This window comes from Komagataeibacter xylinus NBRC 15237 (assembly GCF_001571345.1).
Taxonomy (GTDB): domain Bacteria; phylum Pseudomonadota; class Alphaproteobacteria; order Acetobacterales; family Acetobacteraceae; genus Komagataeibacter; species Komagataeibacter xylinus.
The window spans coordinates 1-115,343 of sequence record NZ_BCTP01000004.1 but is presented as its reverse complement, the minus strand read 5'-3'; the positions used below and the strand labels follow the sequence as shown (position 1 = coordinate 115,343).

General features: G+C 62.7%; 91 protein-coding genes and 3 pseudogenes (1 of these 94 running past the window's edge). 40 read left to right on the top strand and 54 right to left on the bottom strand.

Annotation, left to right across the window (positions count from 1 at the left end; translation table 11 throughout):
• Both GXY01S_RS02900 and GXY01S_RS02895 read right to left on the bottom strand, forming a co-directional pair.
• Positions 1 to 655: the 5' portion of an NUDIX hydrolase gene (locus tag GXY01S_RS02900; protein WP_061271927.1), read on the bottom strand. Its footprint begins 236 nt before the window's first position; 655 of the gene's 891 nt are visible here — the first part of the coding sequence; its start codon is at positions 653 to 655; its stop codon lies beyond the left edge, outside the window.
• A gap of 105 nt (positions 656 to 760) precedes the next feature.
• Positions 761 to 1,603 (bottom strand): annotated as a pseudogene (locus tag GXY01S_RS02895) (diacylglycerol/lipid kinase family protein); the annotation flags it as partial.
• Between the two features lie 344 nt (positions 1,604 to 1,947).
• Here GXY01S_RS02895 and GXY01S_RS02890 point away from each other — a divergent pair.
• Entirely contained in the window at positions 1,948 to 3,306 is a 1,359-nt protein-coding gene (locus GXY01S_RS02890) for an amino acid permease (protein WP_110570342.1), read from the top strand.
• A gap of 2 nt (positions 3,307 to 3,308) precedes the next feature.
• Here GXY01S_RS02890 and arsC read toward each other — a convergent pair whose 3' ends face one another.
• Together arsC and GXY01S_RS02880 are read right to left on the bottom strand one after the other, a co-directional pair.
• On the bottom strand, positions 3,309 to 3,680 hold the full coding sequence (gene arsC / locus GXY01S_RS02885; protein WP_082770698.1) for an arsenate reductase (glutaredoxin): 372 nt from the start codon (positions 3,678 to 3,680) through the stop codon (positions 3,309 to 3,311).
• A 96-nt stretch (positions 3,681 to 3,776) separates the two neighbouring features.
• The gene (locus GXY01S_RS02880; protein WP_061271869.1) at positions 3,777 to 4,454 is read right to left on the bottom strand and encodes a hypothetical protein; all 678 of its coding nucleotides are present in this window, start codon (positions 4,452 to 4,454) and stop codon (positions 3,777 to 3,779) included.
• Between the two features lie 149 nt (positions 4,455 to 4,603).
• Here GXY01S_RS02880 and trhO point away from each other — a divergent pair, with 149 nt between their 5' ends.
• The 3 genes from trhO to GXY01S_RS02865 all read left to right on the top strand — a co-directional run bounded on the left by trhO (position 4,604) and on the right by GXY01S_RS02865 (position 8,533).
• Positions 4,604 to 5,653, top strand: coding sequence for an oxygen-dependent tRNA uridine(34) hydroxylase TrhO (gene trhO, locus GXY01S_RS02875; protein ID WP_082770686.1), 1,050 nt, complete (start codon positions 4,604 to 4,606; stop codon positions 5,651 to 5,653).
• 227 nt (positions 5,654 to 5,880) lie between these two features.
• Complete coding sequence (locus GXY01S_RS02870) at positions 5,881 to 6,459, top strand: DUF1851 domain-containing protein (RefSeq protein WP_129551182.1); 579 nt, start codon at positions 5,881 to 5,883, stop codon at positions 6,457 to 6,459.
• A gap of 178 nt (positions 6,460 to 6,637) precedes the next feature.
• Complete coding sequence (locus GXY01S_RS02865; protein WP_061271867.1) at positions 6,638 to 8,533, top strand: ABC transporter ATP-binding protein; 1,896 nt, start codon at positions 6,638 to 6,640, stop codon at positions 8,531 to 8,533.
• A gap of 18 nt (positions 8,534 to 8,551) precedes the next feature.
• Here GXY01S_RS02865 and GXY01S_RS02860 read toward each other — a convergent pair whose 3' ends face one another.
• Positions 8,552 to 9,325 carry an SDR family oxidoreductase gene (locus tag GXY01S_RS02860; RefSeq protein ID WP_061271866.1) on the bottom strand — a complete coding sequence of 258 codons (774 nt, stop codon included), beginning with the start codon at positions 9,323 to 9,325 and terminating at the stop codon, positions 8,552 to 8,554.
• 145 nt (positions 9,326 to 9,470) lie between these two features.
• Here GXY01S_RS02860 and GXY01S_RS02855 point away from each other — a divergent pair, with 145 nt between their 5' ends.
• Entirely contained in the window at positions 9,471 to 10,394 is a 924-nt protein-coding gene (locus tag GXY01S_RS02855) for a LysR family transcriptional regulator (RefSeq protein WP_061271926.1), read from the top strand.
• An 81-nt stretch (positions 10,395 to 10,475) separates the two neighbouring features.
• Here GXY01S_RS02855 and nhaA read toward each other — a convergent pair whose 3' ends face one another.
• Complete coding sequence (gene nhaA / locus GXY01S_RS02850; RefSeq protein ID WP_061271865.1) at positions 10,476 to 11,624, bottom strand: Na+/H+ antiporter NhaA; 1,149 nt, start codon at positions 11,622 to 11,624, stop codon at positions 10,476 to 10,478.
• Positions 11,625 to 11,763: 139 nt separating this feature from the next.
• On the bottom strand, positions 11,764 to 13,353 hold the full coding sequence (locus GXY01S_RS02845; protein ID WP_061271925.1) for a cation:proton antiporter: 1,590 nt from the start codon (positions 13,351 to 13,353) through the stop codon (positions 11,764 to 11,766).
• 285 nt (positions 13,354 to 13,638) lie between these two features.
• Between GXY01S_RS02845 and GXY01S_RS17900 the strand changes: the two genes are divergently transcribed.
• The 10 genes and pseudogenes from GXY01S_RS17900 to GXY01S_RS02805 all read left to right on the top strand — a co-directional run bounded on the left by GXY01S_RS17900 (position 13,639) and on the right by GXY01S_RS02805 (position 27,607).
• On the top strand, positions 13,639 to 13,830 hold the full coding sequence (locus GXY01S_RS17900; protein WP_129551181.1) for a hypothetical protein: 192 nt from the start codon (positions 13,639 to 13,641) through the stop codon (positions 13,828 to 13,830).
• 53 nt (positions 13,831 to 13,883) lie between these two features.
• Positions 13,884 to 22,419: pseudogene (locus GXY01S_RS02840) on the top strand (GH36-type glycosyl hydrolase domain-containing protein).
• Positions 22,420 to 22,574: 155 nt separating this feature from the next.
• Positions 22,575 to 22,820 (top strand): hypothetical protein, encoded by a 246-nt coding sequence (locus GXY01S_RS16910; protein ID WP_082770685.1) that lies wholly within the window; start codon positions 22,575 to 22,577, stop codon positions 22,818 to 22,820.
• 147 nt (positions 22,821 to 22,967) lie between these two features.
• Positions 22,968 to 23,330, top strand: coding sequence for a hypothetical protein (locus GXY01S_RS02830; RefSeq protein WP_242501280.1), 363 nt, complete (start codon positions 22,968 to 22,970; stop codon positions 23,328 to 23,330).
• A 214-nt stretch (positions 23,331 to 23,544) separates the two neighbouring features.
• Entirely contained in the window at positions 23,545 to 23,709 is a 165-nt protein-coding gene (locus GXY01S_RS18470) for a hypothetical protein (RefSeq protein WP_165165570.1), read from the top strand.
• Positions 23,710 to 23,934: 225 nt separating this feature from the next.
• Positions 23,935 to 24,567 carry a type 1 glutamine amidotransferase domain-containing protein gene (locus tag GXY01S_RS02825; RefSeq protein ID WP_082770696.1) on the top strand — a complete coding sequence of 211 codons (633 nt, stop codon included), beginning with the start codon at positions 23,935 to 23,937 and terminating at the stop codon, positions 24,565 to 24,567.
• Positions 24,568 to 24,582: 15 nt separating this feature from the next.
• Complete coding sequence (locus GXY01S_RS02820; protein ID WP_061271862.1) at positions 24,583 to 25,353, top strand: hypothetical protein; 771 nt, start codon at positions 24,583 to 24,585, stop codon at positions 25,351 to 25,353.
• A 207-nt stretch (positions 25,354 to 25,560) separates the two neighbouring features.
• Positions 25,561 to 25,878 carry a hypothetical protein gene (locus tag GXY01S_RS18855; protein ID WP_242501279.1) on the top strand — a complete coding sequence of 106 codons (318 nt, stop codon included), beginning with the start codon at positions 25,561 to 25,563 and terminating at the stop codon, positions 25,876 to 25,878.
• Positions 25,878 to 27,335, top strand: a complete 1,458-nt coding sequence (locus GXY01S_RS02810; protein WP_061271861.1) for a PepSY-associated TM helix domain-containing protein — start codon at positions 25,878 to 25,880, stop codon at positions 27,333 to 27,335. The genes GXY01S_RS18855 and GXY01S_RS02810 overlap by 1 nt, the downstream gene beginning before the upstream one ends.
• Positions 27,332 to 27,607, top strand: coding sequence for a hypothetical protein (locus GXY01S_RS02805; RefSeq protein ID WP_061271860.1), 276 nt, complete (start codon positions 27,332 to 27,334; stop codon positions 27,605 to 27,607). The genes GXY01S_RS02810 and GXY01S_RS02805 overlap by 4 nt, the downstream gene beginning before the upstream one ends.
• 60 nt (positions 27,608 to 27,667) lie before the next feature.
• On the opposite strand, the gene GXY01S_RS02800 is transcribed toward GXY01S_RS02805, so the two are convergent.
• On the bottom strand, positions 27,668 to 28,060 hold the full coding sequence (locus tag GXY01S_RS02800; protein ID WP_174520897.1) for a hypothetical protein: 393 nt from the start codon (positions 28,058 to 28,060) through the stop codon (positions 27,668 to 27,670).
• 424 nt (positions 28,061 to 28,484) lie between these two features.
• Complete coding sequence (locus GXY01S_RS17895) at positions 28,485 to 28,706, bottom strand: hypothetical protein (RefSeq protein WP_129551180.1); 222 nt, start codon at positions 28,704 to 28,706, stop codon at positions 28,485 to 28,487.
• Positions 28,707 to 28,870: 164 nt separating this feature from the next.
• Between GXY01S_RS17895 and GXY01S_RS02795 the strand changes: the two genes are divergently transcribed.
• From GXY01S_RS02795 to GXY01S_RS02775, 5 genes are read left to right on the top strand one after another with little or no spacing between them, the layout of a single operon-like run.
• Entirely contained in the window at positions 28,871 to 31,210 is a 2,340-nt protein-coding gene (locus GXY01S_RS02795; RefSeq protein WP_255210349.1) for a TonB-dependent receptor plug domain-containing protein, read from the top strand.
• A gap of 14 nt (positions 31,211 to 31,224) precedes the next feature.
• Complete coding sequence (locus tag GXY01S_RS02790) at positions 31,225 to 32,874, top strand: TIGR04028 family ABC transporter substrate-binding protein (RefSeq protein ID WP_110570335.1); 1,650 nt, start codon at positions 31,225 to 31,227, stop codon at positions 32,872 to 32,874.
• A 15-nt stretch (positions 32,875 to 32,889) separates the two neighbouring features.
• Positions 32,890 to 33,837 (top strand): ABC transporter permease, encoded by a 948-nt coding sequence (locus GXY01S_RS02785; protein ID WP_061271858.1) that lies wholly within the window; start codon positions 32,890 to 32,892, stop codon positions 33,835 to 33,837.
• Positions 33,834 to 34,658: an ABC transporter permease gene (locus tag GXY01S_RS02780; RefSeq protein ID WP_082770683.1), complete on the top strand. Its 825-nt coding sequence runs from the start codon at positions 33,834 to 33,836 to the stop codon at positions 34,656 to 34,658. Before GXY01S_RS02785 ends, GXY01S_RS02780 begins: the two co-directional genes overlap by 4 nt.
• Entirely contained in the window at positions 34,655 to 36,283 is a 1,629-nt protein-coding gene (locus GXY01S_RS02775; RefSeq protein WP_061271857.1) for a dipeptide ABC transporter ATP-binding protein, read from the top strand. Before GXY01S_RS02780 ends, GXY01S_RS02775 begins: the two co-directional genes overlap by 4 nt.
• A gap of 132 nt (positions 36,284 to 36,415) precedes the next feature.
• Here the strand turns inward: GXY01S_RS02775 and GXY01S_RS02770 are convergent, their stop codons facing one another.
• From GXY01S_RS02770 to urtA, 8 genes are all read right to left on the bottom strand, one after another.
• Positions 36,416 to 37,399 (bottom strand): LysR family transcriptional regulator, encoded by a 984-nt coding sequence (locus GXY01S_RS02770; protein ID WP_165165602.1) that lies wholly within the window; start codon positions 37,397 to 37,399, stop codon positions 36,416 to 36,418.
• A 59-nt stretch (positions 37,400 to 37,458) separates the two neighbouring features.
• The gene (locus GXY01S_RS02765; RefSeq protein ID WP_061271855.1) at positions 37,459 to 38,934 is read right to left on the bottom strand and encodes an NAD(P)-binding domain-containing protein; all 1,476 of its coding nucleotides are present in this window, start codon (positions 38,932 to 38,934) and stop codon (positions 37,459 to 37,461) included.
• Between the two features lie 291 nt (positions 38,935 to 39,225).
• Positions 39,226 to 40,191, bottom strand: a complete 966-nt coding sequence (locus GXY01S_RS02760) for a HoxN/HupN/NixA family nickel/cobalt transporter (RefSeq protein WP_165165600.1) — start codon at positions 40,189 to 40,191, stop codon at positions 39,226 to 39,228.
• Between the two features lie 29 nt (positions 40,192 to 40,220).
• Positions 40,221 to 40,916: an urea ABC transporter ATP-binding subunit UrtE gene (urtE, locus tag GXY01S_RS02755; RefSeq protein WP_061271853.1), complete on the bottom strand. Its 696-nt coding sequence runs from the start codon at positions 40,914 to 40,916 to the stop codon at positions 40,221 to 40,223.
• Between the two features lie 35 nt (positions 40,917 to 40,951).
• Positions 40,952 to 41,692, bottom strand: a complete 741-nt coding sequence (gene urtD, locus GXY01S_RS02750; protein WP_061271852.1) for an urea ABC transporter ATP-binding protein UrtD — start codon at positions 41,690 to 41,692, stop codon at positions 40,952 to 40,954.
• On the bottom strand, positions 41,689 to 42,828 hold the full coding sequence (urtC, locus tag GXY01S_RS02745) for an urea ABC transporter permease subunit UrtC (protein WP_082770681.1): 1,140 nt from the start codon (positions 42,826 to 42,828) through the stop codon (positions 41,689 to 41,691). The genes urtD and urtC overlap by 4 nt, the downstream gene beginning before the upstream one ends.
• Complete coding sequence (gene urtB / locus GXY01S_RS02740; protein ID WP_061271851.1) at positions 42,825 to 44,429, bottom strand: urea ABC transporter permease subunit UrtB; 1,605 nt, start codon at positions 44,427 to 44,429, stop codon at positions 42,825 to 42,827. The genes urtC and urtB overlap by 4 nt, the downstream gene beginning before the upstream one ends.
• Complete coding sequence (gene urtA / locus GXY01S_RS02735; RefSeq protein WP_061271919.1) at positions 44,422 to 45,762, bottom strand: urea ABC transporter substrate-binding protein; 1,341 nt, start codon at positions 45,760 to 45,762, stop codon at positions 44,422 to 44,424. Before urtA ends, urtB begins: the two co-directional genes overlap by 8 nt.
• Positions 45,763 to 45,901: 139 nt before the next feature.
• Here urtA and GXY01S_RS02730 point away from each other — a divergent pair, with 139 nt between their 5' ends.
• Complete coding sequence (locus GXY01S_RS02730; RefSeq protein WP_061271918.1) at positions 45,902 to 49,213, top strand: hybrid sensor histidine kinase/response regulator; 3,312 nt, start codon at positions 45,902 to 45,904, stop codon at positions 49,211 to 49,213.
• Entirely contained in the window at positions 49,210 to 50,115 is a 906-nt protein-coding gene (locus GXY01S_RS02725) for a response regulator transcription factor (RefSeq protein ID WP_061271850.1), read from the top strand. Before GXY01S_RS02730 ends, GXY01S_RS02725 begins: the two co-directional genes overlap by 4 nt.
• Before the next feature lie 81 nt (positions 50,116 to 50,196).
• Here GXY01S_RS02725 and GXY01S_RS02720 read toward each other — a convergent pair whose 3' ends face one another.
• From GXY01S_RS02720 to pstC, 15 genes are all read right to left on the bottom strand, one after another.
• Positions 50,197 to 50,637, bottom strand: a complete 441-nt coding sequence (locus GXY01S_RS02720; RefSeq protein ID WP_061271849.1) for a hypothetical protein — start codon at positions 50,635 to 50,637, stop codon at positions 50,197 to 50,199.
• A 67-nt stretch (positions 50,638 to 50,704) separates the two neighbouring features.
• Complete coding sequence (locus GXY01S_RS02715) at positions 50,705 to 51,655, bottom strand: porin (protein WP_174520898.1); 951 nt, start codon at positions 51,653 to 51,655, stop codon at positions 50,705 to 50,707.
• A 483-nt stretch (positions 51,656 to 52,138) separates the two neighbouring features.
• On the bottom strand, positions 52,139 to 52,753 hold the full coding sequence (gene ureG / locus GXY01S_RS02710; RefSeq protein ID WP_061271848.1) for an urease accessory protein UreG: 615 nt from the start codon (positions 52,751 to 52,753) through the stop codon (positions 52,139 to 52,141).
• Positions 52,750 to 53,415: an urease accessory protein UreF gene (locus GXY01S_RS02705; protein WP_110570340.1), complete on the bottom strand. Its 666-nt coding sequence runs from the start codon at positions 53,413 to 53,415 to the stop codon at positions 52,750 to 52,752. The genes ureG and GXY01S_RS02705 overlap by 4 nt, the downstream gene beginning before the upstream one ends.
• A gap of 10 nt (positions 53,416 to 53,425) precedes the next feature.
• Positions 53,426 to 53,941, bottom strand: a complete 516-nt coding sequence (locus tag GXY01S_RS02700; protein WP_061271847.1) for an urease accessory protein UreE — start codon at positions 53,939 to 53,941, stop codon at positions 53,426 to 53,428.
• Entirely contained in the window at positions 53,941 to 55,647 is a 1,707-nt protein-coding gene (gene ureC, locus GXY01S_RS02695; RefSeq protein ID WP_061271846.1) for an urease subunit alpha, read from the bottom strand. Before ureC ends, GXY01S_RS02700 begins: the two co-directional genes overlap by 1 nt.
• Positions 55,644 to 55,988, bottom strand: a complete 345-nt coding sequence (locus GXY01S_RS02690) for an urease subunit beta (RefSeq protein WP_061271845.1) — start codon at positions 55,986 to 55,988, stop codon at positions 55,644 to 55,646. The genes ureC and GXY01S_RS02690 overlap by 4 nt, the downstream gene beginning before the upstream one ends.
• Positions 55,972 to 56,274, bottom strand: coding sequence for an urease subunit gamma (locus tag GXY01S_RS02685; protein ID WP_061271844.1), 303 nt, complete (start codon positions 56,272 to 56,274; stop codon positions 55,972 to 55,974). Before GXY01S_RS02685 ends, GXY01S_RS02690 begins: the two co-directional genes overlap by 17 nt.
• Before the next feature lie 34 nt (positions 56,275 to 56,308).
• Complete coding sequence (locus GXY01S_RS18850; protein WP_255210347.1) at positions 56,309 to 58,258, bottom strand: threo-3-hydroxy-L-aspartate ammonia-lyase; 1,950 nt, start codon at positions 58,256 to 58,258, stop codon at positions 56,309 to 56,311.
• A 118-nt stretch (positions 58,259 to 58,376) separates the two neighbouring features.
• On the bottom strand, positions 58,377 to 59,747 hold the full coding sequence (locus GXY01S_RS02675; RefSeq protein WP_061271843.1) for an NAD-dependent succinate-semialdehyde dehydrogenase: 1,371 nt from the start codon (positions 59,745 to 59,747) through the stop codon (positions 58,377 to 58,379).
• 851 nt (positions 59,748 to 60,598) lie between these two features.
• Positions 60,599 to 61,645: an aldo/keto reductase gene (locus GXY01S_RS02670; RefSeq protein WP_061271842.1), complete on the bottom strand. Its 1,047-nt coding sequence runs from the start codon at positions 61,643 to 61,645 to the stop codon at positions 60,599 to 60,601.
• Positions 61,646 to 61,757: 112 nt separating this feature from the next.
• Positions 61,758 to 62,453 (bottom strand): phosphate signaling complex protein PhoU, encoded by a 696-nt coding sequence (gene phoU, locus GXY01S_RS02665; protein WP_061271915.1) that lies wholly within the window; start codon positions 62,451 to 62,453, stop codon positions 61,758 to 61,760.
• Between the two features lie 17 nt (positions 62,454 to 62,470).
• Complete coding sequence (gene pstB / locus GXY01S_RS02660; RefSeq protein WP_061271841.1) at positions 62,471 to 63,268, bottom strand: phosphate ABC transporter ATP-binding protein PstB; 798 nt, start codon at positions 63,266 to 63,268, stop codon at positions 62,471 to 62,473.
• Positions 63,265 to 64,161: a phosphate ABC transporter permease PstA gene (gene pstA / locus GXY01S_RS02655; RefSeq protein ID WP_061271840.1), complete on the bottom strand. Its 897-nt coding sequence runs from the start codon at positions 64,159 to 64,161 to the stop codon at positions 63,265 to 63,267. Before pstA ends, pstB begins: the two co-directional genes overlap by 4 nt.
• A 14-nt stretch (positions 64,162 to 64,175) precedes the next feature.
• Positions 64,176 to 65,150: a phosphate ABC transporter permease subunit PstC gene (gene pstC / locus GXY01S_RS02650; protein WP_370664420.1), complete on the bottom strand. Its 975-nt coding sequence runs from the start codon at positions 65,148 to 65,150 to the stop codon at positions 64,176 to 64,178.
• 265 nt (positions 65,151 to 65,415) lie between these two features.
• Here pstC and GXY01S_RS02645 point away from each other — a divergent pair, with 265 nt between their 5' ends.
• The 3 genes from GXY01S_RS02645 to ppk2 all read left to right on the top strand — a co-directional run bounded on the left by GXY01S_RS02645 (position 65,416) and on the right by ppk2 (position 68,057).
• Positions 65,416 to 65,643, top strand: a complete 228-nt coding sequence (locus GXY01S_RS02645) for a hypothetical protein (RefSeq protein WP_061271838.1) — start codon at positions 65,416 to 65,418, stop codon at positions 65,641 to 65,643.
• 116 nt (positions 65,644 to 65,759) lie between these two features.
• A complete protein-coding gene (locus GXY01S_RS02640; RefSeq protein WP_061271837.1) occupies positions 65,760 to 67,115 on the top strand; it encodes an inorganic phosphate transporter in 1,356 nt (451 codons plus the stop codon).
• Positions 67,116 to 67,127: 12 nt separating this feature from the next.
• A complete protein-coding gene (ppk2, locus tag GXY01S_RS02635) occupies positions 67,128 to 68,057 on the top strand; it encodes a polyphosphate kinase 2 (RefSeq protein WP_082770680.1) in 930 nt (309 codons plus the stop codon).
• Between the two features lie 174 nt (positions 68,058 to 68,231).
• On the opposite strand, the gene GXY01S_RS02630 is transcribed toward ppk2, so the two are convergent.
• The 9 genes from GXY01S_RS02630 to GXY01S_RS02590 all read right to left on the bottom strand — a co-directional run bounded on the left by GXY01S_RS02630 (position 68,232) and on the right by GXY01S_RS02590 (position 80,222).
• A complete protein-coding gene (locus GXY01S_RS02630; protein WP_061271836.1) occupies positions 68,232 to 69,032 on the bottom strand; it encodes an SDR family NAD(P)-dependent oxidoreductase in 801 nt (266 codons plus the stop codon).
• A 168-nt stretch (positions 69,033 to 69,200) separates the two neighbouring features.
• Positions 69,201 to 71,474, bottom strand: a complete 2,274-nt coding sequence (locus tag GXY01S_RS02625) for a TonB-dependent receptor (RefSeq protein WP_061271913.1) — start codon at positions 71,472 to 71,474, stop codon at positions 69,201 to 69,203.
• A 128-nt stretch (positions 71,475 to 71,602) separates the two neighbouring features.
• On the bottom strand, positions 71,603 to 72,958 hold the full coding sequence (locus GXY01S_RS02620) for a sensor histidine kinase (protein WP_061271835.1): 1,356 nt from the start codon (positions 72,956 to 72,958) through the stop codon (positions 71,603 to 71,605).
• A complete protein-coding gene (locus GXY01S_RS02615; protein ID WP_061271834.1) occupies positions 72,955 to 73,626 on the bottom strand; it encodes a response regulator transcription factor in 672 nt (223 codons plus the stop codon). The genes GXY01S_RS02620 and GXY01S_RS02615 overlap by 4 nt, the downstream gene beginning before the upstream one ends.
• Entirely contained in the window at positions 73,626 to 76,697 is a 3,072-nt protein-coding gene (locus GXY01S_RS02610; RefSeq protein ID WP_061271833.1) for an efflux RND transporter permease subunit, read from the bottom strand. The genes GXY01S_RS02615 and GXY01S_RS02610 overlap by 1 nt, the downstream gene beginning before the upstream one ends.
• The gene (locus GXY01S_RS02605) at positions 76,697 to 77,845 is read right to left on the bottom strand and encodes an efflux RND transporter periplasmic adaptor subunit (RefSeq protein ID WP_061271832.1); all 1,149 of its coding nucleotides are present in this window, start codon (positions 77,843 to 77,845) and stop codon (positions 76,697 to 76,699) included. Before GXY01S_RS02605 ends, GXY01S_RS02610 begins: the two co-directional genes overlap by 1 nt.
• Positions 77,842 to 79,086 carry a TolC family protein gene (locus GXY01S_RS02600; protein WP_061271912.1) on the bottom strand — a complete coding sequence of 415 codons (1,245 nt, stop codon included), beginning with the start codon at positions 79,084 to 79,086 and terminating at the stop codon, positions 77,842 to 77,844. Before GXY01S_RS02600 ends, GXY01S_RS02605 begins: the two co-directional genes overlap by 4 nt.
• 13 nt (positions 79,087 to 79,099) lie before the next feature.
• Entirely contained in the window at positions 79,100 to 79,576 is a 477-nt protein-coding gene (locus GXY01S_RS02595) for a hypothetical protein (RefSeq protein WP_242501275.1), read from the bottom strand.
• Between the two features lie 181 nt (positions 79,577 to 79,757).
• Complete coding sequence (locus GXY01S_RS02590) at positions 79,758 to 80,222, bottom strand: nuclear transport factor 2 family protein (protein ID WP_061271831.1); 465 nt, start codon at positions 80,220 to 80,222, stop codon at positions 79,758 to 79,760.
• Between the two features lie 97 nt (positions 80,223 to 80,319).
• On the opposite strand from GXY01S_RS02590, the gene GXY01S_RS02585 reads away from it, so the two are divergent.
• The 4 genes from GXY01S_RS02585 to GXY01S_RS02570 all read left to right on the top strand — a co-directional run bounded on the left by GXY01S_RS02585 (position 80,320) and on the right by GXY01S_RS02570 (position 83,993).
• Positions 80,320 to 81,261 carry a GlxA family transcriptional regulator gene (locus tag GXY01S_RS02585; RefSeq protein ID WP_061271830.1) on the top strand — a complete coding sequence of 314 codons (942 nt, stop codon included), beginning with the start codon at positions 80,320 to 80,322 and terminating at the stop codon, positions 81,259 to 81,261.
• A gap of 124 nt (positions 81,262 to 81,385) precedes the next feature.
• Positions 81,386 to 82,219: an alpha/beta hydrolase gene (locus tag GXY01S_RS02580; protein ID WP_255210346.1), complete on the top strand. Its 834-nt coding sequence runs from the start codon at positions 81,386 to 81,388 to the stop codon at positions 82,217 to 82,219.
• 228 nt (positions 82,220 to 82,447) lie between these two features.
• Positions 82,448 to 83,347 carry a DMT family transporter gene (locus tag GXY01S_RS02575; protein WP_061271829.1) on the top strand — a complete coding sequence of 300 codons (900 nt, stop codon included), beginning with the start codon at positions 82,448 to 82,450 and terminating at the stop codon, positions 83,345 to 83,347.
• Between the two features lie 322 nt (positions 83,348 to 83,669).
• Complete coding sequence (locus GXY01S_RS02570) at positions 83,670 to 83,993, top strand: hypothetical protein (RefSeq protein WP_061271828.1); 324 nt, start codon at positions 83,670 to 83,672, stop codon at positions 83,991 to 83,993.
• 187 nt (positions 83,994 to 84,180) lie between these two features.
• Here the strand turns inward: GXY01S_RS02570 and GXY01S_RS02565 are convergent, their stop codons facing one another.
• Positions 84,181 to 86,649, bottom strand: coding sequence for a TonB-dependent receptor plug domain-containing protein (locus GXY01S_RS02565; protein WP_174520896.1), 2,469 nt, complete (start codon positions 86,647 to 86,649; stop codon positions 84,181 to 84,183).
• A 379-nt stretch (positions 86,650 to 87,028) separates the two neighbouring features.
• Between GXY01S_RS02565 and GXY01S_RS02560 the strand changes: the two genes are divergently transcribed.
• Positions 87,029 to 87,967 (top strand): LysR substrate-binding domain-containing protein, encoded by a 939-nt coding sequence (locus tag GXY01S_RS02560; protein ID WP_061271827.1) that lies wholly within the window; start codon positions 87,029 to 87,031, stop codon positions 87,965 to 87,967.
• A gap of 159 nt (positions 87,968 to 88,126) precedes the next feature.
• Here GXY01S_RS02560 and GXY01S_RS02555 read toward each other — a convergent pair whose 3' ends face one another.
• From GXY01S_RS02555 to GXY01S_RS02535, 5 genes are all read right to left on the bottom strand, one after another.
• Complete coding sequence (locus tag GXY01S_RS02555) at positions 88,127 to 89,560, bottom strand: aspartate ammonia-lyase (RefSeq protein ID WP_061271826.1); 1,434 nt, start codon at positions 89,558 to 89,560, stop codon at positions 88,127 to 88,129.
• A 215-nt stretch (positions 89,561 to 89,775) separates the two neighbouring features.
• Positions 89,776 to 90,237 carry an acetyl-CoA carboxylase biotin carboxyl carrier protein gene (locus GXY01S_RS02550; RefSeq protein WP_061271825.1) on the bottom strand — a complete coding sequence of 154 codons (462 nt, stop codon included), beginning with the start codon at positions 90,235 to 90,237 and terminating at the stop codon, positions 89,776 to 89,778.
• Positions 90,234 to 91,601: an acetyl-CoA carboxylase biotin carboxylase subunit gene (gene accC, locus GXY01S_RS02545; RefSeq protein WP_061271824.1), complete on the bottom strand. Its 1,368-nt coding sequence runs from the start codon at positions 91,599 to 91,601 to the stop codon at positions 90,234 to 90,236. Before accC ends, GXY01S_RS02550 begins: the two co-directional genes overlap by 4 nt.
• Positions 91,598 to 92,044 (bottom strand): acetyl-CoA carboxylase biotin carboxyl carrier protein, encoded by a 447-nt coding sequence (locus GXY01S_RS02540; RefSeq protein ID WP_061271823.1) that lies wholly within the window; start codon positions 92,042 to 92,044, stop codon positions 91,598 to 91,600. Before GXY01S_RS02540 ends, accC begins: the two co-directional genes overlap by 4 nt.
• Positions 92,045 to 92,049: 5 nt before the next feature.
• Entirely contained in the window at positions 92,050 to 92,805 is a 756-nt protein-coding gene (locus GXY01S_RS02535) for an SDR family oxidoreductase (protein ID WP_061271822.1), read from the bottom strand.
• Between the two features lie 378 nt (positions 92,806 to 93,183).
• Between GXY01S_RS02535 and pxpB the strand changes: the two genes are divergently transcribed.
• The 6 genes from pxpB (at position 93,184) to GXY01S_RS02505 (ending at position 99,344) form a co-directional block, all read left to right on the top strand.
• Entirely contained in the window at positions 93,184 to 93,816 is a 633-nt protein-coding gene (gene pxpB, locus GXY01S_RS02530; protein WP_082770692.1) for a 5-oxoprolinase subunit PxpB, read from the top strand.
• Positions 93,813 to 94,823, top strand: a complete 1,011-nt coding sequence (locus GXY01S_RS02525) for a 5-oxoprolinase subunit C family protein (RefSeq protein ID WP_061271821.1) — start codon at positions 93,813 to 93,815, stop codon at positions 94,821 to 94,823. The genes pxpB and GXY01S_RS02525 overlap by 4 nt, the downstream gene beginning before the upstream one ends.
• Positions 94,820 to 95,581, top strand: coding sequence for a LamB/YcsF family protein (locus GXY01S_RS02520; RefSeq protein WP_061271820.1), 762 nt, complete (start codon positions 94,820 to 94,822; stop codon positions 95,579 to 95,581). Before GXY01S_RS02525 ends, GXY01S_RS02520 begins: the two co-directional genes overlap by 4 nt.
• Positions 95,582 to 95,757: 176 nt before the next feature.
• Positions 95,758 to 96,690 (top strand): DMT family transporter, encoded by a 933-nt coding sequence (locus tag GXY01S_RS02515; protein WP_061271819.1) that lies wholly within the window; start codon positions 95,758 to 95,760, stop codon positions 96,688 to 96,690.
• 72 nt (positions 96,691 to 96,762) lie between these two features.
• The gene (locus GXY01S_RS02510; RefSeq protein WP_061271818.1) at positions 96,763 to 98,001 is read left to right on the top strand and encodes an MFS transporter; all 1,239 of its coding nucleotides are present in this window, start codon (positions 96,763 to 96,765) and stop codon (positions 97,999 to 98,001) included.
• Positions 98,002 to 98,141: 140 nt separating this feature from the next.
• Positions 98,142 to 99,344 (top strand): pyridoxal phosphate-dependent aminotransferase, encoded by a 1,203-nt coding sequence (locus GXY01S_RS02505; protein WP_061271817.1) that lies wholly within the window; start codon positions 98,142 to 98,144, stop codon positions 99,342 to 99,344.
• A gap of 296 nt (positions 99,345 to 99,640) precedes the next feature.
• Here GXY01S_RS02505 and GXY01S_RS02500 read toward each other — a convergent pair whose 3' ends face one another.
• The 6 genes from GXY01S_RS02500 to GXY01S_RS02470 all read right to left on the bottom strand — a co-directional run bounded on the left by GXY01S_RS02500 (position 99,641) and on the right by GXY01S_RS02470 (position 110,053).
• On the bottom strand, positions 99,641 to 101,890 hold the full coding sequence (locus GXY01S_RS02500) for an EAL domain-containing protein (RefSeq protein WP_061271816.1): 2,250 nt from the start codon (positions 101,888 to 101,890) through the stop codon (positions 99,641 to 99,643).
• 82 nt (positions 101,891 to 101,972) lie between these two features.
• Positions 101,973 to 103,946, bottom strand: coding sequence for a putative bifunctional diguanylate cyclase/phosphodiesterase (locus GXY01S_RS02495; RefSeq protein WP_242501273.1), 1,974 nt, complete (start codon positions 103,944 to 103,946; stop codon positions 101,973 to 101,975).
• Between the two features lie 785 nt (positions 103,947 to 104,731).
• On the bottom strand, positions 104,732 to 106,258 hold the full coding sequence (locus GXY01S_RS02485) for an MDR family MFS transporter (protein WP_061271814.1): 1,527 nt from the start codon (positions 106,256 to 106,258) through the stop codon (positions 104,732 to 104,734).
• A gap of 177 nt (positions 106,259 to 106,435) precedes the next feature.
• The gene (locus GXY01S_RS02480) at positions 106,436 to 107,179 is read right to left on the bottom strand and encodes a DUF72 domain-containing protein (protein WP_061271906.1); all 744 of its coding nucleotides are present in this window, start codon (positions 107,177 to 107,179) and stop codon (positions 106,436 to 106,438) included.
• Positions 107,180 to 107,375: 196 nt separating this feature from the next.
• The gene (locus tag GXY01S_RS02475; RefSeq protein ID WP_061271813.1) at positions 107,376 to 108,320 is read right to left on the bottom strand and encodes an alpha/beta hydrolase; all 945 of its coding nucleotides are present in this window, start codon (positions 108,318 to 108,320) and stop codon (positions 107,376 to 107,378) included.
• Between the two features lie 260 nt (positions 108,321 to 108,580).
• Positions 108,581 to 110,053 (bottom strand): sodium:solute symporter, encoded by a 1,473-nt coding sequence (locus tag GXY01S_RS02470; protein WP_061271812.1) that lies wholly within the window; start codon positions 110,051 to 110,053, stop codon positions 108,581 to 108,583.
• Between the two features lie 210 nt (positions 110,054 to 110,263).
• Here GXY01S_RS02470 and GXY01S_RS02465 point away from each other — a divergent pair, with 210 nt between their 5' ends.
• The 3 genes from GXY01S_RS02465 to GXY01S_RS02455 all read left to right on the top strand — a co-directional run bounded on the left by GXY01S_RS02465 (position 110,264) and on the right by GXY01S_RS02455 (position 113,741).
• Complete coding sequence (locus GXY01S_RS02465; RefSeq protein WP_061271811.1) at positions 110,264 to 111,448, top strand: serine hydrolase domain-containing protein; 1,185 nt, start codon at positions 110,264 to 110,266, stop codon at positions 111,446 to 111,448.
• Between the two features lie 32 nt (positions 111,449 to 111,480).
• Positions 111,481 to 112,410, top strand: coding sequence for an N-acetylmuramic acid 6-phosphate etherase (locus GXY01S_RS02460; protein ID WP_061271810.1), 930 nt, complete (start codon positions 111,481 to 111,483; stop codon positions 112,408 to 112,410).
• 197 nt (positions 112,411 to 112,607) lie between these two features.
• Entirely contained in the window at positions 112,608 to 113,741 is a 1,134-nt protein-coding gene (locus GXY01S_RS02455; RefSeq protein WP_061271809.1) for an anhydro-N-acetylmuramic acid kinase, read from the top strand.
• 12 nt (positions 113,742 to 113,753) lie between these two features.
• On the opposite strand, the pseudogene GXY01S_RS18720 reads toward GXY01S_RS02455, so the two are convergent.
• Positions 113,754 to 113,837: pseudogene (locus GXY01S_RS18720) on the bottom strand (ATP-binding protein); the annotation flags it as partial.
• A 337-nt stretch (positions 113,838 to 114,174) separates the two neighbouring features.
• On the opposite strand from GXY01S_RS18720, the gene GXY01S_RS02450 reads away from it, so the two are divergent.
• Positions 114,175 to 115,343 (top strand): TonB-dependent receptor plug domain-containing protein (locus GXY01S_RS02450; protein WP_156470284.1); only part of this gene is annotated, 1,169 nt, incomplete at its 3' end.

The following is a 115,343-nucleotide window of genomic DNA, read 5'->3' as shown; positions in this document are numbered from 1 at the left end:
GTTCAAACACAACCGGGCGATAACGTATTCTTGCACGCAACCGCGCCATGGCCGTTGCCAGAATGCGACGGTGGTCATGGTGCATGGACTGCCCCGGCACGGCGCGATCGGGCGGGCAGCCTGCCTCGGCCACCAGCCCGGCCTCATACAGCAGTTCGTAGCGCTGGAGCACCAGTTCGTCATTCCAGGCCACCATGTCGCCAATGGCGAACAGGCTGACACAGCGCTGCCACTGCCGCACGCGCTCGGCGGGGTGGCCCATGCCCGCCACCCAGTGGCACAGCAGGCGCTCGATCAGGGCCAGGCTGGTCCGGCCCTCATCGCCCTTGCAGTTCTCCCACGGGAAGTAGTCGTACCAGTCGCGCCACCCCGTCTCGCCCGCGTGGCTGCGCGTGAGGGCCAGGTAGGAGATGGCGATCATCCGCCCCTGCGTGGTGGCAAGGATGCGGTCATGATCGGCAAAGGTGTAGAGTTGCTCGACATGCCCGATGGGGTGGCCGGTCTGGCGCTCGACCCACGCCCTGACGCCTGCCTGCAACGAGCGATGCGTGCTTTCCAGCGGGCCGGAGGGCAACTGCCGCCCATGGTCGATGGTCATGACCTGGGGAACATCCCCCCGCACGGCCGTCAGGACAGCGATCAGCTCGATCATCATATGGGTTGTCATGGCGGGCAGGAACCTATCACGCTCCGGCCCGGTTTGGGGAGGGATTTTCCTGGCCTGCCCCCGCGCGCGCGGGCAAATGGCGATGCGGATGGGCCGGGCGCTGATCTCTGCGCGGATGGCGGTCTGGCCATGCGCATCGCCATCGCTCTGCACGGGCAGGCCGGTGGGGGCGGGGATGGCGACGGTGCTGGCCCGCAGTATCGTCACATCCTTGTGGCGGGGCAGCGTGCCACGCAGCAGGGCCAGCCCGTAGCGCAGGGTTGCCCACGGCCCGGCACTGCCAAACAGCACGACGGAGAACGCCTTTTCCGCCTGCATGGAAACAGGTGCGAGCACATGCTGGCCCGCATACAGCGCGCCTTTGGAAATGATGACGGATGAAGCTTCATGCACAACGCCATCCACCTCCACGCGCAGCACGGGGTAGCGGTAGCCCCACAGCGCCCGCAGCACGGACACCACATAGGCCGCGCGCCCCACCGCCTTCTTCAGCCGTGGCGAGACGGTATGGACCACATGGGCGTCAAACCCCACACCCGCCATCTGCACGAAAAGCGACGCGCCCCGCGCCGTATGCAGCACGCCCGGCCACACGGTCGCGCTCGTACCCGCGATGATGCCGCGCGCAAGCAGGCTTTCATCAAACGGCAGATCAAGTTCACGCGCCAGCACGTTGGCCGTGCCAACGGGCAGCACCGCGAGCACGACATCCGACCCCGCAAGCCCGCGTGCCACTTCGGCTACGGTACCATCGCCGCCAATGGCCACGACATGACTGCACCCGCCGTGGCGCACCGCATGACGCGCCAGTTCGGTGGCATGACCCCGGTCGCGCGTATAGGCAGCCTGCACCGCAACACCCGCGCGGCGCAGGGCCACGGCAAGACGGGTGGCGTGGCCTGAACGCCGCCATCCTGCGGTGGGATTGACGATCATGGTAACGGATCGTGACGTATTCATGGCCATAGCGTGTAAAACACCCTGCGCGAACTGGCTACCGGGCTGCTTCAGCGGGCCATGCCCCCGGGGTGACGCTGCACGACCCCCCTGCCGTTGTGCTGCAAAACCAGCGCGTTATGACTTCATGCCCCGACCCCGCTCCCCTTTACAGACGGTGCGGCTTCCTGTCCTAATGGTCGGGATGAAAGTGAAACGATTACAGAGGCACAGGCAGCACCATGGCTGTCTGGCATTGACATGGGCCCGCCCAGGCGGGGCAGGTTTTTCCCCGTGCGCGACCTGCCCGTTTCGTGCATGGCGCGGGCACGATGGCAGGCACCATGACTGAAGTCACGCCGCCCTGCCCCGCCCGGCCTGCCTCCGTGCTCCGGCAGCGCCACATCATCATGATTGCATTGGGGGGTGCCATCGGCGCCGGGCTGTTCGTGGGCAGCAGTGCGGCCATTGCCGCGGTGGGGCCTGCGGTGCTGCTCGGCTTTGTCGCGGTGGGCATACTGGTCATGCTCGTCATGCGCATGCTGGGGGAAATGGTGACCGCAAGCCCCGGCAAGGGATCGTTTGTGGAATATATCCGCACGGCGCATGGCAATGGCGCTGCGTTTACCACCGGGTGGCTGTACTGGTTCTTCTGGCTGGTGGCGCTGGGCAGCGAGGCGATTGCGGGCGCGATATTATTGCATGACTGGATCAGGCTGCCAGTGTGGGTGCTGGCCACGGCGCTGATCGTGGCGCTGAACCTGGTCAACCGCATGGCCGTGCATATTTTTGGCGAATGCGAGTTCTGGCTCTCGCTCATCAAGGTTGCCAGCATCGTGGCCTTTGTGGTGGCGGGTGGCCTGTACGTGGCGCATGTTTTTGGCCCCGGCGTGCCGGTCGTGCATAATGTAACGGGTCATGGCGGAATTTTTCCCCATGGCGGGATGGGGGTGCTGGCCATCATCCCCACCCTTCTGTTCACCATGATCGGCTCGGAAATCGCGACCGTTGCCGCGGGTGAATCCGCCGAACCGGCCAAGAACGTGGCGTATGTAACCCGCAGCCTCGGCACGCGCATCATGCTGTTCTACAGCCTGTCCATCGCGTTGATCCTGATGATCGTGCCGTGGTGGACCATCGAGCCCGGCCATTCGCCCTTTGTTGCAGCCATGCAGGTCATGGGCATTCCGGGGGCTGCGGCGTGCATGCGGGTGGTGGTGCTGACGGCAGTGCTGTCGTGCATGAACTCCAGCCTTTACATCACCTCGCGCATTCTGGCCGAGCTTTCCCGCCATGGCGATGCGCCCGCGCTCCTGCAACGCCGCAACAGCCAGAACACGCCGGTCAATGCCATCATGGCCAATTCACTGGCCGGCGGCGTGGTGGCGTTTTCCTCCATCCTGGCGCCGGACACGGTGTTCTCCTTCCTGCTCAGTTGCAGCGGGGGCGTGATCCTGCTGGTCTATTCGCTCATCGTCACGGCCTATGTGGTCACGCGCCGCGCGGCCACGCCCGCCATGCGGCAGGCATATTTCCGGCTGCCGTTCTTTCCCGTCATCAACATGGCAACGCTGGGGGGCGTGCTGGTCATTTTCGGGGCAATGCTGCTCAACCCGTCGCAGCGCATGACTGCGCTGGCCAGCCTGGGCACCACAGTATTTTTCGTGTTGATCCACGCCCTGCGCCGCAAAAAGCAGGCGTGATTTCACGCTGACGCAGGGCGGGCCTGTGGCAGAATCTCGAACAGAATCTCCTTCGGGCGGCACGGGCGGGCCTGCGTGTCGGTCATGACCACGGGGCGGTTGAGCAGGATGGGGTGGGTGGCGATGGCGTCAAGGATCTGCCCATCGCTCAGCGCGGGATTATCAAGCCCGAGTTCGGCATAGGGCGTGCCGCGTTCGCGCAGCAGGTCGCGCACCGGCACGACCAGCCTGCTGGCCAGCACGTCGAGTTCGGCCCGCTTGGGCGGTGTCCTGAGGTATTCCACCACCACCGGCTCGATCCCGGCGGCCCGGATCAGGGCAAGCACGTTGCGTGACGTGCCACAGGCACGGTTATGGTAAAGGGTTACGGTCATGGCATGCCCCACATGGCGCAAGAGGAACAATATGATGGGCCTTGCGGCCTTCTCTGGTCGTCCCCCATTTCCGCGCGGACGTAAAGGGCCTGCTGTTCAGAAGGGAATTTCATCCGGGTCGATCTGTATTTGCAGTGCAATGCTGCAGGCATCGATGATGGCTGCATCACGCGGGAAGTGAAACTGCCGCAGCGGTGGCGGCACTGAAGCTTCATCTTCCGGCACGTCAACGGGCAGGACAAGACCTGCTTTGAGGTTCTCCCTGACCATGTCAGCCACAAACGGAATTTGCGTGTCATTGATGATATTTGCCGTTGCGATGACATGCAGGCCCTTGAGCACGTAAGCATTATACTGGCTGTCAAAGCTTACGTTCAGACCGGCATCCACGCCGCGCACGGCCTTGCAGGTGGCCGCGCGGACATGCGCCATCTCCTGCGCAAAGCCCACCCATGCTGCCCTGATGGCCTGCATGTAGGTGATGTGGTGGGCAATCAGGGTCCGCATCGGCGCGACATGCGCCCGGACCTCGATGCCGGAAGACGGGAAGATGATGCATCCATCCTTTTCGAACGCAATAAGGGCCCCACCACGCAGGGCCAGCTTCCGGCCCTTGTAAAGGAGGAGGTCAAAATCCTCGGCAGCGCCAGGCGGATAGACCTGATCCACAAACGCGCTGATAGCGGAGAAATCGCTCCCCGAGACCATTTCCAGCAGGAAATGCTCCCAGTCATCACGCCGGTAGAAGATATTCCCTGTCAGATCGTCCGTCATGCTTCCTCATCCTGACGCGGCACGGGGCCGCCTGCCATGCGCCCGCGCACCGTCGCGCGGAGGGTGCATTCAGGCCGGGGTTCGGCTATATCATGGCTTCATGTATCCGCATGCCTGCATGTGGCCGTTTCTAGCACAGGGTTGCCAGTGTGACAGATCCATCCCTTTCTTCCGCATCTTCCGCGCCGCAGGCGGATCTGCCCATCCGTGTCGCGGCGCTTTATCATTTCACCCCGTTTGCGGATGTTGCCGCCGTGCGCGAGCAACTACTTGCCGCCTGCCACGAGCTGGGCATACGCGGCATATTGCTGGTGGCGCATGAAGGGATCAATGGCACCATTGCCGGAACGGATGCGGCGATTGACGCCATGCTGGCCATCATCCGCGCCCTGCCCGGCTGCGCCGGGCTTGAGGTCAAGTTCTCGCGCGCGCCTGCGCTGCCGTTTCACCGCATGAAGGTGCGCATCAAGCGCGAGATCGTGACCATGGGCATCGACAATCTCGACCCACGGCGCGACGTGGGCCACTACGTGCCGCCCGAGGACTGGAACGCTCTGATTGCCGACCCCGACACCATCGTGATCGACACCCGCAATGATTATGAGGTGGCGATTGGCACCTTTCGCGGCGCGATTGACCCGGGCACGAAAACCTTCCGTGAGTTTCCGCAATGGTTCCGCGAACGCAGGGCCGCGCTGGAGCACGAAGGCCGCACGCCCAAAATCGCGATGTTCTGCACCGGCGGCATCCGTTGCGAAAAAGCCACCGCCTTTGTCCGCGCCGAAGGGGTGGAGGACGTGTTTCACCTGCAGGGCGGCATCCTGAAATACCTTGAAACCGTGCCCGAGGCCCAGAGCCTGTGGGAGGGCGAATGCTTTGTGTTTGACCAGCGCGTGAGCGTAGGCCACGGGCTGGCGCCGAGCACGTTCGACATATGCCACGCCTGCCGCACGCCCCTCAGCGCGGCTGACCGCCAGTCGCCCGACTATGAGGAAGGCGTGCGCTGCCCGCATTGCACGACAGAACGCACCAAGGCACAGCGCCAGCGCTATGCCGAACGCGAACGCCAGATCCAGTTGGCCAGAAGCCGCGGCGCGCACCATATCGGCCTGCCCCTGCCGGTTGGCGCAGCGGATGGCGCAGAGGCGCCGAAAGAAGTTGCTCCCCCTGCGCGGGAGCAGAAGGTCGTTTTAAAATAATGCCCCGCCATAAGGCGGCAAGGCACGGGAGGCTTACAACATTTTCAAGAGATTATTTTAAAAACAGGGAAAGTTTCCGGGTGTCGCCTTTTTTTCACGAAGGCGGCGTCTTCTGAAGCTTTGTGAAAAAAGCTTCACCAAAAACTTTTATTATTTAAGGGTATTATTGATCCTGTCTTTCTGGCGAGCAGGTGAGTCAATACATACAGAAAAATAAAAGAGAGATCATGTTTGAATATTTTGATGATAAATTCAAAAAAGATTCCCATTCATGCGGTGAAAAAAATAATGCTTATCCATACCCTGCAGACATGGCGAAAAGTCTATGCCATCTGTTTAAAAATTATGGTGGAGACTCGTTTAATGGTGGCTTGTATAAAACTGTAAAACCGGATGACATCAAGGCATGGTCAGAACGTGTTTGCCAGGCCTTCCCCCGTTACGAAAAAACAATGGTATACTTTGGATATGATTGGCTCGGCAGGGCATTTGCGACCGAAAATCCAGAAAAAGGCGATCATATATTGCTGTTTGAATTGGAAACGGGCGATGTATTCCAGATTGAAGGCGATATTATTTCATTCCACAATAACGAATTGGTCAGATATGGTGATGTTACTCTGGCAGAAGGTTTCTTCACAGAATGGCAGGCAGCAACTGGTTTATCATTGAAATACAATGAATGCGTTTCCTATAAAATACCCCCGTTCCTGAGCGGAAAGGATGAGATCGATAATTTATACGTAGAAGATATTGATGTTTCCTGGAATATTCTCGGGCAAATCCTGAACAAGATACGTGGATAAAAAATACAGACTCTTGAGCATCCGCGCGTAAATTGCATGTCCATGTCCCGCATTGCATAACGTTCACCGGGCTGGTGTTTTGCAAGCCACGCCGCTTTAAAAAAAACAGACGATGTGCGAAAATTTTTTTATCCAATAAGTTGCTTTCAAACAGCTTTTTGTCCGGAGCACAGACTGATTGAACGCTGAGACCGAACCCTCACGCCCGTCTTCCCCTCCGCCCCCGCCGCGCAGGCCGTGGTCCACGCGGCTCAGGCGGCGCTTTGGCGTGTATGCCCATGTGCCGCGCATGTTCCGCCAGATATGGCGGTGCAGCCCGGCGCTGACGGTGGCCAGCATCTGCCTGCGGCTGGTGCAGGCCGTCCAGCCGCCGCTGGCGCTGTATCTGGGCAAGCTCATTGTTGATGAGGTCATCCGCCTTGGCGGCCATGCCATGCCCACAGGCTCACTGGCCGACTGGGCGCTGCATGGCCCGGCCACGCTGCTGGAACTCTGGATCGCGCTGGAATTCGCACTCATCATCCTGTCAGACCTGACATCGCGCGCCATCTCGCTGGTCGATGGGCTGCTCAATGAGCGCTACATCAATGCCGTCAGCCTGGCGCTGATGGAACATTCGGCAACACTCGACCTGCAGCAGTTCGAATCAAGCGCATTGCAGGACCTGCTCGAGCGCGCGCGCCGCCAGGCCTCGGGGCGCAACAACCTGCTGGTGCAACTGTTCAACATCGCCCAGACCACGGTTACGGCGCTGGTGCTGGCAGCGGGTGTCATGACATTCGCGCCGTGGCTGGTGGTGGTGCTGCTCATCGCCCTGCTGCCCGCCGCTGCGGGGGAAGCGCATTTCAATGCCGAGGGCTACCGCCTGATCCGCGCCAAGACCGCCGAGCGCCGCGAGATGGAATACCTGCGCCACGTCGGCTCCAGCGCGGAACATGCCAAGGAACTCAAGCTGTTTGGCCTTGGCGGCTTTCTGGTCGGGCGCTTCAGCGCGGCTGCGGCAACCGTGCTGGAACAGAACCGCAGGCTGGCGCTGCGGCGGTTTGCGTGGAGCGGAGCGTTCGCCGCCATCGGCTCGGTGGCGTATTACAGCGTCTATATCGTGATTGTGTGGGATACGGTGCGCGGGCGTTTCTCGGTGGGGGACCTGACCTTTCTGTCAGGCTCGTTCCTGCGGCTGCACGGGCTGCTGTCAAGCCTGCTGCTGGGCGTGACGCAGACCGCCAGCCAGGCGCAGTATCTCGATGATTTCTTCACCTTTCTCGACCTGCGCCCGGCCATTCTCTCCCCGCCCGTGACAATACCCTTCCCCTCGCCCATCCGCCACGCCGTCCGCTTCGAAAATGTCGGCTTCCGCTACCCCGGCACGGACAGGTGGGCCATTCGCGGCCTCGACCTGCATATCGGCGCAGGCGAGACGGTGGCGCTGGTGGGCGAGAACGGCGCTGGCAAGACCACCATCGTCAAGCTGCTCACCCGGCTTTACGAGCCTGATGAGGGGCGGATTACGGTCGATGGCGTAGACCTGCGCGACATGGACCTTGCTGACCTGCGCGCCCATATCGGCGTGATTTTTCAGGATTTCATCCGCTACAGCCTCACCGCATCGGAAAACATTGCCGTGGGCCGGATCGAGGCGCTTGATGACACCGCGCGCATCACCGCCGCCGCCCATGAGGGGCTGGCCGATGATGTCGTGGCCAAGCTGCCCATGGGCCTTGACCAGCCATTGGGCAAGCGGGTGGCCAAGGGGCGCGAACTTTCGGGCGGTGAGTGGCAGAAAATCGCCATATCACGCGCCTATATGCGCGATGCCGACCTGCTGATCCTTGATGAGCCGACCTCCGCCCTCGATGCCCGGGCCGAGACCGATGTGTTCGAACGCCTGCGCGCCCTGCGCCAAGGCAAGGCGGCGCTGGTCATTTCGCACCGTTTCTCTACCGTGCGCACGGCGGACCGCATCGTGGTGCTCGAACATGGGCGTGTGCTCGAAGCGGGCACGCATGAACAGCTCCTGGCCCATGGCGGGCGCTATGCGGAGCTGTTTGAATTACAGGCGGCGGGGTACCAGTAGGCCCCCGCTGCCCGCGGCCTACTTGGTGGTGTAACCGCCATTGACCAGAATGGTCTGGCCGGTCATCCACCACCCTTCCGATACGATGAAACGGATATAGGGGGCTATATCCTCGATCTCGGTCAGGCCGGTCCGGCTGAAGGGGGAAAGCGCTGCGGCGGACTTGTGGTAGGCCACGGCCTCGGGCGCTTCCTGCCCGTAAAAGAAAGGCGTATCCATCGGGCCTGGCCCGATCGCGTTGACCGAAATGCCACGCGCGCCATATTCCTTCGATGCCGCGCGGGTAAAGTGCTCGACCGCCGCTTTCGAGCCCGCATAGGTGGAATAGAACGGCGTGTACGCCCCGAGCAGCGAGGTCACGAGGGTGAGCAGCTTGCCGTTATCGTTGAGGTGAATGCCCGCTTCCTTGATGAAGAAATACGCAACCCTTGTATTGACCGCGAACATGGCATCGAACTCGGCCTCCGTCGTCTCGGCAATCGGCTTCTTGAGCACCTGGCCCACGGTGTTGATGGCAATGTCGGGGCGGCCGATGGCGGCCACCGTATCGGCAAACAGCTTGGCCACCGCGCCGTTTGCGGTCAGGTCAGCCTGAAAGGCAACGGCGTGCACGCCAGCAGCCTTGAGTGCCGCCAGCGTCCTGTCGGCCTCGGGTTTCGTGGCGGCGCTGTGGTAGTGAATGGCAATGGCCTTTGCGCCATGGGCCGCAAGGTCATGCGCCACGAGCGCGCCAAGGTTCTTGGCCCCACCTGTAATGAGAACCGTCTTACCCTTGATCGTGTGATCTACCATGTCGAGCCTCCGTTCATGCGTGGCAAGCGCGGGTGGCGCTTTTGCTCCGCGCACAGTATCAGCTAGGATCAGACTATAAAGTTCCCATTCCTGACAACACCTGTCAGGATTGACGAACAAACACCCAATGCATTCCGGGGTTGCCGTGGACCGTATCGACCTGTTCCGTATCTTCACCCGCGTGGTGGAGACCACCAGCTTCACCCGTGCTGCCGATACGCTCAACATGCCGCGCTCCTCGGTCTCGGCCGCCATACAGGAACTCGAGAACCGGCTGGGCACAAGGCTGCTCGCCCGCACCACCCGCTCCGTGACCCCAACCCCCGATGGCACCGCGTTCTATGAGCACTGCGTGCGGCTGGTCACGGATGTGGAGGAAGCCGAAACCCTGTTCCGCAAGGACCGCACCGCGCCGCGTGGCCTGCTGCGCGTGAACCTGCCCGGGCGCATCGGGCGGCTGATCGTGGCCCCCGCCCTGCCCGTTTTTTTGCACGACTACCCCGATATCGACATCGAGCTTGGCGTCAGCGACCGCACCGTGAACCTTATCGAGGATGGCATCGACTGCGTGCTGCGTGTCGGCCCGTTGGCGGATTCAGCGCTGATTGCGCGGCAGTTGGGCGAACTGCCGCTGGTCAACGTGGCCAGCCCCGCCTACCTGGCCCGCAGCGGCACGCCCCGCACGCCTGCCGACCTGCCGCACCACGAGGCCGTGCGCTATGCCTCGCCCGCTACTGGCCGGGTGGAGGCATGGGAATGGATGGCGGGCGACACGGTGCACAGTTTGCAGATGCCGGGCCGGGTTACGGTCAACAGCGCCGAAGCCCTCGTGGCCTGCGCCCTGGCCGGGCTGGGGCTGATACAGGTGCCCGCCTATGACGTGCGCCACCATATTGCAGCGGGCGAACTCATTGACGTCATGCCCGACTGGCGGCCCGAACCCATGCCCATGGCGCTGCTCTACCCGCATCGCCGCCATCTGTCGCGCCGGGTGCAGGTGTTTGCCGACTGGCTTGCAACGCTGCTTGCGACGACAATGGAAGGACGCTCCGACGAGGAGAATGGATAAAGTAAAAGTTTTTGGGTGCCGCCTTTTTTCAAAAAGGCGGCGTGCTTTCAAAGCTTTTTGAAAAAGCTTTACCCAAAACTTCTATGGCCTGCCCCCAAACCGCAGCCACAGCCAGCCCGACAGCGCAGCAACAAGGGAGCCTGCAAATATGCCCAGCTTCGCCGCCCCCACCAGGACGGGGTCCGTAAAGGCAAGGCTGGCAATGAACAGGCTGATGGTAAAGCCAATGCCACATAAGAGCGAAAGCCCGAACAGCATGTGCAGCGAGGTTGCCTCCGGCAGGCTTGCCAACCCCACCCTGCCCGCCAGCACGCTCGCGCCAAAAACGCCCACGGGCTTGCCCACCACCAGCCCCAGCATGACCCCAAGCGACACGGGCGCCAGCAACATGCCCATATGCGCCCCCGCAAGCGATACGCCTGCATTGAGGAAACCAAACAGCGGCAGCACCCCCCATGTCACAACCGCGTTCAGGCCCGGTCGCGCCAGCGGGGCGGGCAAGCACGCCCCGATCGCCACGCCTGCCAGCGTTGGCTGCACGCCCGCGCGCACGCACAGGCCCCATAACAGCACGCCACCCAGCCCGTATGCGCCCGCATTGACCACCTTGCAGTACCGGGCGACTACCAACCCTGCCAGTACCATGCCAGCACCCGCCAGCGCGGGCCAGCATGGCGCGGAGCCGTAAAAGATCGCAATCACCCCGATGCCCAGCAGGTCATCAAAAACCGCCAGCGCCATGAGCCACACCCGTGCCGCAGGGGCCACGCGCGCGCCCAGCAGCAGGATGATGGGCAGGGTAAAGGCGGCGTCGGTTGCAATCGGTATGGCCCATCCGCGCGCAGCCTCCGCCGCGCCATGGGTTAAGACAGCGTAAATGAGTGCCGGAACCACCATGCCGCCCAGCGCCCCGATCAGCGGCAGGGCGACCTTGCGGGGTGAGGAAAGATGGCCATCGCTGATTTCGTGCCGGATTTCGAGGATGATGGTCAGGAAAAACAGCGCCATCAGCCCATCGGACACCCAGGCAATCAAGGTGCGCGGCCCCTGTGCACCCAGAACAGCAAGGCTGAGCGGCCAGTGCGCCACCGCCCCGTAAGTTGCGGCCCATGGCGAATTGGCCAGCCCGAAGCCCAGAACGGAGGCCAGCAGCAACGCGCAGGCCCCGCCTGCGGGGGAACATGAGAAAGCCCGCAGGCGCTGTGGCAGGAAAGTGGTCGGAACGGTCATCTGGCTGTCATTGCACCCGAATGCTGCCGCATTGCAATAAGCTGCACAGCGCGCACCTGCTGGCGCAAACCACTCAGAAGTTTTTGGTGAAGCTTTTTTCAAAAAGCTTCGAAAACTGCCGAAGCTGATTGAAACCTGCTCAGATCAGAGCCCCTTCCGCCGTCATCTGCTGCAGGTCGAGTTCATGTTCAAGCTGGTGCAGCACGGCGTCATGGATCTCGCCACTGCGGTGCAGGCGCAGCAATTCGGCGCGGCCTGCCTTTATGGTGGCCAGCAGGGCGCGGTAATGGGCATCCTGCCGCCCCTGCAGCGCCTCCTGCTCATGGCTGAAACGCTCGGCCAGTTCCGCGCGGTAGGCATATTGCTCAAGCAGGCGATCATGCACCAGTTGCCCATCCGCATCATAGGCCAGATGCTGCATGATGCGCTCTTGCACGCGGGCGATCTGCGCACGCGCCTGCGATACCGACAGGTAGTGCCGCTGCCCTGCCACCTGCCCGCGCGCGCCCTCCGTCATGCGGATCAGCCAGCCAATTGTGGTGCCCTGACCCAGCACGGTAGCCAGAATGACCACGAAGGTCGCGATCTGCATGATGTCGCGCTCGGGCATGCCCTCGGGCAGCGCCAGCACGATGGCCAGGCTGACCACGCCACGCATGCCGCACCACCCCATGACCGCAACATAGGTCATGAACCCCCGCACGCCCGGCCGCCGTGATGGCGGCACGCAGGCGATGCGCAGCCCCTCGGTCAAGGCCATCCACACAAAGCGCGAGATCATGACCGCCAGCACAATGCCCATGACGGGAGCAAACACATCCTGCGCCACCCAGCCCGTGCCCCTGTGGCGCAGCACGATGGCGTGCAGCGCCATGCCGATCAGCACGAAAACGAGGGATTCGAGCAGGAACACCAGCACCTCCCACACCGCCGCCCAGCGCAGGCGTTCATCGGCGCTGAACACGTCATGCTGCCGCCACCCCAGCACCAGCCCCGCCACGACCGTGGTAATGACCCCCGACGCCCCAAGCCACTCCCCGCCGATATAGGCCACCCAGGGCAGCAGCAGCGTCATGGTAATGCTCAGGATCCGGTCGCGCACCCGGCGCAGCAGTTTGATCCACAGCCACCCCAGCCCGCCCCCCAGCACCAGCCCGCCCATGGCCAGCCACGCAAAGGTGACGGTGGCATGGACAAGGCTGAACGAGCCGGTCAGCACCGCAACGGTGGCAAAGCGGTAGATGACGAGGCTCGCCGCATCATCCAGCAGGCTTTCGCCTTCCAGCAGCGTCGTGATCCGCTCGGGCAGGACCACGTGCTTGAGCACGGCCTTGGCCGCTACCGCATCGGGCGGGGCGACAATGGCGCCCAGCACGAAACACCCCGCCCACGGCATGGAGGGAATAAGCCAGTGCGCGGCCAGCCCCACGGCAAACGTGGTGAACGCAACGCCCCCCACCGCAAGCTGCAGGATGCCAAACAGGTGCACGCGAAACGCATGCCAGACCGAAAAATATGCCCCCGCCAGCAAAAGCGGCGGCAGGAACACGATCAGCACCAGGTCAGGATCGATTTCAAGCACCGGCAGGCCGGGGGCGAGTGCTATGGCAATGCCGCCCAGCACAAGGGCCGCAGCCGGTGGCAGGCGCATCTTGCGCGCGGCAAGTTCCAGCCCGACGATGAGCACGATCAGCAGCAGAATATACTCAAAGCGCGCTACATTGGACATGAAGGTCATACCTGTCTCAGCCGGGCCTGCCCCTTTAACGCACAGGGCAGGCCATCGGTATCTGACAAAATATTCATACCCATGAACGAAAATAATTCATGTCTTTTTGGTGTCTTGTCCCACCATTCAATCAGTCATGACCGCATGAATGAAATAAAATACCGACACCGCCATGAAACGGTGCCGCATGGTGCCCGTTCATGCCATGCAGGCCGCCCTTGCGCGCGGCACCCCTGCACCACCCTTTACATGTAGCCACCCGCTCCAGACAAAGGAGGACAGCCGATGGATGTACCCCGCACCCGCCTGGCACAAAGCCCGGACAAGCCCGCAGTCAGGCCCCCATCCCTCATACTGGCGCCCACGCGGCCCGATACGCCACCGGCGCAGGCCCGGCCCTGCCTGTCGCACCGTCTTGCCAACCCGGCGCAACAGCCCCCGGCACAACAGCCAAGGAAAAGCCTTTTCCGTAAATGAAAACACACGAGCGCGTGGCGGTTCGACCCCACGCGCTCCGGCTGGAGCATGACATGAACGCCACCACACGCCCCTCTCGACCCGGTGGTGCGTCGCGCTCCTGGCTGGCGCGCCTGCCCCGATGGACCGCCCAGCCGGCATGGCAGGAGGATGCCGCCCCCGTCAGAAGCGAGATTTTTGGCCCCGAACGGCTCGAAGTCCATGCCAGAAGCCTGGCCGCCGCCCAGACCATCACCCCTGACCCACGCGGGTACGGGCAGCCCCTGTCACGCAGGCTGGCGCAGAACGGCGCCTTCCTGCGCGCGGCGGATGCCCGCATTGCCGAGGCCATGCAGGCGGGCAGGCAACTGACCCCCGCCGCCCAGTGGCTGGCCGATAACTATGCCCTGATCGACATGCAGATCCGCGAGACGGACCTTGACCTGCCGCCGGGCTACTACGCGCGCCTGCCCAAGCTGGCGAGCGGACCGTTTGCGGGCCTGCCGCGCGTGTTTGGCGTTACATGGGCGCTCGTGGCGCACACTGACAGCAATATCCAGCCCGCCATGCTCTACGCCTACCTGCTGGCCTACCTGAGTGTCACGCCACTGAACATTGGCGAACTGTGGGCCGTATCCATCACGCTGCGCATCGTGCTGATCGAGAACCTGCGCAGGGTTACGAGCGCCATCATGGCCAACAATGCCAGCAGGCGCGAAGCCGACGCCCTGGCCGACCAGCTTGCCGCCTGCCGCAAGGATACGCCCGCCACCCTGTCCGCCCTGCTTGCCTCGGTGGCGCCACACACGCTTACCCACGCCTTTACCGCCCAGCTTGTCCACCGCTCGCGCGGGCTGGACCCGGAAAAGGATCCCGCCCTGATCTGGCTGGCGCAGCGCCTGGCCGACCGGGGCACCACCATGGACAACGCGGTGCGCGACGACCTGCTTGAACAGGGCGCGTTCAACGCCACCATCCGCAACATCATTACCAGCCTGCGCCTGATCGCGGGGTTTGACTGGACCGAGGCTTTCGAGCGGGTCTGCCTCGTCAACCGGGTGTTCGGGGCCTATGACAGCTTCACCACGGCTGATTTTGCCAGTCGCGACCTGTATCGCAAGGCCATAGAGGAACTCGCGCGCGGCTGCGGACTGAGCGAAATCGCCATAGCCGAACACGCGGTAGCTCTGGCCCGGCAGGCCGAGGCCGCAACCCCCGATGACCCCCGCCGTGCCGACCCCGGCTATTACCTGCTCATGGCGGGGCGGACGCAGCTTGAGAGCGCCATCGGTTTCCGCCCCACTGCAAGGCTCACGCTGGTGCGGGCGTTCTGCGCACGCGGCATCATGGCCTACAGCGCAGTCGTTACCACGCTGACGCTCCTTTTCCTCGCCCTGCCGCTGTGGTTGTGCGATGCCGCCATGGGGGGCGCTTCATGGCTGCTGGCAGCCCTTGCCTTCGTGCCCGCATCCGAGGCGGCGGTCGCGTGCGTGAACCGCCTGGCGCTCGAGGTCATACAGGCCACCGCCCTGCCGGGGCTTGAGTTCAAGGAGGGGATTCCACCCACGCGACGCAGCATGGTGGTGGTGCCCGCCCTGCTCACCACGTCCGCCACCGTAGCCGCCCTGCTGGCCCGCCTTGAGGTGCACTACCTTGCCACGCGTGATGACGAAGTGCATTTCGCCCTCCTGACCGACTGGCCCGACACCCCCGCCCCGGACGCGCCCGATGACCAGCCCCTGCTGGCGGCAGCACTCGCAGGCGTGGCGAAACTCAACCACAAATATGGCCCCGCCCCCGGCGGCACGCGCTTTTTCGTGCTGCACCGCAGGCGGGTCTGGGTGGAGAGCGAACAGGTGTGGATGGGCTGGGAGCGCAAGCGCGGCAAGCTGCACGAACTCAACCGCCTGCTGCGCGGCGCGACCGACACCACCTTCATGCCAGCGGCGCACCCCCTGCCACAGGCCATACAATACGTCATCACGCTTGATGCCGACACGCGCCTGCCGCTTGAAACCGTGCGCCGCCTGATCGGCAAGATCGCCCACCCGCTCAATGCCCCGCGCTTCGACCCCGTATCGGGCCGGGTGCATGAAGGCTATGCCATCCTCCAGCCACGGGTAACACCTGCCCTGCCGGTCGGCCACCACAGCACGCTGTTCCAACGCATCTATGCCAGCGCCAGCGGCATAGACGCCTATTCCGCCGCCGTGTCCGATCTCTACCAGGACATGTTTGGCGAAGGGTCATACGCCGGCAAGGGCATATACGACATCGATGCCTTCGAGGCGGCCCTTGCCCGGCGCGTGCCGGACTCGACACTGCTCAGCCATGACCTGTTCGAGGGCATTTTCGCCCGCGCGGGGCTGGTATCCGACATCGAGGTGGTGGAGGATTTTCCCACCGACTACCTTGTCGCCGCCCAGCGCCTGCATCGCTGGACACGCGGCGACTGGCAGCTTCTGCCATGGGTCATGTCGGGCGCGGGCCGCACGCCACGCAGCCACGTATCAGGCATCGCACGGTGGAAGATGCTCGACAACCTGCGCCGCACGCTCAGCATGCCGCTGGCAACTGCCGCACTGGTGGGGGCATGGTTCCTGCCTTTTCAGGTCGCCCTTGCCTGGACCGCCTTCATGCTGCTGGCCATCGCCCTGCCCGCCTTCCTGCCCGTACTGGCCGATTTCGTGCCCCGGCGGGAATGGATCACCCTGCGCAGCTATTTCAGCGTGCTCGGCGCTGCCAGCGCCGAGGCAGGGGTGATGACCTTCCTCAACATCACCTTCCTTGCCCACCAGGCATGGTTCATGGCCGATGCGATCGGGCGCACGATGGTGCGCGTGTTCATAACTAGGCGGCACATGCTGCAATGGGTGCCGGCCGACCAGTTGACCGACCGCATGCGCCCCGGAATTGCGGGGTATTACGGGCATATGCTGTCCGGGCCGGTTCTGGCAGGTGGCATCACGCTTGCCACCTGCCTGTGGGCGTCGTGGAGCCTGTTCCTGTGCGTGCCGGTGGCGGTGCTGTGGGGGCTTTCGCCCGCCATTGCCATGTGGGCCAGCCGCACGCCGGTCATTGCCGCGCGCTCGCGCCCCTCGCGCACCGATATCCGCGCCCTGCGCATGACCGCGCGGCGCACATGGCGCTTTTTCGAGACCTACGTCACCCCCGCCGACAGCATGCTGCCCCCTGACAATTTTCAGGAAGACCCTGCCCCCCTGCTGGCGCGCCGCACCTCGCCCACCAATATCGGCCTCTACCTGCTGTGCACCATCAGCGCGCGTGATTTTGGCTGGACCGGACTGGCCGATACCGTGGCCCGGCTGGAGGCGACCTTCGCCACCCTGGCCCGCATGCCGCGCTACCGGGGGCATTTTTACAACTGGTACGCAACCGATGACCTGCGCCCGCTTGATCCCGCCTATGTGTCGAGCGTGGATAGCGGCAACATGGCCGGTCATCTCATCGCGCTGGCCAGCGCGTGCCAGCGCTGGGCTGAACGCGGGCCGGAAACCGATCCGTGGCGCGCGGGCATGACCGATGCGCTCAACATCGCCATGGCCGACCTCACCTTCAGCAATGGCGCGCGCCGCAACCATAGCGCCCCCGAGCGGCAGTTGCTGCGCCTGCTCACGGGGCTGAAAAACGCGGTCCTGTCCGACACTACTCCCCGCTCGGCAGCCGAACTCGCCCGCCTGCGCCGCCAGGCGCAGGCCACGGTCGATCACGCCGCCGTGCTGTACAGCAACCTGCCCGACACCGCGCCTGACATCGCAACCGACCCGCTGTTCTGGATCGCGGCCCCCCTGCGCACGCTGGAGAGCCACGCGCGCGACCTTGACCCGAACCTGCACGCAACCCTTGGCCCGCGCCTTACAGCCCTGGCGCAGGCGGCGCGGCACATGGCGCAGGAGATGGATTTCAGGTTCATGTGCGACCCCGCCCGCAAGCTGCTCTCGATCGGCTACCTCGTGGCGGAGAACACGCAGGACGGGAACTGCTACGACCTCCTGGCATCGGAGGCGCGGCTGGCGGTATTTTTCGCCATCGCCAAGGGCGACATGCCTGCCCAGGACTGGTTCCGCCTTGGCCGCTCCATCACCCCGGTGGGCAACGGGGCGGCGCTGGTGTCGTGGTCGGGGTCGATGTTTGAATATCTCATGCCCTCGCTGGTCATGCGCGCACCCATGGGCAGCCTGCTTGCTCGAGCAGACCAATACGCTGATCGTGCAGCGCCAGATCGCCTACGGGCAGGCGCGCGGCCTGCCGTGGGGCATATCGGAATCCGCCTATAACGTGCGCGACCTGGAATATACCTACCAGTATTCCAACTTTGGCGTGCCGGGGCTGGGGCTCAAGCGCGGGCTGGGGCTGGACCGGGTCGTGGCCCCCTACGCCACGGCACTTGCCGCCATGGTCGACCCGCAAAAGGCGGTGGCCAATCTGTACGTGCTGGAAAAAACCGGCGCGCTGGGCCGGTACGGGTTTTATGAATCCCTCGACTACACGCCCGGCCGCGTGCCGGACCGCAGCCCTGTCGCCATCATCCGGGCCTACATGGCGCACCATCAGGGCATGACGATCCTTGCGGTGGCCGATACGCTCATGGGCGGCATCATGCGCACGCGCTTTCATGATGATCCGCTCATGGCCTCGGCCGAACTGCTGCTGCAGGAACGCGCGCCACGCAGGGGGGCCGTAGCCCGCCCCCTGCCACTCGAAGATGACAGCAAGGCCCCCGCCCCACCCGTTACAACGCCCGCGGGCCGTTACCTTGACCGGGCCGACACGGTGCAGCCGGTCACCCACCTGCTTTCCAACGGGCGGTACACGGTCATGCTCACGGCGGCGGGGTCAGGCTACAGCCGCTGGCGCGAGGACATGACATGTGATGAATACGGCCAGTACATCTACCTGCGCGACCGGGGCACGGGCCGGGTATGGTCGGCCACGGCACAGCCCTGCGCCGCACAGCCGGATGAATATGGCGTGGCCTTTCATGAAGATCGCGCCGAGTTCGCCCGCCGCGATGGCAACCTGACCACGACGCTGGAAATACTGGTCTCCGCCGAGGATGACGCCGAGGCCCGCCAGCTTTCGCTCTACAACGCGGGCAGCGAGACGATGGAGATCGAGGTCACCAGCTACAGCGAACTGGCCCTGCTGGGGCAGGATGCGGATCTGGCGCACCCGGCCTTCACCAAATTGTTCGTGCAGACCGAATACCTGCCTGAATCCCGCGCGCTGATCGCCACCCGCCGCAGGCGCGCTCCCGATGAGGCCGGGATATGGGTGGCGCAGATGGCGGTGTGTGACAGCGCGGTTGAGGTGGAAACCGACCGCGCCCGCTTTATCGGCCGCCGCCATGATATGCATGACCCCGCGGCCCTGAATGCGCATGCGCGCCTGTCGGGTGCGACCGGCACGGTGCTCGACCCGGCCTTTGCCATCCGCACCACGCTCTCCATCCGCCCCGGTGCCGTGGCCCGCCTCACGGTGTGGACCATGGCCGCCCCCACCCGCGCCGCCCTGCTGGACATGATCGACACCCATCAGGACACCACGGCCTTCACGCGCGTGCGCACGCTGGCGTGGACGCAGGCACAGGTGCAGTTGCGCCATCTCGACATCAGCCCCGCCACGGCGGACCTGTTCCAGCGCCTCGCGGCCCACATCCTTTACGCAGGGCCGGCCCTGCGGACCGATGCCACGACCATTGCCCGCGGTGCCGGGCCGCAGCCACTGCTCTGGGGGCAGGGCATTTCAGGCGATCTGCCGCTGCTCGTGCTGCGTATCAGGGCCGCCGATGACACGGCCCTGGTGCGCCTCGTGCTTGTGGCGCAGGAATATCTGTGCCTCAAGCAGGTCGCGGTGGATCTTGTCATTCTCAACGAACATCCATCCTCCTACATGCAGGACCTGCAGGTGGCGCTCGACCAGATGGTGCATGCCACCCCGCGCACGGCCAGCACGGCAGGGTCGGTGCGCGTGCTGCGCGCCGATCTCGTCACACCCGTGGTGCTGGACCTGATCCTGTCGGTCGCGCGCGTGGTGCTGGTGGCAGGCCAGGGGCTGGCCGAACAGCTTGACCGCGCCGATGGTCCGCTGGCACGCTCCGGCCTCCCTGCGCGCCCCATGCCACGCCAGCCCGCCACCGCCTTTGCCGTGCCGCCCGTGCCCGCGCTTGAATTCTTCAACGGGCATGGCGGATTTGCACAGGACGGGCGCGAATACGTGATCGTGCTTGGCCCCGGCCAGGCCACGCCCGCGCCGTGGGTCAACATCATCACCAACGAGACATTCGGCTTTCAGGTCACGGCGGAAGGCAGCGGCCATACGTGGTCAGGCAACAGCCGCGAGCACCAGCTCACGCCATGGTCGAACGACCCGGTCAGCGACCATTGCGGCGAGATCATCTACCTGCGCGACGAGAACAGCGGCACGCTGTGGTGCCCGAGTGCCGCGACACGGCGCGACGCGGCGGCAACCTACGTCACCCGCCACGGGCGCGGCTACACACGTCAGGACCGCGTGGCCCACGGCATTGCCAGCACGCTCTTGCAGTACGTGCCGCCTACTGACCCGGTCAAGATCACGCGCATACAGTTGCGCAACCTCTCTGCCCAGCCGCGCACCCTGTCGGTTACGGCCTATGTGGAATGGGTGCTTGGCCCCGCGCGCAGCAAGGCCGCGCCCTTCATCCTGACCGAACGCGATGGCGAGACGGGTGCGCTGTTCGCGCGCAACCGCTGGCAGGCGGAATATGCCGGTCGGGTCGCGTTTGCCGATATGGGCGGCTACCTCAGTGCCAGTTCAGGCGATCGCACGGCATTCATCGGGCGCAACGGCAGCGTGGAAAATCCTGCCGCCTTCACCCGCCCCAACGGCGTGCAGGGTCGCACCGGCGCGGGGCTGGACCCGTGTGGCGTGGTGCAGACCATGGCCACCGTGCCACCGGGAGGCCGTGTGGAGATCGTCTTCCTGCTCGGTGAAGGCGAAAACGAGGCCGATGCCCGCCGCCTCATCACCCACTACCGCACTGCCAACCTTGATGCCGTGCTTGAAGCCGCAACCAGCGAGTGGGAGCAGGTGACCGGCTCCATACAGGTCAGCACGCCCGACCGCGCGCTCGACATCATGCTCAATGGCTGGCTGCTTTACCAGACCCTGGCCAGCCGGGTCTGGGCGCGCGCGGGCTTCTACCAGGCCAGCGGGGCCTATGGCTTTCGCGACCAGTTGCAAGATGGCATGGCGCTGGCGCTATGCCGCCCCGCAGCCGTGCGCGCCCACCTGCTGCGCGCGGCCAGCCGCCAGTTCGTGGAGGGCGACGTGCAGCACTGGTGGCTGCCGCAGACAGGTGCTGGCGTGCGCACCCATATTTCCGATGACCGGGCATGGCTGGCCTATACGGTGGCGCATTATGTCAGCACGACGGGCGACGGCGGGGTGCTTGACGAGATCATCCCCTTCCTCGAGGCGCCGCCCCTGGCGCTGGAGGAACATGACCGCTTCATGGTCCCGACGGTCTCATCGCAAACCGGCACCCTGTTCGAGCACTGTGCCCGCGCGCTCGATCATGCGCTGGCCACCGGCGCGCACGGCCTGCCGCTGATGGGCACGGGTGACTGGAACGATGGCATGAACCGCGTGGGCGAGCATGGCCGGGGCGAGAGCGTGTGGCTGGGCTGGTTCCTGCACGTAGCCCTGGGCACCTTCATTCCGCTGGCGCGCAGCCGGGGTGAGGACACCCGCGCGCAGGCATGGGAGGCACACAGGCAGGCCCTCGCCACGGCACTCGAGGCCACGTGGGATGGTGACTGGTACCTGCGCGCCTATTTTGATGACGGCACGCCACTGGGGTCACATACCAGCGCGGAATGCCAGATTGATGCCATATCGCAGTCATGGTCGGTGCTGTCTGGCGTCGGCGCGCCTGACCGGGTGGCCCACGCCATGCGCTCGGTGCGCGCACGGCTGGTACGCGCCGATGAAGGACTGGTACTGGTGCTTGCCCCGCCGTTTGACACCATTGGCCCGGATCCGGGCTATATCCGTGGCTACCCGCCCGGCATACGCGAAAATGGCGGCCAGTACACCCATGCCGCCCTGTGGACTGTCATGGCCTTCGCTGCCCTGGGCGACGGGGCGCAGGCGCATGCCCTGCTGCACATCATCAACCCCATCAACCACAGCCTGACCCCCGAGGCCGCCGGGCGTTACCGGCTGGAGCCCTATGTTGTCGCAGCCGACGTCTATTCCCGCCCGCCACATGTGGGGCGCGGTGGCTGGTCGTGGTACACCGGATCGGCCGGATGGATGCAGCGCGTGGGCGTGGAAACCCTGCTTGGCCTGCGCGTGCTGGGCACGACGCTGGTCGTTGACCCGTGCATTCCGCCCGGGTGGCCCGAATTCACGGCGCGGCTGCGCTGGCGCACCGCAACCTATGCCATAACGGTCAGCAACCCCGCGCATGTCAGCACGGGCGTGCGCCATGTCGTGCTGGATGGGGTGGACCTGCCCGCCACCGACCCGATCACGATGCTCGATGATGGCGCGACCCATATCGTGGCCGTGACACTCGGGCCACCACCGCAGGCAGCAACGTGACGGAGGGGCCGGTTGCAGGCGCAGCGGCATCACTTATTAATTTACCATCCGCCATGCAAAAGGCCCGAACCATCCCGCCCATGTGCCGTTGACTGACTGACAGCAGGACAAGACGCAGTTGTGACTGCTGCCTTTTTCATTAAAGGACAGGGATCATGTCTTACCTTACGCACCGGCGCGCGCGTGGCGGCGCTGTTCCTTCAAACCCCGTGGATGAAGGCCATGCCGCCCCCAAGGCTGAAGGGCACGGCAAGCCCCGCAAGGGCGAGGACGAGCCGGAATCCAGCCTCGACAATGACGAGCGGGTCGAAGCCACCAGCCACAAGGGCGCGCAGCAGCACTGCGCCGAACACGGTCGCGCCAAAGACCAGCCCGACGCGACACCCGCCAGGAAGCCCTGACGGCGACCGGGTAATACCTGAAGTATTCATGCTCAAATTGGGGTCATGAAAAAGTATTCACACGGCAGGAAGACGCATACTGGAACATTTTACTGGAATCCTGCCTTTAATGCGTGGTTCGCACCCATAATGAAAGAAGACACAACCATGAAAAAGATTCTGCAGTTCACCTTGCTTGCAGGCGTCGTGGCAAGTGTACCCGCCCTTGCCATAGCCCAGTCCGACATGGGCGGCGCGCCGGCACCAACAGCCAATTCAGCGGCTTCGCAGGTGGGGCGCAACCCGCCCTCGGCCACCTCAACAAACGGCCAGCGCGTTGAACCGTCGGACAAGCTGTGGAACAACCCGCGCACCGTGGGCGAACAGCCCGGCACACAGCCACCGGACAATAATGATCCCTCTGGCAGCGCCACCCCGCATGGCCACAGCCATACCCATCCCGGATCGGAAGGGCGCAGCAGCCGCGGTGGCGACAAGACCCCCTCGCCCGCCGATAGCAGCGAACAGTAAGCCATGCAGCCGCACGGAACCTGCGCCCGATACCGCGCGGTTCCGTGCCTTATGTGAGAACAGGCATGTACATCCCCTGTGGTCAGCCCCCCATGCCCCCACCAGGTCCGCCCCTGCCATTGCGTGACCCACCGCCACCAGGGCCAGACGGTCCAGACCCGTTTGATGACCCGCCGCCCCCACCAACGCCACTTCAGCGCAAGGATGCATGATCATGTCCAGCAGCCCCGACCCCAAGGAAGAAAAAAAGCCCACCCCCGCCGAGCAACATGAAGACGAGGGCCGCGACGAAGCGCTTGACGAGAGCTTTCCGGCCAGCGATCCGCCATCGCAGGGGCGCACCACCGGACCACGCTCGCAGCCGCATAATACGAAGTAGGCCATCATGCTTATTCGGGATGACGGGGGCCTTTAACAGGCTGCCAGAACGTAAAATCATTCCTTTAAAATGATAAAAGTTTTTTGGGTGCCGCCTTTTCCCAAAAAGGCGGCGTTCTTTCAAAGCTTTTTTACGGCAGGCCATCGTCCTTTGCGAGCGCAGTTCATGCCCGTGCAGGCCCTGGCCCGCAGCAATATCTTATTTTACAGCACACGGAGAACAGCCATGGCCATCCATGCATCCGGCGCGATGTCAGCCTCATCCACCCACAATCCCGATCCGCAGGCCCCTGCCGCCCACGGCACGCTGGCGGGGCGCCGCATTGCCTTTCTGGCCACCAATGGCGTGGAAGAGGTGGAACTGGGCGAACCGGCGGCCGCCCTGCGCGCAGCAGGCGCCCATACGGTGCTTGTTGCGCCTGAAGCGGGTGAAATCCAGGCCATGAAGGCCGATGTAAACCCCACGCGGCGGCTGCGTGTGGACATGCCGGTCAACGAAGCCAATGCCGATGATTTTGACGGCCTTGTCCTGCCCGGCGGCACGACCAGCCCCGACCACCTGCGCATGGACCCACAGGCCGTAAGCTTTGTGCGGGCATTCGTGCAGGCGGACAAGCCCATTGCCGCCATCTGTCACGGCGCATGGACGCTGATCAACGCCGAGGGCGTGCGCGGGCATACGCTCACCTCATGGCCCTCGCTGCGCGTGGACCTGACCAATGCAGGCGCGCACTGGGTGGACCGCGACGTGGTGCGCGATGGCATGCTGGTCACATCGCGCAACCCGCATGACCTCAAGGTGTTCTGTCCGGCCATCATCGCCCTGTTTGCCAAAGCCCCTCACCGCGCGGCGCAGTAAAGGAAGGGCAGCCCGATGATGAAGAACCCGACTTTTCTGCGCTATTACGCAACCACCATGCTCTGCGCGGGCGCCGCCACGCTGGGGGCCGGTTTTGTGGCCTGGTGGCGCGGGCGCAAGGTTGCAGCCGATGCACCCGTGGCCACGGCGCATGCATCCCCGCCAGCCTCCCACCCCGAACCGCATGAGCGTGCACCCGCCGAGACCGACACGACACGGCAGGTCGCGCGCAAGGTGATCCAGTATTTTGTGATTCCGCTGTGGCTGACAGCGGGCCTGACAGACTGGTGGTGCCACCGCCGCACGGATATCGAGCACACGACCGGACTGAAGGAAACCGGCATCCATCTGCTTATGCTGGGCGAGGCCGCCTTCCCCGTGCTGGCGGGCCTGTTCCTGGAAATTGACGCGCCCGTGCTGTCACTGATGATCGCCTCGTTTTTCGTGCATGAAGCCACGGCGATGTGGGATGTCAGCTACGCCGTAACCCGGCGCGAGGTACAGCCCGTCGAGCAGCACGTGCACAGCTTCCTGGAAATGGTGCCGCTGCTGGCTGTTGCGCTGATAGCCGTGCTGCACTGGCCGCAGCTTCAGGCGCTGCTGGGGCGCAAGGTGATCCGCTCCCACCCCATCCGCCCCAAGCACGTGCCGCTGGGCCTGCGCTACGCTCTGGGCGCACTCGGGGCCATGGCCGTGTTTGAAGTGCTACCCTATTGCGAGGAAGCCCTGCGCGATTGGAAAGCCAATCCCGGTCGCCTCACTCCTCCGGTGGGTCAGTCAGCATAAAATACAATGGGGAATTTTTCTCCATAATGTTTCGCCAGACGCCGCCTTTTTGAAAAAAGGGGGGCACCCAGAAATTTTTATCTTTAATTCGATCGGGGCAACTGCACGGCCCTGTGTACCTGCATGCTGAACAGGTCTGGAACAGAATAATATCGTTTCCGGGGCTTCGCAGGGCGGGATATTATGTGGCATAAGCATACGATGCAAATGCGTCGCATTAATGAACCTGCTCCTCGCACAAGACCCTCTGACCGGCGCGCGCACACCGCACGCCTCAACCGCAACAGGGTGGCCTGCGCCGTAGTCGCCTGCCTGCTGGCCTATGGCGTTGCCCGCCTGCTGGTGGCGGGTATTGCCGCAGGCGCTGGTGGGACCGACCGCGTCCATCTGGGCCAGATGATCGCGCTTTTGGGTCTGCCGGTCATGGTGGTGGTCGGCTTTGGCGCATGGAAACGGCATGCGGGGTTGCTGATGGTGGGGGCCTGTGGCTGCCTTGCCGCGGGCCTGATCCTGTTTGCAGCCTGATGCGCGAAACCCTGCGTACCCGCCTTGGCTGGCTGCACGGCTGGTTTGGCTATGGGGCCGGGCTGGTGCTGACCTGCATCTTCGCCACTGGCAGCGTGGCGGTGTTCAATATGGAAATCACGCGCTGGATGCAGCCAGAACTGCGGCTGACCGCCCCTGTGCAACCCGGTGCTCCGGCGCTGGATGCGGCGGCACATCTGGTCGCAGCCGGGCAGGCCCGTGGCGTATCGGCCTTTATCGCCCTGCCCTCGGCCCGCTCGCCCACGCTGGACGTGCTGCATTACAACGGCCATGAATTTGTTGGCGCGCGGCTCGACCCGGCCACGGGCGCGGTGATACCGGCGCGGATTACAGCGGGGGGCGGGCTGTTCTATAATTTCCACCACACGCTGTTCCTTGGCCCGCAGGTAGGCACGATTATTGTCAATATTGCCGGAATGATCCTTCTGGTTGCCATTATATCCGGTGTTGTCATTCATCTTCACGCGCTGGTGCCTGATATCATCCTGCTGCGCCTGTCCACGGCCCGACTGCGGGCGTGGCTTGATGCGCATCTGCTGATGGGCGTGCTGTTCCTGCCCTTCATGGTCATGATGGCCTATACGGGCGTGCTGGTTAAGGCGGACATGATCGTGCCCGTGACCCCACGCCCCGCAGCGCGGTCTGTGCAGGTGCCTGCGCCGCCCCCTGCCCCGATGCCGGAAATGGCGCGGGTGCAACTAGCCCCCCTGCTGGCCCAGGCGCGCGCCAGCCTGGCGGGGCAGGAACCGGGTTTCATCCTTTTTGCCCCGCAGCGCGTATCCATTTTTGCAGGCGATGCCAGCAGCGCGTTCCTGACCCGTGATCATGCCGATTTCAGCCTGCCCGAAGGCCGTCCCCTCCCGGTTGATACAACCGCCACCCCCATTGCCCGCACCATGCAGTTGATGCACGGGTTGCATTATGCCCGTTTTGCCCCGCCGGGTTTGCGGTGGTTGTATTTCCTGTCCGGCCTGTGTGGCACCGCCGTCATGGCCAGCGGGCTGGTCCTGTTCGTGATGAAGCGCCGCCGCCATGCGGGCCACAGATGGGCCTACCGGCTGGCAGATGGGCTGAACGTAACGGTTATTGCCGGGCTACCCGCCGCCATGCTGGCGTTTTTAGCGGGCAACCGGCTTGTACCCGCCAGCCTGACCGGGCGTGAGGACTGGGAAACGGGGATTTTCTTTACGGTATGGGCGCTATGTGCGTCGCATGCCCTTTTTAATACCCTGCGGGGACAGGCACACCACGCATGGCGGGCACAGCTGGGCCTTGTCGGGCTGCTGGGCACAAGCCTGCCGGTAATTGACCTGCTTTGCTGCCCCGCTGCGTTCCATGCGCTGCCGGGGCTGCACATGGCGGTGGATGGCCTGGGGTCAGGGGCCGCGATCATGGCACTTTACGCCCGCCACAGGCTGGGGCGACGGGGCGCATGACCTTCGTGCTGCTTCTCGCGCTGTGGCTGGCAACCTTCATGTGCCATGCCGCCCTGTGGTCCGCACGCTACGGCCTGCCCACTCCCGGCCCCACAGGCCAGCGCCTTGCCCGCATGATGCGGCTGGGGCTGCCCACCGGGGGGCTGGGGCTGGCCGTGAGCATTCAGGGGCCTGTCATGGGGCTGCTTTCATGGTTTGCCGCCCTGTCATTCGCCGGTCTGCTGGCGGCCAGCCTCCTTGCCGTGGGACGCAGGTTGGCCAACCGCCCTTAAAAAGCGAAAAAACGGCAGACGTTTTGGATACAGCTTTTTTTCAGCAAGCTTCAGCCGGTTTTACCAGCCGCCCCAACCCCAGCCGCCGACATAGCCGCCGTAAGGATAGTAATAGCCGGGATAACCATATCCATACCCGTACCCCTCATACGGATAGGGCGGCGGTCCGTACCAGCCGGGGCCACGATCCCAACCGCCACCGCCCCAGCCGCCGCGATCCCAGCCACCACCGCGTGGACCGCCACCCGGGCCGCCGGGACCGCCATACGGCCCACCGTGAAAACCACCGCCACCGGGGCCACCAAAACCGGGTCCGCCGCCATGGCCGCCACCACCTGGCCCACCGCCGCCGGGGCCGTGCTGGGCATGCGCAATGGAGACCCCCGCTACGGGCGCAAGCGCAAGCGCCATCGCAACAAAGGCCACGGTCCATGATTTTGTATGAGTCATCATCCTTACTCCTTATGTTGCCATCGTGCTGGCCCGACACGACAAAACAATGGCGGATTGTCACAGTCCTGTATCAGTACTCCGCCAAGGGCCGGGTGCAGGCATGCCGCACCTGCATGCCCCCCCCCGCCGTGTTACGCCGCACGACCATCTGCCACGCTTACCCTCGCACACTCCCCCCTCAACACAAAGGCAGGCGGGGAGCCGAAGCTTTCCGCTGACCCTGGCCGGTAAGCGCGCGCCCCATTTACGGCCTTGCTACATAATTAACGATTTCAATAGTAAAATTGTTCCATCTTCTGATCCATGCTCATGGCCACCATGGAAAGCTGATTCAAAAACGAAACAAGCGAACGCAATCACCTCTTGCCCGTTAAGAAGGATACAGGCTGAGGCGGTATAGGGCGCCATCATGGCCACACAGCCATCATGCACCTTTACAATACATTTTATGGCTGGTGATGATCCGGGCCGCCGTGTCATCCCGCCTCGTTTTCTGGCTGCCGGGCTTTTTTATTGCAGCAATCTGGCGCGGGCGCAGGGCGCCATGGTTGCCGGGGCGGGTGTGTCTATTATGCACAACAGGCATCATAAATAACGTAACGACACGGCAAAAACATATTTGCCCGTTGACCAGGTTATTTTTCATGAATTATACACACATCAATGTTGTGGAATTAATATAGCACGACAGGGAACAGGACTCTGCATCAGGCCCGCAATCGGGCTTCAGTCTAGGAAAGACGCAGGATGAACACGCACACCAGGCCGGCACGGCTCTCGAAAATTGTCCTTCTGACGGGTGTGGTATCCGTGTCCTGCTCCCCTGTCTGGGCCTGGGCCGATCCGGCGGTCGAACGCATCACCACCACCAAGGATGTGGGCGATGTCTCGCCCGCCTTCCGCACCTCCACCCCGCGCCACAGCACCACGCGGGTGGCGATTGTGACGGGGGCCGACCTGCTCAAGACCGGGCAGACAAACGTGATCGCGGCACTCCAGCAGTCCTCGCCCGAGATCAACGCCCCACCGGGCGGCGGCGGCGGCGGCTATTCCACCACCCCTACCCAGACCGTCATCCTGCGCAACCTCAACGCGGATGAAACGCTCGTGCTCGTCAATGGCGTGCGCCGCCATGCCAGCGCGATTGGCAACTGGAACTATGGCCCCGCCCAGGGCACGGAACCGGCTGACCTGAGCCTGATCCCGCTCAGCGCGATCGACCACGTGGAAATCGTGACCGAGGGCGCCACCGCGCTTTATGGGCAGGATGCCATTGGCGGCGCGATCAACATCGTGCTCAAGGCGGGCAACCGCAATGGCGGCACCGCCAACATCCAGAACAGCGGCTATTACAAGGGCGATGGCCAGGACATTACCGCCTATGGCGACCTTGAGCGCCAGCTTGGCAGCAAGGGTGGCGGCATGGACCTGGCCTGGCAGGTGCAGAACCAGCTCCCGACCCACCGCGATGGCATCAACCCCACGCTTGGCGATGTCAACCGCATCGAGGGCTTGAGCCGCTCGCTGGCCGAGCTGTTCAGCTTCAACGCTCACATGCCCATCAGCCGCTCGGTCGAGGCCTATGGCACCGCCACCCTCGCCCATCGCAGCACCGACCGCATCGGCTTCATTCGCGGGGCGACCAACATCAACAACGTACCATCGCTCCACCCCAACGGGTTCGAGCCGATCGAAACGTTCGATGAAATGGATTTTCAGGTCAATGGCGGCCTGCGCGGTACCATGCCCGCGGGCGTTGCGTGGAACACCTATGCCTCGTTCGGGCGCGAGCAGGTCAATGAGGGCGTGTATGACGACAACAACCCCACCTTTGGCGCGCTGAGCCAGACCAGTTTCAACCAGGGCAAGATCGTCAATGCCGAACTGATTGGGGGCGCCAAGTTCTCCAAGCGCTTTTCAAGCCGCGCGCTGCCAAAGCCCGCCGTGCTCGACTGGGGGCTGGAATACCGGCACGATACCTACCAGATCGGCGCGGGCGACTATCAGTCATGGGCCACGGGGCCGGATTATACCGGCAGCAACTCGCCAGGCGCGACCGGGTATAACGGCTTTCAGCCCAGCAATGCGGGCAACTGGTCGCGTGACATTTTCGATGGCCATGTGGGGCTGGACATATTCGTCACCCCAAAATGGGAATGGACGATCGGCGGCCATGTGGTGAACTATTCCGACACCACCACGGCCCCCACCGGCTCGATCGGCACGCGCTACAACTTTACCAAGAACTTCTCGATCCATGCCAACGTCAATACCGGCTACCGCCCGCCCACGCTGGGCGCGATCCATTACGATGCCACGAGTTCGGGGCCGGGCTACACTACCGTCAACCTGTCACAGACCAACGATGTCGCGCGCCTGCTCGGCTCGCACAACCCCAAGGGCGAATACTCGCGCAGCTACAGCATCGGGCTGGATTGGAAGCCGGTACGCGACCTTCAGCTTTCGGTTGATGGCTACCGCATCGACATCAATGACCGAATCGAGAGCACCAGCGCCTTTTCCGGCACGGTCATGGCCAACTACCTCTCGGCCCATGGCGTGGGCGACAACATCACCTATGCCAGCTACATGACCAATATCGGCAACACCACCACCAATGGCTTCACGGCCAAGATCAGCTACAAATTCCCCATCAAGCCCTCATACGGCGTGCTGATCGGCTCCGTGCAGGCCAATGCGGCCGATACGGAAATGACCCATTACGCCTCCACGCCGGGCATCCTGACCACGCTGGGGCAGACCTACTTCTCCAAGGCGGCCGAGACGGAACTGCTGCGCTCATCGCCCAAGAACAAGGAATCCTTCTCGCTCAACTGGAGCAAGGGCCGCTACAGCGTGTTTGTGCAGGAGCAGCGCTATGCCGGGGTGGCGTGGCTGGTTTACCAGAGCGATCCGGGCGCCTACTGGACCCATGTGCGCCCGCAGGTGATAACGAACCTTGAAGCCTCGGCGCGGGTGGGCCATGGTTTTGTCATCACGCTGGGGGCCAACAACCTGTTCAACAAATACCCGACCCGCACCAACAAGCAGGCGCTCAAGGAAAGCAGTGGCGTGTTCGCCTACCCCATGACCGCGCCCGGCGGGTATGAAGGCGGTTATTACTACGCCCGCCTTGGATACACGTTCTGACCGGCCCGCACCGCATGCTTCATCCGTTCCGTGCCGTCCTGTCCTCATCGCGGCCGGTGCTTGCGCTGGCCGCGTGCATGGCTTTTCATGCCCCTGCCCCCGCGCGGGCAACCGATGCCGCCAGCCCCGGCGGCACGCTGCTCTACTTGGAAAAGCAGCCGCATAAAAACCTCTACCCCCCCGCTGGCGGCTTCTACCCCAATGGTGGCATCCTGGCCCAGATCACGGACCGGCTGACATGGCAGAACACCGACACGCTTAAAATCGAGCCGTGGATCGCAACCGGATGGAGCGTGAATGCAGACAGCACCGTCTTTACCTTCACGCTGCGCCCCGGCGTTACCTTCTCCGATGGCACGCCGGTTGATGCGGCGGCCGTAGCCCTCAATTACGATACCTTCGGCAAGGGCAACCGGGCGCTGCACCTGCCGCCCTCCGAGGTCATCAACAATTACGAGCGCAGCGAGGTCATCGATCCGCTGACAGTGCGCTTTTACTTCAGCAAACCCTCGCCCGGGTTCCTGCAGGGCACGTCGGTCATTGGCTCGGGGCTGGTCTCGCCCGCAAGCCTGCGCCGCCCGCTTGATGAATGGGGCGACGCGCGGCATGTCATCGGCTCCGGCCCGTTCGTGGTGCGCGACGAGGTGCCGGGCAAGTCGGTCGATCTGGTCACGCGCCCCGATTACGCCTGGGGGCCTGAGCAGCTTGCCCCGCAGGGGCCGAGCCGGCTGGCGGGCGTGCGCATCATCGTGGTGCCCGAGGACAGCATCCGCATCGGCGCCTTCATTGCAGGCCAGGCCGATTTCGCCCGTGCGGTCGAGGCCTATGATGAAGAGCAGATCATCCGCCATGGCGATACGATCTACGCCGCCTCCACCCGTGGGGTGAACAACAGCGTGGTCTTCCGCCCCGACAACCCGCTGGTGGCCGACCCGCGCGTGCGCCTGGCCCTGCTGCACGCCACCGACCGGCCCGACATCCTGCGCACGCTGTATTCCCCCAACTACCCGCTGGCGCGCTCCGTCATCGCCGCCGATGCGCAGGGTTTTGTCGACCATGCTGCCGACCTGACCTATGATCCCGCCCTTGCCGGCCGCCTGCTTGATGAGGCCGGATGGACGATGGCCCCCGATGGCTGGCGGCGGCGCAATGGCGTGGCCCTTGCGCTGGCCGTGCATGAAGCCCTGCCCCAGCCGCAGAGCCGGAGCATGCTGGTGCTGCTGGCCCAGCAATGGCGCAGGGTGGGCGTGCGACTGACCATCCTGTCAGGCAGCCCGGCCATGACGGTGCTCGACAACCTCAACCCTGCCGTAACCCCGCTGTTCCATGCCGAGGTGGGCCGCGCGGACCCCGATGTGATCAAGAGCGCGTTCTACCCCACCAACCGCAACGTGCTGCTGCAAAAAGGCGGGCAGAGCCGCCATGTGGAGCACTTTGTCGACCCCGAACTCAACGGGTTGCTTGACCAGGTCGCCTCCGACACCGATCCCGCCACCCGCCTTGCGGACCTTGCCCGCGTGCAGGCCGATATTCTGGCCAAGGGCTACAGCATTCCCATATTCGAGGAGCCGCAGGTCTATGCGGGATCGGCGCGCGTGCATGACATGCGTTTCGAGGCCGTGGGGCGGCCTGTTTTCTACCGCACCTGGCTGGCAAGGCCGTAGGATGAGGCGCCACCCATGACACGTTATATTCTCTCCCGCGCGGCCCAGGCGCTGCTGGTGCTGTGGGGGGCGTTCACGCTCTCGTTCGTGCTATTGCAGGTCATGCCGGGCGATGCCGTGCTGATCAAGTTCCAGGACCCCGAACTCGGCCTCAGCCCGCAGCAGATCAGCGATATCCGCGCAAGCTATGGCGCTGATGAATCCGCCTTCGTGCAATATGCCCATGTGCTGGGCCGCACGCTGGCGGGCCAGCTTGGCTATTCCATCGAGACCGGGGTGCCGGTCAGCCGCATGCTGCACGCCGCCTACCCCACCACGCTGCGTCTTGCGGTGGTGAGCTTTGGCGGCGCGATCATGCTGGCAGCCAGTTTTGCCACCGCCGCCCTGCTGGCCCCCCTGCGCCCGCTACGCGCGGCCCTGCGGCTGGTGCCGGGACTGGCGAGCGGCATTCCCGTCTTCTGGCTCGAGATCGTGGCAATCCAGCTTGTCTCGTTTCACTGGAAGCTGGTGCCCGTGGTTGGCGTTTCAGGCTGGGCGGCAGCGGTGTTGCCGGGGCTGGCGCTGGCCATTCCCATCTCGGCGCCGCTGACGCAGGTGTTCCTGAGCGCGGCGGAACGGGTCATGGCCCAACCTTTTATTGACGTGCTGCGCGCGCGTGGCGCCTCTCCGCTGCGCATTCTCTACGCCCATGTGCTGCCCAACGCCCTGCCGCCCACGCTCACCATAAGCGGGCTGGTGTTTGGCGAGATCCTGGCCGGCGCCGTGGTGACCGAAACCGTGTTCGGCCTTGACGGGCTGGGGCAACTGGCCCAGCAGGCCGTGGCCAATCAGGATGTGGCGGTGCTGCAGGCCATCATCCTCATTTCGGTGGCGGGGTTCGTGGTCATCAACTTCACCGTTGATGCACTCCATCCGCTGATCGACCCGCGCATCCGCCGCACGCAGGCAGGAGGGGCGGCATGAACACGGCCCTGGCACAATGGCGTCAGCGCCATGACGTGACCCTGCCGCGCCTGCTTGGCGTGCTGCCCGTGCTTGTGCTGGTGCTCGTGGCGCTTTGCCCCGGCCTGTTCACCCCGCTTGACCCGCTGGCGGGCCAGACGGATGAGCGGCTCATGGCCCCATCCGCCACGCACTGGTTTGGCACCGACCAGTTCGGGCGCGATGTGTTCTCGCGCATCATGCATGGCAGTTTCTCCACCCTTTCCGCCGCCATGCTGGCCGTGGCGATCAGCCTGCTGGTGGCCATCCCGCTCGGGCTTGCGGCGGGGCTGGGCGGGCGCAGGCTGTCGGGCGCCATCCTTGCGGGAGCGGACATGGTGCTGGCCATTCCCGAGCTTTTCCTCTCGCTCAGCATCATCACCCTGATCGGGCCGGGGGCCACGCATGTGGCCTTTGCCGTGGGCATAAGCCAGGTGGCGGGCTTTACGCGCATGATCCGCACGGAAGTGGTGCGCGTGCGCGCGACCGAATATGTGGAGGCGGCCTTTGGCATTGGCTCCACCTTCTGGCAGGTGGTGTGGCGCCATATCGTGCCCAACAGCCTTGCGCCTGCGCTGTCGCTGGCAACATTGCGGCTGGGCACGGCCATCCTGGCCATATCGACCATCTGCTTTCTGGGCTACGGGCCCTCACCCCCCACGCCGGAATGGGGCCTGATGATTACCGAAGGCCGCAACTACCTTGCAACCGCCTGGTGGCTGACCACCTTCCCCGGCCTTGCCATCATCTTCTCCGCGTGGGCGGCAACGCTGCTTTCACGCGCCATAAGGATGGACCCATGAACGCTGCCTCCCCCCAACTCAACATCCGTGACCTTGATGTGGTGTATGAAAGCCGGGGCAGCGCGCACCATGCGCTCAAGGGTGTGTCGCTGGAGGTCCGCGCGGGCGAGATGCTGGCGCTGGTGGGGGAGTCCGGATCGGGCAAGTCAACGCTGGGCCGCGCCATACTGGGCCTGCTGCCTGAAAGCGCGCGCATACAGCGCGGCTCGATCACGGTGGATGGCACCGAAATTGTGGGGCTGCCCGAGCGCGCGCTGCGCCGCATCCGTGGCGCGCGGGTGGCGCTCATTCCGCAGGACCCGGCCCATTCGCTCGACCCCGTACGCACCATCGGCGCCCAGCTTGTCGAGGCGGTGCACCTGCATGAACCCCACAGCAATACCGCCACAACGCGGCGCATGCTGGTGGGCCTGCTCGACCGCGTAGGCATAAAGGAGCCGGAGCGGCGGCTGCGCCAGTACCCGCACGAACTCTCGGGTGGCATGCGCCAGCGCGTGCTGATTGCCGCCGCCATTGCCCAACGCCCCGCCCTGATCGTGGCTGATGAGCCCACCAGCGCGCTCGATGTATCGGTGCAGGTGCAGATCATGGCGCTGCTGGCCGAACTGCGCCACGAGATGGGCACCGCCATGCTGTTCATCACCCACGACCTGGGCCTGGCCAGCGAGCAGGCCGACCGCGTGGCCGTGCTGCAACATGGCACGCTGTGCGAAACCGGCGAAACAAAAGCCCTGTTCGCCAACCCGCGCACACCCTATACCCGCCGCCTGCTGGCCGACCTGCCCCTGTTCCATGAAGCCCGCGCCCCCCGCCGCGCGGAAGGCCCGCGTGAGGATGCGATTGTCGTCTCGCACCTGACCTATGCCTACAAGGGTGCTGGCGGCAGGCCGGGGCACAAGGCTGTACGCGATATTTCCTTTAACGTGATGGCCGGGCAGACCCATGGCATCGTAGGTGAGTCCGGCTCGGGCAAGACCACGCTGCTGCGCTGCCTGCTGGGCCTGATTACGCCTGATTCCGGGTCGGTGCATATTCTGGGTGAGAACCCGGCCCAGGTCGAAGGCACCGCCCAACGCGCGCTACGCCGGGCCGTGCAGTTTGTCTACCAGAACCCGCATGTCTCGTTCGACCCCCGCTGCCGTGCTGCGGATATTCTGGCCGAGCCCCTGATCAATGCGGGCCTGCATGACCGCGGCGCGCGCACAGAACGGATCCGGGCCATGCTGGAGCGGGTGCAGCTACCGCCTGCCGTGCTGGAGCGCAGGGCGGCCAACATGTCTGGCGGGCAGAGCCAGAGGCTGGCCATAGCGCGCGCGCTCCTGTGCGACCCCAAAATCCTTATTCTGGATGAAGTGGTCTCCGCGCTTGACGTATCGGTGCAGGCCGAAATCCTGACCCTGCTTGAAACACTGCAACGCCAGCTTGACCTGACCTATGTGTTCGTATCGCACGATCTAGCGGTGGTGCGGCGCATTGCCGATACCGTCTCGATCATCCGCGCGGGCACGCAGGTCGAACATGGCCCGACCGAGACCGTATTCTCCACCCCGCATGATGACTACACAAAGCACCTGCTCGCCGCGATACCCGGCCGCGACCTGATGCGCCCGGCCGTGCTGGCCTGAAAGAAGGCAGATAAACGTTTTTGGCGAAGCTTTTTTCAAAAAGCTTCGAAGAACGCCGCCTTTTTGAAAAAAGGCGGCACCCAAAAACCTTTATCATTTTTTATCAATGCGTTGTTTTCAAACAGTGTCTTATCAGGCGTCCTCAACAGGCTCCGTGCCGTAAAGCGCGCTTTCAATCAGGTCCGCACTTTCGTGGCTGTAGCGCCTGAGGTCTGGCATGAGGGCGCGGGCGGCATCCTCCACCGCGCGCGACAGGGCCTCGAGCGCGGGTGATGGGGTCAGGCCTGCCGGTGTCACCACGCCAAAAAAGAAGGGCAGGTTTACATCCAGCGGGCGTATGGCCAGATCAGGCTGGTGGAACGCGCCTGCCGTTACGGGGTCGACAATGCCAACACCCAGCCCGGCGCGTGCCAGCCCCATCAGCACCACAGCCATGTTGGAATCCATGATGGTGGCGGGCGTCCAGCCCATCTGCGCAAAGGCGCGTTCGATCGTGTTGCGTATCCTGAACGGGTTGGCCAGTGTCAGCAGCCTGCTTTCGGCCAGGTCATGCAGGCTGACACACTCATTGGCAGCCAGCCTGTCATCCGCCCGCATGACCGCGACACAGGGCGCCATGCCGATCCATTGCAGGGTCACGCCGGGGTGGTTGAATGGAAAACTGACCAGCCCGAATGCCGCATCCCGGCGGCCTACGGCACGCACCACCTCATCCGCCGGGACGCTGCGCACATGCACCTCACGCGGGAGGGTGCCCTGCTTCAGGCTGCCCAGCGCCAGGGGCAGCAGGCCCGCCGCAAGTGCCGGGATGGCGCAGATATGCAGGGAATTTTCCACATCATGGGCAATGGCATGCACATTCTCGCGCAGGCGCTGCACGCCGCCGAGCAGGGCCAGCGCCTCGGGCTGGAAACGCAGCGCCTGCTCGGTGGGGGTAATGCGCGGCCCGTTGCGGTGGAACAGCGTAAACCCCAGCCCGGCCTCAAGGTCCTGCATCATGCGCGTGACCATGGATTGCGACCTGCCCACAAGGCGCGCGCCCCCCGTCATGCTGCCCGTGGCCATGACGGCGCAGAAGGCCTCAAGCTGTCTCAGATCGGGAAGGGCTGCATCCATGTCACCCATGCTAGTCACCAACGGTCATGCCAGCAAACGCAAACGCGGCAGGCCTCCCCTCATCCTATCGCAGGGAGCGGAGTGTCACGCCATTCATCGCCCCTGAGTTCGGGCGTGTCGAACGCCACGAGGTTGGCGTAATGGGTTTCGCGGTCCTCAACGAACAGGGCGCGGGTGATGTGGCGGGCAAGGCGCTCGGCCCCATCGCTTATGGCGGGAATATCGCCGCTGACCTTGCCGTGTGACAGCGTGGCGGGGAAGCAGAAGCAGTGCACGTATTTCAGCCACGGGCACGAGCCGGGCACTTTTTCCAAAAACTCGAACCCCGGCCCGAGGTCGGGCGAGGTTGCCAGTTCCGCGCTGACATGGCCCGATGGCATGTCCTGCGCCGCAGGCGTGAAGCGGTCTTTCCACAACCGGATATGCGGTGCCATGGCCGCAAGTTCAGGCCGGCGGGACATATCCGCACAAAAGCCGGTGGCGGCGATGATGAAATCGGTTTCCATCACCCCGCGCGGGGTATGAAGGCGCACGGCATTGCCTGCCATTTCAAGCCGGTCAATGGGGCAGGACAGATGGAAGAAGGCATTGGGGTGGCTGGACACCCGCAGCACGCTTGGCCGTGGCGGCGGGGTCTGGGCATCGAGCACCGTATCCATGAAGCGCCATTTCCACCCGTCAGGCAGGCCGACAAAGCCCTGCACCACGCCCATGCTGCCAATGCCGGTGAATTTGTTCACGGCAGGCAGGGTTGCACGCCGTATGACCATGTCCACCCGCGCAGCCCCCGCCTCGAGCGCCGTGGCGGCGTTATCCATGGCGGAAGCGCCCGCGCCCACCACCACCACGCGGCGGTTCTTCAGGGCTGCAAAATCAATGGGGTCGGCTGAATGGCGCCAGTAATCACGCGGCAGGCCGGCAATGACCGGCGGCACGTAGCTGCCGCCCAGCCCGTCGCGCCCCGTGGCCAGCACCAGATGGCGGCATAGAAGGGTCTCGGTTACGCCATCCTGCACCACTGTCAACGCCAGCACGCCATCAGCCGCGCGGGCCACATTGGTCAGGGTAACGCCATTGCGCACCGGCAGGTCGAGCACATGGCGCAGCCACTCCAGGTAGACCATCCATGTCTGGCGGGGGATCTTGTCCAGCCCATCCCACGCGACCGTGCCGAAACGCGCTTCGTACCAGGCGCGGAAGGTCAGGCCCGGCAGCCCCATGCACGGGCCGGACAGTGTCTTGGGCGAGCGCAGCGTGGTCATGCGCGCATAGGTGACCCATGGCCCTTCCTGCCCTGCGGGCGCCTGGTCAAGCACGACATGATTGAGCAGCCCGTAGCGCCTGAGATAACCCGATGCCGTCAGCCCCGCCATGCCGCCACCGACCACGACCACGTCGAGCACATGCCGCCCGTCCATGCTCCGTTCGGGCACCCACGAGCAGGTGGGCAGGTCCAGCCATGCCAGATCCTGCCGCACGCGGCTTTCCAGCCCTGCAAGACCGCCGGGAATTTCGGGTGGCTGAGAAAACGTCATTGATCGTGATTCCTAAAACGCTACGCTGGCCGGGCCGGGCGTCAGGCCATGGCGGAGAGGGCCAATGATGCTGGTGGCAAACCTAAAAATTCCTTCCGTACAGATCAAGACAAATTATGCGTTTTTTGCGTTTAACAATGCCTTCATTGCATAAAGTGCATCATAGGCACCAGCCATGTCGCCCGACAGGCACGAACGGGACAGACCGGCACCACCGCTGGCCCTCAAGGCTTTCCGGTGCATCAGGAACCGCCACTTTTCTGGAAACACGCACCTTGATCCAGCCCTGCATCAGGTCGGGGAGATACGATTGGCCTGCCTGCGGCTGATCACAACGGCACCGCCCCACAGGGCCAGAAAAACCAGTACGATACCCGCACCCACCCCGGCCAGATGGTCGCCAGCCGCCATCAGGCTCCGCATGAGCAGGTTGCCCTGCGCCGCATTGCCCGGCAGCTTCTGCCCCAGTTCGATCGCGCCAATGCCTGCCGCCGCGACAAGGGAGACAAGGCTGATGCCCAGGTCATAAGCCACGCGCCTGCGGCCCGAGCGCATGCCCCAGCCGTAGGCCCGGCACATGAGCAGGGTATCAAGCGTATCAACCAGCGCCATGCCCGTCGTAAAAAGCAGCGGGAACGTCATGACCCCCGCAAGACCCAGCCCATGATGGGCCTGAACCGCCGCCATGCCCAGCAGGCCGATTTCACTTGCGGTATCAAAACCCAGCCCGAACAGGAAACCGAGCGGGTACATCTGCCAGCTCCGGCCAATCCACCGCCCTGCCCACCCAAACACAAAGCCTGCGGGAGGCGGAGGCAACCGGGCAGGCTGGCGCAACGCCCGCCACTGGCCCAGGGCCATGCGGGCATTGGCCATGACGGCCGCAAGCATGAACACCGCCGAGACCAGCGTGCCGAAGCCACCACCCACCAGATGCCACTGCTCCAGCCAGCCCTGCACGGGTAGTGCAACCAGCGCAAGGGTAGCGAGAACGACCACGGTGGAATGCCCGAGCGAGAAGAACAGCCCCACCAGCGAAGGCGCGCGTCCCGCCTGCATGAGCCTGCGCGTCACCACGTCGATCGCTACGATATGATCGGCGTCAAGCCCGTGTCGCAGGCCAAATGTCCATGCCAGCCCGGCTGCGCCCAGCAGGACGGGCGCGCACCCCAGCGTAGTCATGGCCCACGCCCATGCCACAAGGTTGGCCAGCAGCAGGGCGCATGCAATGGCGTATGGTCCATGCCGGGCAGCCATGAACATATCGATCCCTTTCCGCCTGCTGGTCAGATGGTGATGTAGGCGCGCACATCCTCCGCCACGAGGTCGCGGGCCTGGCCTGCCAGCACCACCTTGCCCCGGTCGAGCACTGCAATCGTGTCGGCCAGTTCATAGGCAAAATCGAAATACTGCTCCACGAGCACGATGGCCATGTCGCCCCGGTCGCGCAGCATGCCGATGATGGTGCCGATATCCTTGATGATGCTGGGCTGGATGCCCTCGGTCGGTTCATCAAGCACCAGCAGGCGCGGACGGATGACGAGCGCGCGCGCAGTGGCAAGCTGCTGCTGCTGGCCGCCCGACAGGTCGCCGCCGCGCCGGTCGCGCATTCTGGCCAGCACGGGAAACAGGTCGAATATTTCATCAGGCACCCGGCGCTGGCCGCGTGGCAGCAGGCCGAAGCCGGTCTCAAGGTTTTCGCGCACGCTGAGCAGCGGAAAGATGTCGCGCCCCTGCGGCACGGTAGCGATGCCGCGCCGGGCGCGGTCATAGGCTGCGAGTCTGGTAATATCCTCGCCCTCCCACATGATCGTTCCAGCACTTGTGGCATGCATGCCGGTAATGGCGCGGATCAGGCTGGTCTTGCCCACGCCATTGCGGCCCAGCACGCAGGTCACGGCCCCTGCCCTTGCTGCAAGCGAGACCCCACGCAGGGCAATCGCCGCGCCATAATGCAGGTGCACGTCGTTAATCTCGAGCATGCGCGTAGTCTCCCTTTACGCCAGTGCGGCGCCCCTCAGCGCCCAAGATAAACCTCGATCACGCGCGGGTCGGCGCTGACCGCATCCAGCGTGCCTTCAGCCAGCACGCTGCCTTCGTGCAGCACCGTCACATCCACGCCGAGAGCGCGCACGAAATCCATGTCATGCTCCACCACCACCACGCTACGGGTGCGGTTGATCTCGCGCAGCAGGTCGGCGGTGGCCATGGTCTCGGCATCGGTCATGCCCGCCACGGGTTCATCCACCAAAAGCAGTTCAGGCTCCTGGCCCATGAGCATGCCGATCTCGAGCCACTGCTTCTGCCCGTGGCTCATGCCGCCCGCGGGCTGGTCGGCCACGGCTTCCAGCCGGGTCAGGTGCAGGAGGCGGTCGATCCGTTCGCGCTCGCCCGCGCTGCGGCGCGCCATGAGCACGGCAAAGGGCGCGCGCACGCCCTTGAGCGACAGCAGCAGGTTCTCGGTCACGCTCAGCGCCTCGAACACGGTGGGCTTCTGGAACTTGCGGCCAATGCCCAGCCGGGCGATGGCGGGTTCATCAAGCCGGGTCAGGTCGCGGCCCTGAAAGCGCACGGTGCCGGTATCAGGCCGGGTCTTGCCGGTGATGATGTCCATCATCGTCGTCTTGCCCGCGCCATTGGGGCCGACGATGGCGCGCATCTCGCCCGGGCGCAGCGCAAGGCTGAGATTGTTGATGGCGCGAAAACCGTCAAACGTCACGCTCACATCGCGCATGTCGAGCAGCAGGTCATCGGTCATGCCTCGTCTCCCTGCGTGTCCGCCACTTCGGGGGTGACTTCCTCCGGCGGCGGTTTACGGACATGCCGCCACAGCCCCATGAGTCCGTTGGGCAGGAACAAAGTGGTGCAGATGAACAGCAGCCCCAGCCCATACAGCCAGAACTCCGGCAGCCACGCCGTGAACAGCGTCTTGCCCAGATTGACCAGTATGGCCCCCAGCACCGCCCCGCACAGTGTGCCACGACCGCCCACCGCCACCCAGATCACGGATTCAATGGAATTGGCGGGCGCGAACTCACCGGGGTTGATGATGCCAACCTGCGTGACATAAAGCGCACCACCCAAGCCTGCGATCATGGCCGAGAACACCCACACCAGCAGCTTGGCCTGCTCGGGGCGGTAACCCAGGAAGCGGGTGCGGCTTTCGGCATCGCGCACGGCCACCAGCAGGCTGCCAAAACGGCTGCCCACCACAAAACGCGCGGCCAGCAGGCTTGTGGCCAGCAGCACACCGGTCGCCACCAGCAGCACGGCGCGGGTCAGGGGCGCATGCAGGTCGGCACCAAGGATGTCCTTGAAGTCGGTCAGGCCGTTATTGCCGCCAAAGCCCAGCCCGTTCTGGAAAAACGCCAGCATGAGCGCGTAGGTCAGCGCCTGCGTGATGATGGACAGATACACCCCGGATACGCGCGAACGGAAGGCAAGCCAGCCAAACACGCTAGCCAGCAGCCCCGGCACCGCCACCACCAGCACGGCGGCCCACGCAAAATGCTCTGAACCCCACCAGTACCACGGCAGGCTCTTCCATGAGAGGAAGATCATGAAATCCGGCAGGCTGGCGTTGCCATAAACGCCCCGCGCCCCGATCTCGCGCATGAGGTACATGCCCATGGCATACCCCCCCAGCGCGAAGAACGCGGCATGCCCCAGCGTAAGGATGCCAGCAAAGCCCCACACCAGATCCACCGCCAGCGCCAGCATGGCATAGGACAGGTATTTCCCCGCCAGCGACACCACGAAGACGGAGGCATGCAGCGGATTGCCCTCGGGCAGCAGGCTGGCTGCGGCAAGCCCGCCTGCCGCCGCCACCACGGCCGCCGCCATCCAGATCACGCCGCGCAGGGAGCGCGGGGCACGGGTTGAAAACGGGTTCATGATTCAACTCCCCGCCCGCGCACGGGAAACATGCCGCGCGGATGGCGCTGGATGTAAAGGATGACCAGCACGAGAATGGCGATCTTGGCCGAGACCGCGCCAATGGTCGGCTCCAGCACCTTGCCGCCCATGCCCAGCGCCAGGGCCGCCGCCAGCGTGCCCCACAGGTTGCCGACCCCGCCAAACACCACCACCATGAAGCTGTCGATGATGTAGGACTGCCCGAGGTTGGGGCTGACATTGTCAATCTGGCTGACCGCAACGCCCGCAAGCCCCGCAAGGCCAGCGCCAAGCCCGAAGGCCAGCGCATCGACCCGTGGCGTGCGGATGCCCATCAGCGCCGCCATGCGGCGGTTCTGGGTGACCGCGCGCATCTGCAGCCCAAGCGGCGTGCGGCGCAGCACCAGCATCAGCCCGCCCAGCACCAGGCCTGCAAAGACAAGAATGGCCAGCCGGTTGAGCGTGATGTCCATGCCGCCCACCGCAACCGAACCAGAAAGCCAGCCCGGTGTCTGCACCGCGATGTTGGTCGGCCCGAAAATGGAACGCACCGCCTGCTGCAAGATGAGCGACAGCCCCCATGTGGCCAGAAGCGTTTCGAGCGGGCGGCCATAGAGGAAGCGGATCAGCCCACGCTCGATCACGATGCCAAGCGCCCCGCACACCACGAACGCCACTGGAATGGCCACAAGGATGGCCACCGGCTCCAGCGCAGGCACGGTTGCGCGGATGGCCTGCTGCACCATCCACGTCACATAGGCGCCGATCATCATCATCTCGCCATGGGCCATGTTGATCACGCCCATCACGCCAAAGGTGATGGCCAGCCCCGTGGCCGCAAGCAGCAGCACCGAGCCGTAGCTCAGGCCATAAAAGGCATTCTGCGCCACGCCCCAGGCGCGCAGGTGCCAGTCGATGCGCGATACGGCGGCCTGCGCCTCACGGCGCAGCGCCGGCGCTTCCGCATCCGACCCGGCCACACCGGCGAGGATGCCACGCGCCTGCGCGCCACCAACCGCGCCAAGCGTGCGCACGGCCTCAAGCCGGGAGGCAAGCGCATCGGGGGCGGGCGGCTGGCCGAGAATGGTCGCGGCCCGCACCTCGGTCAGCCGGGTGCGCACGGCGGCATCCTTTTCCACCGCAAGGGCATGCTCCACCACCGGCAGCATGGCCGGGTCGTGGCGGGCGTAAAGCGCATCGGCGGCCCTGAGCCGCGTTGCGGGCTGGGGCGCCAGCAGGTCCCTGCCCGCCTGCACGCCCGCAAGCGCCGTGCGGATGCGGTTGTTCAGGCGGATCGGCTTCAGCCCCTCCGGCACGGTAGCCGGGGGCTGGCCCGTGCGGGCCTCCACGTAGCTTTCGCCGTGGCGGATATACACGCTGCCATCGGGGGCGGCGAACAGGCTGCGCTCGCCCAGCGCCTGCAACGCGGCTTCTGCCTGCGGGTCAGGCGATGCGGCAAGGGTTGAAATCGCCGCCGTGACCGCCCCGAGCTGCGGGCTGGCCAGATCAGCAAAGGCATCCGCCCGCGCGCCGTGGCCCGGCAGCACCATGGCCCCGAGCCATAGCGCCGCCAGCAGGCAGGTGGTGCGGACCCTACGCATGCCTGTGCCCAAGGCAGGTCTTGGTGGCGGTGTTGTAGTTGCCACACGCAATGGGCTTGCTCCAGTCGCCAATCAGATTTTTCGTTTCCGGCACCCAAGGCGACCAGGCCTGCCCGGGCACGAGCGCCGGGGTCTTCCACACGACCGAGAACTGCCCGTCATCCTGTATCTCGCCAATATAGACCGGCTTGGTCAGGTGGTGGTCGGGCAGCATCTCGGCCACGCCGCCGGTCAGGTTGGGCTGGCGGATGCCGATCATGGCATCAATCACCCTGTCATGATCGGTGGTGCCCGCCTTGGTAACCGCCTGCACCCACATGTTGAAGCCGATGTAATGCGCCTCCATCGGGTCGTTGGTGGTGCGCTTGGGATTCTTGGTGAATTCGTGCCACTGCCTGATGAAGGCGGTATTGGCCGGGGTGTCGATGCTCTCGAAGTAGTTCCATGCGGCAAGCTGGCCCACCAGCGGGGCGGTATCCATGCCGGCCAGTTCCTCTTCGCCCACGCTGAAGGCCATAACCGGGATGTCGGTGGCGGAGATGCCCTGATTGCCCAGTTCCTTGTAGAACGGCACGTTGGCGTCGCCATTGATGGTCGAGACCACGGCAGTTTTCCTGCCCGCCGAGCCGAAGGCCTTGATCTGCGAGACGATGGTCTGCCAGTCCGACTGCCCGAACGGCGTGTAGTTGACCATGATGTCGGCTTCCGCGATGCCCTTGGCCTTGAGGTAATTGACCAGTATCTGGTTGGTCGTGCGCGGATAGACGTAATCCGTGCCCACCAGCGCGAAACGCTTCGCCCCCCCGCCATCCTCGCTCAGCAGGTAGTCCACCGCCGGGATGGCCTGCTGGTTGGGGGCCGCACCCGTGTAGAAGATGTTGCGGCTGCACTCCTGGCCTTCATACTGCACGGGATAGAACAGGATGCCGTTGAGTTCCTCGAACACCGGCAGCACCGACTTGCGCGAGACGCTGGTCCAGCAGCCAAACACCGCCGATGCCTTGTCCACCGACAGGAGCTGGCGCGCCTTCTCGGCAAAGAGCGGCCAGTTCGAGGCAGGGTCCACCACCACGGCTTCAAGCGGGCGGCCAAGCAGCCCGCCCTTGCGGTTCTGCTCGGCAATGAGCATCAGCATGGCATCCTTGAGCGTGGTCTCGCTGATGGCCATCGTGCCGGACAGCGAATGCAGGATGCCAACCCGGATCGGCTCGCCAGTCGGCGCCGCCGCCCGCGCTGGCGCCGCGCGCCACATGCCCCCCACAGCAGCCGCCGATGAGGCAAGGGCAAGACGTCCGAACGCGCGACGGGAAAGGTGAGGCAGTGTGACGGGCATGATGAATGGTCCTTTTGCTGCTGCCTGCATTGTCGGCGCACATAAAAGCGCTTCCCATACGCATTCCTGCGTATGTCCCCCATGGGCATTCCGTTACGATCATGCACGCTGCCACCCATAACGCCCGAAAGCCGTGATCTTGCCGCACCCGACCAGCCGCCTGCGCATCGTGCGCCCCCGCCGGGCCTACAGCCGCTGGGCCGCCGACCAGACATTCGAGGATTACGCGCTGCGCTTTACCGCGCGCAGCGCGCGCATGGCCACGCCCATGCGGGCGGCACGCACGGCGCTGGGCTCCATCTCGTTCCTGGCCCTCGAGGCCATGGGCGGCACGCTCACGCTGGCCTTCGGCTTTGCCAACACGGCAGCCGCCATAGCCCTTGTCACGGCGGTCATCTTCGCCATCACCCTGCCGCTATGCGCCACGGCCGCGCGCGCGGGGCTCGATATCGACCTGCTTACGCGCGGCACCGGCTTTGGCTATATCGGCTCGACCATCACCTCGCTGCTCTACGCCATTTTCACCTTCATCTTCTTCGGGCTCGAGGCGGCGATCCTGGCGGGCACGCTGCACGGGCTGCTGGGCATGAAGCTGTGGCTGGCGTACCTGCTGTGCGCGGCGCTCATCATTCCGCTGGTGACATGGGGCATCACGTTCATCGCCCGTTTCCAGATCGCGACACAGCCGGTGTGGCTGGCGCTCAATCTCGTCCCCCTCGTGGTGCTGGCGGGCCTGCACCCCGAACTGCTGGGGCAGTGGACCCATTTCAGTGCGCCCTACGGGCCACCGGGGCATATCGACCCCCTTGCCGTAGGCACCGGCGCATCGCTCATGATCGTGCTGGTGTGCCAGAGTGCCGAGCAGATCGACTTCCTGCGCTTCCTGCCTGACCCCACGCGTTGCAACCGGCGGCAATGGTGGGCAGCGCTGGTGCTGGGCGGCCCTGGCTGGATCGTGCTTGATGCCTTCAAGCTGCTGGCAGGCTCGTTTCTGGCATGGTTGGTGCTGCGGGCGGGCTTTTCACCGCTGCAGGCGGTGCAGCCCGGCGTAATGTACCGTTTTGCCTGGGGCAGTTTCACCCCCGCCCCGGTCGCGACCGTGCTGACGGTGGCGCTGGTGGCGCTGGCGCAGGTCAAGGTCAACATCACCAATGCCTATGCCGGCTCACTGGCATGGTCGAACTTCTTCTCGCGCCTGACCCACACCCATCCGGGGCGGGTGTTCTATGTTATCTTCAATGTCATGATCGCACTCCTGCTGATGGAGGCAGGCCTGGTCAGCACCATCCAGACCGGCATCACGCTGTATGGCGTGCTGGCCTGTGCGTGGATCGGCGCGATACTGGGGGATGTGGCGCTGTGCAAGCCGCTTGGCCTCAGCCCGGCCCTGGTCGAGTTCAAGCGCGCGCTGCTACCGGACTTCAACATCGTGGGACTGGGGGCATGGGGCATTGCCGCCGCCACGGGCGTTACGGCCTTTGCGGGCTATCTCGGCCCGATAGCCGCGGCCTATGCGCCTTTCCTGACGCTGGGGGTAGCCTTTGCCACGGCACCGGTTCTGGCGTGGCTGACCGGGGGGCGCACCTATCTGGCCCGCCCCCAGCCCGCTGGCTGGAACGACCGGCCCGCCATGACCTGCGTCATCTGTGAACACACCTTCGAGGCGCGGGACATGGCGCCCTGCCCGGCCTATGGCGGCACGATCTGCTCACTGTGCTGCTCGCTTGATGGCCGCTGCCGCGACCGCTGCAAGCCGGTCTCGACCCGCATGGGCAGCCAGCTTGCCGCCCCGCTCCGCACCCTGCCACCCCGCCTGCGCCGCTGGCTCGTAGCGCCTGCGGGACGCTTTACGCTCATGCTGGCGGGCATGATGCTGGGCATGGGGCTGCTGGCATGGACAACGGGCCATGCGTGGAGTGGCATCATGGTGCCGGTCTTCCTGGCGGGCACGGTGGGGGCGTGGCTGCTGGTCATGGCGCAGCAGGGGCGGCGCACCGCCACGCGCGAGACCCTGCACCAGACCCGCCAGCTCATGAACGAGATCCGTGCCCGCCGCCGCACCGACCACGCGCTGAAGCTGGCACGCGAAAAGGCGGAGGCGGCAAGCCTGGCCAAGACCCGCTACATCAGCGGCATCAGCCACGAGATCCGCTCGCCGCTCAACGCCATCATGGGCTATATCCAGCTCCTGCAACACGATACGCGCCTGCCGCCCGAGCGCCACCAGGCGCTGGGCATCATGCGCGAAAGTGGCGAGCACATAACCAGCATCCTGTCCGGCCTGCTTGACATCTCGCGCATCGAGGCGGGGCGGATCGAACTGCATGCCGATACCATCGCCCTGCCCGCCTTTGTGGAATCCGTGGCCCAGATGATCCGCCCGCAGGCACAGGCGCGCGGGCTGGAGCTGGTATGGCGGCCGGGCTACCTGCCCGCCGTGGTCACGTGCGATGAGCACCGCCTGCGCCAGATCCTGCTCAACCTGCTGTCAAACGCGGTCAAGTTCACCCGGCAGGGCACGGTCACGTTCTCGGCACGCTGGCAGGGGCAGATTGCCGAATTCATCATAGAAGATACCGGCCCCGGCATTGCGGCGGAAGATCATGCCCGCATTTTCGAACCCTTTGAGCGCGGGAGTGCCAGCACGGGCGTGCCGGGCACCGGGCTGGGGCTGACCATCACCCGGCTGCTGACCGAGATCCTGGGCGGTGAACTGACCTTCACCAGCACGCCGGGCAAGGGATCGCGCTTCAGGGTGCGGCTTTTGCTGTCTGACCGGCAGGTGGAACTTCCCCCGCGCCTGCCCGCCTTCCCCACCGGGTATGAAGGGCCACGCCGCACGGTGCTGGTGGTGGATGACAATGCCGAGCACCGCCTCATCATGCGCGAAATCCTTGAACGCTGCGGCTTTGCCTTTGAAGGGGCGGAAAGCGGGGCGGAATGCCTCGACCGCCTGGCGCTGGTGCAGCCTGACCTGCTGCTGCTCGACCTGTCCATGCCGGGCATGGATGGGCGTGACCTCGCCCTGCGCATCCGCCAGTCCCCTTATGCCCGCGTGCCGATCATGTTCCTGACCGGCAACCTCGTTGAAAGTGCCAACCGCCATGTCCCCTCGCTTGAGGACTGCCCCGTGCTGGGCAAGCCGGTGAACCTGTCGGTCCTGATCACCAAAATGGGCCAGATGCTTGGCCTTGAATGGGTCTTTCCCGCCCCCGAGGCTGACAGCACGCCACCTGCCCCGCCCGACACACCCGCCACCGTGCCCGAGGCGGAACGCGTGGCCCTGCTTGCCCTGCTTGATGGCGGCAACCTGCGCAACCTGCGCGCCCACCTGACCACCCTGCGCGCGCAGCATCCGGCCCTGGGCGATGCGATCGAACCGCTGCTGGCCCTTGCCGCGTCCTACCAGCTTGAAGCCCTGCGCCACCACCTGGAGCGACCCACGCCATGACCGTGCCCGATCCCTCCCGCAAATCCGTTCTTGTCATTGATGATGACCCGGCCGTTCTGGGCCTGATGGACGAGAAACTGACTGATGGCGGCTATACGGTGCTGCTGGCGCAGTCCGGCATGGCAGCACTTGCGGTCACGGCGCGCACCGTGCCCGACCTGATCATGGTCGATGCCCTCATGCCCGGCATGAACGGATGGGAAGTCTGCGCGGCCCTGCATGATGACCCGCGCCTGAGCCTTGTGCCCATCATCTTCATGACCGGCCTGACCGAGACCGAGCATGTAATCCGCGCCTTTGAGGCGGGTGCCGCCGATTACGTAACCAAGCCCCTGCGGCTGGAGGAAGTCATGGCCCGCATTGGCGTACGCATGGAATCCGCCGCACGCATCCGCGCGGCCCATGGGGCGCTTGATCATGCGGGCCGCTTCCTGCTGGCCACCAGCCATGCGGGCGATGTGCTGTGGGCCACGCCGCAGGCGGGACTTGTACTGCGCGAACTTTCAGGCGCGAATGACGCGGGTGCGATCCTGCCCCTGCCCGCGCCCCTGCCCGCGCCCCTGCCCGCGCCCGGCGGCGTGCTCATGCGCCATAATGTCGGTGAAAACGAACTTGTGCTGAGCCTTGTGGGCGTGAGCGGCCCGGATGAACTGCTGCTGCGCATCAGCCGGCAGCCACTTGTTCCCCAGCGCATATTGCAAGACAGGCTGGGCCTGAGCGCGCGCGAGGCGGAGGTGCTGCTGTGGATATCACGCGGCAAGACCAGCCGCGACATTGCCGATATCCTGCAGGTCAGCCCGCGCACGATCGACAAGCATATCGAGCAGATCTACAACAAGACCGGGCTGAGCACGCGGGCCGCCGCGGCGGCTACCGCATCGCGCCTGCTGCAGGAGCGCTAGGCGCGAAAGGTGCCGCTTTTTTCAAAAAGGCGATGTTTTCTGAAGCTTTTTGAAAAAAGCTTCACCAAAAACTTTTATATTTTAGGGCACGGCCCTTGCCGCCTCATCCGAAAGGCGGTCCTGCTGCATGTCCGGCGCGCCGATTTCAGGGCACATCCTGCGCTGCTCATGGCCACGTATGACCGCCAGTTTCTGGCGTACCTGGTCAAGGCTGCGCTCGGTGGCATCCTCCTTGATCGGGTGGCCCGCAGGCGTCAGCGTCGCCCCTTTCATGATGCCAAAACCCGGCACGGGATCGAATTTGACAAAAAAGCCCTTCTCCGCCGGGGCCTTGTCCTGCGCCTCGGCCCGGGCTTCGCTGTGGCTTAGGGTGGCGAGCCGGTCCGACAGGCGCACATCCTCGGCCAGCAGGTGGCGGCAATCCATTTTTTCAGGCGCGGGGGCGGCCTGTGCCAGGCCCGCGCCCATGATCCCTGCCAGCAGGGCGAAGCCATACGTGGCGTTTCGCTTGAGGGTCAGCATTCCGATCTCTCCTGGCGGTGGGTCAGCCCTGCCGCCTGATAAAATGACATGAACAGGCCAGCCGTTTTCAGTACTGGAACTGCATGCCCAGCAAAAAAGCCCCCACCGCGCGCGTGCCCATGGGCTTGTAGCGCACGTAATCGAACGTAAAGCGCAGGTTGTGGCCATCCATTACATAATTGCCGCCCAGATCAAGCTGGGTGGTCTTGGGGTGGCCGGGGCCGTACATGTCCTTCCTGAAGCGGAACTGCTGGTAACGCACCAGCGGCTGGAGCCGCCCCCAGCCCAGCCGGTAGGGAATGAGATACGCCGTGCTGGCCAGGAAGGCCGTGCCATCATTCACGCCACCTACATTGCCATAATCAGCCGAGCGCTGCCCGTAACCTGCCGCGATGTCCTTCACGCCACCGGTATAATACTGGTAATACGCGCCTTCGAGCGTATAGACGCCGTATTTCGCGCCCTCGCCGATGCGCTTTTCAAACAGGCCATCAACATTCCACGCCTTGTAGTCACCCTTGTCCTGCGCCGTGCCCACGCCATCGGTTTCGTACTGGCCCGCAAGGCCAATGGCCAGGATGTCGGCCTTGCCGTAATAGGTGCTGGCCGTGTAGTAGGCGGGCGACGGCTCGGGATCGAGGAAGTTGTATTCCATGCGCGCGGCAAAGAGCGGGTGCTCGCCATAATTGGAGCCGCCACGCACCCAGTTATGCCCCCGATAGACACCCGCCACGTAGCGGAAGCGATCCTTGAACAGCCTGCCCCACACCGAGATGCCATCATCACGGCCCGACCAGGCACCCGGATACTGTGACACCATCGGAAAGGCATAGGTGCTGAGGAAGTAAGGCCCATCAAGGTTCGAGCGGTCACTTGGCGTGAGCATGCGCCCGCCCCAGATATTGAACGCCTTCCACCGCTCGACCTGCAGCACGCCATCAAGCACGTTCCAGTTGCCATCACGCAGGCGCTCGAGGTTGAGCGTTGACTTGACGTATTTATGGAACTGCGCGCCCATGTAGATACGCAGGTCGCTGGCGCTTGCCGCATCCTTGTTGCCGGGCATGGTGGTGTCATGGCTCAGATACTGCGCGCGCACGCCCAGGCCGAGCGTAAAGAACTGGTCCTTGCCAAAATTGACCGTGGTGGCCGCGCGGGCATGGGGCATGCTGGCGCCAAGCGCCACGCAGGCCGACAGGATACTGCCGCAACGCAGCAGCTTCTTCTTCCGGCTCATCCTGAACCGGGACACAAGCGCAATCATGAACATCCCCTTGTGGCTGCGGTCACCGACCGGCGACAGGGAAACATTACGCAATTGCACCATCAGGGCGGGATGCGTGAAATTACTTATAATGGTCGTTTATGTGCTTATTCATGCCACCACGGGAGGCCCGGGCGCACGCACCCGATGGGTGTTCCAGGCACATGGATATAAAAAAGCCGCCTTTTTGAAAAAAGGCGGCACCCGGAAACTTTTATTATTTCAAAGCAATAGTTGTTACAGGCCGCCCTGTTCGATAATGAAGCGGGCAATGTCCTCCACCCCATCGCCCGCACGGATATTGGCGAACACAAAGGGCCGCTGCCCGCGCATGCGCCTGCTGTCACGCTCCATCACCCCAAGATCAGCGCCCACATGCGGGGCAAGGTCGATCTTGTTGATGACCAGCAGGTCGCTGCGCGTAATGCCGGGGCCGCCCTTGCGGGGGATCTTGTCACCTGCCGAGACATCAATGACATAGATGGTCAGGTCAGCCAGTTCGGGGCTGAAGGTGGCGGCAAGGTTGTCGCCCCCGCTTTCCACCAGCACAAGGTCCAGCCCGGCAAAGCGCTCCGTCAGTTCCGCAATGCCCGCAAGGTTGATGCTGGCATCCTCGCGTATGGCGGTGTGCGGGCAGCCACCGGTCTCGATGCCCATGATGCGCTCGGGCGGGAGCGAACCCGCGCGGGTCAGGAACTCCGCATCCTCACGCGTATAGATGTCATTGGTGATGGCGGCGATATTGTAATCATTGCGAAAGCGGCGGCACAGCGCATCCATCAATGCTGTCTTGCCCGTGCCCACCGGGCCGCCAATGCCCACACGCAGCGGGCCGTGCTTGGCTTTTGTCATGTTCTGAACAACCTCGTTTCCTGGGTTTCGTGATGCATGGCGGCGAGGTCGGCGGCAAAACAGGCCCCGCCCACATCATCCAGCGTCTGGCGCGCAGCCTGCGTTGCGGCCTGCGCCAGCACGGATTCAAGCCGGGCCAGCGCGCGCAGCCCGTCTGTCTGGCCCAGCGGCACCAGCCGCACGGCAGCCGATACAAGGGCCGCCACCGCCGCATACCCGCCCGACAGCACAGCCTGCGGGGCAGCCACGCCCCCACGGCGGAACACCAGCCCCTGCACTACCGGCAGCGGCCAGCGCGTGCCCGCCAGCATGGCCTTGGGCGGCACGACGTGCCACACCGCCGCCGCCCGCAAAAAGGCCTCGCCCTGATATACCGTCTCCTCATACCGCTCGCGCGAGGAAGCGGATGCACAGGCGAAGCGGGCAATCTCGCGCAGGCGGCCATCATCCTCCCCCGCCTGCCATGCCGCATGCATGATGATGAGGTCATTGCCAAGACTGCCATGGCGCAGCAACGCGCCAACCCACGCGCACAGGGTTTCCACATCACGCACGTCACCGCGCTCGACCGCCCATTCAAGCCCGTGGCTGTAGGCATATCCCCCCGTGGGGAAAGCGGGCGACACCCATGAGAGCAGCCGCAGGAAGTCCTGCCCGGCCATGCCTGCGGGTTCAGTCATGCGAATGGGCATGACCGCCATGATCATGCGGGTGGGCATGGTCGTGGTGGTGCTCATGGGCATGCCCGGCCCCACGCCCGGCATAGGCCCCGCTTTCGGGGTCGAAGGCTGCCCTGACATGGCGCACATGCCCGCCAAGGCCCGTTATCATATCGGCAATCACATGGTCATGCCGCACAAGGATGCGCTGCGCCGTAATGGCGGCGGGCAGGTGCCGGTTGCCCAGGTGCCACGCCAGCCGCAGCAGGTGCAGCGGGTAATGGGCGGTGACTTCCATCAGGTCTTCCGGCAGGGCTTCAACCCGAACGATGCGGCCATCGTCAAGCACCAGCCCATCGCCATCGGCCAGCAGGCGGGCGTGTTCAAGTTCAAGCAGCACGCGCGCGCCCGAGCGCAGGGCCAGCATCATGCGCCTGCGGTGGCGGCCTTCATAATCGGCGGCGAACACATCCACAGCCTCGGCCACGGGCCAGCTTCCCGCTGGCAGGATTTTGGTGATACGGGTCATCAGAACAGGAAATACCTCTGGGCCATGGGCAGGATATCGGCAGGCTCGCAGGTCAGCAGCACGCCATCGGCCCGCACCTCATAGGTTTCGGGATCGACCTCGATATGCGGCATGGCATCGTTATGGATCATGCTGCGCTTGCCAATGCCGCCACGCGTGTCCGACACGGCGGAAAGGCCCTTCTGCAGGCCCAGCCTGCGCCCGATATCATCCTCCAGCGCCGCCTTTGACACGAAGGTCAGGCTGGTATGGGTCCGCGCGCCACCGTAGCCGCCAAACATCATGCGGCCATGCACCGGCTGCGGCGTGGGAATGGAGGCATTGGGGTCGCCCATCATGGCATAGGCGATCGCGCCCCCCTTGATGACCAGATCGGGCTTGACGCCAAAGAACGCAGGCTCCCACAGCACCAGATCGGCCAGCTTGCCCACCGCGATGGAGCCTACCTCATGCGACAGGCCGTGGGCGATGGCGGGGTTGATGGTGTATTTGGCGATGTAGCGTTTGACGCGGTTGTTGTCGGCCGCTCCATCACCAGGCAGCGGGCCGCGCTGCTGCTTCATCTTGTGGGCGGTCTGCCATGTGCGCAGCGGCACCTCGCCCACCCGGCCCATGGCCTGGCTGTCGGATGACATCATCGACAGCACGCCCATGTCGTGAAAGATGTCCTCAGCCGCAATGGTCTCGCGCCTGATGCGGCTCTCGGCAAAGGCAATGTCCTCGGGCACCCTGGGGTCGAGATGATGGCAGACCATGAGCATGTCCAGATGCTCGTCAAGCGTGTTGCGCGTATAGGGCCGCGTGGGGTTGGTGGAGGACGGCAGCACGTTGGGCAGCCCCGCCACCCGGATGATGTCGGGCGCATGCCCGCCGCCCGCGCCCTCGGTATGGAAGGCATGGATGGTGCGGCCTTCAAAGGCTGCGATCGTGTCCTCCACGAAGCCGCTTTCGTTGAGCGTGTCGGTATGGATCATGACCTGAACGTCCATCCGGTCGGCAACACCGAGGCAGCAGTCGATGGCGGCGGGGGTCGAGCCCCAGTCCTCATGCAGTTTCAGGCAGCTTGCGCCTGCGCGCACCATTTCCTCCAGCGCCTTGGGGCGCGAGGCATTGCCCTTGCCCGCAAAAGCCAGGTTGACCGGAAAGGCATCGGCGGCCTGCAGCATGCGCGCCAGATGCCATGGCCCCGGCGTGCAGGTGGTGGCCGCCGTGCCCGTGGCAGGCCCCGTGCCGCCGCCAAGCATGGTGGTGATACCCGAGGCCAGCGCCTCCTCGATCTGCTGGGGGCAGATGAAATGGATGTGGCTGTCAATGCCGCCCGCGGTCAGGATTTTGCCCTCGCCCGCGATGATTTCCGTGCCCGGCCCGATGATGATGTCCACCCCGGGCTGGATATCGGGGTTGCCCGCCTTGCCAATGGCGGCGATCCGGCCATCACGCAGCGCCACGTCTGCCTTCACGATGCCCCAGTGGTCGATGATCAGCGCATTGGTGATGACGGTATCCGCTGCCCCCTGCGCGCGCGTGGCCTGTGACTGGCCCATGCCATCGCGGATGGTCTTGCCGCCACCAAAGCGCACTTCCTCGCCATAGATGGTGAAATCCTTTTCCACCGCCACGAGCAGGTTCGTATCGGCCAGCCGCACGCGGTCGCCGGTGGTGGGGCCGAACTGGCCTGCGTAATCATGCCGGGTCAGGCGCGTCATTGATCCACACTCCCCATTACATTGCCCCGAAAGCCGATCACGCGGCGCAGGCCCCGCAGCGGCACCAGTGTCACGTCACGCTCCTGCCCCGGCTCGAAGCGCACGGCCCCGCCCGATGGCACGTTAAGCCGCCAGCCCAGCGCCTGCGCGCGCTCAAAGCACAGGGCCGGATTGACCTCGGCAAAATGATAATGGCTGCCGACCTGCACGGGGCGGTCACCGGTATTGGTCACGCGCAGGGTGCGCCGGGGCTGGCCTTCATTGAGGGTGATCTCGCCCCCATCGGTCAGGATCTCGCCGGGTATGGCGCCTTCGGGCAGGGGGTCAGCGTATCGGGTCATGGACTGTCACCAGTTTCGTGCCATCGGGGAAAGTCGCCTCGACCTGAACATCATGGATCATATCGGCCACGCCGGGCATGACCTGCGCGCGGGTCAGCACATGGCCGCCACTGGCCATCAGCTCGGCAACACTCAGCCCGTCGCGCGCGCCTTCAACCACATGGTCGGTAATCAGGGCCACGGCCTCGGGGTAGTTCAGCCGCACGCCGCGCTCCAGCCTGCGGCGGGCCACGATGGCCGCCATGGCAATGAGCAGCTTGTCCTTTTCCCTTGGTGTCAGCTTCATGTCGTGCTCCGCCTCCTTGCCTGCCTGTGCTGTATCATGACCGCCATGTAGAGGGCATGGGCCGCCCTGCCCGCAATACCGGCAGGATATGACGCAGCGCCCCCTCAAGCGCCCAGCCCCCCTTGCCCACGCCGCGCACCACCAGCATGCCGTTCCACGCGGATGCGGCAAAGCCCGCGCATTGGGGCGCTGCCAGCCGTTCGCGCACCGGGGCCAGCAGGTCCATCGCCTGCGGGCTGGCCAGCACCAGTGTGGCCACCGCGCCCTGCCCCGCGGCCACGACGGGCTGGGCCAGCAGGGCGGTTACATCGGTGCTTTCCAGCCGCAGCATGTCTTCGAGCAGCAGTTCGCCCTCGCGCCTTATGGTCAGCCGGTCGCGCACATGCAGGCTGGCAAGCTGCTCGCCTGCGCCAAGGCGGCCGAATATCCGGCTCTCGAGAAAGAGGAAGGTGGCGGATTGCGCCATGTCCACCACCATATGGCGGCGCAGGCGGCTGCCATCGAAAAAGATCGTGCCATGCGGCAGCCATTCCAGCCGTGCTCCAGCGCTGACATGGCAGGAAACCGTCATGTCCGCCGGGCCATCTTCAGGGCGGGCGCGGTAGATCCGCTCGGCGGCCTGCGATGTAACCAGCAGGTCCGTGCCGGGGCCGCAGGCCAGCCGCCCGTTGATACGGTCACCCGCCGCAATACCGCCCGATATATTGACCGTGGCGGCTTCCAGCCCATTGCCCTGCACGCGGGGAAACAGCAGGCGGCAGCAACCTGCCTGCACCAGATCCGCCATGCGGGTACGGGCACCATCAGCCCTGACTTCCAGCCCGAACTGCCCCCTTGCGCGCTGGAGTGGGATTATGCCCGCGTTCATTTTAGTCCTGACAGCATCGGGGCTATCGTAGCAGCCGGGCAAGATACGTCCATTGCGTAGAATTACGTAATCGCCGCCACACGACCACGGGCCTGTGTTTGCCAACAAGGCCGCGTTTTTCGAAGCTTTTCCATATACGGGGTCAATCGGGCTGCGTGGCCTGAACCAGTTGGCAAAGCGCGTCATGTCCACATTTCCGCCTGATATCAGCACGCCAATGCGCCTGCCCTGCCACCGGGGCGCGGCGGCAAGGGCGGCCGCCACGCCAAGGCAGCCGGTCGGCTCGACAATAATTTTCATCCGCTCGGCGACAAGGCGCATCGTGGTGACAAGGGCCGCGTCATCCACCGTGACGATATCGCGCAGATACTGTCGCATGATGGCAAAGGTCAGGGACGAGATGGCGGTTGTCTGCGCGCCATCGGCAATTGTATGGGGCACCGGAATATGCACGATATGGCCTGCCGCGAGCGACTGGCGCGCATCATCGCCTGCTGCCGGTTCCACGCCAATCACCGCGCAGTCCGGTGCCACCGTATTGGCCACGAGCGCGCAACCCGAGGCCAGACCGCCGCCGCCCACGGGCACGAACAGCGCATCAAGCGGGCCGGTTTCCTCAAACAGTTCAAGGGCTGCGGTGCCCTGACCGGCTATGATGTCGGGATGGTCGAAGGGGGGCAGAACGGTGGCCCCACGCTCGTTGGCAATGGCAGTGGCAATTGCCTGGCGGTCCTGCGTGTAGCGGTCATAGAGCACCACTTCCGCGCCGTAACCCTGCGTTGCGGCCCGTTTCATGGCCGGGGCATCGTGGGGCATGACGATGGTGGCAGGGATGCCCGCATCCTGCGCGGCACTGGCCACGGCCTGGGCATGATTGCCCGATGAAAACGCCACCACCCCGCGCTGCCTTACGGCCTGCGGCAGGGCGGCAATGGCATTTGCAGCGCCCCTGAACTTGAAGGCCCCCACGCGCTGGAAATTCTCGGCCTTGAAGAACAGCGTCGTGCCGCTTGCGCTGTTAAAATACCGTGATGTCAGGACCGGCGTGCGGTGCGCCCGCCCTTTGATCCGTGCTGCCGCCGCCACCACATCTGCAAATACCGGTAATGCCTGCATCGCCCCCTCCCCCAACATGGCAAGGCCATCAGCATGGCCCGGTTCTGTCGCGGCGGCTAGGGGGGATGTCAGGGTGAGCGCTCCCATCGCATGATGGGAGCGATCGGTGCCTGATGGCTCAGGGCGTGTGAACGAGCTTACGGTTCAGGAATTCCTCAATGCCGAATTCCGAAAGTTCACGGCCATAGCCGGAGTTCTTGATGCCGCCAAACGGCAGGTCAGGTGCCGAGCCGGTGGCGCTGTTGATGAAGACCATGCCCGTATCGATCCGGGCGGCCATGCGGCGGCCACGTTCCACGTTGCTGGTCTGGATGGAGCCGCCAAGACCGTATGGCGAATCATTGGCCAGTGCTACGGCTTCATCCTCGCTGCCCACGGAATGAATGATGGCGACGGGACCAAAGATTTCCTGATAGAAAATGGGATTGTCCTTGGTCAGGTTGGTCAGGATCGCGGCCTTCATGAAGAAGCCCTCGCGCTCGATGCGCTTGCCGCCCACAACGAGGCTGGCCCCGTGCGCCACGGCCTTTTCCACCTGGGCTACGGCATGTTCCATCGCCACCTGGCTGCTCATAGGGCCGTGGGTCACGCCCTGCTCGAGCGGATCGCCGTATTTGAAGTCATTGATCGCAACCTTCAAGCGCGACGTGAATTCCTCAACGAGCGACTTGTGCACGATCATGCGCTTGGCCGCCGTGCAGACCTGGCCGTTATTGGACATGCGCGCCTGCACCGCAAGCGGCACGACCGTGTCGAGATCGGCATCATCAAGCACGATGAATGCATCGGAACCGCCGAGTTCCATCGTGCTTTTCTTGAGCGCGCGGCCTGCCTGGCCAGCCACGGCGCTGCCTGCGCGTTCGCTGCCGGTCAGGGCGACGCCACGGATTTCGGGGCGCTCGATCAGCTTTTCCGACTGGTCATTGGTGATGAACAGGTTGGTGTAGGCCCCTGCGGGCGCGCCTGCCTCACGGAACAGCGCCTCGAACGCTACGGCGCATTGCGGCACGCCCGGCGCGTGCTTGACCATGACCACATTGCCCGCCATCAGGTTGGGGGCCGCCACGCGGGCAAGCTGGTAGTAGGGGAAGTTCCACGGCTCCACGCAGTAGATGATGCCCAGCGGCTCGCTGGTCACGCTGGCATGGCCCTGCGACACCGGCAGCTCGCGCGGGGCGAGGAAGGTCTCGGCCTTCTCGGCGTAATAGGCCAGGATGTCGGCCGAGAGCGAGATTTCGGCAATGGCTTCGGGCAGGATCTTGCCCATTTCGATGGAAATCAGGCGCGCGTGCTTTTCCTTGTCGCGGCGCAGGATCTCGGCAGCCTTGAGCATGATGTCACGGCGCTGGGCAATGGTACGGCGGCGCCAGTCACCCTCCCAGAACTGGTGGGCGGTTTCAAGCCGGGCCAGCATTTCCTTGTCATCATGCAGGTCAAAGACCTTTTCCGTCTTGCCGGTGGCGGGATTAATGGTGCGATAGGGACTCATGTCATCATATCCTTACAGGGTGCGGGCATGGATGGCCTTATAGTCGGGCAAGGGTTGGTGTTGTGTGAACGCGCCAACGAATTGCCACTCTTTGGTTGCAGATTGCGCCATGCCCTGCGTGTTGATGCAATGCTCCCTGTATCGTGACTATATACAGCCGTAGCGTGTCAATGTCCGCCGCTGACAGGGCAGCCCTGCGCTCATGCCGGTGTGGGCAGGCGGGAATGGCGGGTTTCAGGGGTCCGGGCGGACGCCTGCAGGGCGCATGGTGCGGGGTGGCATCACAAGAGTTTGAAGATGAAAGCAAGACCAGCGCGTTCCACCTGCCCTGCACGATTCATAGATAATACGAACGGCTGCCAGCCCGCTTCAAGCGGCTGGCCCCAGACTGTTCCCTACAGGCAATGGCTGGGTTTATTATTCGTCGTAAAGTTCATCCATCAGATGAGCGTAATCGCCGTCTTTCATAACAGGACGCCACCCGGATGATGGATAAAACATGTTCAGATCCAATATCTGATACATATCATCTGAAATATGCACGATCGATATTTTTCCGTTTGCATAGTGGAGATATTGCCCTCCCATGCGAGCCGGAACCCTTTCGTCAATCACTCTTATATCCCATTCGAATACAATGCCAGTCGATGGCTGTAGAGTAATCTTGAATTCTATTTCAAAATTATTTTATATTTTACATGATCATAAAATAAACTTCTACTCAATAATAATTCCGATATGCATTTTTCAGGGAACGATATTTTTAATTTTAATGTAAATATATGATTTTGTCTCTTCATCCCCCTGATAACAGGAACATCATCAGGGGGCATGTCGGGCGGCAAAAATGGTCAGGGCGCAGGATTACAATGCACCTGATGGATCGCGTTGATCCTGGCCTCGAGTTCCGGCGTAATGACCAGATCAACCGAACCGAGAATGGTCCTGAGTTGCGCGATACTCGTGGCGCCAATAATGTTCGAGGTCACGAACGGTCGCGACGTAACAAAGGCAATGGCCATCTGCACCGGGTCGATGCCTTCCGCTTTTGCCAGGGCGATATAGGCGCTCACCGCTTCCTCCACGCCCGGCTTCTCGTAGCGCTGGCCACGATTGAACAGCGTGGTGCGCGCGCCAGCAGGCCGTGCGCCGCCCAGGTATTTACCAGTCAGGTAGCCCTGTGCCAGCGGAGAATAGGCCAGCAGGCCCACTTTTTCGCGCAGGGCCATCTCGGCCAGGCCGATCTCGAAGGTGCGGTTGATGAGGTTATAGGCATTCTGGATCGACACCACGCGCGGCGCGCCGTGGCGGGATTCGGCCAGGTATTGCGAAACGCCCCACGCCGTCTCGTTAGAGAGGCCGACATGGCGGATCTTGCCCTCGCGCACCAGGTCACCCAGCACGCCCAGCGTCTCGGCAATGGGTACCTCGTCGGCTTCGGGCAGGCTGGTAAACGTATTGCCCCCTGCGCCAAACAGCCCCACCTTGCGGTCTGGCCAGTGCAGTTGGTACAGATCGATGTAATCCGTGCCAAGGCGGCGCAGCGAGCCATCAAGCGCGTAACGGATCTGCTTTGGCGTCAGGCGGGTTTCCTCACCGCCGGGGCGGAACCATGGCGATGTGCCCCGCCCCACCACCTTGCTTGCAATGATCAGCCGATCACGCCCACCCCGCGCCTTGAGCCAGCTCCCGATGATGGTTTCCGTCGCACCATAGGTCTCGGCACGGGGCGGAATGGAATAAAGCTCGGCGGTATCAATGAAGTTGATGCCGTGATCGAGCGCCAGATCAAGCTGGGCATGGCCTTCGGCTTCCGTATTCTGCTGGCCAAAGGTCATGGTGCCAAGACAGATCTCACTGACCTTGATGCCAGTGCGACCGAGTTCACGTTGCTGCATGTAAAAAACCTTGCCTGGTTGGGTGTGGCGCGGGCCGTCTGTCAGGGCAAGTGTTGCAAAAGACAGACGGCAGCGCAATCACGCACGGCCAGGCAGGGGTCAGGCGGTCGCTTCAGTCAAAAGTACCACCGCGCGGGCGGATGATGGGCAGGATGCTGCCGGTTACGGAGTAATAGACGCGCTCGGAAATATTGGTGGCATGGTCGCCAATGCGTTCAAGGTTCTTGGCAATGAACAGCAGATGGGTGCACGGGCCGATATTGCGCGGGTCTTCCATCATGTAGGTCACGAGTTCGCGGAACAGCGACACATAGAGTTCATCCACCGCCGTATCGGACTGCCAGACAATGCGCGCGAGTTCGGGGTCGCGCTGGTCCATCGCATCAATGGTGCGGCGCAGGTTTTCCTGCACAAGCCGGCCCATGCTGTGCAGCCCCGTGAGTGATATGGGGCATGACAGCAGTTCGTTGCGCATGGCCCGGCGTGCAATCGAGGCCGCGCAATCGCCGATCCGCTCCAGGTCGCCCGACATCTTCAGCGCCGCCACCACCTCGCGCAGGTCGCCTGCCATGGGCGCGCGCAGGGCCAGCAGGCGGATGACCAGCGCCTCGGTCTGGCGTTCGAGTTCATCAACATGGGGGTCCATTTCCGGCGCATCGAGGGCTGCAACCTCATCATGCTCGACCACCGCCGTAATGGCCTGCGCCACCTGGCGCTCGACCATGCCGCCCATCTTGTTGATGAGCGAACGAAGCTGTTCAAGTTCCTGTTCGTAACTCTGAACAGTGTGCATCGATTCCTGGGGCATCATCACGTCTTTCGTCATCAACCGAAGCGGCCGGTAATGTAATCCTGGGTGCGCTTTTCATGTGGCGCGGTGAACATCTTGTCCGCCGTGTCCACTTCAACGAGTTCGCCCATGTAGAAAAAGGCCACGCGATCCGCACAGCGGGCCGCCTGCTGGAGGTTGTGGGTGACGATGGCAATCGAGAATTCCTGCTTGAGTTCATCAAGCAGTTCCTCGATCCGCGCGGTCGAGATCGGGTCGAGCGCGCTGGTCGGTTCATCCAGCAGGATGATTTCAGGCCGGGTTGCAATCGTGCGCGCAATGCACAGGCGCTGCTGCTGCCCGCCAGACAGGGCTGCGGCGGAGGCATTCAGCCGGTCCTTGACCTCGCCCCACAGGGCCACGCGGCGCAGCACGTTTTCCACGCGCTGGTCCATCTCGGCGCGTGAGAGACGCTCATGCAGCCGCACGCCAAAGGCGATGTTGTCATAGATCGACATGGGGAAAGGCGTTGGCTTCTGGAACACCATGCCAATGCGCGAGCGCAGCACGTTCACGTCAATGCCGGGCGAGAGGATGTTGCGGCCATCAAACAGCACCTCGCCCATGGCGCGCTGGCCGGGATAGAGGTCATACATCCGGTTGAGAATGCGCAGCAGCGTTGACTTGCCACACCCCGAAGGCCCGATCATGCCGGTCACCTGCCGGGTGGGAAAATCGAGCGAGATGCCGCGCAGCGCGTGGTTCTCGCCATACCAGAAATCAAGGTTGCGAATGGCGATGGCCGGGGCCGACTGCGCCTGGGCGGGCCTGTTACCCATAAGGACGGTATTCATGATGATGCAGTTCCATTACGCGAGAGCCACCAGCGGGCGAAGATGTTGGTTGCCAGCACCGCAACCGTAATCAGCAGCGCGCCGGTCCAGGCCATCTGCACCCAGTCATCATAGGCCGAACCGGCATATTGATAGATGATGACAGGCAGGCTCGCCATTGGCGCGTTGAGGTTGGTGGACCAGTTCAGGTTGCCAAGAGAGGTAAAGAGCAGCGGCGCCGTCTCACCCGAGATGCGGGCCAGGGCCAGCAGGATGCCGGTCATGATGCCGCCACGCGCCGCGCGCAGGCAGATGCTTACAATCACCCGCCAGCCCGGCGCGCCCAGTGCATAGGCGGCTTCACGCATGGCGCGGGGCACGAGGTGCAGCATGTCTTCGGTCGTGCGCACCACGATGGGAATGAACAGGATGGCCAGCGCCAGCGTGCCCGCCATGCCCGAGAAATGCCCCGCAGGCTCCACCACCATCAGGTAGACGAACAGCCCGACAAGGATGGAAGGCACGGACAGCATCATGTCCGACACGAAGCGCACGAACGAGACAATTTTCCCGTCATGGCTGAATTCCGACAGGTAGACGCCGGTCAGCATGCCAATGGGCGTGCCGAGCAGGGCGGCAAGCAGGGTCTGTTCGCAACTGCCCACAATGGCGTTGGCAAGCCCCCCGCCACTGCCGGGCGCTGCCGTGCTGTGCAGGAAGGTTGAAAGCGACAGCCCTGCCGCGCCGCGCGTGACCAGTGTCCATAAAATCGAAAACAGCAGGAACAGGACAACCACGGTGGCGATACAGCACAGCACGCTAACCAGTCGCTCGACAATCCTGCGCCGCACGGCCTGTGCGCCACCGCGCTGCCACCCGTCCGTGGCCCCGGCCTGTACTTTCTGGGCTGACATGTAAGGCTACTTCCCTAGTTCTTTATGCCGCGCTGGAGGAACATGCGCGAGCAGGCCAAGGTAATGAATGAAATGACCATCAGGATCGCACCCAGCGCCAGCAGCGCCGAGAGCTTGAGGCTGCCGGCCGAACTTTCGGGGAATTCCAGCGCGATCAGCGAGGCGATGGTGTTGCCCGGCGCGAACAGAGACCAGCCCAGCCGGTTGCTGTTGCCGATCACGAAGGTCACGGCCATCGTCTCGCCCAGGGCGCGGCCCGTGCCAAGCATGATGCCACCCATCACCGCCTGCCGCGACCACGGCAGCACCACCTTGCGCATCACCTCCCACCGGGTTTCCCCCAGGCCAAAGGCGCTTTCCTTCAGCACGGCGGGGATGGACACGAACACATCGGCCATGACCGAACAGATGAAGGGCGTGACCATGATGGCCAGGATGAGGCCGCCGGTCAGCAGGCCCGTACCATAGGGCGCGCCACGGAACAGCAGCCCGATGCCCGGCACATGGCCCAGATAGCGCGTGGCCACGGGCTCGACATAATGCGCCATGAACGGCACCACGATGAAGAACCCCCACATGCCAAATATGATGGAGGGCACGGCGGCCAGAAGCTGCACGGCCATCTCGATGACGCGCGCGAGTGCCGGGGGCGCCATTTCAACCAGCCAGAAGGCCACGCCAAAGGCGAAGGGCACGGCAAACACAAGGGCCACGGCCGTGGTGACCAGCGTGCCGAAAATCGATGTCGCCGCGCCAAAATTATGCGTGATGGGGTTCCACGCCTTGCTGGTGATGAACCCTGGCCCGAAGGTGGAAAAAGCCTGCCACCCACCGCTGACCAGCACGATGATGATGCCCGCCATGACCAGCAGGATGGACCACCCGGCCAGCCGTGCCAGCACGCCAAAGGCAGCATCACCGGCATTGCCCCCTGCGTTGCGCCCGGAGGCAGCCGCCTCCTGGCCTGCGGTGGTGGATGACACTACCATCATGGAGTTCCTGATATGCATGACATGAATGCAGCACTAAGCGAATTGACTGACTCGTGACAATAATAACATGCGGCTTTTTTCATGAAGTTTTTATGACACCTGCCATTACATGCATGTATGCCTGATATCTACTTGCGGCACGTCATATAAAGTTCACATATTTCAGGTTGAAGCCACCCGGAAAAATGCGGCATAGCACCCGCAACGGGCAGGCCGGCAAGGACGGCCCCGCCCCCTAAAAGGACAGGCAGGAACGAGCCTCATGTTTGAATCCAGCGTTATTGAAATTGATGGCGTGTTCATTGGCATCGTGTTTCAGGATGGCCCCGATGAACCCTATACCTTCCGCGCCATGCACGAACGCGTGACCCAGATGGATGGTGACATCCTGCCTTCTTACGAAGATGCCGTGGCCCGCGCGCGCACCCGCTTCCGCCTCGGGCGCTGCAAGCCAGTCCGCAGCCTCGACACCGCCCGACGCTATGCCTGAAAGCGGCATTCCGTATTCATAAATATGAATATTATATTAAATAAGAATAAGTATTATTTATTTTAAGAAACTTTTTATTTACATTGGCATGACAATAACTTCTGGTGTGTTGTTTCATGCTTCATTTTGCACCCTATTCAACTTTTTCCATCCTGGCGCTGATCATATGCTTCGCGCTGGTGTGCGTATTCGAGTTCGTCAACGGCTTTCATGATACGGCCAACGCGGTCGCCACCGTCATCTATACCAAATCGCTCAAGCCGCGCACCGCCGTGATCTGGTCGGGGCTGATGAACTTCGTGGGCGTGGTGCTTGGTGGCATCAGTGTCGCCTACGGGCTGGTGGAACTGCTGCCTGCCGATGTGCTCTCGCCCCCCAATGGCGACCCGGCGGTGCCCATGCTCATTGCCCTGTTTGGCACGGCGCTGGCATGGAACCTGTTTACCTGGTGGTTCGGCATCCCCAATTCCAGTTCGCATTGCGTCATTGGCGCGCTGATCGGCATTGCCATTGGCGATGCGCTACTGCACACCCGCGCCATTGGCAACAGCGTTGACTGGTCACAGATCTGGAAGATCCTGCGCGCGCTCGCCATCTCGCCCCTGCTGGGGCTGATTGGCGCAGGTGGGCTGTATTTCATCATCAAACACCTGGTGCATGACCCCGAACTGTATCAGCCGCCGCAGGGCGACAAGCCCACACGCGGCTGGGTGCGCGGCCTGCTGATCCTGACCTGCACCGGCGTCAGCTTCTCGCACGGCAGCAATGACGGGCAGAAAAGTATCGGCCTGATCATGCTGACCATCATCGGCATCCTGCCCGCAACCTTTGCCCTCGCCCCCAACAGCAAGCCCCAGATCAGCCATATTGCCCAATATGCCACCGACGCGGTCCCGCTGATCACGCAATACGACCATGACGGCCTGCGCGAGGAAGCCATTGCCTCGGTCAACCGCCTGGCCCAGACCACGCCCGATGCGGTCGTGCCCTCGCAGTTGCGCGCCGACCTGTATGAGGTCGTGGCCGGGCTGAAGGCCGTTTCGCTCAACACGCAGGCCTCGGCGCATGACCGCGCCAGCGCCAAGACCCTGAGCAACCAGATGCGCCCGGTCGTGGAATACGCACCGTGGTGGGTGCGCCTGCTCAGCGCGCTGTGCCTGGGCATTGGCACCATGATTGGCTACAAGCGCATCGTGCACACGCTGGGCGAGAAGATCGGCAACACGCACCTTACCCCCGCGCAGGGCGCCTCGGCCGAGCTGGTGGGCGCGGGCCTGATCGCAACAGCGGGCTATACCGGGCTGCCGGTCAGCACCACGCACATCATCACTGCCGGTATTGCGGGCACCATGCTCGGCTCGGGCTCGGGCATCAACCGGGGCATGCTGGTCAAGATCGCGCTGGCATGGGTCTTTACCCTGCCTGTCACCATCACCATCGCCGCCAGCCTGTTCTACGTGCTGAGCTGGTAAGGCGCACTGCAAATGGAAACGACCCCTGACATGAACGACACCCGCAACGCCCCCAAAGCCCCGACAGACCGCGACCGCCTGCGTGAGGAGGTGCTTGATGACATTGACGAGGAGATTGAACTCGAACTCGATGATGCCCGCCTCGGTTCGGAAAACGGGGCGGAAGACACCGGTTTCAGAAAAAACTATTTCCGCGAGCTGCTGCGCCTGCAGGGCGAACTGGTCACGCTGCAGGACTGGGTCAAGGAAACCGGACACCGTCTTGTCGTGATCTGTGAAGGGCGTGACGCGGCGGGCAAGGGCGGGGTGATCAAGCGCATTACCCAGCGCCTCAACCCGCGCATCTGCCGCGTGGCCGCCCTGCCCGCCCCCAATGACCGCGAGCGCACGCAGTGGTATTTCCAGCGTTACGTGGCCCACCTGCCGGCCGCAGGCGAGATCGTGCTGTTTGACCGGAGCTGGTACAACCGCGCGGGCGTCGAGCGCGTGATGAATTTCTGCACCGATGAGGAATATGACGAGTTCTTCCGCTCCGTGCCGGAATTCGAGCGCATGCTGGTGCGCAGCGGCATCCAGATTGTCAAATACTGGTTTTCTATTTCCGATGACGAGCAGGAACTGCGCTTTTGCGCCCGCATGGAAGACCCGCTGAAGCAGTGGAAGCTCAGCCCGATGGACCTTGAAAGCCGCCGCCGCTGGGAATCCTATACCCTGGCCAAGGAAATCATGCTCGAGCGCTCGAACATTGATGAAGCCCCCTGGTGGATCGTGCGCGCGGACAACAAGAAGAAAGCCCGCCTCAACTGCATCAGCCACCTGCTCTCGCAGGTGCCATACCATGAGGTCCACAAGCCTGAAGTGCGGCTGCCCGAGCGGGTCTACAGTCCGGACTATATTCGCCAGCCCGTGCCCGAGACCATGTTCGTGCCGGAGAAATACTGAAAGTTTTTGGGTGCCGCCTTTTTTCAAAAAGGCGGCGTTCTTCGAAGCTTTCTGCAAAAAGCTTCACCAGAAACTTCTTTATGATTCCTGTATGTTTTCGGGGCCAACTTTTTAAATAGTCTATAAAAGATGCAGCCTTTTAATAAAAAAGGCTGCTTTTTTATTACGCTGGCTTTACAGGATACCGCCTGCAATTGGCAGGTTGACGCCGGTCATGTAGCTGGAATCATCACCAAGCAGGAATTCCACCACGCCGGGAATTTCCTTGATATCGCCATAACGGCGCATCGGCACGGAATTGATCATCTGCTCGGCCACCACCTTGGGGTCGGTCGAGAAATACTGGCTGCCCACCCTGGCCTGCAGTTCCACCTGCCGGTCCCACATGAAGCCGGGGCCCATGAAGGCGGGGCTGATGGCATTGACGCGTATATTGTAAGGCGCCAGGTCTTTCGATGCTGTCTGGGTCAGGCCGATAATGGCGAATTTCGAGGCCCCATAAGCCGCCATGTTCGGCGGGCCGCCCACGCCCGCCATGCTGGCCGTGTTGACGATACGGCCGAATTTGCGCGCCACCATATGGCGCGAGACCGCGCGCAGCACATGAAACGCGCCACACACATTAATGGTCATGACGCGGGCGAAGTCCTCCACCGGGTAATCCTGCACCGGCGCGAAGGCACCCTGATAGCCCGCATTGTTGAACAGAAAATCGATCTGGCCAAAATCAGCCGCCACCCGGTCCACCACCGCCTGCACGCCTGCTGCATCCGTTACGTCGCAGCCATAGCCGCGCGCCGTAACCCCGGCAGCGGCCACCGTGCGCACGGCCTCGTCAAGCTTGTCGCCCGCAAGGTCAAGCAGGGCGATGGCCGAGCCTGATGCCGCCAGGCGCTGCGCCGTGGCCAGGCCAATATTGCCTGCCCCCCCCGTTACCAGCGTGACCTTGCCGCCAAACCGTTTGCTGTCTGTCATGTGCCGTGCTTCCTCCGTTCATGCATCTGGCGGCACGGCATGGCGCAGGCCCTGCGTGCCGCCTCATGGCTCCCATCATATCGCGTTGGCTCCGCGCGGGTTCAACAGCTTTTTCAATGCTGACCTGCCGGGCTGGCAACAGGCGGGTTTACGAAGGCATCACGTTTTTTACAGATCGGCGCTGATCGAGAACTTGAAGGTCTCCGGATCACCCATGACCAGATCGCTCTGGTAAACCGAGGCCCAGTAGCGCTGGTTGCCGATGTTATCGACCTCGAAACGCGCGGTCAGCGGCTTCTTCGCCGCAAGGAAGGTATAGCGCGCACCAAGGTCGAAGCGTGACCATGCCGGCAGGTGCGTCGTGTTCATGCTGTTGAACTGCTGCTTGCCGGTGCTGATGACGCGGCCCACCAGCGTCAGCCCCTTCACGAACGGCACGTCGTATTCAAGGTTGCCGTTGATGGTATAGTTCGGCACGCCGATCACGGTCTTGCCGTCATACGCGCCGCCCGCGGTATGCATCTGTTTGGCGTCGATCAGTGTCAGCCCACCATTGAAGCGCAGGCCGCGCAGGATCTCGCCATTGAAGGTCAGTTCCATGCCCCGGTTCCGCTGCCTGCCGTCCTGCGTGTAAATCTCCTGTCCGGTATTTCCGTAGGCTTCGGTCATGCCTTGTGGCATGGCGGTCTGGAAAAATGCGACACCGGCCGCGAAACGGCCCACGTCGTACTTGGCGCCGACTTCGTACTGGGTGCTCTGGTACGGGGCGAAGACCTGCCCGGCATTGACGTAAGTGGCTCCCACCGTCTGCCCCGCCGACAGGCCCTGGATACGGTTGAAATACAGGGCGGCATGTTTGACCGGATGGATGACAAGCCCGATGACGGGGGAGAACGCCGCCGCATCGTAATGCGTCGTCAGTTTTGACGTATTGTAGTCGTATGAATCCGACAGGATATCCTGGTACCGGAAGCCCCCCGTCAGCGCGATGCGGTCGTGCCAGAACGTCATGGTATCGGACAGGAACAGGCTGTACAGCTTGTTCCACGCCACCCGGCCGGGATTGTTCAGGATGCCACCGCTATAGGTTTCCTGCGGGGTAAACTGCGTGGGGTGATAGATGTTGCCCGCCTGTGACGTCAGACTCATGGAATAGGCGGCGTCTGATTCTTCCCATATCGCGGACCCGCCCGCATTGATCTCGTGCTTGATGGGGCCGGTGGTGACATGCGCATGAATGCCGGCCTGCGTAGCCTCGTTCATGACGTTGTACGCATCCGCCATGGCCCCCACCCCACCGGCGCCGGTGCGGGAGTTGGTCAGCGTGGTGGTGGCGTAATTGCCCATTTCATTGCCGCCCTGCGCGCCGAATTTGCCGTAAGCGGTAATGTGGCTGCCAAAATCATGTTCGATGTTCAGCGTGCCGAACAGGTAGCTCAGATCGGTATAGGCCCAGCGCTGCCCCCAGTTTTCCGACGGCGCGGTCGCCTTTGGCGCGGGCATGCCATCCGCCAGGCTGGAGACGATGATCGCGCTGCGTCCGCCATAAACCTGCTGTTTCTGGTAATTCATGTTCATGTCGATGCGCGTATCGTCGTTATGCCAGTCTAAGGCCGCGCCAAGGGCTACGTCATCACGTCGCTCGCCCTTGATCGGGGTTTCCCCATCCATGCCGGCGGCGTTGAAACGGAAACCAAAGGCATGGTCCTTGCCAAACCGGCGGCTTATGTCAAACGCGCCACCGCCCTGTCCACTACTGGTGTAATCGCCGGTGATGCGTGTGATATCCGTTGCCGCCGCCCGTTTGGGGATCAGGTTGACATTGCCGCCAACGGCCGAGCCACCAGGGGCTGCGCCATTGAGGAATGCGCTGGCACCATTGAGCACCTGCACTGAATCATAAAGCTGGGGCGAGACAAGCTGCCGCGGGGTGACGCCATACAGGCCATCAATCGCAACATCATCGCCGTACAGCGTAAAACCACGGATCTGGAAGAGCTGGGCATAGTTGCCGTAGCCCATGGTGGTACGCACGGTAGGGTCATTGAGCAGCACATCGCCCAGCGTCTGTGACTGCTGGTTAAGGATCAGGCTGGAATTGTAGCTGCGGATGTTGAAGGGCACATCCAGCCCCTTCTTGTTGCCCAGCGCGCCAAGGTCGCCCCCGCTGCTGACATACATGCGGTTACGGCGCGCGGCGGTCACGACCATATCCTCATGCCGTGGTGTTTCAGCATCCGCATCGGGCGTGGGGCGCGGCGTTGCCGCGCCATTCTTTTCGTGCGTCCGGGCCGATGCGGCACCGGTTCTGCCCGCATCATCCGCCACGACGCCGGGCTGGTCCGCCGCCCGCGCCGCGGCCATGAAAACCGCCGGGCCATAGCCCGCCGCCAGCAGCGGGGAGGCACAGATCGTGGTTAGGCACAGGGTGCGAAGACTCATTTCAAAGCTCACAAGGTCACGTTTCATACCCGCCTTATCGGGTTAATGATAATGAATTGCAATATGAAATGTACATGAATTGCATTCTCATTTCGTGCATCAAAAGCGCAGTCCTGCCTGCCAGGGCGTCACGCCTCGCACGCCCCGCCTTTCACAATCCTGGCATCGGGAAAACGAATGGAAATGAGAAAGCCCCGCTCCCGTTGCGGCAGCGGAGAGACAATATGCAGTTCGGCATCCATCTGTCCGGCAATGTTACTGGCAATGGCAAGACCGAGCCCACTGCCCTGCGTCGTGGTTGAACCACGCACGAACGGGCGGGTCAGCCGCACCAGGACAGGCCCCGGCAAAGGCGGGCAATCATTGGCAATGTCCACCGTGCCGTCATCACGCAGGCTGATGCGTACGCAATCCGCCCCCGTGCCATGCACAAGGGCGTTTTCAATCAGGTTCCGCAGCAGGATGCCGGTGGCATCCATGTCGCCATGGACAAAGATGCTTTGAGTATCGCCCACATCGATTGCCACGTGATGCGGGCCTTTTGAGGCATTGTCCATGTCATCAAGCAGAATATAAAGCACGGGCAGCAGGTCAAAACGCTCACGCCGGAACGCCACGCCGGACATGGCCCTTGAAAACTGCAACAGCTTTTCCACCGTCCGCCCCAGTTGCCGGGTGCGCCCGCCAATGACCTGCACGCGCGCCGTCATGGCCGAACCCGGCGCCAGGCTGGCTTCAAGCATCTGTATCTGTGCCTGAAGCCCTGCAATGGGGTTGCGCAGTTCGTGCGCGGCACTTGCCGCGAAGGCGCGCTCGGTGGCCAGCGCCTTTTCCAGGCGGCACAGCAGGGTGTTGAGCGATGTCTGGATGGAAATGAGTTCCACCGGCAGGTCAAGCGGGGGCACCGGGCGCAGGTTGCCGCTGCCGCGTGACTGCATCTCGACATTGAGCCGGTCGAGCGGCTGCAACGCGCGGCGCACCGTCAGGCGCACCAGCAGCCAGATCACCGGTATGAAGATGGGAATGGGCAGGAGATGGATGATCATGGCCCGCAGGATAGCGCCATGGCGGTGGCGCAGCGGCTCGCCAATCATCACCCGGCAGGATGTGGCGTCCGGCCCCGTCACATAAACACGAAAGTGCTGCGTATCCGCAAATCCCGCCTGCGCAGGCCACACGAAAGGCCCCACCGGCGCATTTTGCGAGCGCAGCACCACATGGCCCTCATGGTCCACGATCTGGTAGGCCAGCGCCCATGCCCCCGCCCCCGGCACCACCGCAACCGTGCCGGTGGGTACAGCATGAAGCTGGGTCACGATCGCGGTCTGCAACCGCTCGGACACCTCCTGCAGCGAGTTGTCCAGCCGCTCGATCATTTCATGGTGGGTAAAAAAACCGATGGCAACGCCAAGTGCAAGCAGGCTGATGATGACAACAGCCAGCACGCTGCTGATGATACGGTTGGCAAGGCTCCAGCTTTTCATGCCGGCATTCCCACAGCCAGGCAGTATCCACGCCCCCGCACGGTGCGGATCACCGCGTTGCCCACCTTCTTGCGCAGGCGGCTGATGAACACCTCGATCGTATTGCTCTCCACGTCATCGCCAAACGCGTACAGGGCCGTCTCGATCTGACTGCGCGAATGGATCATGCCCGGCCTGCGCGACAGCAGTTCCATGATGGCCCATTCCCGCGCGGTCAGTTCAAGCGGCGCGCCATGGCGCCGCACCACGCGGTTCTGCCGGTCAATCGCAACATCTCCCACGCGCACGGGCACTGCATGCCGACGCGGCGCGAAACGCCGGGCGACGGCGGTGATACGGGCCACAAGTTCATCAAGGTCGTAGGGTTTGACGATATAGTCATCCGCCCCGTCCGACAGCCCCGCGATGCGGTCGCTGATCTGGTCCTCGGCGGTGGTGATGAGCACGGCAATGTCAAGGCCGCGCGCCCTGACCTTACGCAGCAGGTCGCGCCCGTTCCCATCAGGCAGGCCAAGATCAAGCAGCATGAAGTCATAGGCCACCGTTGCCAGGGCGGCGCGGGCCTCCTCGATGGTGGTAAACCAGTCCACCGCATGGCCTGCCTGCCGCACGCGCTCGAGCACCGCAGCCCCCAGATCGGCCTCGTCTTCCACAATGAGGATACGCATCAGCCCGGCTCCCTCTCGCGCATGACCCGCGCGTATAGTGATGGCAGCACCAGCAGGGTGAGCAACGTGGATGAGACCAGCCCGCCAATGACCACGCTGGCCAGGGGGCGCTCCACCTCCGCGCCCGCACTTTGGGAGAACGCCATGGGAAAGAACCCGAGGCTTGCCACAAGCGCCGTAGCCATGACAGGGCGAAAGCGCGACTGCGCGGCGGCAAAGGCGGCGGTGGCAACAGCCATGCCCTGCTGGCGCAGCGCGCCGATGGTGCTGACCAGCACCACGCCGTTCAGGATCGCCACCCCGAACAGCGCGATGAAGCCGATCCCGGCCGAGATGCTGAAGGGCAGCCCGCGCACCGTCAGCGCCACGATGCCGCCGGTTGCGGCCACCGGCAGGTTGGCAAACACCAGCAGGGCAGGCCTTACCGCGCCAAACGCCACCACCAGCAGGGCAAAGATCAGGCCGAGGGCGACCGGCAGCACGACTTCAAGCCGCTGCACCGCCGATTGCAGGTTACGGAACTGGCCATCCCACTGCATGGTGTAGCCTGCGGGCAGCCTGACATCACGGGCCACGCGGGCCTGCGCTTCGACTACGAAGGAGGACAGGTCGCGCCCGCGCACATTGGCCTGCACCACCATGCGCCGGCGCACCCGGTCGCGGCTGATGCGCGGCGGCCCGTCAACAGGGTGCAGATGGGCCACCTGCCCCAGCAGCACGCTGCCCTGCCCGTCATGGCGCGGTACCCGCAAGGCCGCGATGGTGGCTGGTGAGGCGACCTGCCGCGGGTCAAGGCGCACCTCGGTGCTGATCATCGCATTCCCGACCATGACCGCGCGGCCGATATGCCCGCCCACGGCTTCAACCGTGTCGAGAATATCCTGCATGGCCACGTTGCGGCCCGCAGCCTGCGCGCGGTCAATGTCGATCACGAGCAGCGGCACGGTGCCATCGCCCGCAGGCGCCACATCCGCCGCCCCCCTGACCGATGACATGACCGCCGCCACCCGGTCGCCCAGAGCGGAAAGCCGGCCCAGGTCATCACCATAGATCGAGACGGCAATCTGGGTGCGCACGCCCGAGAGCAGGTCGTCCATGCGCATCTGCACGGGCTGGCTCCATGAATACAGGGCATCGGGCAATTCATGGCGCAGGGTATCATCCATCGCGGCGACAAGCCCTGCCTGCGTGCGGGCGGTTTTCCATGTAGCGGGGTCATTGAGAAAAATGAAGCTGTCCGTCTCGTTCACGCCCATCGGGTCGGTGGGGATGGCGGATGTGCCGGTATTGCTGATCACCGCCCTGACTTCGGGGAAGCGGCGCAGGATCTGCTCCTGTTTTGTTACCGAGGCCAGCACGGTATCGAGCGAGGCCGAGGGCAGCCGCGTGGTGGTGACTGTCAGAGCCCCTTCATCGAGTTGCGGAATGAACTCGCCCCCCAGCCGGGTTGCCAGCAGCACCGATAGCGCGAAAACCGCCAGCGTGCCGCCAAACAGGATGCGCGGATGCCCCTCGCCCCACCCCACCATGGTCCCGTATGGCGTGCGCAGCCACGCGATCAGCCATGTATCCCCCCGTGGCCGGACCGGCCCGAGGGCCAGGACGGCAAGCACCGGCACGCAGGTAAAGCCGTAAACCAGCGAGGCCAGCAGCGCCATGATGACGGTCTGCGCCATGGGGCGGAACATGTGGCCCTCGATGCCCTGCAGCGTCAGCACCGGCAGGTAGACCATGATGATGACAAGGATCGCGAAGCTGACCGGCCGCATGACCTCGCGCACGGCACCAGCCACAAGGGTTGCAAAATCCGCTTCGGGTTCGCTTTCGCGTCGCGCAAGGATATGCTCGACCACGACCAGGGAGCCATCGACAATCATGCCGAAATCGATCGCGCCCAGACTGAGCAGGTTGGCCGAGATGCCAAACTGCCGCATGCCCGCCATGGCGCAGACAAGGGCCAGCGGAATGACCGAGGCAATGACGAGGGCCGCCCGCCAACTCCCGATCACCACCACCAGCACGCCCACCACCAGCACGGCGCCGAGCAGCAGGTTGTCGCGCACGGTCGCGATGGTCCGCCCCGTCAGCGTGGCGCGCGTGTAATAAGGCTCGAGCGTGACCCCGGCAGGCAATGCCCGGCGGATGGCAGGCAGCGCGCGGTCGATGGCGGCAAGGGTGGCGTTGGAACTCGCCCCGCTTTCCATCATGACCACGCCGATCACGATCTCGCCCTGCCCATCACGGGTCACGGCCCCCAGCCGGGTGCGCGCACCCAGGCCCACACGCCCAAGGTCGCGCAGCCGCAGCACCGAGCCATCGGCATTGCTGCGCACGGGAATGGCGCCGAAATCCTCCACGCTGCGCACAAGCCCCCGCCCGACCACGATCTGCTGCTCGGCATGGCGAGGGATCCATCCGCCGCCTGCCGCGCCGTTATTCGTATCCACCGCGCGATAGACTTCCCCTACCGACAGGTTGGCCGCGATCAGGCGCGCCTCATCCAGCGTGACCGCATAGGTCTCTTCCGCCCCGCCATTGACATTGACATCCACCACGCCGGGCACGAGGCGCATCTGCGGCACCACGGTCCAGTTCATGATTCGGTTCAGGTCCATCAGCGTATGGCCCTTGCCCTTTATCTGGAACTGCATGATCTCGCCCATGCCCGTGGTCAGTGGCCCCATCCCCAGGCTCACGCCGGGCACCGAAATGGCGCCACGGGCCTGTTGCAGGCATTCATTCACGCGGATGCGGTCCAGGTTGATGTCCGTTTCATCAGCGAACTGAACATACACCACCGACACCCCGCTGCGCGAGACGGAACGCAGGTCGGTCATGCCGGGAATGCCGGTGAGGCTGGCCTCGACGGGGAAGGTGATGAGCTTTTCCACCTCCTCGGTGGCAAGGCCGGGGGCCACGACCGAGACCAGAACCTGCCGGGGCGAAATGTCGGGCACGGCCTCCACCGGCAGGCCCATCACCGCAAGGCACCCCGCTGCCAGCACAAGGCCGAGCACCCCCAACACGATCATCCGCGCGCGCAGCAGCGCTTCAAGCAACCGGGCGCCCATCAGTCGGCATCCATCCCGGCAAGGCCAATGACGGATCTGAGCGCGAAACTCCCCTGCCCCACAATGGCCTCGCCGCCTTTCAGCCCGCCCTGGACGACGGCCTGCCCGCCTTCCTCCAGCGCCACCGTGACCACGACCGGCGCGTAGCTTGCGCCGTCAATGCGCCTGAAGATAACGCTCTGGCCATTGATCTCCTGCACGGCAGTTGCTGGCACCACGATGCCGCTCACGTCCTCGCGCGTCTGCAATGTCGCATCGAGCACGGTGCCGGGCATGAGCCGCCGCGCGGGGTCCGGCACGGCACTGATGACACGCACCAGCCCGGTCAGGGGGCTGGCCATGCCATCGACCGTATCGATCCGCGAGGTCACGGCGCCCTGCGCGGTCCCTGTCACCTGCGTGCCGCCGGGCCGCACCCGCACCGCCTGTTCCGGCGGCAGGTCGGACACCAGCCAGACGCGCGAGAGATCGGCAAGCGTGGCCACATCCATGGCAGGTGCAAGGTCACCGGCCACCGATGTATCGAGCGTGATGACCGTGCCATCGAACGGGGCGATGAGGGTGGAGGTCTCGTCAGTGCCGTCATGTTCGGAGGAGGAATTGAATTCCTCGGCAAAGCGGTGGCCCAGCGTGTCCACATCCGCCTGCCGGGCGCGCACGGTGGCCTGGGCCTGCGCCAGCGCATCCTGCCGGCGGCGCAGTTCGGCCATTGATACGGTCTGCCCGGCCAGCAGTTGCCCGCGCGCGCAGGCGCCCGCGGCATCATCACGCGCGGCGATGGCAGCGGCAAGGGCCGCGCGCAACTGTATGGCCTGCAGGCGGGCGACATGCAGGGCATGGTCCTGATAGCGCAGCAGCCCGTCGCCGCGCCGCACCACCTGACCCGGCTGCACGAGCACCTGCACGACCTTGCCCGTGCCTGCGGGGTGGATATGCACGACCCGCGCCGCATCGGGCATGACCCGCGTCATGACCGGCAGGCTGGCCACGAGGTGGCCGGGCTGGGCAACCGTGATGACAAGGCCCTCGTTCACCGCTGCCTTTTCATCGAGATGAACGACCGGCGGCAGGGCGGGCGGCCCGTCTTCCGCCCGGGCCGGAAGGGGAGCCAGCATGAGAAGCATGGCGCAGGCAGGGGCCAGCCTCATGGCACGACGCCCGTGGCAATCAGCACCCGGATGCTGGCCACATGCCATTCCACCTCGGCGCGCAGGCTGGCCAGACGCGTGTTGCATGCGGCCTGCCTTGCCTGCAACGCGGTATCAAGGCTGGCCTCGCCCACGCGCCAGGCGTGTTCCTGCGCCACGGCGCGCTGCTCCATGCTGGCTGCCGCCGCCGCACCGGCCTGACGGGTGGTGGCGGCGGTAATCAGCCGCTCGCGCACGCGCATCATTTCCAGATGGACCATGCGGCGCGCCTGCACCTGCTGGCTGGTGGCGGCGGCCAGGCGGTTACGGGCCTCGGCCATGAGGGGGGTATTGCGCACCTCGCTGGGCAGGGGAATGCTGAAGTTCAGGCCCACGCGGTCATCCCACGGGCTGCCGAACTGTTTTTCATGAATGGCGTCGACCCCGATTTCCGGGTTGGGCATGAAGGAGCGGCGCGCCAGCTTCATATTGGCCTCGGCGGCTTCGACCACATGCTGCGCGGCGCGGACGCGGGGGTCGTTATCCTCGATATCGCGCGGCGCGGTAAAACGCGCGCGGCTGACATCGCTCCCGCCATATTGCGTGATATCGGGCATGGCAGGCTGGCCAAGCAGCACTTCCAGCCCCGCGCGGGCATTCTCCTCCTCCTCCTGTGCAAGGGCCAGTTCGTTGCGGGCGTTTTCGGTGCCTGCATCGGCCAGTTGCCGGTCGGCGGCGGAGAGTTCGCCCGCGCGGCTGGCCCGGTCAACGCTGCTGCCCATGCGGCTCATGGCCCCGTACAGGTCGCGGGCGGTGGCGAGGCGGGCCGTGGCCATGCTTTCGCCTGCCGCCGCATCCAGCACGCGGATGGCAAGCGCCATATGCGCCACATTGAGTTGCTCGGCCAGCGTGGCCGCTTCCATGCTGGCCACCTTGCGCGTCGCACTCCCCTGCCCCGGCAGCCATAACGGCACCGACACCCCGCCCTGATAGGTGGTGTAGCCCAGATTGCTGCCCAGGGCATGATCATCCATGTATTCACCCGAGAGGGTCGGGCCGCCTGCAAACCACGACCCTGCCGCGCTGGCCCGTTGCGCGGCCCCGTGCTGGCCCACCTGCAGTTCGGTCCGGGTCGGGTCAATGGCCCACGCCATGCTCACGGCAGCATGAAAGGACAGGGACCGGGCAGGCTGGGCCACCGCCTGCCTATTCGCGGCAATCGCCATCACGGCGGCCAGGCACGCAAGCACGGCCGGACGCATGCGGGGCCAGCCTTCATGGAACAACGGGGCCTCCTGCCTTCATCCGGGCAGCCAGATCATCCCACATGCGCTGGGTGGCGAGGTTGATGTCGTTTGAAACCACAAAGGGCGACTGGCTGCGCGACAGGACGGACAGGCCCATCCGCTCACCGATCACGAACTGCCCGCGCGAGAACAGCATGACCGAAATCGACCCCTGCTGCCCCTGCCCGATGGGGCGGATCACCGATACCCGCAGGTGCGGGGCAGGCTGCGCGATCTTGAGAAAGGCCGCATTTACATCTGGCCCCGTAGGGCAGGCCACGCTGCGCAGCACCGCCTGGCGCAGGACGGAATGGGGATAACCGCCATACAATCCATCGACATGCAGCCTGATGCCCGCCGCGTGGCCTGCGCAGATCAGGTCCGTCTTCGCTGCTGCAGGCGCTGTCCATGCCCACGCCGTGAAAAAAGCCAGCAGAACCGGGAGATAACGTAGCTTTACGCGCATGATGGCCTGTCAGGCTCCCCCTGTCGATCAATGGTGCCAGGCACCGGTGAGGACAGGTTTAGGGCGCGAAGCTGACGTGAACCTGAACGCGGGCCGACAGAAGGCACAATGTGACGCCTGGGCCGCCCTGCGCGGGCATCAGCAAACCGGCCTTTGATCGTGACGGGCAGCTTGCGGCAGGTTACAGCCCCAGAGCGGAAAGCCCCGGATGGTCATCAGGGCGGCGACCATGTGGCCAGTGAAACAGCCGGTCGGGTACTGTAATCGGCAGGTCGTTGATTGACGCGAAGCGGGTGCGCATCAGACCGTCCGCACCGAATTCCCACAACTCGTTGCCATAGGAGCGAAACCACGCGCCCGTGGCGTCATGCCACTCATAGGCAAAGCGGACAGCCATGCGATTATTGCGAAACCCCCAGAGTTCCTTGATCAGGCGGTAATCATGTTCCCGGCTCCATTTGCGGGTCAGGAACGCGATGATGTCATCACGCCCATGAATGAATTCCGTGCGGTTGCGCCACTGGCTGTCTGGCGTATAGGCGTGGGCCACCTGCGTGGGGTTCTGGGTGTTCCAGGCATCTTCAGCAAGGCGGACCTTGAGGGGGGCGGTCTGTGCATCAAACGGTGGCAGGGGAGGACGTGACATGCGGAAACTCCTGTATTCAATATAAAATCAAGTGCGTGAGATGAATGTGGTTCCTGAACCGCATTGACGAAATGACAATGATCCCTCATTTCAGGCCATGACCCGTTCCATCGGCTTTGTGCTCTATCCCGATTTCCAGTTGCTCGACGCTGCCGGGCCTGCCACCGCGTTCGAGCTTGCCGGGCGTATCAGCGGGCAGGACTACGCGCTCAGAATGCTGTCGCGCCATGGCGGGCTGGTGCAGTCCTCTTCCGCAATAGCCGTGCAGACGCTGCCGCTCGATGCGGCAGAGGTATTTGACACCCTTATCACCGTTGGCGGCGAAGGCCACGGCACGGCCATGCACTGCGCTGACCTGCGCGCCTTCATGCAACGCCAGAGCCGCCGCACGCGCCGCATGTGCAGTGTGTGCTCCGGCGCATTCGTGCTGGCCGCAGCAGGGCTGCTGCAGGGGCGGCGCGTGACCACGCATTGGCAGCAGGCGCAGAAATTCAGCCATATGTTTGCCGATATAACGCTCGAGCCTGACGCCATCTTCATCCATGACGGGCCTGTCTGGACCTCGGCTGGCATCAGTGCGGGCATTGACCTTGCCCTGGCACTGATAACACAGGACCACGGGGAAGATGTTGCCCGCCAGACGGCACGGCAGATGGTTGTGTTTTATCGCCGCCCCGGCGGCCAATCACAGTTTTCAGCCCTGCTGGACATGGAAGGGGGCGGCGCGCGGTTTGATGCCCTACTGGGCTGGATACGCGCCCACCTGTCGCAACGCCTGACCATAGAGGTGCTGGCTGAGCGGATGGCCATGAGCCCGCGCCATTTTTCCCGCGCCTTTCAGGCCGCCGTCGGCACCAGTCCGGCAAAGGCGGTTGAACGGCTGCGCGTAGAGGCGGCGCATGAACGGATCGTGCATTCCACCACACCAATCGAGGCTATCGCCATCACCACGGGATTTCATGACCCCGAGCGCATGCGGCGGGCATTCGTGCGGGTGTTCGGGTTGCCGCCACAGGCAATCCGTCGTGCGGCACGATGACCGGGTTCATGCACGCACCGTGCCGATTACCGGCCACTGTCATACCTGAAGCAACCTTGCGCATGACTCTCCTGCCTGCGCCAGTCATGGCATGATGACCCACCCAGAGCCTCCGGGAAACCTGATGCGGCACGCCCCTCGACTCATGATCGCGATGCTCACATGCCTTGCCCTTCCGACAGCCGTGGCGCGTGCGCATGACCGCCCCCGTCAGGCCACGGCAGCCCCCGGCACGGACACGGGCCGCACCGAACGGATTTTCAACCTGCCACAACAGGATGGGGCGTCGGTACGGGTGCTGTTTGCCACCCCGGGCAAGCCACGGGGCATGATCATCATGCTACCCGGCGGGGCAGGTGATCTCGGCCTTGAACCCGATGGCCGCATCCGGCACGGCGACAATTTTGTCGTCCGCACGCGTGGGTTATGGAACCAGCGGGGTTACGCCGTTATCATTCCCGATACGCGCGAGCATGCCAGCCTCCGGGGCCAGTGCGGTTCTTCCGCCTATGCCCGCGTCGTCACGGATCTTATCGCTTTTGCACATAAGCAGGGGCCTCAGGCCGTTTTTGTGCTTGGCACGAGCCAGGGCAGCATTGCGGCCGTCAATGGCGCGGCCCATGCGCCCGCGGGCAGTCTTGCCGGTGTGGTGCTGACGGAATCCGTGTCCGTCATGGGCGGCAGCAGGGAAACGGTTTTCAGCGCTGGCCCGCAAAACATACAGGCACCTGTTCTTGTCGTTGCCAACCGTGATGACCGGTGCAACGTGGCGCCACCCCAGGCCGCCAGGCAGATTGCACTTGCCATGACGGCCAGCCGGGACGTGCATGTGCTGATGGTGGCGGGTGGTACCACCCGATCAAGGCAGGCCTGCGGTTCACGCACCCCGCATGGCTATTTCGGTATTGAAGAACAGGTGATCGACGCCATCAGCGCATGGCTCGATACCCATGCCTGACGGGCCATGCTGACACTATAATAAGGACGGCTTTGGAACGGCGTGAAAATCATCAGGCCATTCTGGGTTAGGCCTTGATTTCAGGGCGAAATCCACTACCCGAAAAAATGAAGCGCGTCATATGAAATCAGGTGCAGAAAATGCATGACTGGATTTACCGACAAGCGCTGGTCTTTCCCTTCCTGAATCCATATCTGCGCCTGAATAATTTTTTCGTGAGCAATGCGGATGAAGAATACCGGTCTTTCGGCGGGCATGATGCTGGCGTTTGCGGCATACGCTTCGTTTTCGATCAGTGATGCCTATTCCAAGCTGCTGGCAGGCCGGATCGACCCGTTTGAGGTCGCGTTTTTCGGCGGTGTTTTCGGCCTGCTGCTCATCCCCTTCATCAGGGGGAAAAACGAATCCTACCGTGACCTGTTCGTGGTCCGGCAGCCGGTCATGTGGCTGGTACGGGCGGCCGCCACCTTTGCCGCCACGGCGGCGAGTGTCGAGGCCTTTATGCTCCTGCCCATGCCGGAGGCCTTTTCGCTCATTTTCCTCATGCCGCTTTTCGTGACCGTGCTTTCGGTCGTGCTGCTGCGCGAGAAAGTGTCCACGCTGGGGTGGCTTTCGGTCATCGTGGGTTTTATTGGCGTGCTGATCGTGCTGCGGCCCGGCCTGCGCGCGTTGCAGTTCGGGCATCTGTGCGCCCTGATCGCGGCTGTGGCCAATGCCGTGGGCGTCATTGCCTACCGCCTGTCGGGCCGCAATACGCCGCGCCTGTCCATGTTCAGTTCCAGCCTGTGCGGCCCGCTGCTGGGCAATGGCGCGCTGATGATGGCCCATGCAAGCTGGCCGCAGGGCGCTACGGTCTGGATGTTCCTGTTCGGCTACGGCTTCCTGGCCGCGCTAGGGCAGTTGCTGATGATGATATCCGCCACCCGTGCCACAGCCAGCGCAATCGCCCTGCCGCAATACAGCCAGATGCTGTGGGCGGTGGCCTTCAGTTTCTATGTCTTTCATGAGCCGCTTGATAGCTGGACCTTTGTGGGCATTGCGGTCATTATCGCGTCGGGCCTGTTCAAATGGGCCTATCCGCGCCTGGCGGGGCGGATGGTGCCCCTGCGGCGCCAGCAAGCGGCGTAAGTCATTAAAAACTGTTTGAAAACAAATCATTGATAAAAAATGACAAAAGTTTTTGGGTGCCGCCTTTTTTCAAAAAGGCGGCGTTCTTCGAAGCTTTTTGAAAAAAGCTTCACCAAAAACTTTCCTATGATTTCTGAATGTTTTCCGGGCTGACTTTTCAAACAGTCTTGCTCTTATGCATTTGGGGTCGCTGCATGCGGCAAAATCAGGAAGGGGACGGGTCAGACCGTGATGGGTCGGCTTGCGAGCATGATCGCCCCTTCTTTTCCTTGTGCCCTGAACGGATACCCGAGGTTCGGCCATCGGATGACAAGTATGGGACATGGAAAAAACGACGCATCCGGCCACGGCTTCCACGCCCGAACCACAGCCCGCGTCGATCACGATCGGGATCGACATCTCCATGAATCATCTCGACGCGGCCCATCACCCCGGCGGTGATACCATCCGCGTCAACACCCGCAAGGGCCAGACCGCGCTCCTGCGCTGGATCGGCGATATCAAGGCCATCGCGCGGGTGGTGTTCAAACTGACCGGCCCGTCCTGCTCCACGCAGATTGGCTCAGGACGGCAAAAGCCGTTTGACCACAACGAATACTCCTGGTTTTTGAGAGCCGATTGCCCAGGACTAAAAAGCGGCCTTTAAAACATGCTGTTCCGCTCAAAAAAAAACCGCCCCTGAAAGGCGGCATACAGCAGCTTCTATTTCCTAATTCATCTTACAAACGCCATCCGGCAAATGGCCTGATCTGCCGGGCCAACGCACAGGGCAGGGATCATGCGACCCCTGCCCCGTCATGTATCAGATGCTTTTTGTGTTCCGACGCGTTGGCTCAGAAATCAAGCGACGTCTTGACATAATACATGCCGCCATTGAACCCGTAGGAGGAATAGGACGCGTATTTGGCAAGGCCCTGCTGCGTGTTGGCAATGGATGAGGAAACACGGGTCGGGTATTTGTTGCCCAGGTTGTTCGCACCGATGCCGATGGTCCACCGCGGCACGGGCTTGTAGTCAACTTCCATGTTGGTAATGAAAGCCGGGTTCTGCTCGAACGGTACGGAACCCGCACCCGTGGGCGATGCCATGTAGATCATGGAGCCATAGCGCATTTCCTGCACGAAGACCGACCACTTCTTGTACTTCCAGTTCACGCTGATCTGCTCGCGGTTTTTGGGTGCCGCGTGCAGCACCATTTCCTTGGTGTACTCGTTGACCAGGTTGTTCTTGCTCGAACGGATTTCGTTATCCGAGAAGTTGATGCCCATGGCAAAGCGGAACTTGCCGTAACGGTGGGTATTGAGGGTGTAGTCAGCGGTCAGGTCGCCACCGAATGTCTGGGTATTATACAGGTTGGCATAGTAGCTGAGTGAAGTCACGTTACCCAGATTGGCCGCCTTGATGAGCGGATTGTTCGGGTCGACGGTAAAGCTCTCGGTGCTACCCAGCCGGTCATTGATGGCGATGTAGTACAGGTTGCCTGCCACGTGGAAACCATCCACGGGGTTCGCATCAATACCAATGGTATAGCTGCGTGAATACTCGCCCTTCATGGTGCCCGCGCCAAGCGACTTGGCGATGGCACTGTTGGAGGGAACCTGATCCACGACATAACCGGGATAGGGTGCCGAATAGAAATACGACAGTTCGCCAAGCGTTGGCGGACGGTAGCCGGAATTGATATTGGCACGGATGGCCCAGCGCTTGTTGAAGTTATAGCGCGTGCCGACCGAACCGGTCTCGACGGTTGCCATGTTGCTATAGTTGGCAACGCGGCCGCCCAGGGTCCATTCCCACTTCTTCGTTATATAGAAATCAAGGTTGGCAAAACCTTCGTACACGTCACGGTTCGTGTTCGATACGGCCAGCGGCGGGTTGCCGGGATGGTCGGTTGCACCCTGCCCACTCCACGAAGCGGTCTCGCCTTCGGTCATCTGGAAGGTATCGTGGCGGTATTCCGCACCGAATTTCAGGTTGATGTCCTTGGGCAGCAGGTCGGTATGGAACGAACGTGACCCCCTCAGCCCGGTTGTAAGCTCGGTCGAGATCGACTTGCCATCATAAAAGGATGTCTGGGTCGGATCGTATGCATACCCTCCGCCAGTCGCCAGCGAGGCGTTTTCAGAATCCTTGGTGCCGTATGCCTGCTGGTCACGCCCGAAAGTTACGTACGCATCCCATGCAAAGCCGAATTTGCGTGTACGGATGCCGTCATCGGTCTCGAAATCATACTGGTCCATGGTGATGTAGGGCTGGTCACCATTGGGGTAGAGCGACGGGTTAACCCAGTAATCCGCACTCGTGTTGGCACGGTAGGTTTCAGGCACGTTGGCACGGCGGTGCGAGAAGGTGGACGTGCTGTAAAAATTGAACCCATGCCCCAGGGGCACGGACATGTTTTCGCTCAGGGTCTCGAGCGTGCTCTTGGGCAGGCCCAGGCCACGCTGCACATCACGGTTTGCCGTATCGTTACGCGCGCCATCGAACAGGGTGCCATAGAAATCACCACCACGGCTGGTGGGCAACTGGTGGGTCACCTGTGCCGCAAGGTCGAGGTAACCGCCCTTGTTGCCCAGCGCCATGGCATAGCTGGCCGAGCCATCAAGCGCCTGGCCATCGCCCGCGTAATAGCCGCTGTTCTTGAAGTTGACGGTGCCACCATGCGTATCGCGCTTGAGCACGATGTTGACCGCGCCCGCAATGGCATCCTGCCCGTAAAGCGCGGAAGCCCCTTCGGTCACCACTTCGATATGATCGATCGCGGTAATGGGGATCAGCGAAATATCCGCCGGCTCACTACCCCAGTTGGTGCCCGCGTTGGCGTTGAAGTTGGCGCCAATGTGGCGGCGATGGCCGTTGACCAGGATCAGCGTATCATCGGGCGACTGGCCGCGCAGCTGCATGGTCTGGACAAAAGAGCTGGCGCCACCACCGGGCAGGGCTGCGGTGGTGATGGCCGGATTGGCCTGCGCCAGCGCGGACAGCACATTGCTCTGGCCGGTCTTGAGCAGTTCAGCGCCTGTTACGACCGTCACCTGCGTGGTGCTGTGCCGCGGCGTGCCGGGGGAGAAGACGGAATTGGTCTGGTGGCCGCCAACATGGATCTCTTCGGGGTTGCTCGATGCCCGCAGGGCCGCGGGCATGGCCTGCCGGGGGGCGGGCGCCTTTTTATCGGCGGCGATCCGGTAATGTTTTTGCGCTGGCGAAACGGTAGCGGTCGCGGCTTCACCCGCGACCGGCATGAATGTGCCAAATGCCACCCCGGCCACCAGATATAACTTGCGCTTTGACAGGCCTGACATATGCCTCTCCCCCCCTGAAACTCGACCGAAACGTTCCGTATGAATATGTGTAATGTTATGATGCGCGTTCGTTATGATTTGGCGTCATATGAATTATTGATATGTTCCGAACCCGGATTGGTTCTTACTTACACATGACAAATTATATAATTGAAAACGCTCTGATTTTTGTAGGCGTGTTGCTTTTTTGCATAATAGTTTCAAGTATCAGCAGGCCTGCCGCATGCATGTCCGGGCGCGCCTGCAAAGCACAGTTGCAGCAACCGTACCGCGCGACCTTCAATATGCTCCGCGGATGGCACAATATGTTGACAGTTAAAGAAAAGTCCCTAATGTCAAGGTTATAAATTCATAGCCCATAACATTTACGGAGCGCCCGTTGGATATACGCCGACTACAGGCTTTTATTAAGATTATCGATCTTGGCAGCATTTCTCGCGCGGCTGACCTGCTCAATATTGCCCAGCCTGCTTTGAGCCAGCAGCTCGCCACACTTGAGAATGCTTTCAAGCAGAAGCTTGTCATCCGCAGCAAAAGCGGCGTAACCCCCACCACCGCCGGGGCGGAACTGTACAGGCACGCACAGACCCTGACCAAACAGTTCGACCGGGCAATGGTTGAAATCACTCAGGGTTCAGGCCCGCTGGTGGGCAAGGTCTCGGTCGGACTGTCTCCCTACAGCGCGGGGTCCACGCTTTCGGTCAAGCTGCTGCAGCTCGTGCGCGAGCGCCTGCCCAACATTACCCTGCACCTGACCGAAAGCTTCGATGACATATACAGCGAACTGATCATGACCGGGCGGCTGGACATGGCCGTAATTCATGGTGCCGGCCCCATCAAGGGCGTTATTTTCACACCGCTGATGAAGGAAGAATTCTTCCTGCTCGCACCGCACGACCTGGAATTTCCCCAGAATGAAAAGGGGGCCGTGCAACTCGCTGACATAGCCGACATTCCCCTGCTGCTGCCGCCCAAACATAATTTTGTCCGCAAGAGCGTGGACATGGCCTTCATACGCAAGCAGCTTGAACCCCGTATCGTCGCCGAAATCGAAGCGCTGATCACCCTGCAGGGCGCCATAGAACAGGGTATTGGCAGCACCATCCTGCCCTGGTCCGTTGCCAGCCGCATTGTCGTGCCGGGCAAGTCGCGCATCTTTCCGCTGCATAACCCCGTCATTCAGGAAGACGTTTCACTCTGCATTCCCGAGATCATTCCAGAAACCGAGGCGTCGGTGGCCGTGCGTGATCTGCTTATCGACCTCGCCAAGACCATGGCCGCCTCGCATAACTGGCCCGGTGCCCAGCCTTTCGGCTAAGGCACTGTTTAAAAACAACCGATTGATAAAAGTTTTAGGTGCAGCCTTTTTTCAAAAAAACTGCGTTTGTCGAAGCTTCCTGAAAAAAAGCTTCACCAAGAACTTCCTTATGATTTCAGGATGTTTTACGGGCTGACTTTTCAAACAGTCCTTAATGGTTCAGACCGGCACGCACCCGATATTGGGGCGGGTCAGCGCAGCGGGCTGCAACAGGGTCGCAAGCTGCTCGGGGGAAAGCAGTCGCTCCTCCACGATCAGGTCCGTCACCTTGCGGTCTTCCGCCAGCGCGCGCTTGGCAACGGTTGAACAGATATCGTATCCCAGCACCGGCACCAGCACGGTAATGATGCCGATATTAAGGTCAAACAAAGACTGGCACCGTGCCCGATCAGCACAAACGCCGCTGATGCAGCGCGTGGTCAGGGTTTCGATGGCCGCGCGTAATGTCTTGATGGATGTAAACAGGCAATAGCCGATCATCGGTTCAAACGGATTAAGCTGCAACTGCCCGCCATCGGCGCACATGGTAATGGTCAGGTCGTGGCCCGCGACCAGATAGGCCACCTGATTGACCGCCTCGGGTATGACGGGATTGACCTTGCCCGGCATGATGGAAGACCCGGCCTGCACCGCAGGCAGCACGATCTCACCCAGGCCCGTGCGCGGCCCGCTTGAAAGCAGGCGCAGGTCGCTGGACATTTTTGACAGTTTGAGCGCAAGGCGCTTGAGCGCGCCTGAAAACAGCACGAAAGCCCCCACGTCCGATGTCGCCTCGATCAGGTCGGGCGAACTGCTCATGGGCCGCCCGGTCAGGCTGCGCAGTTCCGCCATGACCATGGGCGCATAACGCGGGTCGGTATTCAGCCCCGTGCCAATGGCGGTTCCGCCAAGATTGACCTGCTCAAAAGCCGCCGCATGGGCCTTTATGCTCCTGATTTCACCCGCAACCGCCGTGCGGAACGCCCCGAATTCCTGCCCCAGCGTCATGGGCACGGCATCGCGCAACTGCGTGCGGCCAACCTTCAGAATCTCATCAAACGCTCCTGCCTTTTCATCCAGCGCCGCATGCAGTCCCTCAAGGGCCACCAGCAGCGGATCAACCGCAAGCAGCAGGCCGATGCGGAGCGCCGTGGGGTAAACATCATTGGTGGACTGCGCCATGTTGACATGGTCATTGGGGTGCAGCACGCCGTAGGCGCCCGGTTTTTCGCCCAGCAGTTCCAGGGCGACATTGGCAATGACCTCATTGGCATTCATGTTTGTCGAGGTACCCGCCCCGCCCTGCATGGCATCCACCACAAACTGCGCGTTATAGGCGGGGTCGTGCCCGATGCGCTGGCAGGCTGCGTCAATGGCATTGGCACGCGTGGGGTCGAGATAGCCCAGCGCACGATTGGCCCGCGCCGCTGCCTGCTTGACCACAACCAGCCCCTGCACCAGTTCGGCAAAACTGCCGATTGTGGTGCCACTTATGGGAAAGTTGTCCAGAGCGCGCCTGGTATGCACGCCCCACAACACGCCGGGAGGCAGCGTGACCTCGCCCAGCAGGTCGCGCTCGACGCGGGAGCCGGACTGCCCACTCTGCGCTGCCATAGGGCTGCCCGGGTCCGTCAGGTTACCGGTCGCGCCATCTCGTGCTGGAGCAGGCATATTAATCATTTCGGTCTATCCACGTTAAGAATAATGCCATGCGTGGGGCGGAACGATTTCCGAATCACGCCTGTATGCACCTGTAATGACACGATAACAGCCCGGAAAAATGCAAGGGAATGGCGAGCAGAAGCGCTACAATACCCCGCCTGGACGCATCAGTCCGGCTGGATCTGCATGATCACGGTACCATATCCGACCAACGCGCCAGCCTGCCCCGTCACCTCGACAACCGTGCCTGCAACGGGCGCTGGAACGGGCAATTGCATCCTGTCCAGCGTAAGGAGCGCTACAGTATCACCCTGTGCCACCTTCGCGCCCACCGGAGCAAAAGCGCTTTCGCGCTGCGGATGGGTCAGGCACAGATGACCAAAATACGGCGTTTTCACTGCCACCCATCCAGCCGTCACATCGGACTGCGCTGCGGGCGGGGCATGGGGGCAGGTTGCCGCAGGGGCCGCCCGCTCCACGCGGATGCGCAGTTTCAGCCCCGCCGCCTCATTGCACAGTTCCAGGCTTTCCAGCCCTGCCTGCGCAAGCCATGTCGCCATCTGGCCAATCTGTTCGGGCTCTGGCAGCCGATCAAAATGGGGCACCAGCGGTTCGGACCGGTTGCTCATGAGGCCGTCCTTTTTGCAAGCCAGCGTTCAAGGTAATGAATATCCACCCCGCCACGCGCAAATGCGGGGTCGGCCAACAGGTCCTGATGCAGGGCGATGTTGGTTGACACCCCTTCCACCTTCATTTCCGCCAGCGCCACGCGCATGCGCGCAATCGCCTGCTCACGGGTGGCGCCGTAACTGATGATCTTGCCGATCAGCGAGTCATAATAAGGCTGCACCGTGTAACCCGCCACGACATGCGTATCGACCCGGATACCCGGGCCACCGGGCAGATCCCAGCGCGTGATGGTGCCGGGCGAGGGCATGAAGGTGAACGGATCCTCGGCATTGAGGCGGCATTCAATGGCATGGCCCCGCAGCCCGATATCCGCCTGCACGATGCCGAGCTTCGCGCCTTGGGCAATGCGCAACTGCTCGGCCACGATGTCGATGCCCGTTGTCTCTTCCGTAATCGGGTGCTCGACCTGCACGCGGGTGTTCATCTCGATAAAGGCGAACACGCCGTCTTCATACAGGAACTCGAACGTGCCCGCGCCACGGTAGCCGATACGCCTGCACGCTTCGGCACAGCGCTCGCCAATTTCGGCAATGGTCTCGGGGGCTATGCCGGGGGCGGATGCTTCCTCCAGCACTTTCTGGTGGCGGCGCTGCAGCGAGCAGTCACGCGCGCCCAGCCATAGTGCCGTGCCATGCGTATCACACAGAACCTGAATTTCGATATGGCGCGGCTTCTGCATGAAGCGCTCAAGATACAGCGTCGGGTTGCCAAAGGCCTGCTCGGCTTCCTTGGCGGTCAGCGTTACGGCCCGTGCGAGGTCTTCCACGCGCTCGACCACGCGCATGCCACGCCCGCCGCCCCCGCCTGATGCCTTGACGATAACCGGAAAGCCCACCTCCAGCGCAATGGCCTTCACGGCATCCATATCGGCAGGCAGCGGCCCGTCCGAGCCGGGCACGCAGGGCACGCCCGCCTCGCGCATGGCGCGCTTGGCGGTAATCTTGTCGCCCATCATGCGGATGGACGCACCCGTAGGCCCGATGAAGGTCAGGCCCGCATCTTCCACCGCATCGGCAAAATCAGCATTTTCCGACAGGAAGCCGTAGCCGGGATGAATGGCCTGCGCCCCGGTCAGCCGGGCGGCGAGCAGCAGCCCGGCGGGGTCGAGATAGCTGCGGGCCGCGGCGGCAGGGCCAATGCACAGGGCCACATCGGCCTCGTGCACGTGGCGACTGTCGGCATCGGCTTCGGAATACACGGCCACCGTCTCCAGCCCGAGCTGGCGACAGGCGCGCTGGATGCGCAGTGCAATCTCGCCGCGATTGGCGATCAGCACCCGGTTGAAAGGGAGGGTCTCACTCATGCCAGCCGGAACAGGGGGGTGCCTGCCTCCACTTCGGTGCCGTCTTCCACCAGCACGGCGGCAATCTTGCCAGCCTGTGTGGCACGCACGGCGTTGAACACCTTCATTGCCTCGACCAGCCCCACTTCCTGCCCGGCCTGCACGTCCTGCCCCACCGTAACAAACGGCGGCGCCCCCGGCGCGGGCGAGAGATGAAACACGCCATAGGACGGGGCGGCGATGAGCGCCTCCTCCGCCACGGGTGCTGCGGTCGGCGCTGGCGGCGGCACGGCCGCTACGGGCGCGTGAGCCACCACGGCGGGCGGGGCGGATGGCGCACCATCAGGCTGCGCGCCGCCGCCACGGGTGATGCGGATACGGCAGCCGCCTTCCTCCACCTCCAGCTCCGCAACCGGAGCCGTGGCCAGCAGGTCGATCAGCCGCCTGACATGCGTGAGATCCACTGTCCTTACGCCGCGCCGGATGTCTTTTTGGCGAAGTTCAGCCCGCCCACGACCTGCATGGTCGGCAGCACTTCCATGAAGCTGACATTCATGCGCTGCGGCGACATGACGGCGAAGGCGACGGAGTTGGCGATATCCTCGGGCAGAAGGGATTCATATTCATCAAAGAAACGCTTCTTCGCCTCTTCCATGTTGCCGATCAGGCGGCCGAACACCTCGGTTTCGCAACGCGCGGGCGAGACTTCGGTCACGCGGATGCGGTGGCCGAACAGGTCGCAGCGCAACTGCTGCGAGAGCGAATGCACGCCCGCCTTGGTGGCATGATAGACCGTGTTGCCACCAGCAAAGGCATAATGCCCGGCAATGGAGGTGATGTTGACGATATGCCCGCGATCACGCTCGATCATGCCGGCCACCACCAGGCGGGTCAGTTGCAGCACCGCGCGCAGGTTCACATCCACCAGCGCATCGATATCCTCGGGCGTGGTGTTGGTGATGTTGCCCGTGCGCGACTGCCCGGCATTGTTGACCAGGATGTCGATCTCGAGCGTCTTGACCAGCGCCTCGATCCCGGCCTGGTCGGACACGCTGACGGCATGCACGACGCAGCCGGTTTCCTTCGACAACTGCTCCAGCCGGGCCGCGTCACGCGCCAGGGCATGAACCTCGATCCCTTCCTGCGCCAGGCGGCGCACGATCTGCGCGCCAATGCCAGAAGAGGCGCCAGTGACGAGGGCGGTACGGTACGGCTGGTTGCTCATGGTAAAAAAACCCGATCCTGGACAGAGAAACTAACACCACCCGGCCCCACAACGGATACCGGATGCTCAGCTATTGATTTTTATGCTAACGACCACGGGCAACAAGTGCCAAGAGCACTTCGTTCTCACGCCATAACATAATATGATGGCCCGGCTATCATGCTGAGCCATAAGATTATTCAATAGCCTCACAACCACAATTGCACTGGCCATCGTTACGTAAACGGTCATACTCTTGCGTTCGGCACTTCATGCCACGAAACCTATATTGTTACGGTTCAGGCTCAATAACCGGCGCCGTTGCAGGGACTGTGTATTTTGAACACGGATATAAAGAACGATGTGGCGCGCGATACGGCTGCGGCGCCTGCCATAAGCATGATCGGCACGCGCGCCATGCTGTTCGAGGCGCCCGGTGATTTCACCATGACCCACCAGCGCCGGGTCTGGGCGTTGATGGATGCAGCTCAGGCGCGGCCCGACGTGCTCGAACTCATTCCCGGCGTGACCAACCTCATGCTGATCTTTTCCGCCCCGCCCGAGCGCCCGCAGGCCGTGGCGGAGTGGCTGTGCCATGCCTGGAACACGCTGCCCGAGCGGCATATCGAGGGGCATCTGTTCGAGATCGGCGTGCGCTATGGCGGCGCGCTGGGCGAGGATCTTGAGGCGGTCTGCGCCCATTCGGGCCTGTCTGCGCAGGAGGTCATTTCCATCCATCACGGGAGCGAATATACGGTCTGCGCCATTGGCAGCGCGCCGGGCTTTGGCTACCTGCATGGACTTGACCCCCGCATCGCAACGCCGCGCAAGACCGTGCCATCGCTGAACATGCAGGCCGGGACCGTCATCATTGGCGGCATGCAGGCGGGCATTTCCGCGCTGACGGGGCCGAACGGGTGGAACTCCATCGGCTTTACCGACCTGCGCGTGTTCGATCCCGCCAAGCAGCCCCCTGCCCTGTTTGCCGTTGGCGATCGCATCCGCTTTTACCCCGAAAGCATAGAGCTGTGATTACGATCCTTGAAACATCCGCCCTGAACACGGTGCAGGATCTCGGCCGCCCCGGCTATCGTAACCTGGGCGTGGGTACCTCGGGCGCGATGGACACGCTCGCCCTTCAGGTCGGCAATATCCTGCTGGGCAACCAGATGGATGATGCCTGCATCGAACTGCAGACCTATCCCTTCGTGCTGCGCTTTGACACACCCGCCACGTTTGCGGTGACAGGCATCGATGCCCTGATCGAACTCGACGGGCGCACGGTCCTGCCCTGGATGGTCGAGACGGCGGCTGCGGGGCAGGTACTGCGCATCGGGCCGCCCAAGGCAGGCGCGCGCGGCTATATCTGCCTTGCAGGCGGCATTGAGGTGCCGGTCGTTCTGGGCTCGCGCAGCACTCAGCTACGTGGCAGCTTTGGCGGACTGGACGGCCGCCCGCTGGAGGCAGGCGACACGCTCGGGACCACGGGTACTGCGCTGGATGTAGCGGGCTACGGTGCCCTGCCCCCGGCCGCGGTGCTCGATACCATGGCGGGCGACAAGGATGCGAAGGTCATCAACCTGCGCGCGATGCCCGCAACCGACTACGCCCTGTTCACGCCCGAAGCCCAGAAGCGGCTATGGGAGACCCCATGGCGCATCACGCCGCAGAGCAATCGCGTGGGCTACCGCCTGTCGGGCGCCCCGCTTGAACTGCGCCACCGGGTTGAACTGCGCTCCTATGGCGTGATTGCGGGCATCGTGCAGGTTCCACCCGCGGGCGAGCCGATCGTGCAACTGGCTGACGCCAATACCGTGGGCGGCTACCCGCGCATCGCCACCGTGATCGAGGCCGATCTGTGGCGGCTGGCGCAGGCGCGCATCGGCATGCGTATCCGCCTGCATGAATGCAGCTTTGCCGAAGGTGTTGCCGCCATGCAGCCGGTCAACGCCTATCTTGACGACCTGCGCACGCTGGTTGCCCGTTACCGCTCATCCACCCGCTGCCGCGCTGGCATGAAATCTGGAGCCAAGGCATGAAGATCGACCTCAATTCCGACATGGGCGAAGGTTTTGGCCGCTGGCGCATCGCTGATGATGACGGGCTGATGGACACCGTCTCGTCAGCCAATATCGCCTGCGGCTTCCATGCCGGTGACTACGCCATCATGGACCGCACCGTGCGGCTGGCGAAGGAAAAGGGCGTGGGCATTGGCGCCCATCCCGGCCTGCCCGACCTGATGGGCTTTGGCCGCCGCAACATGGCCGTATCCGACGCGGATATGGAATCCATGATGTGCTACCAGATCGGCGCGCTGCAGGGCATTGCCGCCCGCCATGGCCACCGGGTCACGCATGTCAGCTACCATGCCGCCTTTGGCAACATGGCCAATGCGGATGAGGGCCTCGCCCTGCGCCTGACCCGTGCCATCGCAGCCCTTGACCGAAACCTGAGCGTGTTCTGCATGCCCGGCCAGGCGACCGAGCGCGCCGCCGAGAAGGCCGGCCTGCGGGCGCAGACCCTGTTCCTGGCCGATCGTGCCTATACAACCGCAGGCACGCTGGTGCCGCGTGGGCAGCCGGGCGCGGTCATTCATGATCTGGCGGGCGTGCGCGCACGTGTGAAGCAGTTCCTGGATGACGGATCGGTCACGACCATTGACGGCGCGCGCCTGCCGGTCAGCGCACAGTCCATTCTGGTGCACAGCGACACGCCCGGATCGCTGGAACTCGCCCGTGCCATCCGCGCGGAAATCGAGGCGAGCGGCGGCGTGCTGACCCCCGCCTGCCAGCTTTAGGGATCGGGGCCTCCCGCCTACCCATAAGAATTTTCTATCGCACCGCAACGAACGCCTATGACCCGGAATCCGCCCCCTGCGTTACGGTGTCGTAACATGAAGCGCGTGGGGGCATCTGGCAGCATTGATTGATGAAGCGCGCCGCCATCCCTGTCGTGCATTGAGGTACGGATAAAATGAAGCATGACCTGAAACGTGGTGCCCTTCTTCTGGCATCGGCAACATTTTTTACCGCTGCCCTCAATGCCCTGCAGAAACTGACCGGCTCCACGCTTCCTGCGCTCGAGATCATTTTCTTCCGGAACCTTTTTTCGCTGCCCTTCGTGCTGCTGATTGCCTCACGCTCCGGCATTGTCCTGAAAACACATCATTTTGGCGGTCATGTCCTGCGCTCGGTCGTGGGGCTGATCAGCATGATCATGGTCGTGATCACCGTGACCCGCCTGCCACTGGCCGAACAGCAGGTCCTGTCCTACACGCAGCCGTTGTTCCTGGTCCTGCTCTCGATCCCGCTGCTGCACGAGCGGCCCTCGCTCCAGCGCTGGGTTGCGGTCTCGATCGGGTTTTCGGGCGTGATCGTGGTGGCCCTTGGCAAGGGGCTGCTGCATGGCCACGGCGCAACGGGCGCTGCCGTGCCGAACTGGGCGTATTTCGTGGCCCTGGCGCAGGGGGCGGTCGGTGCGCTGACCACCATGCAGATCCGCCAGCTTTCGGCTACGGAATCCAGCACCACCATCGCCCTGTGGCAGGCCATTCTCATGACGGTCATGACCGCGCTGCCGCTGCCCTTCATCTGGACCACGCCCGGCCTGACTGAAGCGGGCTGCCTTGTTGCCGTGGGCGCCTTCGCCGGTATCGCGCAGGTGCTCCAGACCGAGGCCTTCGCCTCGGCGCAGGTCTCCGCCATTGGCCCGTTTGCCTATTCCGGGCTGCTCTGGGCCGCGCTGATCGGGTGGTTCGGGTTTGGCGAGATACCCGGCATCGCCATGGCCATTGGCGGGCTGCTGATCATTGGCTCCGGCGTGTGGATGCTGCGCAGTGACCGCCCCGCCAGGCAGAAAGTGGTGGCGGAAGGCACGATGGATGCGGCCACCGGCACCCCGCCCTGATCGCAGCACGTCCCCTCCCCTCTCTCGTAATTCATGGCACACCAGGAGTCCTACAGCGTGACAACAGGTGAAATGACCACCCACGCCCGAAGCAGGCGCGCAATTCCTGCCCGCTACGTGTTCTTCTTTCTTGTCTTCCTGATGTACGCCATCAGCTATGGCGACCGCGCGGCGCTCTCCATCGCCCTGCCCACGATGGGCAGGGAGTTTTCGCTGACACCGGTGCAGATGGGCTGGGTTTCGTCGAGTTTCCTGTGGTCGTATTTCCTGCTCAACCTGCCCTCGACCATCGTGCTCGACATGGTCGGCGCGCGCACTATTGGCAGCCTTGCCGTGGGCGTATGGTCATTTGCCATGCTGCTTGGCGGCATGGCGCAGAACATTACCCAGTTCCTGATGACCCGCGTGCTGCTTGGCGTGGGTGAGGCACCGACCTTTGGCGTGGGGGCCACGGTGGTGCGCAACTGGGCGCAGCCGCGCGAACGCGGATCGGTCATGACCATGCTGCTCACGGGCATGCAGCTTGGCCTGGCGGGCGGCACGATTGCGGGGGCGTATCTGATCACATTCTTCGGGTGGCGGTGCGAGTTCATGGCGCTTGGGGCCATAGGCATCGGCTGGGCGCTGGTGTGGTGGCTGGTGTACCGTAATCCGAAGGAAAAACCCGATGCCGCCCCGCGCAGGCCCATTACGGTGCGCGAGATCAGGAACCTGTTCCGCTCATCCTCCTTCCTGGGGATACTGGCGGTGCAGTGCACCCAGAACTACCTGAACTTTCTGGTCATGTCATGGATGCCGCTTTACCTGATCCATGAACTGCACATCAACACGACCGGCACGGGCAACAGCACCGCCCTGTGTTATCTGGCCGCGGCCATTGGCGCGGTGGTTATCGGGCGCGTTCTCGAACATCTGGTCTTTCGCAGGGGCATTCATCCGCCCAACCGGCGTTTTGTTGTTGCAACCTGCCTGCTCGGTGCCGCCACGATCGGGCTGCTGCCGTATTTTCACACCATGATGCCGATCCTGCTCGTGCTGTCTGGCGCGCTGGCCTGCCTGATGGCGGCCAATGGCGCCAGTACCGCGCTGCTGACCGACATGGTGGAAGACGGCGGCAAAATGGGCGCCGTAACGGGTGTGACCCTGACATGCAGCAACTCGCTGGGGCTGCTCTCGCCCATCCTGACCGGATATATCGTGTCATGGACCGGCAGCTTTGACATGGCATGGTATATATGCGCTGCCGCCCTGCTCGTAGCAGGCGGCCTGTCGCTTGCCATGGTGCGCGACCCGATCCGGATGGACGGGTAAGGAAAACACGCGGGCCTTCATAGGATTGTTGTATGGGGCCAGACGGTTTTCACCGCTATCTAACCTGTAGCGAAACGATCTACGATCGCTATGAACATCTAATATGCTGTTGCATTGAGTGAAATTGGAGAACGTGTCTGATGCCCGGGTTTGCTGATCGACTGAATGGAATTGGGATTTCGGCTTCGGCCGCGATGACCGACAAGGCATCGGCACTGAAGGCTGAAGGGTTGAAGATCATCAGCCTGTCATCGGGCGAGCCGGATTTTCCCACGCCCGCGCATGTGGTGGATGCAGCCTTTGCCGCAGCCCGAGCGGGTGATACCAAATACCCGCCGCAGGACGGCAAGCCCGCGCTGAAAAAGGCGGTCCAGACCAAGTTCCAGCGTGAAAACAACCTTGATTACGCCCTGAACGAAATTCTGGTGGCCAACGGCGCCAAGCAGATCATCTATGATGCCATGATGGCGACGATCAACCCCGGTGACGAGGTGGTCCTGCCCACGCCAAGCTGGATCAGCTACGCTGATATTGCCCGCCTTGCCGGGGCCTCCATCGTGTCCGTGCCCTGCCCGGCCGCAGGCGGCTTCCGCCTCTCGGCCGCGGCCCTTGAGGCTGCCATTACACCCAAAACCAAGTGGCTGGTGCTCAACTTCCCCGGTAACCCGACTGGCGCGTGCTGCCCGCGCGCGGACATGGAAGCCATTGCCGCCGTGCTGATGAAGCATCCGCAGGTCTGGATCATGACCGATGACATCTATGAGCACCTGATCTATGACGGCTTCACCTTCTGCACGATTGCCGAGGTCGAGCCGCGCCTGAAGGACCGGGTGCTGACCGTCAATGGCGTGTCAAAGGCCTATGCCATGACGGGCTGGCGCGTTGGCTATTGCGGTGGCCCGCGCGCGCTGATCGCTGCCATGAACAACATGCAGGGCCAGTCTACGAGCGGCATCAACACGCTGGCGCAGGCGGCTGCGGTCGCGGCGCTGAACGGCCCGCAGGACTTCCTCAAGGACCGCGCTGTCGAATATCAGGCCCGGCGCGACCTGGTGGTTTCCCTGCTCAACGCCATTCCCGGCGTGCAGTGCCATACGCCGCAGGGCGCGTTCTATGTCTATCCCGACATCAGTGGCTGCATGGGCAGGACTTCGGCCGGCGGACGCCTGATTGCAACCGATGCCGATTTTGTCATGACCCTGCTTGAAGAACAGCAGGTTGCCTCCGTGCAGGGCGCAGCCTACGGCATGAGCCCGTTCTTCCGCATTTCCTACGCCACCGACACCGATACCCTGCGCGAAGGCTGCCGCCGGATCGCAGCCTTTGTGGACGGGTTGAAGTAAGATCTGGTCCAGACCAGATAAAAACCGCATGAGCATGTGCAGTTTCGTATCGGTCACCTGATGTAATCAGAAGACCGATACCGTGCTCCATGCCATTCAATATTCCCGGCGTCAGTCTGCACGACCTGCCACACCCCGCCAGGTCTGCGTTCGCGCGGGCACATTGTCATTCCCGCATTCTGTCGCCAAAAGACTTGTTCAGGGTGTTGGCACTGTAATTCAAAACGGGTTCTTGTACAGACCGGAGGCACGCCACCATAAAGCTGTGGCGTGCCTCTTCCTGTCAGGCCGTATGGTTATTTCTTTTCAGCCTGAGCGGATGCTGGCTGTTCTCCGCACGCTTTGCGCATTGCGGGCATGATCTTGCGGGGCTGCCTGAACCATGTTTCCAGATCCTTTGGCGCCATGGGTTTGGCGAACAGATAGCCCTGCATGACATCACAATGCAGGCTTTCCAGAAGCGCGTATTGTGCCTCCGTCTCCACCCCTTCGGTCACGACGGTCATGCCCAGGCGGTTGCCGATGCCGATCACCGCCGTTGTCACCGCCTGCGCATTGGCGTCATGCTCAAGGTTCATGATGAAACTGCGGTCAATCTTGATTTCAGTCAGCGGCAGGCGGGTCAGACGCGACAGCGATGAGTAACCCGTGCCGAAATCATCCATGGACAGGCCAACATCCAGGGCACGAATGGCGTGCAATACGTCCATCGTATCCTTGTTTTCATCCATCATCACGCTTTCGGTAATTTCCACCGTAAGGCGCGCCGGGGCAATGCCGAAGCGGGTCAGCAGGTTCGAGATCATTTCGGGCAACTGACGCTTGCGGAAATGACCGGCTGACAGGTTGACCGATACCGCCGGGATCATGACCCCATCGCGGTCCCATGTCACGATCTGGCGGCAGGCTTCTTCCAGGCACCAGGCGCCGATCGCCTCGATCTGCCCGGTATCCTCGGCCACCGCAATGAACCGGGAGGGGAAAATATTGCCCAGATGCGGATGATGCCAGCGCGACAGGGCCTCCACGCCATAGAGCGCGCCCGTCTTGGCCTCGATCTGCGGCTGGTAATGCAGGTTGAGCAATCCCTTCGCCAGGGAATCACGCAGGGCGGAGCCAAGGACAAGGCGGTCCTGTGCCGCGGTATGGTCTTCTGGCGTCGCGACGCGGAATGTGCCGCGGGCATCTTTCTTGGCAAGGCGCATCGCGGCTTCGGCATGGCCGATCAGGGATTCACTGTCCGGCCCGTTTTCAGGGAACATGCTGATGCCCGCACTGATCGATGCCGTGATGAAGTTGCCACCGATTTCGATGGGTTCTTCCATGCCCTTGATCAGCCGCCCGGCAAATGCCGTAGCCGGGACTGCCTGTGTATCGGGCAATATGATGACAAACTCATCCCCGCCTGCGCGGCTGAGGATATAATGGCTCCGGCACAGGCTCTTGATCCGTGCCGCCACGGCCTTGAGAAAGTCATCGCCATTGGTGTGCCCGAGCGCATCGTTGATATCGCGAAAGCGGTCGAGGTTGAGCATCAGCACGGCGAAATGATTGTCACCCGGTTTGCCGACAAGGTTCCTGAGAATTTTATGGATGGCGGTCCGGTTCAGGAAGCCGGTCAGCGGGTCGTAATTGGCCAGTTGGGAAATATGGTGACGCGCTTCATACTGCTCGATCAGCACACTGCAGAAGGGAACGCAGCCCGCCACGATTTTCTGTGGCCAGTCGCTGATTGTGCTGGTGTTGCGTGAAAACAGCGCGAATATGCCCGATATCTTGCCATTGCTGGCCTTGATTGCGGAGGCCCAGCAATCATGCAGCCCCAGCGACACGCCGAGCGAGCGATAACTTTCCCATACAACGGTGGCCGCCTCGTCAAGGTCATTGGACAGGGCCATGATGTCCGCATCGGAAAGTGTTACGTTTTCGAGTGCTGCGGCATAGCGCCGTGGCAGGCCCGGGCCTGACAGGACATGAAGCCGGTGGTCCTCATCGATCAGGACAAGGATGGCGACCGTATTGGGAATGAAATTTTCCACCTCCCGACACACAAGGTCAGCCACATCCTGGATCTGCATTTCGGTTGAGAGGGACTGGAACACCGTATTCTGCAGGTCCAGCAGTTTCTTGCGATGGTTTTCTTCCGTTACCGCCTTGATGGAGGCAAGATAGTATCTGCTGCCTTTCGGGCCGACCCTGCTTGAAGAGAGCGTCAGTTCCCCGGTGATGTAGTCACCGTGCCTGTTCTCGAAGATGATTTCGCGCGATGTGCCGACCGTGGCGTCGAGACCGGTCGCGCGGTGGCTGGCGGCGGGGGCATCGTGTTCATGGCAGGCAAAATCGGGGATCAGCATCCGCACGTTCTGGCCACGCACTTCATCCTGCGCGTAACCCCAGAGTTTTTCCGCCCCTTTATTGAAAAAGAGGACGTCATTGCGGTCGTCAGTCACAATGATCGCTTCGGTCGCGTCAGTCAGCAGGGTCAGGGCGGCATCACCCGTTAATACGGGCTTTGGGGAGGACGAGGTAAGGAGCAACTTGTTCATGATGATAGGCCACAGTTCAGAATTTGACAGGCAGGCTGCGTGCCTGCACGGAATTGAAAAGGCATGCGGGGGCGCTGTGGCATCAGGCCGGCTGCAGCCCCAGTGCTTGCGGGCAGGCGGGGCGACCGATCAGGAACCCCTGCCCCGCCACGCAGCCCTCGCCACGGAGCACTTCAAGCTGCCGGGGCGTTTCGATCCCTTCCGCCAGCACGGCAATGTTCATGGTGCGGCCGAGGACCAGCACCGAACGGACAATGGCTGCCGCATCGGAATTGGTTTCGATCCCCTGCATGAAGCTGCCATCAAGCTTGATGCGGTCGAACGGGAAGGAGCGCAGCGTATCAATGGACGAATAACCCGTGCCGAAGTCATCCAGTGCAATGCCAACGCCGAGTTCCTTGATCCGGCGCACGATTTCAAGCGCGCGCTGCTTGTCCTCGATGATGGATGTTTCCGTTAATTCCAGTTCGAGGCGGTCGGGAGACAGGCCGGTGTCTTCAAGCGTTTCCTTGACCAGACGATACAGATCAGGATGAAAGAACTGCACCGGAGACAGGTTGACCGCCAGCTTGCACGCAACATCCCACTTTGCCGCCTGTGCGCAGGCCGTCTGCAATACCCATTCACCGAGCGGGATGATGAGACCGTTCTCCTCGGCGACGGGAATGAACAGGGCTGGCGGCACGTCTCCACGTTCGGGGCTGTTCCAGCGCAGCAGGGCCTCGTAGCCAAAGACCTCACCCGTCGCAATGGCGGTCTGCACCTGGTAGTGCAGGCTCAGTTCGCCTTTTTCCATTGCCGTTTTCAGGTCCGCCGCCAGCGCGCGCGCTTCGCGGACCGTTTCATCCATGACAGGCTCGTAATAGGCCACGGTGCGCAACGGGTCCGCCTTGGCGCGATACATGGCGAGGTCAGCGCGGGTTACAAGCGTTTCCTTGTCGGTGGCATCCTTGGGGAACAGGGCCAGCCCCACGCTGCCACCGGTCGTGACTTCGTAGTCCTCGATCGGGATGGGCAGGTTGATGGCTTCCTCGATGCGGGCGACAAAGGCATTGAGTTCATCGGGGTCGCTCGTCAGGTGGACTGCTGCGAATTCATCCCCGCCCAGACGGGCCACGAACTCGCCCTCGCCCAGCATCTCGGTAAAACGGTTGGCAATGGTGATCAGCACGACATCGCCCGCGGCATGCCCGCGCACATCGTTGATTTCCTTGAACTTGTTAAGATCAATCCCGATCAGTGCAAACTGCGTGCCCTGGGCTTTCGCATCCTCGATCACCTGATCGAGGTGATCACCGAAGCTGACGCGGTTGGGGAGCGATGTCAGGGCATCATGCAACGCCATCTGCCGCATGCGCTCATAGGATTCCGCGCGCGTTGCATCATCAATTGAAAAACTGTTGCCGCCCGTAGCCACGAGCAAAAGGGTCGTAATGGCCAGCGCAACACCCAGCACGACAGGCGCATTGCCAGTTGCCATAAGCTCGGCGGACATCATGTGCGTGCGCATGGCGGACACGCCGACAAAATGCAGCCCCGCGATTGCCGCAACGAACAGCACCGTGGCCAGGATTTCACGATGCCGGTTCCCGCTACGCAGCAGGCATTGCAGGGACAGCGTGCCAAAAACGGTGCCCAGAAACAGGGAGAGCGCGATTGTTGGCAGGCTCCAGGCCATATGCTCGCCAAATTCCACGGCATACATGCCGGAATAATGCATGGCCGCAATAGCCAGGCCGAGCACGGCGCCGCCAAGTGCTGGCCCCATCCGGCTCCTGCTGGTGGTGGCGATGACGGTTGCCGACAGCACGCCCGCGGCGGCAACGATAAACGAAAACAGCGTAAGCGGAATATTCAGCAGGCCCGCAACGCCCGGCATATATGCCAGCAGTGCCAGAAAGTGGGTGCACCATATGGTTGTGGCCCCTGCGGCCGCGCATTGCAGGTACCATGAATGATTCTGCCGCCCTGGGGTCGCGGCAATACGCGCCATGATGCGGACAGTGATCCACGAACCCGCGATACACACGATGAGGGCAGAAATAAGGAGGGGCATGTTGGAATCCATCATTATTTTAAACAATTGCAACACGGCATTATTCCATCGGGGAGCACATGGTTAAGTATAGATACCGCCTGCGTGGCGGCATAAATCCTCGTCACATCAGATGGTATTTATTTGCTTAGTTGATATATTATTGATTATTTTTATTAGTTTATATTTATATAGCTGGTCTTTTTTATCATTTATATCACATATCCTTAGATATAAATAAATTGTTGTACGTGATCTGCCTCTTTCCGATCGCCGATCAGGACCATTCCATACAAATCAACAAAAAGTGATATGTTATTTATTCGGTAAGGTATAATTAGTTTAATTGATTTTAGATTGCGTGTTTTTTATTGTTACATAATCAGGCAACTATCCGGATTTCCTTTGTTTTCCGGTATATTTCCCACACCTTTCCCGCCCTGCCAAAAGGGCATGGCAGCATGCTGCCGCCAAAACTGACTGACATCATCAACAGTTTTTTTAATATGCTTTTTGGGGGCAGATGGGCCTGCATACCCCCAGGGTCATACCGATTCACGATATTCCTGAGCGACATGACGTGCCTGATTCGTACCATCCAGGCAGAATATGACTGCCTGCATGCCATCACGGCAAAACCTATGATCAGGGCTACCCTACAAAAAGCGACATGACAACAAAAATATGTCCGCAATTCATGTTTTTTCAGGTATTATTTCCTATCTGGAAAATGCGCCCTGATCTTCTGCCTGATAATCCATGAAGGAAATTTCTGGATTGCAGCCACCGCCGCGACTGCGGCCGCCCTACTCCTGCCCCGTCCTGTTTCCCATAGCGGCCTGGCGCACCATCAGCCCAACGACCAGCAGGAACGCAAGGAACATGAAGCTGCTGCTCACGCTCAGGCTGGCGCTGATGGCACCTTTATAGGCCTGCGTTACCTCTCCATGCGTTGCGGGGGAGAGTGTCTGGATCGCGGCCATGCCTTTTTCCAGGAATGCGGGCACGTCAATTTTTTCTGGCAGCACCTTCAGGCGGTTCTGCAGGGTCAGCGCCATCACGCCGCCCGAGAGGGCCACGCCAAGCGAGCCGCCGAGCGAGCGGATGAAAGACATCATGGCCGTGGCGATACCGAGTGAACCCGTTGGCACGGCATTCTGGATCATGACTGTTGCATTGGGCATGCCAATTCCCATGCCCACGCCGAGACATCCGAGGCTGAGCAGGAAGAACAGGGCAGGCGCGCCATGATGGGCACAGAGCGCGATCAGGGTAAGCGCCGTGAATTCGATGCCCACACCGATGGAAAGCAGAAGCGTGTAGCGTTGCGTGCGGGACGAAACATAGCCACCCAGCACCGAACTGATCATCATCGTGCCGACCTGCGGCAACATCATCAGGCCAGATGCCGCCGGTGTCTCACCAAGCACAAGCTGGTAATAAAGGGGCAGGAAGATCATCGACCCCATCATGGCAAAAGACATGATGCCGGTTGCGGCGACACATATGGAAAAGGTCGGGATACGCAGCAGGTCAAGACTGATGAGCGGCTCAGGCGCCCGTCGCTCCTGCCAGATGAACGCCACGAACACGAGCGTCGCGCCCCCGAGCAGCAGAAATGTGAGCGGCGATGTCCATGCCAGGGTCGTGCCGAGGGCATTGAACAACAGCAGGAAGCCAGCCGTGGCAATGCTCAGGAGGGCCGCGCCGGGATAGTCGATGCGCGGCCTCGCCTCGACCCGGCCAGCAGGCAGGCTCAGCATGATCAGCCCGAATGCGAGAAGCCCGATCGGCAGATTGACCCAAAAGACCCATCGCCAGGACAGCGCACCTGTCAGCACACCGCCCAGAAATGGCCCCGCGACACTGCTGACCGCAAAGGCTCCGGTAAACAGCCCCTGATAGCGGCCCCGTTGCCGGGGCGATACCATATCGCCGATCACCGTCTGCGATAGTGTCATCAGGCCACCTGCGCCCACGCCCTGAAGGCCACGGAACACGATAAGCTGCCCCATGCCCTGCGCAATGCCGCATAGCAGCGAGGCACCGAGAAACGAGCCGATGCTGAACGCCAGCAACGGCCGCCTGCCGAACATGTCGGACAATTTGCCATACATTGGCGTGGCGATTGTGGAGGTGAGCATGAACGCCGTAACGACCCAGGACATATGCGCCAGGCCGCCAAGGTCGCTGACAATCGTGGGCAGTGCGGTCGAGACGATGCTCTGGTCGAGCGCGCCCATGATCATGGTCAGGATAAGGCCGATGAAAACAAGCCGGCGTGTCGAAGGGCTATAGGCAGAGGCCGTCTCTGCCACGGAAGATGACTGCACGAAAAAATCCCGTAATGAGAAAAATGAGTCCGGAAACGATCAGGATATAAATAAAGTTGCACAGAGTCCGATACAATTTATAACTCCATCAGGAGCGATAATTCTGCATCAGGCTACCAGAAGCCTGTAGGGGTGCTCCTTGCAGACCATGAAGCCCCTCCCGACACTTAAAGCGCATTATTGCCCAATAATGCCAGCGCAGGCTTCCATCAGTTCGAACCCGTTCTGCACGGCGGCTCCATATGTGGTGTTGTCATAGATCGTCCAGACCTCGGTGCCGCGTGTGGCAAGGGCTGCAACGACTTTTGCGTGGGCCTCAATGGCTTCGTGCGTATAACGTGACTTATAGATGTCAGGCGTGCCATGCAGCCGGAAATAGGCCAGCCCGCTCCAGCCCCCCGGTTGTGCCGCAGGCGCCGGACGGGCCGGGTCCGCCGCAACGCGTGATATCTGTAGTTCCGTCAGCATATGGTCTATCGCTGGCCGGAACCAGCTTTCATGTCTGGGTTCTACCACGATGGCCCCGGCCAGCCTTGCCCGCAGATCGTGAAAGAAACGCACGGCCAGATCACCGGGATAGGCAAGACTGGGGGGAAACTGAACCAGGACAGGGCCGCGTTTTTCGCCAAGGCCATCCGTTTCCTCGGCAAACCGGTCGATCAGCGCCTGGCAGTCAACCAGACGGCGTTCATGCGTCATGGTTCGGGGCAATTTTACCGAGAAGCGGAACGCAGGCGGCACGCTGGCAGCCCAGCGCATGTAAGTCGTGCGCCGATGGGGGCGATAGAAGCTGGAATTGATTTCAACTGTTGAAAAATAAGCGGCATACCGTTCAAGTTGCGTGCCGGTAACGGGTAACTGCAACACTTTAGCCATCGCGGAAAAAGCCGACCAGCCCGCGATACCGACACGAATGGACATGATCACTTCCTTCGCCATAAAGGCAATAACGGGCTAACATAACCCACTACCCGTTGCGTGCCGGCATGTAACGGGCGTGATGCACCCTGCGCACGGATCAGGACATTTCTGCGCCTGAAACATGCGAGGGATCACGCGACAATCCACTAACGTGGCAGCATCCCGGGCTTCGGGCAACCTGACAGCAACATGCGTATTACAGCAGCCGACGCACATTTTTCACTACGTCATGGCGGACGCGCTCGGCAAGGGAAGACGGCAGCAGATCGAAGCCATGCACCGCGTTTGCATAGACGACGAGGTCCGTCGGCACGGCCGCCTGCCACAGGCGATGGGCAAAGGCCACATCTTCATCACGAAACAGGTCCAGCGCGCCGGTGACAATAAATGTTGCAGGCAAACCGGACAGACCACGCATGAAGGCGGGCGACAGATAGCCAAATCGCGGGTCATCAGCCGCCAGGTCGCCCCGCACGGCAGACCATGCATGCTGGTTCTGGGCGCGCGTCCATACAAATTCCCCTGTCATCGGGTCATCAGCAGGCGCATCCGCCCCACCTGTGCGCAGGTCCAGCATCGGGTAGATCAGGACCTGTGCGCGCAATCTGATTTTGCCACGATCGCGGGCCAGAAGGGCCGTGGCAGCCGCCAGGCATCCCCCTCCACTATCGCCCATGACCGTGATGCGGTCAGGGTCGACACCCAGCATGGCGGCCTGCTCCTGCAACCACACAAGGGCGGCATAGACATCTTCCAGTCCACCGGGAAAAGGTGTCTCGGGTGCAAGCCGGTAATCGACCGAGATGATCAGGGCATCCGTTTGCGATGCCAGCCGGTCGAGCATACCGGCCTGCATGTCGGGTGTGCCAGCAATCATGCCGCCACCATGAACATAGAGAATGACAGGCAGCGCGCCCTGGACAGTCGGAGGGCGGAACATGATGACACGAACATCAGGCGCGCCGTCCGGCCCCGGGATCGATCGGGCCTCATAATCGACCGATCCGGACTTCAGGAGCGCCGTTGTCCCCTCGACCAGATCGCGGCGGAATGCCCTCAGATCGCCCTGCCCGGGGCCAAACGATGGAAACAGAGCCACCCTGTCACGCTGCTCCATATCGACCAAACCAAGGGTAGTCATAGGGAAAATGCTCCATTTCTCTTACCAGTCAAGGCGATCATAAAGAGCCATTGCCCGGAACGACAGTGACCCTTACAACAAATTGAATTGTCCGGATTTTTGTAAATTTACATCCTGATTTGAAATACAGGAACGCCGCTCTATCAGGCGGCACTTAATATCGCGTTCCAATTCCATTCTCGCACCCGCCCTGGCCTGCGTGCTTTATATTTGGGGCAACCATATGATCCGGCACACACCCAAAAGAACGGGACGCACCATTATTGCCATATTTTGCCAATAGCCCTTGAACCCAGCGCACAGATAAACATCACCATCACACCCAGCGGAACCAGCCACGTAAAGGCGATCGTCGCACCATAAGGGTGCCACAACATCATGAGGCCACAGACGGTCACGACGGTCACGACGGTCACGACAAAAGCAGGCAGAACCTCCCGCGTGAGCGCGTGCCTGCTGAACATGGCAAACACAAAGGCCCCCAGCATCGCCCCGTACGAACACGACGCAACCGACAGCCCGAACACAACCGCAGGCCCATGACACCGGGCAAATGCCAGCGCGGCACATACCAGCACCACAGCCCATAGCAGGGTCACCACGCGGGCGAATGCCAGCGCCGACAGGCCCATACACCGCGCCAGTGCCCGGCAGGGTGCCGCAAAATCCAGCACTGTCGCGCTGGTCATGGCATTGAGCGTGGCGGACAGGGAGCCCATGGTCGCACTCAGCAGCCCTGCAATCAGCAACCCGGCAAGCCCCGGCGGCAGGTCATGCACGATAAAGGCAGGGAACAGCGCATCCGATGTCTGAAGCCCCATTGCAGCCAGCGGTTTTTCATCATTGCGCGCCCAGAGCAGCATGCCCACGAGCGACAGCATGGCAAACAGGCATCCAACCATGACGCCACTGCCAACCAGCGCCTTTCTGGCATCATACAGGTTGCGGGCGGCCAGAACGCGCTGGACCAGAAGCTGATCCGTGCCATGCGATGCCATGGCCATGATCGCCCCTCCGATCATGGCCGCGCAGGGGGTATAAGGATCAAGGAAAAATTGGGCCGATTTGTGAAACAGGTGGAACCTGTTGGAGTGGCGCAGCGCATGAATCTGCATGTCTGTCGCCTGATGGTACAGCAGCCCCATGCAGGCCGCCGTTCCCACGGCATAGACAGCAAGCTGTATGGCATCGGACCACACCACGGCCCGCAGCCCGCCAAACATCGTGTAAAACAGCGTAAGGCCGGTAATGAGCAGCATGATCGCCCATTGTGGCAGGGGCAGGTGCATGGATGCCAGAATGGCTGCGACCGGCAACATGCCCGCAAACAGCCTGATGCCCTCCGCCAGCACGCGCATGACCAGAAACGTGGCGGATACGGTACGCTCCATCGCTGGCCCGAACCGCTGGCCCAGATATTGATAGACGCTGCTGACCTGCCCGGAAAAATAACGCGGCAGAAACAGCCATGCGACCAGTGCGCGGCCAATGACATACCCCACCGCCAGCCCCACAAACACCATGCCGCTGCCATAAGCGATGCCGGGTATGCTGATGATGGTAAGGGTCGAGGTTTCCGTTGCGACAAGTGACAGGCAGATAACCCACCACGGCAGGTTATGGCCGCCACCTATATAGGTGGAAACACTGTCCTGCCGCCCCGACAGGGCGAATGCGATGAATGGCAGGGTCAGGCAATAGATGCAGATAATCGCGATATCGATTGCGGACATACCGGTTCCATCGGGTCAGAAAGGCCAATCATATGACTGGATGAATACCATATGAAAGCCAGAAATACCCGGCCCGGGGCCAGGGCCTGACCGGCAGCGCCCGCCGCCACGCCCGGCTGCATCAAGGCGGGTCGTTGTCATGGTGGGGGAAGATGGTATTGTTCGTGCATCAGGCATCTGGCATGCCGTCTTTTAACGGACCCTTTGCTCATGCATGTTTTCCCGGCCGCTCCCTGGCTGAAGCGCCGCCATATCCTGATGCTGGCCGGTGGCGCAACCGTTACGGCATGCGCGCCCCATGCACGCGGCGCCCACAACGCCACCCCGGACATGAGCGGCGTGGACCGCAGGCTGCAACAGGCCGTGGCCGCGGGCGAAGCACCGGGCGTTGTCTGCGCCATCGGCCACGGGCAGCAGATCGTGCATCGGGCCGTATATGGCAGGCGCGCCCTCACTCCCGCGGCCGAACCCATGACGTGGGATACGGTATTCGACATGGCATCCCTGACCAAGGCGGTCATAACCGCGCCCTGCGTCATGCAGTTGTGGGAACAGGGGCGCTTCGGGCTTGATGACCCTGTCTCGCGCTACCTGCCGCAATTCGCGGCGACCGGTAAATCCACCATTACCATCCGGCACCTGCTGACCCATTATTCCGGCCTGCCGCCCGATCTGGACCTCGAGCACCCATGGCAGGGGCGCGAGGCCGCCTTCCGTCTGGCCATGGGGGTCGCGCCGTCACAGCCACCGGGCCGGGGCTTCATCTATAGCGACATCAATTTCATCACGCTTGGGTTTGTGGTGGAAAAACTCTCGGGCATGACGCTCGATGCCTATGCCACGCGCTTCATCCTCACCCCGCTGGGCATGCGGCAGTCGCGTTTCCTGCCACCCCAAACATGGCAGCCACGCATTGCCCCCACCCAGCCGGATGAAAACGGTCATATGCTGCGCGGGCAGGTGCATGACCCATCTGCCCGCCGCATGGGGGGCGTGGCCGGGCATGCGGGCCTGTTTTCCAACGCGGATGACATGTGCCTGTATGCACAGGCCCTGCTCGACCGGCGTGCGGGCAGGCCATCGGCCTACCCGCTGCAATCCAAGACCCTCATGCTCATGACAACCGCACAGCAGCCAGGAGGAAAATCCGACCTGCGCGGACTGGGATGGGATATTTCCACGCATTATTCCTCCGTCCGTGGAGACAGTTTTCCCGTAGGTTCCTTCGGGCATACCGGCTTTACCGGCACATCGCTCTGGCTTGACCCCGGCAGTGACAGCTATGTGCTGATCCTGACCAGCCGCCTGCACCCCGCGGGCCGTGGCAATGTCGTGCGCCTGCGGCACGATGTGGCCACCGCCGCAGCCCTTGCCCTCCTCCCGCCGCAGGGCTGACCCCTTCCCTATCCCCCCGGAGTTTACGGTACATGACCCCGAACAGCAGCGCCCCCGTGTTGCCCATCGCCACAGAAGGACAGGACCCACGTTACGCTGATGTAGATGTGTGGCCCGTTGTGTCCGTGCTGGAGGCGCTGGTGGAATCACAGATGAGCGCCATTGCCGCCGTGCGGGCCGCGACGCCGGAACTCGAACGCGCCATCAACGCAGCCCTGCCGCGCCTGCTGGCGGGGGGGCGGCTGTTCTATGTCGGCGCGGGCACATCGGGGCGGATCGGCATGCAGGATGGGGTGGAACTACTCCCCACCTTCGGCTGGGCGCCCGAACGGCTCGTGCTGCTTCTGGCCGGTGGGAATGATGCCCTCCATCAGGCAGCGGAAGGGGCAGAAGACCGCGAAGACGTGGCGCGGACAGACATCCTTGCCCATAACCCCGGTCCCGATGACGTGGTGCTGGGCATCGCGGCAAGCGGCTCCACCCCCTATACCTGCGCTGCGGTTGCGGCCGCGCGCGCGGCGGGCAGCCTGAGCATTGGCATTGCCTGCAATCAGGGCAGCAGGCTCACGGATGTTGCGGAACTGGGCATTACGGTGGTGACGGGGCCGGAAGTCATTTCCGGCTCCACCCGGCTCAAGGCGGGCACGGCGCAGAAAGCAGCTCTCAATCTGATTTCCACCACGCTCATGGTTCGTATGGGCCATGCCTATCGGGGGCAGATGGTGGATATGCGGGTGGTCAACGCCAAGCTGCGCCAGCGGGCCTGCCGCATGGTGCGCAACCTGAGCGGCAGCACCGAGCAGCAGGCCCTGGGCGCGCTCGAGGCCACGCGGTTCAATGTCAAACGTGCTGTCATGCTCTGTGCCGGCATTCCCGCCAGCCAGATCGAACCCCTACTTGTGGCGCATGATGGCAACCTGCGTGCGATCCTTGGGCAGGCTCCTGTGCCAGGGCAAAGGTAGCCTGACACCAAAAATAGCTTTTACCGCGATTCTGCCTCCCATGGCGCAAACTGGCGGGGCGGGCATATCTGATCGGGCCGGACCATTGAAAGACGCGCCTTCGTGCCCGATGGCCGGAACCGGGCGCTACATTCTTATTCTACCGTGCCGACCTTTATGATGTCATGGCGGCACTCAGGACTGCGACAAGGACAGGAATGAATCGCATGCTCACGGTTATCGGCCTGATGAGCGGCACATCACTCGATGGGGTGGATGCCGCAGTCATCCGCACGGATGGCGAACGGATTGAGGGATTCGGGCCGGATCTGAGCCTGCCCTACCCGGCTGCACTGCGCCATCGTGCCCGGAAAATTCTGGACGAAGCCCCTGCCCTTTCCCCACGGGACCCGGAACTGAAGGCCGTAGAGCACGAGATAACCCGGCACCATGTTGACGCGGTGCGGCAGTTGCAGGTTCTTGTGCCAGATGTCGACCTGATCGGGTTTCATGGCCAGACCATCCTGCATGACCCCGCGCACCGTCGTACATGGCAGATCGGGGATGCGCAGCTTCTATCACGCGCAACGGGGCTGGCTGTCATCCACGATTTCCGCAGTGCTGACGTCGCGGCCGGTGGCGAAGGCGCGCCGCTGGTCCCCTGGTTTCACGCGGCCCTGTTGCAGGGTGCGCCCGGACCGGTCGCCGTGCTGAATATCGGAGGGGTCGCGAATATCACCCTGATTGAGGCGGACGGCACGATCCATGCCTGTGATACGGGGCCGGGCAATGCCCTGCTTGATGACTGGGCCTTGCGCCATACCGGCACGGCATGTGACGTGGATGGAAAACTGGCGGCGATGGGCACGGTCAACCAGACAGTTTTGGAAGACCTGCTGGCCGACCCCTATTTCGCCCGCCCTGCCCCGAAATCGCTGGACCGCCAGACCTTCGCCGCAGCACTCGACCGGGTCGCGGGCTGCACGCCGGCGGATGGAGCGGCCACGCTTGCCGCTTTTAGCGTTGAAGCCATTCGGCGCACGCCCCTGCCCTCTCAGCCGACGCACTGGTATGTCTGTGGTGGGGGGCGGCATAATCCTGTTCTGATGCACGCAATGCAGGCAGCGCTCGGCGCTGCGGTCGAACCGGTGGATAGCCTTGGCTGGAACGGAGACGCGCTGGAGGCGCAATGTTTCGGTTTTCTTGCCGCACGCAGCGTGCGCGGCCTGCCGCTGTCGGCGCCAACCATTACAGGCGGCCCTGACAACCTGCCCGGCGGCCGCCTGACCTGCGCGGGCCTTATGCCCGTACCCTCATGGATATGTAAAACCGGAGACGCTGAGGGAGCTTGAGCGAGGCATGGCTAGGCGGAGCAGCCAGTCAGCCATCTGCCCGGCCCGGTTGACGGCCTTTTCCTGTTCGAGAGCATTGACTAGGTCGACCGTTGATCAGAAGCGCGCAGCATTCTGTACATGTCATCCAGAAACATTAAATATATACTAAATTAACAACAATTGTGCGATTAAATATCTATTCAAACCAAAATTATACATAAACGAAATAAAATTACCCTGGAAAAGATATATTTTTATAACATGTATGATGAAATATATGAATTTCATAATACTGTAATATTAATGTCATGTAATTATCACGAGACACCCAAAAACCCAAAACATAGGGTATGCGGCGTCGTCCATTCGCCACACAAACGGGGTGTATCATGAGGAATTATTCCACATGAAAAAAAATAAGATTCTCCTTCTTACAACTTGTATAAGTTCCTTGTTTTTTCAGCATGCCCATGCTGCCAGTGCCCAGCAGAAAAATCCTGCGGCTGGACATGTCGACCAGCATGCCAAACCCTCCACATCGACATCCACGGCAAATGACAGCAAGGATTCCATAGCGGCAACAAAGGCGGAATCAATCATCGTCATGGGCGCGGGCGCAGCCCGTGAAACACAGTCGCTGTCTCACCTCGCCCTGCAGGAAGTCGCCCCCGGCACGAGCCCCCTCAAAACACTGTCCAAGCTGCCTGGCGTCATGTTTACTTCATCCGATCCGCTGGGGTCGTATGAATGGTCGCAGCAGATCATCATCCGTGGATTTGACCAGAGCCGCCTTGGCTTCACCATGGATGGCATCCCGCTTGGCAATCTGGCTTATGGTAACGACAACGGCCTTTCCATCGGTCGTGCGCTGCAGACCGAAAACAACGGACCTGCCAGCCTGGCGCAGGGTGCGGGTTCGGTTGGCGTGGCGGCATCCAATGACCTTGGTGGTGCACTGGAATTCACATCCATTGACCCGAGCAAAAAATTCGGTGCCGATGTGGCGGGCACCGTGGGGTCATATGGCACATGGCGTACTTTCGGGCGCATCAATTCCGGCACCCTGCCCGGTGGTGGACGGCTTTATGTCTCCTACGACTATCAGGATGCCAACAAGTGGAAGGGTGATGGTATCCAGCAACAGCAGCAGGCAAACGCCAAATTCATCCAGCCGCTGGGTGATAAGGTCAAGCTGACCCTTTTTGGTGACTATAGCCAGCGCGCGGAAAACGATTATCAGGATCTCTCGCTACAGATGATCCAGACAAAAGGCTATAACGTCGATAATATTACAAACAACTATGCCCTGGCCAAGCAGATCGCCACGGCGTACCAGAACGGCAAGCCCTTCCCCGCGGGCATAGCCAACCAGGACCAGTCCTATTACAACTCTGCCGGGCTGCGCCAGGACGTGCTGGGTTATGGCAAATTCGATTTCAATATTACCGACCACCTGAAGGGTTTTGCCACCGTATACGGCCATACCAATACGGGTGAAGGCATTTACGCCACGCCATATACGCCAACACCTGCCTCCCTCGGTGGCTCCCCGCTTTCCGTCCGCACCACGGAATATGACATTCACCGTGAAGGGTTTATCGGCAGCCTGTCCTACCAGAT

What these genes read in the sequence shown, in the direction of transcription:
- GXY01S_RS02890 (WP_110570342.1), top strand. Translation starts at nt 1,948, where the DNA reads ATGACTGAAGTCACGCCGCCCTGCCCCGCCCGGCCTGCCTCCGTGCTC.
- arsC (WP_082770698.1), bottom strand. Translation starts at nt 3,680, where the DNA reads ATGACCGTAACCCTTTACCATAACCGTGCCTGTGGCACGTCACGCAAC.
- GXY01S_RS02880 (WP_061271869.1), bottom strand. Translation starts at nt 4,454, where the DNA reads ATGACGGACGATCTGACAGGGAATATCTTCTACCGGCGTGATGACTGG.
- GXY01S_RS02870 (WP_129551182.1), top strand. Translation starts at nt 5,881, where the DNA reads ATGTTTGAATATTTTGATGATAAATTCAAAAAAGATTCCCATTCATGC.
- GXY01S_RS02860 (WP_061271866.1), bottom strand. Translation starts at nt 9,325, where the DNA reads ATGGTAGATCACACGATCAAGGGTAAGACGGTTCTCATTACAGGTGGG.
- nhaA (WP_061271865.1), bottom strand. Translation starts at nt 11,624, where the DNA reads ATGACCGTTCCGACCACTTTCCTGCCACAGCGCCTGCGGGCTTTCTCA.
- GXY01S_RS02845 (WP_061271925.1), bottom strand. Translation starts at nt 13,353, where the DNA reads ATGTCCAATGTAGCGCGCTTTGAGTATATTCTGCTGCTGATCGTGCTC.
- GXY01S_RS17900 (WP_129551181.1), top strand. Translation starts at nt 13,639, where the DNA reads ATGGATGTACCCCGCACCCGCCTGGCACAAAGCCCGGACAAGCCCGCA.
- GXY01S_RS16910 (WP_082770685.1), top strand. Translation starts at nt 22,575, where the DNA reads ATGTCTTACCTTACGCACCGGCGCGCGCGTGGCGGCGCTGTTCCTTCA.
- GXY01S_RS02830 (WP_242501280.1), top strand. Translation starts at nt 22,968, where the DNA reads ATGAAAAAGATTCTGCAGTTCACCTTGCTTGCAGGCGTCGTGGCAAGT.
- GXY01S_RS18470 (WP_165165570.1), top strand. Translation starts at nt 23,545, where the DNA reads ATGTCCAGCAGCCCCGACCCCAAGGAAGAAAAAAAGCCCACCCCCGCC.
- GXY01S_RS02825 (WP_082770696.1), top strand. Translation starts at nt 23,935, where the DNA reads ATGGCCATCCATGCATCCGGCGCGATGTCAGCCTCATCCACCCACAAT.
- GXY01S_RS02820 (WP_061271862.1), top strand. Translation starts at nt 24,583, where the DNA reads ATGATGAAGAACCCGACTTTTCTGCGCTATTACGCAACCACCATGCTC.
- GXY01S_RS18855 (WP_242501279.1), top strand. Translation starts at nt 25,561, where the DNA reads ATGCGTCGCATTAATGAACCTGCTCCTCGCACAAGACCCTCTGACCGG.
- GXY01S_RS02810 (WP_061271861.1), top strand. Translation starts at nt 25,878, where the DNA reads ATGCGCGAAACCCTGCGTACCCGCCTTGGCTGGCTGCACGGCTGGTTT.
- GXY01S_RS02805 (WP_061271860.1), top strand. Translation starts at nt 27,332, where the DNA reads ATGACCTTCGTGCTGCTTCTCGCGCTGTGGCTGGCAACCTTCATGTGC.
- GXY01S_RS02800 (WP_174520897.1), bottom strand. Translation starts at nt 28,060, where the DNA reads ATGATGACTCATACAAAATCATGGACCGTGGCCTTTGTTGCGATGGCG.
- GXY01S_RS17895 (WP_129551180.1), bottom strand. Translation starts at nt 28,706, where the DNA reads ATGAAAAATAACCTGGTCAACGGGCAAATATGTTTTTGCCGTGTCGTT.
- GXY01S_RS02790 (WP_110570335.1), top strand. Translation starts at nt 31,225, where the DNA reads ATGCTTCATCCGTTCCGTGCCGTCCTGTCCTCATCGCGGCCGGTGCTT.
- GXY01S_RS02785 (WP_061271858.1), top strand. Translation starts at nt 32,890, where the DNA reads ATGACACGTTATATTCTCTCCCGCGCGGCCCAGGCGCTGCTGGTGCTG.
- GXY01S_RS02780 (WP_082770683.1), top strand. Translation starts at nt 33,834, where the DNA reads ATGAACACGGCCCTGGCACAATGGCGTCAGCGCCATGACGTGACCCTG.
- GXY01S_RS02775 (WP_061271857.1), top strand. Translation starts at nt 34,655, where the DNA reads ATGAACGCTGCCTCCCCCCAACTCAACATCCGTGACCTTGATGTGGTG.
- GXY01S_RS02770 (WP_165165602.1), bottom strand. Translation starts at nt 37,399, where the DNA reads ATGGATGCAGCCCTTCCCGATCTGAGACAGCTTGAGGCCTTCTGCGCC.
- GXY01S_RS02765 (WP_061271855.1), bottom strand. Translation starts at nt 38,934, where the DNA reads ATGACGTTTTCTCAGCCACCCGAAATTCCCGGCGGTCTTGCAGGGCTG.
- GXY01S_RS02760 (WP_165165600.1), bottom strand. Translation starts at nt 40,191, where the DNA reads ATGGCTGCCCGGCATGGACCATACGCCATTGCATGCGCCCTGCTGCTG.
- urtE (WP_061271853.1), bottom strand. Translation starts at nt 40,916, where the DNA reads ATGCTCGAGATTAACGACGTGCACCTGCATTATGGCGCGGCGATTGCC.
- urtD (WP_061271852.1), bottom strand. Translation starts at nt 41,692, where the DNA reads ATGACCGATGACCTGCTGCTCGACATGCGCGATGTGAGCGTGACGTTT.
- urtC (WP_082770681.1), bottom strand. Translation starts at nt 42,828, where the DNA reads ATGAACCCGTTTTCAACCCGTGCCCCGCGCTCCCTGCGCGGCGTGATC.
- urtB (WP_061271851.1), bottom strand. Translation starts at nt 44,429, where the DNA reads ATGCGTAGGGTCCGCACCACCTGCCTGCTGGCGGCGCTATGGCTCGGG.
- urtA (WP_061271919.1), bottom strand. Translation starts at nt 45,762, where the DNA reads ATGCCCGTCACACTGCCTCACCTTTCCCGTCGCGCGTTCGGACGTCTT.
- GXY01S_RS02725 (WP_061271850.1), top strand. Translation starts at nt 49,210, where the DNA reads ATGACCGTGCCCGATCCCTCCCGCAAATCCGTTCTTGTCATTGATGAT.
- GXY01S_RS02720 (WP_061271849.1), bottom strand. Translation starts at nt 50,637, where the DNA reads ATGCTGACCCTCAAGCGAAACGCCACGTATGGCTTCGCCCTGCTGGCA.
- GXY01S_RS02715 (WP_174520898.1), bottom strand. Translation starts at nt 51,655, where the DNA reads ATGGGCGCGCAGTTCCATAAATACGTCAAGTCAACGCTCAACCTCGAG.
- ureG (WP_061271848.1), bottom strand. Translation starts at nt 52,753, where the DNA reads ATGACAAAAGCCAAGCACGGCCCGCTGCGTGTGGGCATTGGCGGCCCG.
- GXY01S_RS02705 (WP_110570340.1), bottom strand. Translation starts at nt 53,415, where the DNA reads ATGGCCGGGCAGGACTTCCTGCGGCTGCTCTCATGGGTGTCGCCCGCT.
- GXY01S_RS02700 (WP_061271847.1), bottom strand. Translation starts at nt 53,941, where the DNA reads ATGACCCGTATCACCAAAATCCTGCCAGCGGGAAGCTGGCCCGTGGCC.
- ureC (WP_061271846.1), bottom strand. Translation starts at nt 55,647, where the DNA reads ATGACGCGCCTGACCCGGCATGATTACGCAGGCCAGTTCGGCCCCACC.
- GXY01S_RS02690 (WP_061271845.1), bottom strand. Translation starts at nt 55,988, where the DNA reads ATGACCCGATACGCTGACCCCCTGCCCGAAGGCGCCATACCCGGCGAG.
- GXY01S_RS02685 (WP_061271844.1), bottom strand. Translation starts at nt 56,274, where the DNA reads ATGAAGCTGACACCAAGGGAAAAGGACAAGCTGCTCATTGCCATGGCG.
- GXY01S_RS18850 (WP_255210347.1), bottom strand. Translation starts at nt 58,258, where the DNA reads ATGCAGGCATTACCGGTATTTGCAGATGTGGTGGCGGCGGCAGCACGG.
- GXY01S_RS02675 (WP_061271843.1), bottom strand. Translation starts at nt 59,747, where the DNA reads ATGAGTCCCTATCGCACCATTAATCCCGCCACCGGCAAGACGGAAAAG.
- GXY01S_RS02670 (WP_061271842.1), bottom strand. Translation starts at nt 61,645, where the DNA reads ATGCAGCAACGTGAACTCGGTCGCACTGGCATCAAGGTCAGTGAGATC.
- phoU (WP_061271915.1), bottom strand. Translation starts at nt 62,453, where the DNA reads ATGCCCCAGGAATCGATGCACACTGTTCAGAGTTACGAACAGGAACTT.
- pstB (WP_061271841.1), bottom strand. Translation starts at nt 63,268, where the DNA reads ATGAATACCGTCCTTATGGGTAACAGGCCCGCCCAGGCGCAGTCGGCC.
- pstA (WP_061271840.1), bottom strand. Translation starts at nt 64,161, where the DNA reads ATGTCAGCCCAGAAAGTACAGGCCGGGGCCACGGACGGGTGGCAGCGC.
- pstC (WP_370664420.1), bottom strand. Translation starts at nt 65,150, where the DNA reads ATGGTAGTGTCATCCACCACCGCAGGCCAGGAGGCGGCTGCCTCCGGG.
- GXY01S_RS02645 (WP_061271838.1), top strand. Translation starts at nt 65,416, where the DNA reads ATGTTTGAATCCAGCGTTATTGAAATTGATGGCGTGTTCATTGGCATC.
- GXY01S_RS02640 (WP_061271837.1), top strand. Translation starts at nt 65,760, where the DNA reads ATGCTTCATTTTGCACCCTATTCAACTTTTTCCATCCTGGCGCTGATC.
- ppk2 (WP_082770680.1), top strand. Translation starts at nt 67,128, where the DNA reads ATGGAAACGACCCCTGACATGAACGACACCCGCAACGCCCCCAAAGCC.
- GXY01S_RS02630 (WP_061271836.1), bottom strand. Translation starts at nt 69,032, where the DNA reads ATGACAGACAGCAAACGGTTTGGCGGCAAGGTCACGCTGGTAACGGGG.
- GXY01S_RS02625 (WP_061271913.1), bottom strand. Translation starts at nt 71,474, where the DNA reads ATGAGTCTTCGCACCCTGTGCCTAACCACGATCTGTGCCTCCCCGCTG.
- GXY01S_RS02620 (WP_061271835.1), bottom strand. Translation starts at nt 72,958, where the DNA reads ATGAAAAGCTGGAGCCTTGCCAACCGTATCATCAGCAGCGTGCTGGCT.
- GXY01S_RS02615 (WP_061271834.1), bottom strand. Translation starts at nt 73,626, where the DNA reads ATGCGTATCCTCATTGTGGAAGACGAGGCCGATCTGGGGGCTGCGGTG.
- GXY01S_RS02610 (WP_061271833.1), bottom strand. Translation starts at nt 76,697, where the DNA reads ATGGGCGCCCGGTTGCTTGAAGCGCTGCTGCGCGCGCGGATGATCGTG.
- GXY01S_RS02605 (WP_061271832.1), bottom strand. Translation starts at nt 77,845, where the DNA reads ATGAGGCTGGCCCCTGCCTGCGCCATGCTTCTCATGCTGGCTCCCCTT.
- GXY01S_RS02600 (WP_061271912.1), bottom strand. Translation starts at nt 79,086, where the DNA reads ATGCGTCCGGCCGTGCTTGCGTGCCTGGCCGCCGTGATGGCGATTGCC.
- GXY01S_RS02595 (WP_242501275.1), bottom strand. Translation starts at nt 79,576, where the DNA reads ATGCGCGTAAAGCTACGTTATCTCCCGGTTCTGCTGGCTTTTTTCACG.
- GXY01S_RS02590 (WP_061271831.1), bottom strand. Translation starts at nt 80,222, where the DNA reads ATGTCACGTCCTCCCCTGCCACCGTTTGATGCACAGACCGCCCCCCTC.
- GXY01S_RS02585 (WP_061271830.1), top strand. Translation starts at nt 80,320, where the DNA reads ATGACCCGTTCCATCGGCTTTGTGCTCTATCCCGATTTCCAGTTGCTC.
- GXY01S_RS02580 (WP_255210346.1), top strand. Translation starts at nt 81,386, where the DNA reads ATGCGGCACGCCCCTCGACTCATGATCGCGATGCTCACATGCCTTGCC.
- GXY01S_RS02575 (WP_061271829.1), top strand. Translation starts at nt 82,448, where the DNA reads ATGAAGAATACCGGTCTTTCGGCGGGCATGATGCTGGCGTTTGCGGCA.
- GXY01S_RS02570 (WP_061271828.1), top strand. Translation starts at nt 83,670, where the DNA reads ATGGAAAAAACGACGCATCCGGCCACGGCTTCCACGCCCGAACCACAG.
- GXY01S_RS02565 (WP_174520896.1), bottom strand. Translation starts at nt 86,649, where the DNA reads ATGTCAGGCCTGTCAAAGCGCAAGTTATATCTGGTGGCCGGGGTGGCA.
- GXY01S_RS02555 (WP_061271826.1), bottom strand. Translation starts at nt 89,560, where the DNA reads ATGGCAGCGCAGAGTGGGCAGTCCGGCTCCCGCGTCGAGCGCGACCTG.
- GXY01S_RS02550 (WP_061271825.1), bottom strand. Translation starts at nt 90,237, where the DNA reads ATGAGCAACCGGTCCGAACCGCTGGTGCCCCATTTTGATCGGCTGCCA.
- accC (WP_061271824.1), bottom strand. Translation starts at nt 91,601, where the DNA reads ATGAGTGAGACCCTCCCTTTCAACCGGGTGCTGATCGCCAATCGCGGC.
- GXY01S_RS02535 (WP_061271822.1), bottom strand. Translation starts at nt 92,805, where the DNA reads ATGAGCAACCAGCCGTACCGTACCGCCCTCGTCACTGGCGCCTCTTCT.
- pxpB (WP_082770692.1), top strand. Translation starts at nt 93,184, where the DNA reads ATGATCGGCACGCGCGCCATGCTGTTCGAGGCGCCCGGTGATTTCACC.
- GXY01S_RS02520 (WP_061271820.1), top strand. Translation starts at nt 94,820, where the DNA reads ATGAAGATCGACCTCAATTCCGACATGGGCGAAGGTTTTGGCCGCTGG.
- GXY01S_RS02515 (WP_061271819.1), top strand. Translation starts at nt 95,758, where the DNA reads ATGAAGCATGACCTGAAACGTGGTGCCCTTCTTCTGGCATCGGCAACA.
- GXY01S_RS02510 (WP_061271818.1), top strand. Translation starts at nt 96,763, where the DNA reads ATGACCACCCACGCCCGAAGCAGGCGCGCAATTCCTGCCCGCTACGTG.
- GXY01S_RS02505 (WP_061271817.1), top strand. Translation starts at nt 98,142, where the DNA reads ATGCCCGGGTTTGCTGATCGACTGAATGGAATTGGGATTTCGGCTTCG.
- GXY01S_RS02500 (WP_061271816.1), bottom strand. Translation starts at nt 101,890, where the DNA reads ATGAACAAGTTGCTCCTTACCTCGTCCTCCCCAAAGCCCGTATTAACG.
- GXY01S_RS02495 (WP_242501273.1), bottom strand. Translation starts at nt 103,946, where the DNA reads ATGCCCCTCCTTATTTCTGCCCTCATCGTGTGTATCGCGGGTTCGTGG.
- GXY01S_RS02480 (WP_061271906.1), bottom strand. Translation starts at nt 107,179, where the DNA reads ATGTCCATTCGTGTCGGTATCGCGGGCTGGTCGGCTTTTTCCGCGATG.
- GXY01S_RS02475 (WP_061271813.1), bottom strand. Translation starts at nt 108,320, where the DNA reads ATGACTACCCTTGGTTTGGTCGATATGGAGCAGCGTGACAGGGTGGCT.
- GXY01S_RS02470 (WP_061271812.1), bottom strand. Translation starts at nt 110,053, where the DNA reads ATGTCCGCAATCGATATCGCGATTATCTGCATCTATTGCCTGACCCTG.
- GXY01S_RS02465 (WP_061271811.1), top strand. Translation starts at nt 110,264, where the DNA reads ATGCATGTTTTCCCGGCCGCTCCCTGGCTGAAGCGCCGCCATATCCTG.
- GXY01S_RS02460 (WP_061271810.1), top strand. Translation starts at nt 111,481, where the DNA reads ATGACCCCGAACAGCAGCGCCCCCGTGTTGCCCATCGCCACAGAAGGA.
- GXY01S_RS02455 (WP_061271809.1), top strand. Translation starts at nt 112,608, where the DNA reads ATGAATCGCATGCTCACGGTTATCGGCCTGATGAGCGGCACATCACTC.